The organism is Listeria goaensis (assembly GCF_900186125.1).
In the GTDB taxonomy this organism is placed as follows: Bacteria; Bacillota; Bacilli; order Lactobacillales; family Listeriaceae; genus Listeria; species Listeria goaensis.
This window is the reverse complement of the sequence record NZ_FYBQ01000002.1, coordinates 115,344-230,686: the sequence shown is the minus strand read 5'-3', so window position 1 is coordinate 230,686 and position 115,343 is coordinate 115,344. Positions and strand designations below refer to the sequence as shown.

The following is a 115,343-nucleotide window of genomic DNA, read 5'->3' as shown; positions in this document are numbered from 1 at the left end:
TGTTGCTTTTATTGCAACCGCTGTGAGTGGGATACTCATACTAATCGGCTGGCAACTGGAAGGCAAAATTTCGGAAATGGGCATTGCGATTATTTTTATAACGGCCTTCATTATCGGTGGTTTCGAGCAAGCGAAATCGGGTATTTTGGATACCATCAAAACGCATAAGTTGAACGTTGAACTACTGATGGTCCTTGCCGCAACAGGTGCGTCCATTATCGGATACTGGCTGGAAGGGGCCGTCTTGATTTTCATTTTCTCACTAAGCGGGGCGCTTGAAACTTATACGACAAACAAAAGCAAGCGCGAGCTTACAAAATTGATGGCTTTAAAGCCTAAAACCGCTTTTTTGCAAGGGGAAAAAGGAGAGTTAGCAGAAGTGCCCGTCGGTGACCTAGCTATTGGCAATCTCATTTTAGTTCGCCCGGGTGAGCGCGTTCCAATTGATGGCGTGATTTGTGGCGGTGAAACGACCGTGGACGAATCCGCGATAAACGGCGAATCGATGCCGAAAGAAAAATCAAATGGCGCTGACGTATTTGGCGGGACCGTCAATTTGACTGGCGCCGTTACGGTTTCTGTCAGCAAAACGGAAGGGGAAACGCTGTTTAGCCAAATCATTCAAATGGTGCAAGACGCTGAAAATCAGCCCTCTGAAACAGCGGCTTTCATCGAGCGTTTCGAGGACAAATATGTCAAAGCCGTGCTCGTTTTAGTCGGCATCATGTTGTTCTTGCCGCATTTCGCACTCGGCTGGACGTGGAATGAAACCTTTTATCGCGCCATGGTTCTCCTAACCGTCGCCTCGCCGTGCGCACTCGTCGCCTCCGTCACACCCGCGACACTCGCCGCAATTTCAAACGGGGCAAGACATGGGATTTTGTTTAAAGGGGGCGTTCACCTTGAGCATTTAAAGCGCGTTCGTGCAGTGGCTTTTGACAAGACAGGCACCTTAACGCGTGGCACACCCAGCCTTACCGATTTTATTTTAGAAACGGAAGACCAAGATGAGCTACTAAATGTCGTCTATACGCTCGAGAAAAATTCCACCCACCCGCTAGCAAGAGCGATTTCAGATGCACTAGGACGCCGCGGCGCCACCTACTTGCAAGGTTTAGTAACCGAAGACGTCCCCGGATTTGGTGTTCAGGCCGCTTACGCGGGTCACAACTGGAAAGTCGGCAAAGCCCGTTTTATAGGCGCAGAAAACACGGCCAAGTATGTAGATGAATACGCCGAAAATTTAGCCAAAGAAGGGAAAACAATCGTTTATGTGGCAAAAGACAATTTAGTGGTCGCGGTGCTCGCATTACGAGATGAGGCACGCAGAGAAGCCGTCCGGGCGATTTCAGCACTAAAAAGCGATGGCATACAAACGGTGATGGTGACAGGAGATAATGAGGAAACCGGCCTTGCTATTGGCAGAGAAATTGGCATTGATTATGTTATTGCAGGTTGTTTGCCGGAAAATAAAGTGGCTGTGATGAACGATTTAAAAGCTACTTACGGCAGCGTTTGTATGGTCGGTGATGGCATTAATGACGCGCCCGCACTTGCGCATGCGACAGTCGGTGTTGCGATGGGAGAGGGCACCGATATTGCGATGGAAGCCGCAGATATTGTTTTAATGAAAAATGATTTAGAAAAACTGACTTATGCCAGAAAGCTTTCCGTGCGGCTTTCCCGCATCGTGAAACAAAATATTTTCTTTTCAATTGCAGTTATTATTTCGCTTGTCATTTTAAACGTATTCCAGTCGATCAACTTGCCTTTTGGCGTCATCGGGCATGAAGGAAGTACGATTTTAGTCATTTTAAATGGCTTGCGTTTACTACTAAACAATCGCAAATCCAGACAGCGAACGCATTTACAAACTGGTGAAGACTTCCAACCTAAAATTTACGTGCACACAACACCTTAAAAAAGCTAATTTGAAAAAAAGAACGTTTCTTGCATAGAGAAACGGGAAAAGAAGGGGAGAATAAATTAAAAAAGGGGGCAGCATCATGGAAGACGATTCCAAAAAAATATCGATAAGGCTAATTGTTATATGTATTATCATTGCACTTGTAGTTTTATTTATGATTCTAAACAGAGAAAGTGTAACAATCAACTTATTATTCGGCAAAATGACGATTCCAATTTTCATGGTCATCGCTATTTCTGCAATTTTAGGTTGGCTTGTTGGTTTTCTAGTACCTAAAGTTAGAAAGAAAGACAAGTAAAGGTTAGTTTTTTTAAATCCGTTCGTTATGAGCGGATTTTTGTTTGACTATTTAAAGTCGGGGGAATATCCAAATAGATTTTATGTTTAAGAAGCGTATTCAGGGGGGGATTCGTTTGAAAAAAGCATTCTATTTGTTGTTCAGTTTTTTACTTATCACGCAAATGTTTTTGCCGTATATCGTAAATGCTGATTCAAAAGAAGAGGGTGTCAATTTAGTTAGCTTAAATCAGACAGCAGGAGCTACAGATCAAAATAATTATTTTACATTTAAAGTAACAGCACATGCTAAAAATAGTGATACACAATTAAAAGGGGAAACAATTTCCGTTTCTGAAAAATTTTCGTTACAAGAAGTAAATAAAGGAACGATTTTAGATTCAAATAATCAAGCTGTTGGAACTTATGAAATTAAAGATAATCAATTGCTTTTTGATATACCGGCTGAATTTGAAGCAGATATTACATTTGATGTTGCAGCAACTTACCTTGGAAATGGCACTACGGCTGACAAAGACCGCATCGATTTTTCTTCAAGTTTGAATCATTTAAGCAAGGAAGTCACCCTTTATCAAGAACCTGCTAAATCAAACGAAATTGAAAGTGAACTGGAAACGCCGAGCGTAACGGACGACTCTAAAACGTTGCCAGAAAATGGACAAACGAGCACTTCGGGGGAAAAGCCTGAGCAAAGAGCAGTTGCTGCAGATGAACCACAAGATGTAAAAGACATTTTTGCGAGTTTAGGCTATTCAGAGGCAGATTCAACCATACTGACAGGAATGGAATTAACCTATTTTGATGCAGATGGAAATCCTATTGCTGAACCAACCGTGAACGATTATGTTCATTTTAAATTCACGTGGGCGATACCGAATGATGTTGGGGCAGAAATTAATGCAGGGGATTATTATACGTTTCAATTACCTGATACAGTAAAAGTATCGCAAAATCAAACTATACCGCTTGATCCGTATGCCGATGTCGAAGTGAGTACGGATAATACGATAAAGTTTGTTTTTACAGATGCAGTTCATGAAAATTCCAACGTCCATGGGACTTTGGAATTCGACACACAGCTGAACCCAGCAGATATTGATGGTCCGGGAGAAATCACGATTAAGATACCTTTTGAAGATAACATTCCACCTGTTGATATCAATGTTAAACCAGCTGTAGACAGTACCATTGAAAAAAGTGGTCACTTTGATAAAGAACTAAATCCAGATTATATTTATTGGCAAGTGGATATTAATAAAGCGCTTGATACGATTGATCAAGCTGTTGTGAATGAGAATTTTCCACCGGGCACAACGTATCAATCTGTAAAAGTCTATAAAGTAGAAGTAGATTTATACGGGGAAATATATCCGGGGAGTGCAGAGCTTGTGACTTCGGGATATACAGTAGATGCTGCGGGTAACGTAACGTTTACAACGCCAATTAGTGATGCTTACCGCTTAGAATATACAACAAAAATTGATGAGGATGCGAAACCTGAAAATGGTGGGAATAAGACATTTGAAAATACGGCTATTCTAGATGCAGATGGGACAGAACTCCCAGCTAAAGCGTCTGTTGCGAGCTCATACGGTGTTCTTTTGACTAAACAAGCGAGCAACTATAACCCAGATACGCAAACATCAGAATGGACTGTCAAATATAATTACGGTGAAAAGACAATTGCGCAAGAAGATGCGACACTTCACGATGAGTTTGGAGATAGTCGCATGAAACTTGTAGATGGTTCTGTAGAACTTTATGTAATCACATTTAATCCAGATGGATCGGAAGTTCAGGGTAGGCAACTAATCGAGGGCGTCGACTATAGAATCGAAAATACAAGCAATGGCTTTGATATTGTCTTTTTACATGATATTGATTATGCAGTAAAAATGAAGTATCAGACACAATTAACGGGGATTATTGATGACAATGTAACGATTAATAATTCAATTAATACGGATACAGGAGATACAAGTAACTCGTCTGGTGGTATTGTGCAACAAAACGTCATTAAGACGCTTGGGACAGTCGATTATGATGCAAAAGAGGTTTCGTGGCAAATCGACATTAATAAAAATCATTATATGATGAAAAATTGGCAAATGACTGATGACCTCAGTCCGGGTTTGACTTTGCTACCTGAAACATTCGTCATGACAGATATGGTAACAGGTGCCACACTTGTTGAAAATCAGGATTATTCCTTAGTATATGACGAACCCAATCTTCAATTTACTGTCCAGTTTTTAAATACGTATGCGGCTGGAACTGATCATGACTTCCGTATCACCTACAAAACAACATTTAATACGAGTGTCGACGGGGTGGATGACCCAAATCGGATTTTCCCTAACAATGCCACTACTTCTTGGACAGATGAATCTGATGATACGCATTCGAGCAGTGACGGAGCGACGTTTGACCCGAATGATTCTGCGAAATATGATGGATTTAAAAACGGGAGCTACAATGCGACGACTTCTCGAATTACTTGGTCAATCGGCATTAATTATGACTCGAAAGAACTAAAAGATGCTGTACTCGTGGACCCAATTTTAGGAAATCAGCAATTTGTGCCAGACTCCGTTAAAATTTATCATTATACGGTAAATCCAGATGGCAGTGTTGAAAAAGGAGATGAAGTCGATAACTACGGTGATTTCACCATTATTGAACCTTCTGAAGTTAATAATCAAACGCTTACGGTTCGATTTCCAAATGAGGAATCTGCAGCGTACATTGTCGAATTTAAAACATCATTAAATGGTGAAGTAATTGAGCCCACTTATGATAATGACGCTACATTCACAAATGGCGATGCCGCGCCGCATCACTTAACTGCTGAGGTTTCTATCCAAAATGGTGGAGATTTTGTAAATAAAACTGGTTATCAGGACGAAAATGGTTTCGCGCATTGGTCCATTACTGTGAATCCGAGTGGTTCGACGTTAAATGATGTTGTGGTGACAGACCACCCGTCGAAGAACCAAGCGATAGACAAGAATTCGATTGTTGTGTACCGAACGATTGTGAAACCTGATGGTACGATTGTTAAAAATCCGTACTTACCTCTAGTAGAAGGAACGGATTACTCGGTTTCTTTAACAACGGACTCAGCAACTGGGGAGCAGGAATTGAAGATTGAGTTTCTACACCAAATTAAATCACCATACATTATTGAATATCGCTCATTTGTATTCATAAGCAATGCGCCAGAACAAAAACTGACAAATGACGTCACGGTGAACGGGAATAATGATGTGACGATTAACGACGGTGCAGATGATACGGTTGATGTTGTGGTAATAAATGGCTCGGGGACTGCTGTTGGCGAGACAGGTGGCATTCGTTTCCAAAAAGTTAACGGTGAGGGAGATCAACTGACAGGAGCGAAATTCAGGCTTTGGACTAAAGATAAAATGATTATCCTTAGAGAAGGAACAGTAGATGCGAATGGCGAGTTAGCTTTCGGTAACCTTCCATATGGCGACTACATTCTACAAGAAATTGAAGCACCTGTTGGCTATACAATTAGCGATGAACTTGCAAATGGAAAAGTTGTAACCATTGATGCGGAAACAACGTCAGGTACCGCGCCAATTGAAATTGTCAACAATCCAAATAAAGTTATTCTTCAAAAGGAGAACGCCTCAGGTGAGCCTTTAGTGGGTGCAACATTTAAATTGGAGCAAAATATTGCGGGTTCATGGAATACGATTCAAACGGACGAGGAATTGAAAACAGATTTAAATGGTCAACTTGAAATTGATGGGCTTTTACCGGGAGATTATCGGTTGACTGAAACTTTTGCGCCGCCCGGCTATATATTAAATACGGAACCCATCTTGTTTACAGTTTCTGAAACGGCAGAAGGTCAAATACCAGATATTACACTAGGGCCGTTTATAAATTATACAGGCAGCATTGAAGCTGTGAAGCAAAGTGAGTCTGGACAAATTTTACCCGGAGCTATTTTCGAAGTAAGAGATTCTGAGCAAAATCTGGTGAAACGGGTTGTTTCTGATCGTAATGGGCATATTTCAGTGGATAATCTTGCACCTGGTGAGTACAGTTTGATTGAAATTCGTGCACCTCGTGGGTACATCAAGAATACGACTCCGGTCATGTTTACGATTCCAGATGAATTTTCTGGTGATCCGGGCGTGATGCAGTTAGATGCGTTAGTGAATTATCGAGGCAGTGTCGAGCTTCTGAAAAAGAGCGATTCAGGTGATTCATTGCCAGGTGCCGTCTTTAATTTATATAAAGCGGACGGAACTCTTGTGCAAAGCAATTTGGTGGCAAATAGAAGTGGGAGAATTCAGGTTTCAAACCTTTCGCCGGGAAGTTACTACTTTGTAGAAACAAAGGCGCCAAATGGATATAAATTAAATGCATCAAAAATACAATTTGAGATTGTTGCTGAAGCTGCAGGTAAGCCGAAACGTATTGAATTAACAGCAATAAACCAAGCAAATGAAAATCCAAATGTAACGCCAACGAATCATACGAACGGCGGCAATTCTAACCATTTAGACTTCTCAAAACTTCCTGAAACTGGGGATTCAAGTAATACCGAGTGGTGGTTGATTCTAGGTTTGCTGCTCGTCAGTTCGGCAGGAATCGTTGTGATTAGAGAATATCGGAAGGATAATTAGTCAATACATGAAATCACCCCACCAAACACTACCTCAAGTTAACGAGATGGTGCTTGGTGGGGTGATTTTTGAATGGCATATTAATTGGCATTTTTATTCGAACGTTTTTTCACAAGTTTTACAATCCAATAAACAATAATAAGGAAAATTCCTAGGTAGATACTAAATAGTCCCGTAGCCACATATGCTAAGCCGGGTTCATGAACAATCCCGTCAGCGCCAACTGTAACACCAGCAATCATTGATACAACAAAAGAAATAAAACCTAAAACAATAAAAGCAGGACCACTATATTTAAATACTGTATTCATTTTCTTTCCATCCTTTCGAAATATAAGTTTTATGTGATAAATTAGAAGTAGAACTTCTATGTTTTTATTATAACGGATAGTTTTAGAAAAAACAACATAAATTTATCGAAAAACAATAAAAAAGAGGTGCGAAATGATAAAACGAGAAGAAACTTTACAAAAAATAGTCACGTATTTCCAAACGGAAGAAAGCGTCAAAATGCTTGTTCAGGAAGGTTCTTTCGCAAAAAAAGAGTACATTGATGAATGGTCAGATTTAGATATAAATGTTTGGTTTGAAGGAAAGCATGATTTTTCAAAAAATCTCACTTGGCTTGAAAAAATAGGACGTCCGCTCGTAACTGTGCCGCTTGATTTTCCTGCTCAAGAAGGTATGCGCTCACTCATTGTTATTTTTGATAATGGCGTAAAAGTTGATTTTTCATTTTGGCCGCTCCGCCTACTTGAATCCCCGTTTCCGTATTACAAGAAATATTTAGTTTTGCTTGATAAAAAAGAATTAGGCGGAAAACTTATTTCGTTTTTACAGCAAGATGAACAAGAGCGGCTTGATGAGAAGGGATTTCAGGCGCTGGTTGATGAATTTTACTTGGAGATGCATTATGTGGCGAAGTTTTCAAAGCGAGGGGATTTCTGGTTTGTTGGGCAACTTAAAGCTGGCATTCGCGAAAATTATTTTCTGCCACTCTTAGAGGAGATCGCCTATTTGTATGGTAAGAAGCCGCATTTCCTTGGTCGGCGCATGGCCGACTGGCTACCATCAGTGTGGCTAAACAAAATTCAGCTTTTATTCCAAAAAAATGACTTGGAAGAAGTGTTTGATTTATTTTCAGAACTAGCGCAGGAAATTTGTGTGAAACGTGGTTTTTCTCTTGATGAAAAACGTCTGACAGAGCTTAAAAAAGTGATTGTAAGCGTATAATTTGTGCTTTTTGAGCGCGGCGTATACAGTAAGAGTGGGAGTGAAGTTTATGGAGATTTATCATGTAAAAATGGGGTCAGTGCCCGATAAGCGAAAAGCAGTTTTGTCCATTGGGAAATTTGACGGAATTCATCTCGGGCATCAGAAAATTTTGGAAGCAGCACATCAAGTCAAGCAGGCAGGCGAACAGCTTTCCGTTATAAGTTTTAGCCCGCACCCGCTCTGGGCTTTAAAAAAATTGCCCGAATACCGGGAAGCGATTACGCCACGGACAGAAAAGGAGCGTTGGCTTGCGCATTACGGTGTAGACGTGCTATTTGAAACGGATTTTACACCAAAATATGCAGAAACAACACCTGAAGTTTTTGTGTCTGAACATTTGACCACGCTTCATTTATCCCATATTATTGTCGGTGAAGAATTCAACTTCGGGAAAGGTCGCGCCTCCGATGTGGATCTTTTAACGGAGCTTTGTAAGCCTTTTAATATTCGTGTGACTGCTGTTTCTGTGAAAAAGTATGGAAAAAATAAAGTGAGTTCGACGGATATCCGTGCTATGATTCGGCGTGCAGAATTTCGGGAAGCTGAAAAATGGTTAGGCCACCCGTGGTACGTGTCCGGTGAAGTCCAAGATGGCATCATGACGGGGCTAGACGATTATTGTCTTCCTACCGCAGCCAGCTATAAAACGAACCACGGCCCCGTCCAAATGACCAAAAACCACCAAATAAAAGTGGATTTACCAGATGGCGCGCACACGCTCCGTTTTATAGCCCCGTTCTAATGAAAAGTCTATTTGATATAGGCTTTTTTTAATACGCCAAATCAGACGAGTGGTGAGACTTTAATGACGAAATTTGCCAATGCTTTACTTTTTACTTATTTAGTAATATACTAATTTAGTAAATTAGTAAAAGGAGAATGAAAATGATTCCTGTAAATTTAAAACATAAGCCGGTATTTGTTGTACCAAATTATGAAGATGTCGATGGAAAATTAGCCTATCATTCAGATGCGAAAGGACTTTCGCTTGGCCTAGCACAGTGGAACGACCGCGGGAAAGTAGATATTTCCGCTAAAATCTGGCGCCACACAGGCGGCAAATGGTCACGCCAATCGGAAGAAATGCCACTACACCGCGTGCTTGATTTGGCCATTTTAATTGCGCGTACAAAAGTTCATTTTAATGATGCTTACCAATTTGAGCATTTTTATGATAAAGAAAAACCTGAATTAGATCGCATAGGTTTACAAGGCGATGCGATGACGGTTCAAGTTTGCGAAGAAAATCCATACATTGATGAAGACATAGATTTATTTCAGCAAGTTTTACACGATAATGACGAACTTTTAAGTGAGCGTCTGCGAATTTTAAGCAAGCTGCTGAAAGAATCAGGTTACTAGGAGGTTAAAAGATGGGACAAAATCGCGAGGACCGGAAAGCAAAAATCCGTGCGTATAAAGAAACGCCGCCTGACGCTGGTGTTTACCGTTTTTTAAACAAAGAAACAGGCGTATTTTTAATTGGAAAAACGATGAATCTAAAAGGCGCAGCTTCCAAGCTTGAATTTGGTTTAAAGCTAGGAGAGGGAAGCATGTTACCGCGTTATATGGCTGACGAGGCACGAAAATCAGGTGTGGAAAATATCACGTTTGAAGTGCTCGAACGCGTAGATGTGAAACCTGAAATGACACGTGAAGATATTCAAGAAGAATGTGACGTGTTATTTGAAATTTGGGAAGAAAAATGCGAAAAGGACCGCTAGCAATTGTTAGCGGTCCTTTTCGTTATTTTGTCACTTTTTTCTTTTTTAGTAAAAGTAAACCTGCGATGATGGCAGCGAACGCAACCCAAATGCTCACTGAGCTGTCGCCTGTTTGTGGCAGTTTCGTTGTCTTCGTAGTGCTTGAAGTGTTCTCAGGTTTTGCTTGGTCCACGTTGACTAACACAGCCGAATCCGCCTTTGAATACACATAAATGACTTCCTGTGCTTGAGCTGAAAAAGTTCCATTAGCCGCTCCTTCTGTTTTCACAAACGTATAGCCCGGAATTTCTTTTTTTGAAAAAGCAAAACTCGCGCCTAGTTCGCCCGTAAGTACAACATCATCTGCAATTTTATTGCCACTTTCATCTTGATATTTTGCCGTTACTGGCTTCGCCACATTTTGAAGTTCATTTTGCAAACTTGCCGTAAGCGAATTAACTTCGGAAACAGTGTACTTTTTACCGCCTAGCAACGTAGCAAGTTTATCACGTGCCGCTTTTAGAGCGGATAAATCATTATTTTGTAAAAGTACCTCTGCTTTGTCTAAAGCAGCTGTTGCCGCCGTTAAATCGATGGCCATAAGTTCTTTTTCCAAGATTGGATCATATGTTGGATTTACAGCTTCAGCATAGGTTGCGCCTAGAATAGCCACGTTAACATCATATAAGTTTTTCGCGTTTTGAATATTTTTTTCGATGGCCTGAATCTCTTCTGAGCTTAAGCTTTTCGCGTATTTAATCCGATTCAAGTGATGAAGAGCGAAACTTTTTGCGCTATCTAGAGAGTAACCGTTTACCTCTAAAATCGCCGTTTTAGTCCATAAAAGGTTGGATGGGGAAATACTGTTGATGTCTGGCTCGTTATAGGTTTTACCGTCCCTATCAAAAGCATAGAGGAACATACCAGCTAAATTATTTTCTCGAGAATATTTCGCAACTTGATAAATGTTAGACTGTTCATATGGAAGCGTTGCGTCATACCAACGATTAACAGGATCTTGTTCTTCGGGGAAAGTCAGGCCAGGTAAAAATTTATTTTTTGAAATGAAAGGAGAGTAAGCATCCGAAGCGAATGCTGTACGTTCTGCATTGCTACCGTATTGTTGATAGGCAAGTAAATCAAAACTATCGCTTACATTTTGGAAAGGTTTCGTATTTTGACCATTTGTATCATAGAGGAAGAGGGTTCCGTTGTTTGCCTTTGGACCAATATATTTCGAAAGCGCATTAATGACGCCATCTGAAATGCGGACTTCAGCATCGGTTGGAGAAGTTTCCATATCAATGTCAAGACCATCAAGTCCCCAAGGTAACATAAGTTCGTCTAGTAAGGCTTTTGCGTAGTCATCAAATTCTTTTTCAGTTGGAAAAGCGCCAGCATAAGGGATTTCGAGTAATTTTGTATAGTCGAAACCGCGAATCAATTTGACGCCTCGCGCATGAAGCTCCGGCTCATACTCTTCTTTTAATTTTTTAAAAAAAGGTTCGGCTAACTCTTCTTGACCGGGAGGCACATAACTGAACACATTCACAATATTAATCCCGTACGGAATGTCGCTCATAGATAGCCAGTTTTCATCTGGTAGGCTAGTGTTGACACCTTTCATCTCTTTATCTCGCCAAGCTCGGTAGTAAATCATAAAGTTTTTGCTTTCTGCTGCTTCGGCATGTTTTACGGGAGGGATTACGGGAATCAAACTAATACAAAGTAACATGACTAAACCAATAATAAAGCTTTTCTTCTTCATGTAAACACCCCTTTTTTTATTGTCGGAAACGAAAAGTAAACGCTTCCAAATGAAATTTTATCATAAATATATCATTTTCATATGTAAAAATTAAAGTATTTCGAGTAATAATCATAGAGATTAAGCAGGCAACATTGAAAGATAAAACATTTTGTTATAATGAAGCTAACGATAAACATTTTAACCTGAGGTGATGGAATGAAAAAAGTAGAAGAAAGAGATATTATTCGGATTTTGCCACTTTTCCAAAATGAAGCTGATAATTACTTGGCGACGAACAAACGAATCATTGAAAAAGCGGATATTTTTGCATGGTTTAAAACACCCGACCAAATCCCATATGTCGCTTATGAAGGCGATGCCCCGACCGCATACGGTGAAATTTGGGTGGACGATGAGGAAGGCGACTTGGAACTCGCGCATCTCATCACATCACAAGATTTTAGAGGACAAGGATACGGGAAAAAACTAGTCGAAGAATTACTTGAAGAAGCAAAGACGTTTCCCTATGACGACATTTTTATTCGCGTCCTGCCAGAAAACGCACGCGCCATTAAGCTTTACAAAAGTTTCGGTTTTGAAGAAATCAAGCCATTTGATGCCCGTTACGTCTGGATGAAACGAAAAAATTTACGTTAGAAGGTGTTAATATGTACCTTTCCATCAGTCAAATGATTCAAGAAAAAATTGCAGAACTGCGACAAGCGAATGAACGGCTCGTATTGAATTTAAATGACGGCGCTGGAAAATACTCGGATTATGATGCATCTTGCGCGCTGGATCTTTACTTCGATTTAATTGTTGTGGCACAAAATGAGGATTTAAAAGAGTATAGTAGCGTACTGCCATCTACACTCGGTTCAGTTTACATGAAACCGTATTCGCTTGCTTATTTAGATGAGCAAAACAGTTTAACAACCGCATCTATGGGCACTTTCGCTTTAGTTGGCGAAACAAGCGGCGTCATTTGCCAAAATGTAAAATTGAAGAGAGGGTAATCTGCTTATTTTTTGTAAGCAAGTTGCTTTACATTTTTATTGTTTAGTTATAAACTGTTGGTATAGAAAGGAGGCGCGACATGACTAGAAAGATTCATCACATTTCCGCGTTTATTAAAAATTTTGAGGTGTCCCATCATTTTTATCAAGATATTTTAGGTTATCGGTTTGTAAAAAATACAGTCAATCAGGCGAATATTCAAATGCGACACTTATTTTATGGCGACCAGAGAGGGAATCCGGGTACGCTGTTAACATTTTTTGAAATCCCGCGAATGGGGCACACGTACAATGAAAAAGCTTTTTTTGGCCTCATTACACTTGCCATTCCTAAAAATAGCGTAAGCTTTTGGCAAAAACGGTTAGCTGGTTTTGAGGTGGAAACATCATTGCAAGGAGGAAAACTGTATTTTACTGACCCTGATGGACTTGCATTTGCGCTTTCCGAAATTTCAGAGGAAATCAGTGAACAAAATGCGACGGCGCACACTGATATTCCAGCAGACAAGCAAATTATTCGCATTTTAGATGTCGTTTATCATATACCGGAGCCAGAAAAAACGAAAAAATTTCTCGCTGGTTTTGGCGTAAGCGAAGTAGCAACGGAACAAACTTTTTCTTTAGAGAAAACGAGGTTTGGCCGTGGCACAATTGATCACGTCGCTTACGAAGCAGCAAATAATGAAGAACTTGAAACCCTCTACAAGTTTGCAAAAGCAAATGAAATCGAGGTGGAAGAATATATTGACAGAGGCTATTTTATGAGCCTTTACGTCCGCGACCCATTCGGTTTAAGGATTGAATTTGCTGGCGTAAAGCCCGGATTCACATTGGATGAACCGGTAGAAGAACTCGGCACGCATTTTAGTTTGCCACCATTTTTAGAGGAAAAAAGAGCAGAAATTGAAACTTATTTTGGAGGGGAAAAATAATGATAAAAGATTTAAAAGGAATCCACCACGTAACAGCGATGACAAGTAGCGCCGAAAAGAACTATGAATTTTTCACAAACGTACTCGGCATGCGTTTAGTTAAGAAGACGGTCAATCAAGACGACATAGAGACGTACCATATGTTTTATGCTGACGATGCGGGAAATGCTGGGACTGATATGACCTTTTTCGATTTTCCGAATTTGCCAAAAGGCAGACCGGGGACGGATAGCATTTCAAAAACAAGCTTCCGCGTACCAAGTGATGCGGCGCTTGAATATTATAAGGACCGTTTCCAAAAATTAGACGTGCCGCATGAAGACATTAAAACATTATTTGGGAAAAAAGTGCTTGCGTTTCAAGACTTTGACGGGCAAGCCTTACAGTTAATTTCTGACGAACAAAATGAAGGAGTCGCGCCTGGCGTGCCGTGGAAGAACGGCCCAGTTCCCGAAAAATATGCGATTTACGGTTTAGGCCCAGTGTTCCTTACGGTTCCTTCGCTTGAAAATATGGATGCGGTATTGAAAGCGATTCTTGGCTTCCGTTTTGTTACCGAGGAAAATGGTTTGCACTTGTACGAAGTGGGTGAAGGCGGGAACGGCGCGCAAATTATTGTTGAAGAAAGAACGGACATTCCTAGTGCGATGCAAGGTTTCGGGGGTATTCATCATGTGGCTTTCCGCGTTGACAATCATGAGGAGCTCATGAAATGGATTGAGCGAATAAACAGTTTCCAAGCGCCGAATAGTGGTTTTGTGAACCGTTTCTATTTTGAATCGCTTTATGTGCCAGTGAGCCGCCAAATTCTCTTTGAATTTGCAACGGACGGTCCCGGCTTCACGAGCGATGAGCCCTACGAAACACTTGGTGAAAAGTTAAGCTTACCACCGTTTTTAGAAGGCAAACGGGCAGAAATCGAAGCACAAGTACGGCCAATCGATACAAAAAGGAGCTGAGCAAATGGAACACATTTTCATTCCCGGCGATAAAACGAAGAAGCCGCTACTTTTGCTGCACGGCACAGGCGGCGACGAACATTCTTTAGTGGAACTGGCAAGCCTTATTGCGAAGGGCGCACCAATTTTAGCATTACGCGGTGAAGTTTCAGAACACGGCGCAAATCGATTTTTCAAACGCTACAGCGACGGCAGCTTAGATTTAGCGGACCTCGCCGTACAGACAAAAAAATTGCTGCAAACAACACGCGAACTGGTGACAACGTATGATTTGGACTTCAGCGAACTTGTCGCGATTGGCTATTCAAATGGGGCAAATATTGCGGCGAATGCGATTTTGCAGGAAGTAGACGGCTTTCAAAACGCGATTTTATTTCACGCGATGCCAGCCGGAAATGCGCCGAAAAGTTTTTCCTTGGAAACGCGTCGCATTTTCCTAACGGCCGGTGTGAATGACCCACTTGTAAGCTTCGCTGCGTCTAAAAACTTGGTGGACCTGTTCCAAGCTCGCGCGGCACAAATTGAAACCGTTTGGACGGAAGCAGGACACAATTTGACGGCAGACGAAGTGCAGGCGGCAAAATTGTGGTATGAAAAATTGGGTGCGGAAGCATGAAGTTCTTGGCAGACGAGCTTTCCGAAAAAGAGAATTACAAGTTTTTAAGTGGTGCGATTATTCCGCGGCCGATTGCTTTTGCTTTGACGGTTTCTCCTGATGGTATCGTGAATGCGGCACCGTTTAGTTTTTTCAATGTTGTTTCGAGTGATCCGGCGATTGTGTCGATTGCGGTTCAGCGGCGGAACGGCGAAATGAAGGACACGGCGCGAAACGCGATTCAATCTGGCGAGCTCATGATTCATATTGTCAGCGAAGATTTTGTGCGTGATGTGAATGAAACGGCGGCGAACCTTCCGCCTGACGAGAGCGAGCTTGCGCGTACGAATTTACATCTTTCGTATGACGGGAATTTTGCGGTGCCGAAAATTGAGGAAGCCAAAATTAAACTGGCAGCGGCGGTCTGGCAAGTGCTCCAGATTCAAAATGATGCTCGTGAAATTACGGCTGACTTAATTTTAGCGCGCATTCTCGAATATGACATGGATGAGTCGGTTTTAAATGTGGAAAAAGGGTATTTACTTGCGGACGAAATCAAGCCCGTGTCGCGTTTAGCGGGCAGCGATTATGCGAAACTAGGCGAGCGTTTTAAGTTAAATCGCCCTAAATAAAAGTAATCAGCCTGATGGCAAACGGCAATTTTCGTTATTAAAATCGAATTTGCCAAGTTTGTTAGCAGGCTGATTTTTTTGGGCTTGAAGTTTCTTAGTATGCATGTTATGATGGCGGTATCTAAAAGGCTAGGAGGCTCAGCGAATTATGATTTGGATTAGACTTCGTTCCGGAAACGGTTCTTGCAACTAATTAAATAGTGCGGAGACTTGCGTTTATTTGGCGCGGGTAACGGGATTTGTCTATTCACAATTTGCGTGGCTTTAGTTTGATACGGAAATTTTTTTGAAGAGGCGAAGTATGTGCTTCTTTTTTTGTACGCTTTTTTAGGCGCAAATCTATACAATTCCTGACCGCACTGGAAGAAAACTATTTTTTCAGGAGGTCATTTTTTCATGAGTAAAAAAGTAATTTTAGTTGGTGTTAGTGGTTCTGATAAGAATTTTGAGTACTCAATGGTTGAGCTTTACAATTTGGCAGAGGCGAATCATTATGAGGTCATAGATACCGTGAAGCAAAACATGGAACGCGTGCATAAAGCGACTTATGTTGGAAAAGGAAAGGTAGAGGAGTTAAAACAAATTGCGGAAATGCTCGGTGCGAATGCGCTTGTCATGAATGATGAACTTACGGCATCACAAATTCGTAATTTAGAAGAGGCGGTTGGGCTGGAAATAATTGACCGGACAGCGCTTATTTTGGCGATTTTTGCAGAGCGCGCGAAAACGCGTGAAGCCCAGTTGCAAGTGGAAATTGCGCGCTTGAAATATGAACTTCCACGCCTTGCTGGTGGTGACGACAAACTCGACCAACAAAGCGGCGCAAGCGGCATGGCAAACCGTGGTTCAGGGGAGAAAAAAATCGAGAGCGACAGACGAATCATTAAAAATCAAATTCGCCATTTGACGAAAGAACTGGAAGAGATTGTTCAGGAGCGCGAAACAAGACGGCGTAAGCGGAAGAAAAATGAAATTCCTATAGTATCGCTTGTCGGGTACACAAACGCGGGGAAATCGACGACGATGAATGGCCTGGTTGAGCGCTTTAGTAAATCCGCCCACAAACAGGTTTTTGAGAAAGATATGCTGTTCGCCACACTCGAAACGAGCATACGCGAAATCATTTTACCAGACAAAAAACAGTTTTTGTTAACAGATACGGTTGGTTTTGTGAGCAAGCTGCCGACGCATCTCGTGAAGGCTTTCCGCTCAACACTTGAGGAGGCGAAGGAGGCGGATTTGCTGCTACACGTCGTGGATTATTCGGACGAAAATTATCAGGCAATGATAGAAACGACCGAAAAAACGTTAGAAGCTGTTGGGGTAAAGGATGTCCCTGTTTTATTCATCTACAACAAGGCCGATAAAGTAGCAGGAGCCGAGTATCCCGTACTGCAAGATGGTGGACTCATCTATTCTGCGAAAGACGTTGCTAGTCTTGCGATGCTCACAGAGGAAATTAAAAAGCAGATTTTTGAAGACTACAAAGAATTAACGTTTCTCATTCCATTTGACCGCGGCGATATTATTTCGTATTTAAACGAGCATGCGAGGGTGATCATGCAAGATTATACGGAACAAGGAACCGAACTCCGCGCTGAAGTTAGTCCTGTCGATGCGGAAAGATTTCATGCCTTTCAAATGAAATAATCAGCAATTTACGTGTTAAAATGGTAAAATAAACCGAATAGGAAAATGCAAAGTGAGGAAATGACATGAAAAAAAACATTTTTGGAGTCGCGGCATTTGCCGGGTTTATGTGCCATTCGTATTATGCAACGAAAAAATTAGTCGTCACTGATTATGCGATACGCTCAAGCAAAATTCCTGAGGCGTTTGATGGGAAAACATATATTCAACTATCTGATGTGCACAGTTGTTCATTTGGTCGATTTAACCATAAACTTATTAAAAAAGTCGCTTTAATGGAGCCGGACGGTATTTTTTTAACAGGTGATTTAATTGATGGTGATGAGCCGCAAAATGTTGCCATTGCATTAGTTCGCAAACTAAAAAAAATCTGTCCGCTCTATTACATAAGTGGTAATCATGAGCAGAAAAGTGCTTTGTTTGAAGATTTGCTCCGCTCATTAAAAGAAGAGGGCGTTCAAATTTTGCATAATGAGCATTTGTTTTTGGAAGAAAATGGGGAACGAATTGCGCTTGCTGGCGTGGATGATCCGACTTTCCATTTGCCGGAAGAGGAGAAGTCTAGTTGGGCGGAGCATAAATTTGATATGAGCGGCATTGTGCAGGAGGAAATTGAACGTGCGACGGCGAAGATTCCGCGTGATGCGTTCACTATTTTACTCGCACATCGTCCGGAATACTGGTCGATTTACCAAAATATGCCAGTGGATCTTGTTTTGTGTGGTCACGCACACGGCGGACAGATTCGCTTACCACTCACAGAAGGGCTATTTTCCCCCGGACAAGGGTTTTTACCGAAATTAACGGCCGGTTGTCATTTGGCAAATGGGAAAGCCATGATTGTGAGCAGAGGGCTTGGCAATACAACGATTGTGCCGCGTATTTTGAACAACCCAGAAATTGTGCGCCTTTATTTGAAACGAGAAAATTAAGACTAAAGTAGGAAGTGTTTTAAAGTAATTCTCTTTATAATAAAAATATAAATGTATATTATTTTACAGGAGGGATTTGCATGAAAAACAGAAAAATGATTGGAATTGCCGCAACACTCGTTTTATCGCTCGGGGTTTTAGCAGCTTGTGGAGATAATGATGACTATCGTTCAAGTGATAATAAAGATGCTAAACAGTCTTCTTCATCAAAAAGTTCTTCCACACAACAAAATGATTTGAATGGAAAAACGTTTAATTTATCGATGGAAGATGCCATTAATAAATTCCAAGAAAAAAACAAAAACGCTGATTTGACGTCTGTAAAATTAGAATATGAGCATGGCAAAGTTGTCTATAAAGTAGAAGGTATGGACGACACGAATGAATATGAAATGGTGTTCGATGCTGATTCAGAAGAAGTGCTACAAGATTCGAGTGAAGCGCTTGATATGGACGACAAAAACGAACGTGCTAATGAAAAAATTGATGTAACAAATGTGATTTCAATGGATGAAGCGATGCAAAAAGCAGTAGCTGAAGTAGATGGCGCTGTAGAAAGTGTTGAACTAGATCGTTCTTACAACGATACGGTTTATGATGTATCGATTCAAAATGGTGCAAATGAATCCGAAGTGCGTCTAAGTGCTCAAGACGGTTCAATCATAAATGTTGAAAATGACTAAAAAGATTCCTCGCCTTGTAAAGGTGAGGTGTTTTTAATTTAAAACAGCGCATAAAATTAGTCAGCTCTTACCCCTAGTGCGAGCTAAGAGATTTAAACTTTCACAAGAAGCGCATCCATGGTAAACTAAGACTAGGCAAAAATAGAAAAGAGTGTGGCAATGGCAGTAAACAAATTATTTCATTTTTATTTTAAAAAACTGGGGAATTGGAATTTAATTTATAGTTTTATGAAGGGATACTGGGTGGGATACATACTTATTTGTCTTTTACTTAGTGGAGCAACAATCGTTAGCTTTATATATCTTTCAAATTCACTCGCGTGGGGCATGCTCAGCATAACAGTATTGCTAATTAGCCTGTTGTTTCACACGATGATTGTTAGAAAAGCTCGTAGATACATTAAATTAAACTATCAAATTCGAAATTTTAATGAGCTGGGAAAATTCAAACAATATCTTCTCTATGCATATTTAAAACGAAATGGCTTTATCACGCGAGAAGACTTGGATAAGTTAATTTTATTTATTCAATCACAGAATAAACAAGTTAACGAATTTAAAAAATGGAATTTGCTAGGAATCGTCATGAGTGTCTTTATTGCCGTTTTTTTAGCTATTTTTGGAGGAAGTTTCTTATTTCAAGTTTTTGATGGGAAAAGTAGAGTTATCGTTGCGCTTATCATTATTATTTTAGCCGTGGTATTTTATTATTTAGGAAAAATGATGGAACAATTGTTCCGACATTTCACTAAAAAAGAAGCGCGTTTAAGTTTTCACTTAGTGCGTCAGATTATTGCGATTCAAACCGTTCTTTTAACAAGTGAAAATACGGAATATAGTCCTTTTCTTGCGATAGAGAAAAAAGTGCAGGAAAATCCATTCTTACAGGAAATCATTCTTTCCAAATCCTTTTTGTGATACAGGTTACTAAAAACAGAGAGAAGAGGGTATGAGATGGAAAAAGGCCAAAAAGAGACAATGGAAACAAGATGTTACAAGGAAATTAAAAGGAGAATTCAGTCGGGGGAGTACGAATCGGGCACACGTTTAATTGAAACAACGATTTCGCGAGAATTAGAAATAAGTCGCACACCAGTAAGAAAAGCAATTGCAATGCTCACTGCAGATGGGTTTGTAGAAAATCTGGATTACCGCGGAGCTATCGTAAAGAGTAGCAAAATATCCAAAGATAATTATATTGAAATCTTAGATATTGTCGGTTTGTTTTTAAAGCATACGATTGAACGCATCGAAGCTAAAAAAATTAGATTTGATCAGCGAATATTGAGCCCTAAAAGAGTCGAGTTTGAATGGCAAGTGCGTAATGGTGACGAAACGGCTTATACGACTTATTGTCGTACGGTGGTGCTGGAACTGGTGAACTGCCTGAAAAATGATTATTATCATGAAATCTTAGTTAGTTATTTCGATAAAATTAATCAATTTGCAGATAATGAAGTTCTTCTTATTTTAGAACATTCGGGCCCTGAACTTGTCAACAAGTTAAATGACCTTATAAGTGCAATCGAATGCGAAAATTATCTTGAGGCTAAAATGATAGTAGATGAAACAACCGAATTTCAAATATTATCAGCCTACCGCTAAGGGGATTATTTCATAAATATAAAAAGCATAAATCTAGTATTCATGCCATTTTCAAAAATGGATTTTACTGGATTTATGCTTCTTTTTTTGCCCATCATTCAGCAATCTTGACTACATAGCGACCTGCAATGCCGCCGTCCATAATTTTGCGAAGCGCTTCCGGCAGTTCATCTAACGTAATTTCAGTTAACAGCGGAGGAAGTTTTGTGACACGCAAATCAGTTGCGATATGTTCCCAAATTTCCACACGCTTTTCATACGGGCAGTACACAGAGTCGATGCCGCGTAGATTTATGCCGCGCAAGATGAACGGGAAAACCGTTGTTTCCAATTTTCCAGAAAGTGCCATGCCGCATGCTGCAACCGTGCCACCATATTTTGTAGCGGACAACAAATAGCCTAGCACCTCACCGCCGACACAATCGACCGCGTGAGCGAAACGTTCCGTATTTAATGCCCGTTTTTTTTCGGGATTAAAATCTGACCGAGTGACAACTTGCGCTGCACCAAGTTCGCAGAGTAGCGTTTTGCTCCCCGAGTTTCCACTGGAGGCGACTACTGAAAAGCCTTTTTTAGCAAGCATGCCCGTTGCAATACTCCCAACGCCGCCTGAAGCCCCACTAACAGCAACAGCCCCATCGTCTGGTTTCGCGCCATCATCTAAAAGGGCTTGCACGCTTAGCGCCGCCGTAAAACCAGCCGTACCATAACACATGGCTTCGCGTAACGATAAATTTTCTGGGAGCGGAACGACCCATTCTTTTGGTACACGAATGAATTCGCTGAAACCACCAAAATGGCTTACGCCTAACCCATAACTTGTGACGATAACTTGGTCGCCTTTTTTAAACAGAGAAGATTTTGATTCTGTGACAATACCGCTTGCGTCAATTCCTGGAATAAACGGGTAGTTTGTAACAATTTTTCCGTCTGGCAAAGTTGCGAGAGCATCTTTGTAGTTGATGCTAGAATAGTGTACGCGTATGGTTACATCGCCTTCTGGTAAGGCAGTGAAGTCAGTTTCAGCGACAGCGACATCTGCGTCTTGGTTTACGAATAAAGCGCGAAATTTAGACATAATATTCCTCCTACTTTTAATACATATGTTAAATGTAACGAAAAGTGAAGCGTTATTCAAATGAAAATGGTTTTTAAATTACGTTTTGGGTATAATAAAAGAGGAATTGTCAGGAAAGAAGGTAAATGACATATGGAAAAAGTTCTTCTTATTGTAAATCCATCATCGGGGAAAGAAAAAGCGAAAGTCTACATGGAAAAAGCAGAAAAAGTTTTGAAAAATCGTTTTGAAAATGTGGAGGTTCGGCTCACGGAAAAAGGTGGTGACGCGACGGAATTTGCCTCTTTGGCTGCCGAAGAAGGTTTCCATGCAGTAATTGCTATGGGTGGTGACGGCACATTAAATGAAACGATTAATGGACTTGCTAAACATGATAAGCGCCCGGCGTTTGGATTTATCCCACTTGGTACAGTAAATGACTTGGCGCGTTCGACGGGAATCCCACTAAAACCAGCTAAAGCGATTAAAATGCTTGAAACAGCAGTTTTAAAACCGATGGACGTTGGAAAAATTGATGACCAATACTTCATGAATGTCTTAGCCATTGGCATGATTGCCCAAGCGGTCGATCAGGTGAGTGTGGAACAAAAAACGAAATTTGGTCCTGTTGCGTATTTTATTGAAGGGCTAAAGGCGTTTAATCGGCATGAATTGCTCCATTTTAAAATTCGGAGTGAGGAAGTGGATTTTGATGATCAAGCAGCATTAGTGGTTGCTGGGCTTACGAATTCAGTTGGCGGGATGGAGAAATGGGCGCCAGAAGCTGAATTAGATGATGGCTTACTCCATGTTTTCATCCTAACCAAGCTTGGTTTAATTGATGCGGCTAACATTCTTCCGCAACTTGTCATGGGAACGCTGAAAAATGCGAATGGTGTAGAGTATTATAAGATGAGTCATTTGGAGATTGAAGCGAGTGGGGAAGATATTTCTGTGAACGTGGACGGTGATCCGGGTCCAAGTTTGCCTGTTAAAATTGATGTTTTACCAAGTCATTTGGAGTTGTTTGTACCTGAAAAACAAAATAAGAAAAAGATGTTTGGTAGGCTATTTTAGCGGAAATTTGCTACAATAAAGGTGAGATGGTAAAAGGAGGCAATAGTCATGGAACAACTTGATGTGGTCTATAAAGGGCTTGCAAATTTAAAGATGAATTTTAAGGCTGTTCCGGGGAAACTTTATTTGACGCCAACTAAATTGGTGCATCAGCCAAATGAATATTTTGATGAGGAACTGGTTATTTCTTTTGACGATGTAGCTAAAATTCGCGGAGTAAAGACGAAAATTTTTGGTAAGGAAGTGATTCCTAATATCATTGAAATTCAACTAAAAAACGGGGATACTTACCAATTTGTAGTAAATAAGCAGAAAAAATGGCTTGAAGCGATTACAAAATTGTTTTCGGAAAATGGTCAGGCAGAAAAATTAGATAATTAGGGGTGGGGCTTACGACAAGTAGCCCTTTTTTATTTGTAAAATAGGCAATATGCCCTCTTTTAGTGAGTAGTTATTTTGTGTTAAGATAGTTCAAATGAAAGCAAGAGGTGATGAGTTTCATGAGAGAAACACGTCTTGAGAAAAACAAACGCAAAAAGGCGAAATGGCATCGTAGAAAGAAGTATGGTGGTATAAGTCTTATTCTTCTTATGGGCATACTAGGCGGAAGTTTTTATTTTTACATAGATGATGTGAAGCAGACACCTAAAGAGCAAGTGACACCGTCTCGAGTGGTAGAGGCAAATGTGGATGCTGAAAAAGCGATTGATGTGTATCTACAAGAAATAGGTTTTAACGGCACTGTTTTTATTGAAGATAAGGGTAAATATGTGATGAATAAAGGATACGGCACTGCGGATTTAGTGACAGGAAAGAAAAATCAAACGGATAGTGTTTATTTGATTGGTTCCATGCAAAAAGCGATTATTGCAACGGCATTTATGCAACTTGTTGAGCAGGGGAAGATTGGCTTAGATGATTCTATTCAAAAATATTTGCCACATTTTCCAAACGGACAAGCGATTAAAATTAAAAATTTTCTAGGGCATACGAGCGGATTAAACGAACGTAAAAAGAGCAATGGTGCGGTTACACCAGATCAAATTGTGAAAGATATTGAACGTGCGGGAGTTAAAGAGAATCCGGGGAAATGGCATTATTCAGATGATAATTACGCGGTGATTGCTTACTTAATTCAGCAAATTTCAGGCATGAAGATGAGCGACTATGTGACACAACATGTATTTACGCCTGCTGGAATGACTACAGCGGGATTTGGCCCGAGCTTTTATAAGCTCTCGGCACATACGGCGAGTTATTATACGAAAAAGGGTGAGCTTATTTCAGCGCCGTTTACAGAAGATATGTCGCAGCTTTTTGGTGCTGGGGATATGTATATGACGGCAACTGATGTGAAAAAATTTGATGACGCACTGCTTTCTGGGAAGTTCATTTCACAGGCAGGGGTTAAACGCCTTTTGCAAAAAGGGGCTGGAAAATATGGTTTCGGTCTGTATGATTTTGGGGATTATCATATTTCGAGAGGCGTACTTTACGGATATGAGTCTGCCAATGTTTTTACGAAAGACCATACAAAAACGATTATTTTATTAACAAATGCAAGAAATCCCGCGACTAAAACAGCTTTTTATGTGGATACGAGAAAAATTCTGGATATTATGGAAAAAAATTAGGCTGATTAAAAAAGTCGTGCTATAATAGTGTCAGAACTTGATGACACAGGAGGAAATAATTGGTGGAAATAACGGTTCGAAGTAAAATTCAAGACAATAAAGTGACTTTTTCAAGTGATTTTGGTGAAGGTGTCGGCACTTGGATGGACGAGGAGCCAGACCCGGGGAGGAAGTACACGGTAGAAGTGACGATTCCCGAAAAAATCACGTTTGAGTTTTTAAACGAAAGCGAAGAAAAGCACTGCTTAATTGAAATCGATGAAGATGAGAAAATTCATATTGTTGGTCAACTTGAAGATTATGAGGAAGATGGCTTTGCTGTTCTGCGCCTTGAAGAGAGCATCATTTGTTTCGACACGGATTTTGATGAGCAAATTGAACATTTGCACGGGAAATTCATAGATGTGATTGTTTCTGAGATTAGACTTAATAGTGTAGGTATATAAATAGAGAAAGAGGTCGGGCTGATAAAGCCGACCTCTTTTATGTTTGTTAACTATACATCGCCAAAACCTTCATCATCTTCTCTAAATCATCTTCTGACTTTGCGAAAAGCATGAGCCGTCTGCGGTCGGTTTCAATCACTAAAACGCCGTCTTCCGATAAATTCATTCGTTCGATTTTCGAGTAAGGGAAAAAGAGTAGGGCGTAAAATAAGCCATCTTCTTTAAAAACGACATTTGAACTGCGGAAAAAACTGATATAAATAAACAATACAGCCAAAATACCGAGTAAAACAGTCGTTGAGAAGGGACCGTTTCGCGAAATATTCATACCGAACAAAAGAATAATTAACCCGATAAATATGTATCCATCCCACTTTCCACGTGAACGAAGGCGGGCTTTTAGTTTTGTCTGACCTTTCCAGAAAGTGATAACAACGCCGTCATAGAGAATAAAAGCTAAGGCACCTATACTGAAAATAAGTAGAAAAATGTTTGTAGCCGTCCACTCCATTTATACTTCACTCACATTCTTTTAAAATTACTTCCTCATCATTGTAGCATAGAAAGAACAGACAAGGAACCTAGGACACCCCAGATTCCTCGCTGTTTTAGATGATTTAACCGAGTGGTGAATAATTTGCTGGTGGCAGACCGAGAATACCTGTCGCATAACCAACAATACCCACTACGAAAAGACCTAAAATGAGCCAAAGTGGATTGACTTTTTTCTTCAGAATCCACATACATAAGAAGGTGAGTCCTAAAGCTAGTAGACCCGGCATTAATTGGTCTAAAATACTTTGAACAGTCGTTTCTACTTTTTTACCATTGTCGTCGGTTGTTGTGTAAGCAACAAGTGGCACATAAATCGTTGTCCACTTGTTTACGAGCGCCCCCATAACGAATAGTCCGAGAATCGAAGCACCTTCCGTTAATTTTTGGAGTACACCGCCACTCATATCGGAAACAACATCGGTACCTTTTGTATAACCATAAAAGACACCCCAATAACGGAAACCAAGTCGAATCGCGTTAAAAAGTACGAAGAACAAAATCGGACCAATAATACTACCATCTGTGGCAAAACCTGCGCCTAGTGCGGCGAGAACGGGCCGAACAGTACCCCAGAAAATTGGGTCACCTACACCGGCAAGTGGCCCCATAAGACCAACCTTAATCCCGTTTATTGCGCCTTCGTCAATATCAGCTCCGTTTGCTTTTTGTTCTTCCATCGCGCTTGTTACCCCTAGAATTGGAGCAGCCATATACGGATGTGTGTTAAAGAATTCTAAGTGACGTTTAATAGCAAGTTCGCGTTCTGGACCTTTTTCAGGATATAAGCGTTTAATCACAGGGATAACAGAAAAACAAAATCCGAGTGATTGCATACGTTCAAAGTTCCATGAACCTTGGAAAAGATTTGAGCGAATGAAGACGCCCATTAAATCACGCTTCGTTAATTTTTTTTCACCAACTGTAACTTGTTCATTAGCCATGTTTATTATCCCCCTTTCTTAGTCGTCCAAGTCGTCATCTAAGTCATCATCTGATTGGCGTTTTCCGCCGCCACCGCCGTACTGCTCAATAGCCGCTTTAAGTTGGTATTTAGGATTGAGCTGAATGTAAACAATTGCTGCTACAAGTCCTAGAACACCAAGTGCTACCAAGTTGAAGGCAGTAAATGCCGCAACGACAAATCCTAAGAAGAAGAACGGCATTAAATATTTCGCTTGCATCATATTAATAACCATCGCATAACCAACAACAACAATGAATCCGCCAGCTACGTTTAATCCATTTACGATAACATCTGGAATGGCATTCAACATATTTGTAACGGCATCAGTACCAACTGTTACAGCGACAATCATTGCAGGAATCGCGATACGCATCGCTTGCAGTAAAAGTGCTGTGACGTGAATCCAGTCGAGACTTCGGAGGTTACCGGCTTTTCCGGCTTTATCCGCCATATGTTGGAAAGCAACAGTGATTGTACGAACTAAAATGGTTAAGACTTGACCTAAAGCTGCAAGTGGAATGGCAAGTGAAATCCCAACACTAATATCTTGCCCTCCAGTAATAACTAAAATGGTTGAAATGATGGAAGCTAGCGCTGCATCTGGCGCAACGGCTGCCCCAATATTCATCCAACCAAGAGCGATCATTTCAAGGGTACCACCAATAATAATACCAGTTGTTATATCCCCAAGAACTAGTCCGATGAGTGTACAGGCAATTAACGGACGATGCGTTTGCCATTCATCGAGGATACTCCCCATACCGCTGACACAAGAAACTAAAAATACAAGAACGAGTTGTATAGCAGTCATTATTTTCCCTCCCAGTTTTAATAAAATACATATAAGATCGATTTTTTTAGAAAAAAGAAGCGCTTAATTTGCACTATGAATTATTCTTCAATAAGCGGTATTAGTTGAACTTTGTTATCTGAAGCTACTTTGCGGATTTCAAGTTCGATGCCACGTTTGGCCAACTCACGGAAAGAAGTCTTGTCCTGTTCATCTACTGAAACGGCGTTCGTAATTTGTTTCTTGCCTTCACGGAATGCCATGCCGCCGATGTTGACGGACTTAATATCCACACCATTTTCCACCAATTTTAAAACGTCCGTCGGATTCGTAAATAACATCATAACGGGTGTAGTCGCATATTTCGGGTTGTTGTATACGCGAATTCCTTTGTCAACATCGACAACGCTCGCTTTAACACCAGGCGGCGCAACTTGTGTAAGTAAAGTTTTACGCACTTGATCTTTTGCAACATCATCATTGATGACAATAATGCGTTCTACTTGTGTTTCTTTAGTCCATACTGTAGCTACTTGACCGTGAATTAGACGGTCATCAATTCTTGCTAGACGAATATCCATTATAAATCGTCCTCCCCTTCATTTTCATTTGTAGTTGGTAATGTTTGTTTTAATGATTTCACTCCCTCACTACCCGCACGAATCGCAATGTCAACTAAATCGCTGAGGTTAGCGCCAGCCCTCATTGCGAGGGTTTCAAGCAGCATGGGAATGTTCACACCTGTTACAACATCCATGTTTTCTTCCGGTAAGGCGATGGTACTGGAAGCGTTATAAGGACTTCCGCCAAAGAGGTCAACCATAAAGATAACGCCTTGCGAAGAGTCAATTAAATTCAGCTTTTCTTTATATTTGGCAATCAAAGTATCCGTGTTTTCACCGGGAACAAATGTAATGTATTCTACATTTTCCTGTTTGCCAATGATCATTTCAGCCGACTTTAATAATTCACGGGCTGATTCACCATGTGTGCCAATGATAATCCCTACTGGCATCATTTATCTCCTCCTTCTTGACGAATTTAAAATCCCGCAATCTTATAGAATGCAAGAAGCATGCCGATTTAGAGTATCCCCCCTTAATTCTTGATAAATCAGTGTAGAAAGCAATTGTCTGATATGTAATATATTGTGCCTAATACGCTAAAGAAGGTTTCCAATACACTAATTTTATTTTGACACATAAACTACATTACCCTGTAAAATTGGAGTGCAAACAAAAAAAGAGGCAAATCTTGCCTCTTTGGTGCTATGGTGTTTTTTGTAAATAAATATCTTTTAGAATGTCGTGGATGTAGTAAATTTCATCTTTTGTTAAAGAAAGATTCATTCGTTTTCTGACGGCTTCATTTGCTGCTTCTAGGGCAGTTAAAATGTGGGGGTCGAAGCTTTCTTTTGATTCACGATAAATCAAACTGTCGTTTATGACCATTCTTTCGAGGGCGCATCCGACGTGTATGAGAAGGTTGATCTGGTGGGCGCTGTCGATTTTTTGACCGAGATTTTCTACCAAAACAGAGCTGAAGGTATTTAAAATGTCAATGGTTTTTTTCGGGTTCAAATACGTGAGAAATTCATTCAGGCTGTCTTCCACGACTTCTTTTGTAATGCGGTTTGTTTCACTTTTTTGGACGAAAATATTTCGCTGTTTGACGAGGCTAACGAGGTGTTCCTCACCATCACTCGCGAATAAACGTTCAATCGGAATGAAGGGAATCGACATTTTGGGATCGGCAATCCCAACCGCCATCAGAATGTCGTATTCGTTTTGAAGTTCTGCAAGGCGCGGCTGCATTTCTGCTACACTAATTGGGACAACGTGAATGTGCTCGGTCGTTATTGTATCTAAAATGTTTTCAATGAAAATTTGTAATTTCTCGGCCGTACCTTCACCAGTTGCGCAAATTGTCACGATCGCATGGGGCTTGCCAGTTGGGTCTTGCAAATCATTGTCGGAAGCATAGCCACCGTAGCCGCGGAAGTCTTTTAGTGAGTCATAAATGCTGTCGATATCCATGTCTAAAATATTGGATTTCCGTACCGACTCGATGACCGTCGCCGTGGATACCATATCAATAGAGCGAACTTCAATCCCCGTGCGCTCAGCAATGACTTGTGCAAAACCAGTAAGGGAACCCATGTCAACGAGCAACAAGACGCCGCGTCCCATATCGAGTTCTTTGGCCCGTTCCGTCAGTTTATCAAGCACAACTTTAGGGCTTTGGTCGAGCGGCATGTCGATTCCTTCCACGAGTCCATCACCGAGCAGTTTTTTAGCAACGCCGACCATGCTGGTAGCCGTATTGTTACCGTGCGCCGCAACTAGGACTGCAACCCGGGCGTTCTCCTGTTCTTTTAAGAGCGAACTAATTAACAGCGTTAAGTACATCACTTCCATGTTGGGCACGCGAATGTGAAAGACAGCTTCAATTTCATCTTTTATTTCACAAGAAATCTCGTAAGCTTCCGGTTTATCGTTAATAACCGTTTCGATGTTCGTATATTTTAACGGCTTGTTACTTTCTACTCTTTTAATAAAGGAAGTTAAATGGAGACTAAACGCTAAAACAAATCGTTCGTTCAGCTTTTTGTGTAGGTGACGCTCGGCGCGTAGTTTGATTTCTTCGGCGAAATTCAAAATGTCTTCATTGACGATTTTTAAAATGTTCTCACGCGTCTGAATCGTGTTTTTAAATTTGTTATAAAAGCTATTTAAATGAATGTCGATATCCATCGTAATAAATTTTTTAATATCATCATCTAGAACGCCTTGATCCATTAAAATAGAAGCTTTGTCTTCGATGATTTTATACAAATTAAAGTTCGGTTCATATTCATCAGTTGTGATGAGCGGACGAATTTGTTCAGGATAAATGGTCGTGTATGGCTCAAGATATTCCGATATTTCCTGTAATTCTTTACGGCGGCCACTAAAATGGAAGAAACCATCTTTAATTTCAATTGGTAACGTCTTAAAGTCAATTAAAATGGCATCATCTTGATCGAAACTATTTAAAAATCCTTGTGCGCAAACAAGTTGAATATTCGATTTTAGTTGCCCGATATTTCCGCTAGTCGTATTGCCAAGCAGTGCTTTCGCGGCTTCATCTTCAATCCGAATAGGTTTATTGACGCGGTGCGCTTCATTGGAAAGTAAGTGGGTGAGCAGTTCTACACGTTCTTTCGCCGTCCGCTCATCAAGTGAGGGAAGCGAAACTGTAATCGGAATGCGTCTTACAAACGTTTTTAATAGAGAAGATTCGGGGTTTTCGGTCGTTGCTCCGATAATTAAAACATTCGATTTTCGTTTGCGATCCGTTTCGCCAAGTTTATTGAAGGTGCCAGAATCCATCAGGTAGAAAATCATTTCTTGGCCTTCAGGAGGAAGGCGGTGAATCTCGTCTAAAAACAAAATGCCGCCGTTTGCTTTTTCAACGAGGCCTTCTTTTTCGCCGTCAGCGCCAGTGAAAGCGCCTTTTACGTGCCCAAAAATATGCGACATAAGCAGTTGCGGATTGTTATAGTAGTCCGCACAATTGAAGACGATAAACGGCGCGTCTTGCGTTAAACGATTTGCATGATGGGCGAAACGATACATTAAATTGGCGAAGAGTGTTTTCCCAACACCCGTTTGTCCTAAAATAAGCGTATGAAGCCCATTTGGTGGATAAAGCATGGCTGCTTTCGCTTGTTCGACAGGTGTTTTCAAACTTTCGCTAGCGCCAATTAAGTTTTCAAATGGACTTTTTTTCATTGTGTCGGAAGTGAAGAGAGCTAAAAGATCTTCTGTCTGACTAAAGGTGAGTTCGTCTTCAGAGAGAGGGCGTTCGATTGCTTCTTCAATCGTTTGTCGAACGAAGTAAAGAACTGGTCGGCTGTTTACTTTGACAATTTTCCCTTGTCTGAAAAGTTCATTGAGTTCCATGCTGACATTATTTCTTAAAATATGTAAGTCATTCGCGATGATGGTTGCTGTAAAGCCGTCTTTTTCAGCAATTTGTTTGCGGATTGTTGTTTTGGAAGATAAATCCGCTAAATGTTGATAAATTTTATCAATACGCTTCAACTTAAACCCACCTTTTTAAATTTAATGGCATCGGAGTGTATTAGAAATAAATAATACACTAGCTCTTTCTGTATTAATTTTAGCACGGTTAATGAAAATGTCAATCTACTACATCAAACAGGTTTTTCCTTTACAAATAGAAACAAAAGTGTAAAAATAAGGGTGTCTATTTTTATTTTCTATGCACTCGTCTTTTGAGTGAGTAATCACTCATTTTTTAACAACTATTAATTTGTGAATTAAGGTACAATCAAAAGAAAAAATGTGATATTTTGAACATGTAATGGGGAAGGATGAGAAAAATGATTCATGTCGGACTTGATGTCGGCTCAACTACAGCAAAAGCCGTCGCATTGAATGAAGAAGGAGAAATTCTATTTCAAACATACCGCAGACACTATTCGGACATCAAAAAGGTAACGCTACTAATTATGGAAGATTTAAAGGAAAAATGTTCAACAGACGAAATGACCTTTAAGATTACGGGTTCTTCCGGCCTTGCGATTTCAAAATTCTTGGAAGTGGATTTTGTTCAGGAAGTAATCGCTTGTACAGAAGCTGTAGAAAAAGTGATTCCAGAAACAGATGTCGTTATTGAACTTGGCGGGGAAGATGCAAAAATTATTTATTTTTCAGGCGGAATTGAACAGCGCATGAATAACGCATGTGCGGGTGGAACGGGTGCATTTATTGATCAAATTGCAACGCTTGTTCAAACTGATCCAACAGGCTTAAACGAATTGGCGAAAAACGCTCAAACTATTTATCCGATTGCCTCAAGATGCGGAGTGTTCGCGAAAACAGACGTTCAGCCACTTTTAAATGAAGGTGCCAGAAAAGAAGATATTGCGGCGTCCATTTTCCAAAGTGTCGTAACGCAAACGATTTCTGGACTTGCTTGTGGGCGTCCAATTCGAGGGAAGGTAGCGTTTCTAGGCGGGCCGCTGACGTTTTTGGATCAATTGCGCTTTCGTTTTACGGAAACACTTAAAATGAAGGAAGAAGATATTATTGCGCCGCTAAACGCGGAGTATTTCATTGCGCTTGGCACGGCGTTTACTGGGTTTGACAGTGAGGCCATTTCAATCGACAGTGTGACGCGCCGCTTGTCGGGCATGGATTTATCCAGCCTCGCAAAAGATACGGTGACGCTACCCCCACTTTTTACAAAAGCAGAAGATTTAGTGGCCTTTCGGACAAGACACGGTGAGATGAAGGCGCCACGTGCAGAGTTGTCGAGTTACATAGGTGATGCGTATCTGGGAATTGATGCGGGTTCAACGACGACAAAACTTATTTTGATGGGGACAAACAACGAAATTTTATATAGCTTTTATGGAAGTAATAATGGGAATCCGCTTCAGTCGGTCATTGATGCGACGAGTGACTTGTATGAAAAACTGCCGGAAGAAGTACAAATTGTGCAGTCGGGTATAACGGGTTACGGTGAATCGCTTATTAAGGCGGCGCTTAAAATTGATGTTGGCGAAATTGAAACGGTCGCGCATTACCGGGCGGCACGCGAGTTTTTACCGGATGTTGATTTTATTTTGGATATCGGCGGACAAGATATGAAATGTATGAAAATTAAAAATCGCGCACTGGATAGCCTGATGCTAAACGAGGCTTGTTCGGCTGGTTGTGGTTCGTTTCTTGAAACGTTTGCTCATACGCTTGATGTGCCAATCGAAGAATTTGCAGAGCGTGCGCTTAGTGCGAAGGAACCCGTTGATTTAGGTTCGCGCTGTACGGTCTTTATGAACTCAAAAGTCAAACAAGTTCAAAAAGAGGGCGTAACCCTTGAGGATCTATCGGCGGGGCTGGCGTATTCCGTTGTGAAAAATGCGCTCCAAAAAGTAATCAAACTTCGCAGTCCAAAAGATATCGGTGAAAAAGTCATCGTACAAGGCGGAACGTTTTATAACGAAGCGGTTTTGCGTGCTTTTGAACTCTTAACCGGACGCGAAGTTGTGCGCCCAGATATTGCCGGCATGATGGGGGCATACGGGGCGGCGCTAATCGCGCGTGAACATTATGAAACAGGCGAAGTGACTGAAATGCTTGTTTTGGAAAAATTACGCGAATTTAGTGCGGAGACATCGCAGTCCAGATGTAACTTGTGCAGCAATACATGTCAATTAACCGTGACGCGCTTCGGCGACGACCGCACGTTTGTAAGTGGCAACCGCTGTGAACGCGGCGAGCGAGTGGAGACGACTCGGAATTTGCTGCCCAATTTGTACGCGTATAAACTAAAACGCACGTTTGATTACAAGGCGCTGAAGAAAACCGAAGCAACAAGAGGTTCAATTGGTATTCCGCGCGCTTTGAATGTGTTTGAAAATTACCCGCTATGGTTTACTATTTTCAACCAGTTGGGTTACCGGGTTGTACTCTCTAGTAAATCATCGAAAAACCTATATGAAAAAGGCATCGAAACGATTGCGTCAGAAGCCGTTTGCTATCCAGCAAAACTAACGCACGGGCACGTGATGGATTTAGTGCGCAAAAAAGTCGATGCAGTCTTTTATCCATCGGTCGTGTACGAAAAACCCGAATTTGGTGAAGCAACAAACAACTTTAACTGTCCTGTTGTGGCCGGCTATCCAGAAGTGATTCGTGTGAATGTTGATGCGCTCGAGGAAAAAGAAATCCCAATGTTTAGCCCGTTTATCGCGCTTGACAATGAAAAATCATTTATCGAAACGATGAAACTTACTTTCCCTGACATCCCAGCCGAAGAAATGGAACAAGCCGTTTTGGCTGGCCTTGCCGAAGCTGAGAAATGCCGTCTAGATATTCAAAATGAAGGTGAAGCGGCACTGGAGTACATGGCGAAAAACAAAGTGAAGGGTATTGTGCTTGCGGGTCACCCGTATCACATAGACCCAGAAGTGAACCACGGCATTCCAGAACTCATTACGATGAACGGGATGGCCGTTTTGACCGAAGATTCGATTTCGCACCTCGGCGAAATGGAGCATGATTTGCGCGTTGAAAACCAGTGGAAATACCACGCAAGACTTTACCGCGCGGCAAGCTTTACGGGGAAAAGGAAGGACTTGGAGTTCGTCCAATTGACATCATTCGGGTGCGGACTTGATGCGATTACGACGGATATGTGCCAAGAAATCATTGAAGGTCACGGAAAAGTCTATACACTTCTTAAAATTGATGAAATCAACAATTTAGGGGCGGCTAGAATCCGCGTGCGCTCTTTAAAAGCGGCGATTGACGAGCGGGATAGAAACGGCGTCTTGCCAACTGAAATGGCGCCACCAGAACCGAGAACGCTCTTCACAAAAGAAATGCGCAAAGCAGGCTACACCATTTTAGCGCCACAACTTGCGCCAACGCATTTTGCCCTTCTTGAAGCGGCCGGTCGAGTTAGCGGTTATAACTTGGAAGTCTTGCCTGCCGTTACACCGCGTGCTGTTGACGAAGGTTTGCGCTACGTCAATAATGATGCCTGCTACCCAGCCATTTTAACCATCGGACAAATGATGGATGCGCTGAAACATGGCGATTATGATTTGAATAAAACGGCCGTTCTCATGACACAAACAGGCGGCGGTTGCCGGGCGACCAATTACATTTCAATGCTCAAAAAAGCGCTCCGTGAAGCCGAAATCGAAGGCATTCCAGTTATCTCGCTAAACGCGAATGGACTTGAGAAGCAGCCTGGGTTTAAGCTTTCACCAAAACTATTAACGAGGTTTATGGCGGGGCTATCTATCGGTGACGCGCTAGATCGCATGTTGTACAGGACCCGGCCGTATGAAGTCACACCAGGCAGTGCGAATAAGTTGTATCACGAGTACCTCGGAAAAGCGAAGACACTCATGGAACAATATTCCTTTAGAGCGTATAAAGCTTTTGCAAAAGAAATGGTCGACGCGTTTGATAAGCTGCCAATTAGCTCGGAGAAGAAACCTCGTGTCGGCGTTGTGGGGGAAATTTTGGTGAAGTTCCACCCAGGTGCCAACAACAGTATTGTTGACGTCATCGAACAAGAGGGCGGGGAAGCTGTCGTGCCAGATTTGGTCGACTTCCTGCTATATTGCTGCTATGACGACCATTTTGCGGCCAATACGTTCGGTCGTTCAAAAGTGAAATCATTTGCGAAACAAAGCCTTGCGATTCCCGCCATCAATCAGTACCGCAAGCCAGTCACAGATGCGCTTCGTGCGAGCACGCGTTTTGACGCCCCAGAAAGTATTGAAGTTATCGCTGAAAAAGCGAGCCAATTGTTGTCACTCGGAAACAAAATGGGGGAAGGCTGGTTCTTAACGGGCGAAATGTTCGAGCTGTTAGATAGCGATGTGCCAAATATTGCCTGCTTGCAGCCGTTCGCTTGTCTTCCTAATCACATTACTGGGCGCGGCATGATTAAAGGGCTTAAAAAGCTCTATCCACATGCGAACATTATGTCGATTGACTACGATGCTGGGTCGAGTGCGGTCAACCAATTGAATCGCATTAAACTGATGCTTTCGATAGCCAAAAAAGGCATGGAAGATGTGCAGGAAGAAGGAAAAGTGAGCACGGGGGCGAAGCGCTTTAATCCCAAAAATGCCATTCTCGACAAAGCGCGAAAAGTCCGCGAGAGCGCGCCTGCCGCAAAAATCGGCGAAACCGTGAAGCGCGCGAAAGAAAGTGTGCCCGCCGAAACGATTGCACAAGTCGCAAGGAGCGAGCAAGGCTGTTGCGGTGGAGGGTGTCAGTGCGATTGCCGTGAGTAACACTTGTAAATTTCGTTTCTTCCGTTACAATTAAACTAAACGCAACTGAAAGGAGGAAGCAAAAGTGGAAACATTCGAAGATTTTATTGGACAAATTGAGGTGCCCGAACAGCAGGCACGAACTGCTGAAGTGCTAGGTTGGGTGGAGAAGACGTTCCCAAACTTAGGTAAACGAATTGCTTGGAACCAACCGATGTTCACGGATCATGACACATTCATTGCAGGCTTTAGCGTTTCTAAAAAACATTTAGCCATGTCCCCAGAACTTGTTGGCATTGAAGCTTTTTCAGAAGAAATTAAAAAGGCGGGCTACAGCCATACGAAAATGCTCATTCAATTCCCATGGGATAAACCAATTGACTACGACTTATTACGACGGATTATTGAATTTAATATTGAAGACAAAGCGGGCTGTACGACGTTTTGGCGGAAGTAAAAAAAGCGGCATGAAAATTCATGCCGCTTTTCTTTACGGAGAAGTATGCATGTGATTGGTAAAAACAAAAATATGACTTTTTTAAAGTCTTTTTAATTGAAAATACACAAAATTTACATATTTGTGAGTTTGCTATCGTGATATGATAAGAGTGTAAGACTAAACAAAAAAGAATGGAGGAAATGAGATGAAAAAATTGGTTTTAAAAGTTTTTATTGCTAGTATGCTTACGGTTGGGATTATTGGAACATTTGGCTTTTCGACGGGAGATAAAGCTGAAGCCGCGTTTAACCAAACGAATTCTTCATCAGGGCAATATGGTTTTGTTGATGAATTAAGGCAAACAAATTGGTCAATTAAAACATCTGGATGGCATGGTAACAGAAGTGGATATCCTAGCTACGCTTATATCTTTATTATGAATCGGGATACAGGTTTGGAGCTAGGAAGGTATAAAATTGCTAGATCTTACAGACCAGATGTAACAACTGCGTATGGGAATTCAGTAATAGGCTGGGGTGGATTTGGATTAGAAGTTGGTAAAAGTAAGTTCCGCGGAAAACGAATTTACATTATGTCCAGATATACATCTGATCCTAACGGTAATAGAGGCGTATTGTGGGCAGATAGATATTACAATGAAACATGGATAAATGTATGGTGAAAATTAAAAAAAGCAGTGTCCTGTTTGAAAAATCAAACAGGACACTGCTTTTTTTACATTGAAATATCCGCAAATTTCCCCCGACAAACCAAGAGCAAATCATTCGCAGCTAGTTCGATTTGCAAGCCGCGTTTGCCTGCGGAAATGAAAATCGTATCGAGCTTTTGTGCCGCTTCATCAATGAATGTTGGGAAGGCTTTTTTCATGCCAACGGGGGAACAGCCACCACGAATGTAGCCAGTCACTTTTTCTAAATCATTCACATGAATCATCTCCACTTTTTTATTGCCGCTGATTTTCGCAAAGGCTTTTAATTGGAGTGTTTGATTCGCTGGAATGCACGCCACGTTGTACCCCGTTTTATCGCCAACCGTCACGAGCGTTTTATAAATTTGTGCGGGATTCCGACCCGTTTCCGTCGCAACATGAACCGCATCTAAGTGGGTTTCATCGACCACGTATTCATGGAGCGAATAGGGAATTTTCTTTTGATCAAGCATTCGACACGCGTTTGTTTTGTGTACCAAAATTCTCACCTCAAAACTTATTTTGAAGCCGCCGATTTTAGTTGCTTCGTTTTAGCGTTTAAATAAATATGAGAAATCGTAAAGACTAAAATTGCCGCCCAAATACAAATAAAGGCCATAAGTTGTACCTTGTCAAAACTTTCTTTATACAGAAGAACGCCTAAAATCAGCATCAATGTTGGCCCGATGTATTGCAGGAAGCCAACCATCGTATAGCTGATTTTCTTCGCTGCCGTCGCGAAAAGTAGGAGTGGAATCGCTGTTACAATCCCAGCGCCAACCATAATGAAATCGATGCTTACAGAATAACTCATAAAGAAATTTTTGGAGAAAAATAGTAAATAAATAAGTGCAAACGGCGTTATAATTACTGTTTCAAGAGTTAATCCCGTCCATACTGAAACCGAAATAAATTTTTTAATTAAACCATACAGACTAAAGGAAATCGCCATGCCTAGAGCCGCATAAGGCACCGTGCCCTGATGGTACGTCAAAATGGCAACACCAATAAAAGCGAGCGAAACCGCAATGACTTCCCCGCGACTTAAACGTTCTTTCAAAAAAATAGTCGCAATGAGCACATTGACGAGCGGATTAATATAATAGCCGAGACTCGCTTCTGTCACGTGACCACTATTGACTGTGAAAATAAAAATGAACCAGTTGACTGTAATTAAAACAGCCGCGAGCGTAATGAGTGTAGCTGTTTTTGGTCTTTTAAAAACAGCTTTGATTTCAAGGTAAACCTCGTTTGATTTGCGCAAAATCGCAATTAAAAACACCATGAAAACAAAGGACCAAACAATGCGATAAGCTAAAATCTCCATTGCCGGAACTTCCGTTGCGAGTTTCCAATACATCGGCAAAATGCCCCATAAAACATAGGCGAGCGCCCCCGCAATAACGCCGATTAATTTTTCGTTTTTATTCATAATGTCCCTCTTTCTCTAAAAAATAGCAATACACCATTTTAACGCATTTTTGGGAAGAAAACTAGGGACCTGCTCATAAAATTGGATTTCCTATGCTTCAGCCTCAGCCAAAACAAGCGAATCTAAGCCAGCAATTAGTAAAGCAACGCCTTCGATGTAAGACTTGATTTGGTCGATATTTTTAAGCAAAAGGTCTGTAGAAGCAGGGATGTTTTGCCAGTCCGATTCAAAGGACCCTTTAGGTAGGATATTTTTCAAATCTGCAAGCGAGTGTTTTGCTAAAATATCAGCCGATTTAATATAGAGTAAGTAGGCCGATTCTAAGCGGTGAGAAGCTTCCAAATTAAGCGCTTCTTGATAAAAAGAAGCAAATTCCGGATTTTGTTCATGTAAATCATTGATGAAAGGCTGATTTTGGGAGTCATGCACGGTTAAATAAGTGGTTTTTAATTCATTATCTACTTTTTCAATTTGGAATTTTTCTAAAAATACATCGTGACAGGATAAGCATTCTATGAGCAAGCCTAGCACTTCATCTTTGGAATTTAATGTAGAAGAAAGCACGGTTAAATGTTTACTTGAATGACATGACGGGCAAAATGTTGGGAAATTTACACGGCAAGTTTGAAAGCTTTTTGATTGACTCAGTTGAACTTGAAAAACGTAATTCATTGATGGGGTACAGCTCCTTTTTCTTTCTAATTATTAGTTTTTAAGTATAGCATAAAGAGGAGCGTGCTAAATTGCAAATTGGTGATTATGAAGCGTTCTTTTTGACAATTTAAAGAACTTTTTAGTTAATAAATGAAATCCCCCCTGAAAGAATTTTCTTTCAGGGAGGATTTGTGCTTATTTAGAAGCTTCAATTTGAATATTTAATTTGACTTCATCGCCGATTAGAACGCCGCCAGTTTCAAGCGCTGCATTATAGTTTAGACCAAAGTCTTTACGGTTGAATTTGCCTCGTCCTTCAAAACCGGCTACGATATTTCCAGTATTTGGATCTTTTCCAGAACCTTCAAATGTAACGTGTAGTTGCAACGGTTTTGTAACATCGCGAATAGTTAAATCACCTGTTACTTCATATTCATTGTCACCATCTGGCGTGATTTCAGTTGAAACAAAAGTGATGTGTGGGTATTTTTCTACATTAAAGAAGTCATCACTTTTTAGATGTCCGTCACGCTGTGCTTGACGAGTATCTACACTTTCTGCGTCAACAGTAAATTTGATTTTGGCATCAGTTAAGTCTTCAGGATTCATTTGAACGTCTGCTTCAAATTTTTTAAACACGCCTTTCACTTTTGATACCATCATGTGTTTCACTTGAAACTCAATTGAAGTGTGTGCAGGGTCAATATTCCATTTTTCTACTGTCATGTTTGTCATTCCTCCATTTTTTTCTATTTACATTCTTTGTATTCACTTAAAAAAGTGAGTTTAAACGTAAAATGTTATTGTTTATAAATAAACTATATCACACTTACAAAATATAAGCAACTAATAAAACGTAAAATTGTTTTTTAGTTAGGATTTTGTAAATTTCCACTTAAATGCTTATTTTTCCTTTAAAATAAAGGTGGAGGTGCTACTATGCAAATAAAAGAAAGTAAGGTTGAGCAAATGAAAGAACTTGTTTCTAGTTATATGCGCGTACAAAAAGCAATGAAAGCATTAACGAGAGAACATCAAAACAGCATGGGCATGTCATATGAACAACTCCGAATTTTAAAAATTTGTGCAGAACATGAAAAGGTCCTTTTGCGCGAGATTTTGTATGAAGTAAAAGGCAAACATCAGATTATCGCGGCTAACATACGTGGGCTAACTGAAAGAGGCTTACTTCAAGTAAGAGATTTTCAATTAACTTTAACGGAAAAAGGAAAGATGATTTTACGTGAAGATGAAATGAATACTTACATTTACAAAGCTTTTATGAAAATTTGTACAGAACTTAAAGAAGAGGAGCTAGAAAATATGTGGCGCTATAATCAAAAAGTTGTGGATTTATTAAATCGCTAATTTTCTGACAAATCTGCTTTTTGAAGAAAATAAATGAAATTGTCCCGATTTGTTCGAAAATAAAGCTGTTCCAAGCATTACAAATAGGCTAAAATGACTGTTTGCTATTGCTTTTGACCCAGATAATCTGTATGGTAGAGGAACAAGACAGATTTTGAAAGGGAGATATCATTTGAATAAACAGCTATCATTTTCGGCCTATTTCTTTATTGGCCTCATGCTTTTCGCATTATTTTTTGGAGCAGGTAACCTGATTTTTCCAGCTCATTTAGGACAGTTAGCGGGAACTAACGTGTGGGTGGCGATAACAGGATTTTTACTTACTGGGGCTGGCTTACCTCTTCTTGGTGTGCTAGCAATTGGCATTTCGGGAAGCAATGATTTGCAAAGCTTAGCAAGTCGTGTGCACCCTATTTATGGCATTCTATTTACAGTCGTTCTCTATTTAACAATTGGGCCATTTTTTGCTTTACCTCGTACGGGGACAGTTTCTTTTGAAATTGGAGTGGCACCATTTTTAAATGAAGGAAGTCATACGTTTGCGCTTTTCATTTTTACGCTCATCTTTTTTGGGATATCATTGTGGCTATCACTTTCGCCATCGAAAATTGTTGATCGTGTTGGGAAGTACTTAACACCAGCACTACTCATTTTTATTTTCATTTTAATCGTGGCGGCGCTCGTGAAACCACTCGGAGAGCAAACTGCACCAACAGGTGAATATATGACTTCACCATTTTCCACTGGTTTTGTTAGTGGCTATAACACGATGGATGCGCTCGCTTCACTTGTGTTTGGGATTATTGTTATCAATGCAATTAAATCGTACGGGGCAAAATCAAAACGCGAGATTGCGGCAGCCTGTTTAAAAACCGGACTTATCGCGGTAGGTTTTTTGGCCGTCATTTATATTTTTGTAGCTTATATCGGGTCCATGAGTGTGGACCGCCTCGGACTTTTCGATAACGGAGGACCTATTTTATCCGGAGCGGCTTCGTTCTATTTTGGTTATTTTGGTAAGATTTTGCTAGCGATTATTATTACGCTTGCGTGCTTGACGACGAGTATTGGGTTGATTACAGCTTGTTCGAGTTACTTCCAGAAGCTGTTTCCGAAACTTAAATATCAAACATACGTGATTGTATTTTCAGTGTTTTCCTGCCTTGTTGCAAACGTTGGGCTTGCGAACTTGATTGAGTTTTCGTTACCTGTACTTATGATGATTTATCCGCTAACGATTGTGCTCATTCTGCTCACGTTCCTTAATCCTTTGTTTAAAGGGCGCCGAGTGGTTTATGTGACCACGATTTGTTTTACGGCCGTCATCTCGATTTTGGAAGGGGCAAAAGCGATAAAACTTCCTATTGATGGCATTCACGCGTTTTTCAGAGGTTTCATTCCGTTTTATGACATTTCGATGGGCTGGTTAACGTTTGCGGTAGTTGGATTTGTTGTCGGAGTCATTTTAGCGCTTGTTACAAAGCCAACTGTGGAGCCTGTTCATAACGAGATTAACGTGTAAGGAGATAAGATAATGTTTTCAGTTGTACTTAGCATTATTCTCATTGCAACGCCATTTTTATTAATTTGGTTAGGCCTCTCTATTTTTAAAAAGAAAAATGGATAAAAAATAAGCATGAATCCAGTAATAGTCATTTTTAAGATGATATTATGACGGGATTCATGCTTATTTATTTTGCTTATTGAAAGTACGCTTGATAATCTAAAGCATACTGTTCGAAAGAAGTGGGTGTTCTGCCAAGTAATTGTTCTAAATCTGTCGTCACTTTTTTCGCGTTCCCTAATTGCGTAATAAAATACAACATCACCATAACATTAACAAATTCTTTCGGTTCGCCGCGTTTAATCATTGTAGAACGGAATTTTAATAAGCTCGGTTTGCTATAAGTGATAGCCCGGCCTAGCGTCTTCGTCAAAATTTGAGCTATCTCCTCATAAGTTAGCGCTTTAGAGCCAGTTAAGTCAAAGGCTTTCCCCGTATATTTGCCAGTGTCAAGGAGACAGATGGCTGCCGCTTCCCCAATATCACGTGTATCAATGAAGCTCGTTTTCGCTTTTCCAGCCGGAATAAACAAATCATCCCGTTTTTGAATATCTTCTAGGTGGGTCGTGTTTAAGTTTTGCATGAAGAAGCTTGGACGCAAAAACGTATACGGTAGCTCTAAACGCACCATTTCTTTTTCGATTTTATGATGCGGCGTGACAGGATTTTTTTCAACCCCGAGTAACGAGACAAATACAACATGTGAAACCTTTTTTTCTTTTAAAAAAGATAGGAAAGGAAAAATTTCTTCCTTCGGTTTAGCAAGCTGTGGCGGCCTGATGAAAAAAACTTTTTCCGCTTTTCCTAAAGCGAATTCATACGTTTCTGTTCGCAGAAAATCGAAATGGACGTGCGTAATTTGATCCGTAGGTGCAGGCAAATTGTTCTCTTTCGAGGTAGCTGCGCGAACGTGAATATTTTCCTTCATTAACGTGCTAACAACCGTTTCACCAATATTCCCACTTGCGCCAATAACTAATATTTCAGTCATCATGATCACCTCGTTTTATTTGTTTTTCAAGCAATTGGAGTAGCGCATATTTTTCTTCCTCCGAATAGGGACGCAAAAATTGTTTCATCACTTCTTCACTCTTTTTTTCAAAAAAGGGGAGGTTGTTGTGTGCTTTTTTTGTGAGCGTTAGAATTGTTGCGCGTCTGTCCATTGGATGTTCCGTCCTTGTAACCCAGCCATTTTTTTCAAGCCTTGAGACAATACCTGACATTGTTGGTTTATCAAAACCTAATTCGTCAGCAAGGAAAGAACTTGTTTGTTTTAAGCGTAATTTTTCATTTTCAGAACCCCATTCAAGCTGTTTTAGTACGGCCCACTGCGCGCTTGTAATGCCGTATTTCTCTAAACTACTTGATAAATCATAGCGCAATTCCTTAGCGGTTTTCATAAGTAGATAGCCGATATGATTAAGTGTATGCATGAACTCCCTCCTTATATAGTTAGTATACTAACTATATAGGGAAGAAGCAACTATTTACGAGTATTGGGATAACTATGAGTACTATATTTGCGTAAAAAAGATAAAAATACACTCATTTTGATACTTTTCTAGATTGTTTGTCACAAAATCGTCAAAAAATCAAAAGTGATTTGTATAAATTCCCCACGGGTAAAGCAGTGGTTGATTGTATGATTAACGTATAGTATTTGAATGGAGGAATTAAATCTAATGACGAAAAAAAAGAAATTAAAGAAAAGTATGTTAGCTGTTTCTTCAACGATATTTTTAACTAATTTAATCATGATTCCTATCAGTTCTGGAGTAAAGGCTGTTTCGAATCTCCCTACGACAAACCTTCAAGCTTCACCTGCTGTAATTTCATTGGTAAACGGCGATTTTGAGAACCCTCATTTTACAGCAAGTTATAAGTTATATAATCAAAGTAGTGTACCTGGATGGCAAACAACTGCTAGTGATGGGAAAATTGAATTACAACGAAATATTGATAATACGAAACCACAATCTGGCACACAGTGGGCTGAGCTGAATGCCTATGAAGCTAGTGCGTTGTATCAAGATATTCCCACTACACCAGGTGTTACAGTGCACTGGCAAGTGTATCATAAAGGGCGAATGGGTGATGATACGGCAGTCGTAGAGTTTGGTGCACCAGGAGGAACTATGACTCAGCAAGCGGAAATGACAGACGGAAATACAGAATGGGGACTTCACAAAGGCACATACACAATTCCAGAAGGCCAAACGACAACCCGTTTTCAATTCCGAGCAGTGTCTTCAGCGGGAGGAAATAAAGCTATAGGAAACTTACTAGATAATGTTCAGTTTGCGACGCAATCTGTGCTTCAAGTAGAAGGAGCTTTTTCAGAAGCAAGTACGAAAGTTAATAAAGATGTTAATTATAATATAAAGGCTACGAATGTTGGAGGAATGGCAGCTACAAGTAATACATTTTCTGTCAAAATCCCAGAAGAATTAACCTATACACCAGGAAGCTTATCATCGTCAGACACAAGCATAACTGGTGAAAGCTATGATGAGGCGACCCGCACATTAACTTTCACAACAGGGAAAGTTGAAAATAATACCTCAATAAACATTACGGTTCCTTTAAAAGGTGCGACGGAAGTATCTTCGGTTACACCTGATACGACAGTAGTGTACCATGATGAGAATTTTGAAGAGGACACGTATACGGCAGACGGAACCGATCAGTCTGTAGCAGTCACAAGTAATGATGTACCTGTCATTCAAGGTGAGCAGGAAACTATTATCCAACCCAATGTTGAGTTTGATCCGATGAAAACAATTCAAGCGACAGATAAAGAAGATGGCGATTTAACTAGCCAAGTAAAAGTAATAGATAATCCAGTGAACACAGGAGTGTCTGGAACTTATGAAGTCACTTATGAAGTCACAGATAGTGATGGAAATAAGGCAACATTTACTCGTCAAGTTGTTGTGGAAGGGGCACCCGTTTTTTCTGGAAACAATGAAGTACGCTTAAATCCAGATGATACATTTGATCCATTGGCAGATATTCAAGCAACAGATAAAGAAGATGGCAATGTGACAGATAAAATAAAAGTGACAAGTAATCATGTAGAGGAAGGTATTCCTGGCACGTATGAAGTGACGTATGAGGTGGCAGATAGCGCTGGAAATATCACGACCTACACGCGTACAGTCATTGTGACCGAGGCGCCTCAAATTACAGGAGAAAGTACGACTCGTTTGAATCCTACTGATGAATTTGATCCAATGAGTACAATTCAAGCGACAGATAAAGAAGACGGCAATCTTACAAACCAAGTCAAAGTAACGAGTAACTCCGTAGAAAAAGGCGTTCCCGGAACATACAAAGTAAGTTATGAAGTGACTGATAGTGATGGTAATAAGGCTTTGTTTGACCGTTCAGTTACCGTGACAGAAGCACCTGAAATTACAGGAGAAAAAGTGACACGCTTAAATCCGAATGATGAATTCGATCCAATGAGTACGATTCAAGCAACAGATAAAGAAGACGGTGAAATGACAGATCAAATCAAAGTGACAAGCAATACGATTAACAAAGCGGCATCAGGGACGTACGAAGTAAGCTACGAGGTGACCGATAGTGATGGAAACAAGACGACTTTTACTCGTACGGTTATTGTGACTGAAGCGCCCGTAATGACAGGAGAAAAAGAAATTCGTTTAAATCCAACTGATACATTCGATCCGATGAAAGATATTCAGGCAACAGATAAAGAAGATGGCGATGTTACCGAACAAATCAGAGTCGTAAATAATGAAGTACAACAAGGAAATCCAGGAACCTATGAAGTGACGTATGAAGTCAGTGATAGTGATGGAAACAAGACAACATTTGATCGTACAGTTATCGTAACAGAAGCACCTGAAATCACCGGAGAAAAGATAATTCGTCTACAAGAAGGCGATGCGTTTGACCCAATGAGCGATATACAGGCAACAGATAAAGAAGATGGCGATATTACGAGCCAAATGAAAGTAGTGAGTAACGAAGTTGATACGAGTAAGCCAGATGCTTATGAAGTGACCTATGAAGTCACAGATAGCGATGGAAATACAACAAACTTCCAACGAATCGTTATCATTACAGAGCTTCCTGTTAATCATAATGATGACACTGATTCTTCAAAGCAAGATAAGAACAATACAGATACAGAGGACCCGGCAGAAGTGATTAAAGCAGGTTTAGGCAACACGAATCCCATTTCCATAGAGCAAAGCCAACCAAAAGCATATAGCAGCACACCGACAGTTAAAGAAGTCACAAAAGATGCTTTGCCTAAAACAGGAGATAGTGAACCTGCTGCAGCTGGATTAATTGGGCTAGGATTACTAGCTATCGGAAGTCTGTTCTTTTGGAGAAAAAAATAAGTGTAGCTAGATAAAATGAAAATCACCCTTATCTTAAGATGGAGGGTGATTTTTTTATGTGATTTACATTTTCTTGTGGTCAAATTCGGCTTCTTCAAGCGGAATAATTTTGGTCTTCTTCGTCAATTTGTAAGAGAGCCAAAAGATGAAGAAAATGGGTAATCCAATATAGGAGATGCCGATTTTTTGCCACCAGGCGGCGCTTGTGAAATCAGGATTTAAAAAGGAATTGTAATCTTGACCGATGATGACTAAAATACATAAAATGAGCGCGAGTATCGGTCCGAATGGGAAGAATTTCGCTCGGTATTTCAGTTCGTTTAAATCATGACCTTGTTTAATAAATGCACGGCGGAAGCGGTAATGACTAATGGCGATACCGACCCAGGCGATGAAACCAGTTAAGCCAGATGCGCTAAGCAGCCATGTATAAATGACCGTCCCATTTTCACTTAAAGTAGTGACAAAAGTAAGTGCCCCAACAATTGTTGTTACTACAAGGGCAGCCATTGGAATACCACGGTGGTTTACTTTAGACAAAAATTGTGGCGCTTTGCGGTCTTTTGCCATCGACCAAAGCATACGCGTTGAAGCATACAAGCCAGAGTTTCCAGCGGACAAAACGCTCGTTAAAATGACGGCATTCATGACAGACGCCGCAAACGCTAAACCAGCTTTTTCAAAAACGAGCGTAAATGGACTAATCGCCACATCAGTTGCCTCACCGCCAAGCAAATTCGGGCTCGTATAAGGGATAATCAGGCCAATCACGAAAATCGCAAAAATATAAAATAGCAAAATCCGCCAGAAAACTTGTTTAATCGCCTTCGGAACGCTTTTTTCTGGTGTTTCACTTTCCCCAGCTGCAATACCAACAAGCTCTGTCCCTTGGAAGGAAAAGCCGGCGATGAGGAATGTTCCAAGTATCGCGAAAAATCCGCCTTTAAATGGTGCCTCTCCAACTGTGAAGTTTTTAAACCCGATGAATTCCCCGCCAAGAATCCCAAAAATCGTCAAAACGCCGACGATAAGGAAGACAATAACGGTGGCCACTTTGATAATGGAAAACCAATACTCGGATTCCCCGTAAGCCCGTACAGATAAGGCATTTAATCCAAAAATAAGCACTAAGAAAATGGCACTCCAAAGCCAAGCTGGCGTATCTGGTAACCAAAACTGCACGATGAGTGCGGCCGTTGAAATATCGACGGCGAGTGTAATTGCCCAGTTAAACCAGTAATTCCAGCCGAGCGCAAAGCCAAAAGCGGGATCAACAAATCGCGTGGCGTACGTGCTAAAAGACCCCGATACGGGCATATACGTAGCCATTTCGCCAAGACTTGTCATCAGGAAAAATACCATCAATCCAATGGCTGCATACGCCACAAGCGCCCCGCCTGGTCCCGCTGTCGCTATCGCATTTCCACTTGCAAGAAACAACCCAGTTCCAATGGATCCCCCAATCGCAATCATCGATAAATGTCGTGTTTGAAGAGAACGCTTAATCTCCCCACTTGATTTTTTCTTCAATTATAAAACTCCTTTTTTGTCTAAATTTCGCGCTGTATCAGGACTTTCTAATCATATAAAAAACCCCGTCTTATGGCTATAAGGCGGGGATAACATACAAAGCATCCTTGTCAGATAGCGCACCTACTAAAAAAGACTATTTTAGTAGCAGTCCAGCCGCTTTCGCAAACCGTCCCAGCAAAATAAACCGCAAAAATTCATTTTACTTCGGCAAATCTCCTTTTCCATTTCTATCAATAGCGTTTCGCGCGCTTCAAGAAATCTACTTGTGATCTTTGCAACCTCTACCTCACCAGTGATGAGGATTTTATTTAATTACTTGTACTATCTTAAAGGAAAAAGCCTAATAAATCAACCCTTTATTGAAAGTAAATGAAAGAGCGAAGGTTGACAAAAAAACCCCTACCTTGTATTCTGTTAGAGAAAGAAAGTTTAGCGTCCAAACAAATAATCGAGGTGCTTTTTGTGAGTGTAGTTATATCTTAAATTAGGAAATGAATCAACCAATTAAATTTTTCAAAAACGAAAGTTTATTTGGTTTGCCTATGAAGATACCTAACTCTTTCAAAACATTTACGATTATGACTATCATAATTTGATATGTTTATGAAACTGCAAAGGTGTTTGCAGTTTTTTGCTGCACCTCTTAGCACTTCAGTGCTTAGAGGTGCAGTACAAGGCCGAACAAGGTGAGGCGTTGATCCAAGGATTCTCTTAGCGCTTCAGCGCTTAGAGGTGCAGTACAAGGTTGAGCAAAGCGAAACGTTGATCCAAAGTCCTCTTAGCACTTTTAGTGCCTAGAGGTGCAGTACAAGGCCGAACAAAGTGAGGCGTTGATCCAAGGATTCTCTTAGCACCTTCAGCGCTTAAAGACGCAAGCAAAGCGAAACGTTTTAAACACCTAAAACCAAAATTCAGGACGCACCAAGGTATCTTCCACTTTTAAACAAAGGAGATTGGAAGAAATGAATACAGAAACTTATCAAAAACTAGGCTTTAACGAATTAATGACACGCCTAAGTGAAAACTGCGTGAGCAACGTTGCAAAAGAAAAAGCGCAGGAAGGGCATATATATAGAACGAAAAAATCCATCGCGCATAAATTAGCGGAGACTTCCGAAGCGCGGACAATTTTAAATAGTGGACAAAATTTGCCGCTTGCGGGCGTTAGCCATATTGACCAGCTCATCGGGAAAATCGACCGGGGGCAGGAACTGATGCCGCAAGAGCTTACTCTGATAGCTGATTTTTTGCGGAGTACAAGACGTGTGAAGCAATTTATGGAGAAAAATGAACATGTTGCGCCGATTTTAATGGGTTATTCGGGGAGCATTGAAAGTTTCATGGACGTAGAAGATGAAATTTATGCGGCGATTCGAAATGGCGAAGTGGTGAATGAGGCGAGCCGTGCGTTACGGAAAGTTCGGAAAGCGATTTTAGACACACAAGAGAAGATTTCTGAACGGCTTGAAAAATTCATGAAGAACAGCCAAAACCGCAAATATATCCAAGAATTTTTTGTGAGCAAAAAAAATGATCGCTATACGGTGCCAATTAAAGCGAGTTTCCAAAAATTTGTTCCGGGTGCGATTGTCGAATCGTCTGGGAAGGGAACGACGGTTTTTATTGAGCCAGAAGCGGTGCGGAAGCTAAATGACGAACTTGTTGGCCTTTACGCATGGGAAAGCGCGGAAGTTTATCAGATTTTGATGACGTTAACTGGAAGTATCATTGAAAAACTAGACGGTATTAAGCATAACAAAGATGTTATCGCCGAATTCGACTTTATTTTTGCTAAAGGGAAGCTCTCTAGACAAATGGAAGGCATTTCACCGAGCATCAATGAAAATGGCATTATTCGGCTGAAAAATGCACGGCATCCGTTTCTTTTAGGGACAGATCGTGTGCCGCTGCAATTTGAAATTGGGGAGAATTACCGAAGTCTTGTCATTACAGGGCCAAATGCTGGCGGGAAAACGGTTGTGCTGAAAACCATTGGGCTGCTTACGCTAATGATGATGGCAGGTTTGCACATTCCGGCAGATGAGGGGGCGGAAATGGCGATTTTCGATGGCGTTTTCGTGGACATTGGCGACAACCAAAGTATCGAAAATGCGCTCAGCACGTTCTCTTCGCATATGCGCAACATCGCGGATATCGTGTCACGCACGAATAAACAAACACTGCTTCTTTTGGATGAAATTGGAAGTGGGACTGAACCGAATGAAGGAGCGGCACTCGCGGTCGCGATTTTAGAAGCGTGCTACAAAAAAGGTGCGACGACTATTGCGACGACCCATTATGCGGAAATCAAAAAATATGGCAGCGAACATCCCGACTTCATGAATGCGCGTATGGCGTTCAATCAGGAAACGCTCGAACCGAAATATCAGCTTATCATTGGCGAATCTGGGGAAAGCAATGCGCTTTTCATTGCCAAAAAAATGAATTTGGATGACAAAATCATTCGCCAAGCTTCGCGCTACATGACATCAAAAGATTACGTGTATGAAAAAATCACGGTCCGAAAAGTCGAACAAGACGTGCGTGAACCACAAATTGAATTTGCGAAAGGCGACCGAGTTGAGCTTTTAGAAACAAAAGAAGTTGGCCTCGTTTACGCGCAGGACAAAGATGACGTGACCGTTTTTGCGGGCGGCAAGCAAGTTGTTGTACGCGCCAAACGACTGGCTAGACTCGCTAAAGCAAGCGACCTGTACCCGGCCGACTACGATTTGGACTCCCTTTTTACATCTTTCGCTGAACGCAAAGAAGCACGCGATTTCGAACGTGGCTCCAAAAAAGCGCTGCGGAAAGTGCAGAAGGAAATGAAGAGGACAATTGATGACGATTGATTGTGCGTGTAAAGTTAAGAGCAATCTAAAATGATTGCTCTTTTTTTGTTATTAAAATACTTAATTAAAATCATTTATTATTACTATTTTATTTAATCGTAAAAATCTTTTATACTTAAAGTAAGATATTGAACGAGGAGGATAAAAATGATTTTTGCGAAACAAAGTTTTTGGATTGCGGCGGCAGTGACGCTTATCTGTTCGCTTGCGGGGAAATATTTGGCGCTTTTGCCAGGATTTAGTTTGGTGGGGGCGCTTGTAATTGCGCTTTTGTTTGGAATGCTTTTTCAAGTGAGTCGGCCGGTCATTCAGAAGAGCGAAATTGGGATGGCGTTTATCTCCAATAAATTTTTGCGGCTGGGAATTATTTTGTTGGGGTTTCGGCTCAACTTAAAAGTGCTTGCTGAATCAGGCGTGAAGACGATTTTACTGGCACTCGTTGTGGTTACTGGAATGATTTTTTTAACCTACTATTTGTGTCGGTTGTTTAAAGTGGATGAGAAGCTCGCCATTTTAACGGCAAGTGGCTGCGGGATTTGCGGAGCGGCGGCTGTGATGGGCGTGTCGCCGGAAGTGAAGGCGAATAAAGATGATTCGGTGCTTGCGGTCGCGGTCGTTTGTATTTTAGGCACAGTGTTTACGCTCATTGAAATTGGTTTGAAGCCGTGGCTTGGTTTGTCGCCGACGCAATTTGGTGTGATGAACGGGGCGTCTTTACATGAGATTGCTCATGCGGTGGCAGCGGGGAGTTCAAGCGGGTCTGCGGCACTTGATGCGGCTTTAATTACGAAGTTGTCACGTGTCATTTTGCTAGCACCAGTCGCGATTTTTGTTGGCATGTGGTTCGGGCGTAAGGAAAGCCGGGCAGAAGGGAAGCGCAAACTCCCAATCCCGTGGTTTATGGTTGGCTTTTTGCTCGCGAGCGTAGCGGGAACGTTTTTACCACTTGGCGATGCACTATTAAACGGGCTTGTGAGCGCTGCTTATATTTTTCTTGGCATGGCGATGGCCGCGCTAGGCATGAGTGTGAATTTCAAGGTCATTCGGGCACGTGGGGGCAATGTTTTTCTAGCGGCAAGCATTAGTTCAGCTGTGCTGTTCGGCTTTTCATTTTTGGCAAGCAAATTCTTTTTTTAATCAGGAGGAGAAGTGATGTTTCAACTTTTAGAAACGTTTACGACTGTTTATGAGGAGCAAAATTTCACGAAAGCAGCGAAAAAACTTTATATTTCGCAGCCAACGATTTCCGTGCATATTGAAAAATTAGAACAGGATTTGGGAATAAAGCTGTTTTTGCGAAGTGGTAATAATCGCATTACGCCGACAAAAGCGGCTGATTTCTTATATGAAAAAGCCACGCAAATGAAAAACAACTGGAGCGGGATACTAAGCGAACTTGCGCGTCTTGATGGCGGCGAGCGCAAAAAGTTCAAAATTGCCGCATCGCAAACGATTGGTGATTTTCTCTTACCGCAAATTTTAAAGCCGCTCACAGATCAATTTCCGCACGTCGATTTCAACTTTTTTATCGAAAATTCGAGTCACGTGTTTCATTCGGTGCACATGCTAGACGCCGATATTGGGCTCGTGGAGTCGCCGGAAATTGTGCCAGGCGTGGAGCGGGAAATTTTCATGTGGGATGAAATGGTCGTTTTTGGCAGCCCAGAAAATAAAACGTGGATTTTCAGAGAAAAAGGGTCTGGTATTCGGGCGTATACAGACCAGTATTTACTAGAGGAAAATATCCAACCTGAAGAAAAAATGGTAATTAACCATAACGCGATGATTCACCAGGCGATTGAGCTTGGACTTGGTCGCACGCTGCAATCAAAATTCGTCACGCACTCTGAACAGGTGACGCAAGAAAAAACGGATTTGAATCGACCGTTTTATTTGATTACAAGCGAACAAAATCGAAATTTAGACTTAGAGATAAAAGAATGTGTTTTTAAGCTTTTAGGGGATTTAAAGTAAAAATCTCATGAGAAATATATAAGTTTTTTTACATTTTGGCACTACTTCCCGAGAAAATGTAGTAACATAGAGGGTGAGAAGTTTGAGAGGAGATTAAGTGGTGGAACAACAACCTTCAGTAAACGAACTAAAAGAGTGGCGGGACCTCATGTTAATGCACCGTTTTGCGCTTGAGGAAGTCAATACAAAGCTTAAAATTTTAAATGAAGAGTTTCAGTTTTTGCATGATTATAATCCGATGGAGCATATTAAATCGCGTGTGAAATCGTTTGAAAGTATTGGGGCAAAACTCGAAAAGAAACAAGTGGACATTACGCCAGAAAACGCTCGGAAACATGTACACGATATTTCAGGGATACGTGTGAGTTGCTCTTTTGTATCAGATATTTTTAAAATTAAAGAGATGCTTGAAAACCAAAATGATTTGAAGATTTTACGCGAAAAAGATTACGTTACGCATCCGAAGCCGAATGGCTATAGAAGTTTGCATTTATTATGTGAGGTACCGATTTTCTTAACAAACCGTGTAGAAAAAATTGTCGTTGAGATTCAAATTCGCACCGTTGCGATGGATTTCTGGGCGAGTTTAGAACATAAGATTTATTATAAGTACAAACAAGAGGCGCCGGAGCGTTTAGTAAACGAGCTTCGTGCGGCGGCGAAAATTGTGACGGAACTTGATGATAAAATGAAGAATTTGAATGATGAAATTGAAAAATATAAACTGGAACAAGAAGAAAATAATTAGTTTGACGCGTGAATGATTAACTCGGTTAATTGTTTGCGCGTTTTTGTATTTTCATGCATAATGTGTCTAGAGGAGGAGAAGTAATTTGGAGATATTTCTATTTGTATTACTACTATTAGTCGCTATTTTTATATCCAATTTACTAAACCGGTTTATACCATTTGTTTCGGTTCCACTTATTCAAATTGGACTCGGTATATTAATCGCTCTCTTACCGATTGGCGCAGAACTAAAACTTAATCCAGAATTGTTTTTAGTCATGTTTATTGCACCACTTCTTTTTAATGATGGAAAAAGAACGGATAAGAAAGCGCTTTGGCGACTTCGGACACCAATTTTGGTACTGGCTCTAGGTTTAGTTTTTGCTACTGTACTTATTATCGGCTACTTTGTGAACTGGATGATTCCAACTATTCCACTAGCTGCGGCTTTTGCACTGGCGGCATCTCTTGCGCCGACTGACGCGGTTGCAGTTGGATCACTTTCAGGGCGCATTCATTTGCCGAAACGAATTATGAATTTATTAGAGGGAGAATCATTAATTAATGATGCTTCGGGTCTTGTTTCGTTCCAATTTGCGATTGCAGCTATGGTGACGGGGACATTTAGTTTGTTGAGTGCTTCATGGAGTTTTCTTGTCATTTCGATTGGCGGCGTTTTAGTTGGGCTAATCCTTAGTTTTCTGAAATTCCAATTTTTAAAATGGGTGCGCGGACTAGGCATGGAAGATGTAACGTTTCATATGCTAATCCAAATTTTAACCCCGTTTTTAATTTATTTAGCCGCAGAAGAATTACATGTTTCGGGCATTTTAGCAGTTGTGGCCGCGGGTGTTGTTCACGCTGTTGAAGGAAAGAAAATGGATCCGCAACAAGTGAAATTAAATGTTGTTTCAAAAAGTACGTGGTCTGTAATTGTATTTGTTTTGAATGGACTTGTCTTTTTAATTTTAGGGACGCAATTGCCTTCTATCGCGGAAGTGGTTTGGCGCGATTCGGGTATTAGTAATGTGCAAGTGACGGTTTACATCTTACTCATTACGGCGGCGCTCATTTTATTACGCTTTGTTTGGGTATTTGGTTTTTGGCAATTTGACCACTCGCGGAAAGCGAGGAAAACGAAGCAGCGACCTGCGTTACGGACGGCTTTATTGACAAGCCTTTCTGGGGTTCGGGGAGCTGTGACGCTTGCTACCGCCTTATCGATTCCCTTTTTCTTAGACAATGGCGAGCGTTTCCCGCAAAGAGATTTACTTATTTTTATCGCTTCGGGTGTAATTCTTTGTTCGCTTCTGATTGCGACGTTTATTTTGCCGATTTTGGCGCGTGGGGGCGAAGCGGACGTTGGGGATTTGCGGCTTAGCCGTGCGGTGCAAATTAAGATTTTGCGAAATGTGATTCGCGGGTTGCACGCCCAGATTACGCCGGAGAATAAGGCTGTGACTGAACTTGTTATGCAGGAATATCGCGGTCGAATTCATGATCTTCAGCAAGGTGAGGCCCATCATAAAATGTCGGATGAAGAGAGAGCGAAGCGGCTTGAAATTATTGGCTGGGAACGCGAGAACATGAAAAAAATGCGCGATGAGGGACAAGTTAGTGCGAGCACGGTTTACCGCTACGAAAGCTATCTTGGTATGATGGAATCGGCTTTAAAACAAAAATTTCTTGCGCGGACTAAAACTTTTTTGATGTTTGCGAAACGCGCGCTACGGCTCGTGTTACATCCGAAGAAATTTAAGAAGATGCAGCAAAAACTTGGAAATACGAAGGAAAAACAAAAAGAGGCTTTTGCTGAAATGCAACTTTTACGTGAGGAGAACGAAAAGTTAACGATTCGTCTTTTGAAATCACAAATTACGGATGACAATACGGATTTAATTGGTCCGCTTATTACGGAACACAAAATGTTCCTTGATCGTCTTAGCGAGAATCGTGTGCGTCCAAGTGAACGACCGAAATCAAATCAAAAGGTTCGCGAAATCGAATTGCTGGGCATTCAAATGGAGCGCGACAACATTCAAAGTATGTTTGAAAATGGTAGCATTTCACGTGATTTGGCGCGTGATTTGAGGCAAAATCTAAATATGCTTGAAATCTATACAGTGGAAGAAGAAATGGCGTAAGGAGAGATAACGTTGAATATTGCAGTTTATTGCGGGGCTAGCGTTGGTGAAAACGCGGTGTATGCCGAAAGCGCCGTACAATTAGGTGAGTGGCTAGCCAGTTCGGGGCATAGTCTTGTATATGGCGGTGGCAAAGTTGGCTTGATGGGCATTGTCTCAAATACAGTTTTAAATGCCGGAGGAAAAGTATATGGTGTGATGCCCCAATTTTTAGTGGACCGTGAAATTGCCCACGACAAATTGACGGAACTTGTCATTACAAAGGATATGCATGAGCGGAAAAGGAAGATGATGCAACTTGCGAACGCTTATATAGCACTTCCAGGCGGACCGGGCACGCTTGAAGAAATTTCAGAAGTCGTCTCTTGGGGTCGAGTTGGGGAGCATCAAAATCCGTGTATCTTTTTTAACGCCGGAGGCTACTATGATTTCGTGCAAATGTTTTATAACAAAATGGTAGAAGATGGCTTTTTGACGGCGGAAGACCTCGCCAACATTTTATTTAGCGACGATTTTTCCGAAATTGAAGCGTTTATGGCTAATTATAAGGCGGCGAGTGTTAGACAATATTAATGGTGAAATCCCTTTCGGGAGTTAGTTTTTGATTAACTTTCGGCGGGGATTTTTTTATTTGAAAAAGCTATTGAAGTTCAAAATGCTTTGTTGTATAATGAGTCTTGCTGTTACTAAACCTAAAGTTTAATTTTACTAAACAAGTGTGCTTTAGAGTTTAGAATAACTAAACTTCACGAAAGGGAGATGCGCGGATGGAAATTGGAAATCGAATTAAAAATTTACGACTGAGTAAAAATTTAACGCAAGAAGAACTAGGCGAGCGAACGGATCTTACGAAAGGGTATATTTCGCAATTAGAACGTGATCTTAGTTCACCTTCCATCGAAACGCTTTTCGCTATTTTGGAAGTTTTAGGACAATCACCAAAAGATTTTTTTGACGAAGAAGAGCGGCAGCAAAAGGTGATTTATGGTGAAGAGGAACGGACTTTTTATGAGGATACGGAGAAAGGCTACCGAATTGAGTGGCTTGTGCCGGAATCGAATGAAAAGGAGATGGAACCTGTTTTGCTCGAAATTAGCGCCAGAAGCTGCTTTAAGCAATTTGAACCGTCGCTTTCAGAAACGTTTGCTTATGTGTTGAAAGGGACTGTGACAGTTCTCCTAGGCGATAAAACGTATGAAGCAAAACAAAATGAAACGATTTATTTTCATGCAGCAGATGAACACCAAATAATGAATGACGGAGAAGAAGCTGCAACGCTCATTCTAGTTGCAACAGATTCGTATTTGTAAGGGAGGAAAGACGTGTGCAAGATACAATTATTCGCTTTGAAAATGTAACGAAACAATTTGATGACGATGCGCCAGTTTTGGACAATGTCAGCTTTGAAATAGAAAAAGGTAAATTTTACACGCTGCTCGGACCATCAGGTTGCGGAAAAACAACGATTTTACGTCTCATTGCTGGCTTTTTAGAGGCAACAGACGGCGATATTTATTTAAACGAAAAGAAAATTAATGCGATTCCAGCAAATAAGCGCCCAGTTAATACCGTTTTTCAAGATTATGCGCTTTTCCCGCATTTAAACGTATATGAAAATGTCGCTTTCGGGCTAAGAATTAAAAAATTAGCGAAAAAGGTAATCGACGAGAAAGTAAAAGAAGCGCTTCGTTTCGTCAATCTCTCCGGCTACGAAAAACGCGAAATCAGTGAAATGAGTGGCGGCCAGCGTCAACGTGTTGCCATCGCCCGAGCTATTGTCAACGAGCCAGAAGTTATTCTTCTCGACGAGCCACTTTCCGCGCTCGACTTAAAGCTGCGGACGGAAATGCAATACGAGCTTCGCGACCTGCAACGCCGTCTAGGCATTACGTTCATTTTCGTTACGCATGATCAGGAAGAGGCGCTTGCCATGAGTGACGAAATCTTTGTTTTGAATAAAGGGGAGATCCAGCAAAGCGGGACGCCGATTGATATTTATGATGAGCCAATTAATCGCTTTGTGGCGGATTTTATTGGCGAATCGAACATCGTCCCTGGAAAAATGATTCAAGACTTCGAAGTCGAATTTGTCGGCCGTCATTTTGAATGTGTCGACCAAGGTTTTAACCCAAACGAAACCGTGGAAATCGTCATTCGTCCAGAAGACTTGGAAATTACCGCCGCCGATAAAGGACAGCTTCGCGTCAAGGTAGACTGGCTTTTATTTAGAGGTGTGCACTATGAAATGGGTTGTATCGACGTAGACGGCAACGAATGGCTCGTGCATACAACTAAAAAAGCAAAAATTGGCGATGAAATCGGTTTAACCTTTGATGCCGAAGCCATTCACGTCATGCGACTAGGTGAAACCGAAGCAGAATTCGACAAACGCCTAGAGAGCTACGACGAGGTAGAGTAATGACCAGACGCGCAAGAAACATGTATCTCGTCCCTTACGTCCTCTGGATTGTGCTGTTCGTCATCGCGCCAATTCTCCTCATCGTTTACTACTCATTTTTCGATGTGGACGGCAACTTTACGTTCGGCAATTACGTCCATTTTTTTACACCCGTTTATATGAAAATGACGCTAAGTTCTTTCTGGTACGCGTTTTTGATTACAGTTTTTACACTTTTGATTTCGTATCCGACAGCCTATTTACTCACAAAACTCAAACATAAACAGCTGTGGCTACTTTTAATTATTTTGCCAACATGGATTAATTTACTCTTGAAAGCTTACGCGTTTATTGGGATTTTCGGCACATACGGCGCAGCCAACCAATTTTTGGAACTCATTGGCATCGGGCAAAAACAAATTTTGTTTACCGATTTCAGTTTCCTATTCGTATCAACCTATATTTTTATCCCATTCATGATTTTGCCGATTTTTAATGCGCTAGAAGAACTCAACCCATCTCTCATTCAAGCATCTAAGGATTTAGGAGCATCTAGCTTTACAACATTTCGGCGCGTCATTTTGCCACTGACAGCTGACGGGGTAAAATCAGGTTGCCAAGCCGTATTCATACCAGCACTATCCCTTTTCATGATTACCCGACTCATCGCAGGGAACCGCGTCATCACACTCGGAACCGCGATTGAAGAACATTTTCTCGTCACACAAGACTGGGGTATGGGCTCAACAATCGGCGTCTTTTTAATCATCGCAATGATTTTAATTATGTTCTTAACAGGCTCAAAACGGAAGCGAGGTGCCCGTAAATGAAGAAGCGAAATTATGGTAACATTTATCTCATCATCGTCTTTATTTTGCTTTATGCACCGATTTTCTATTTAATGTTTTACTCGTTTAATTCTGGTGGCACAATGCATGGTTTTAAAGGCTTCACGCTCGGCTACTACAAAGAAGTTTTCAGCGATACAAGACTCCTAATTATCGTCTTAAACACATTCGTTATCGCGTTACTTTCATCGGTCATTGCAACGGCTATCGGCGTTTGCGGCGCACTGGCGATTAAATTTATACCACGGCCATTTGGTAAGAACTCACTTTTAAGTTTAAATAATGTCCTTATCGTAAGCCCTGACGTTATAATTGGCGCAAGTTTTCTAATTTTCTTCACGATTTTAGGTATTCGACTAGGCTTCATTTCCGTTTTAGTTTCACACATCGCTTTCAGTATTCCTATCGTCGTTTTGATGGTCTTGCCGAAACTACAAGAAATGAGTCCAACGCTCATCGATGCCGCTCGCGATTTAGGCGCCAGTCAGTGGAACGTCTTGTCGAAAGTGATTTTGCCATACATTGCACCAGGCGTACTTGCCGGCTTTTTTATGGCCCTCACGTATTCACTCGATGATTTCGCCGTCACCTTTTTTGTCACAGGAAACGGCTTCTCAACGCTGTCCGTTGAAATTTATTCGCGCGCGCGCCAAGGGATTTCCTTATCAATTAACGCGCTTTCCACTCTAATCTTCCTCTTCACCATTTTGCTCGTTATCGGTTACTACTTCATTAACCGTAGAAATGGCAATAAAGGAATTCGATCGGGGGCGACAAAAGAATGAAGGCTTTACTAAAAATTTTCATTCCAGTTCTTATTCTAGCTTTTGGTATGATGATTTTAGCAACAATGATGAATCGCTCCGAAGGGTATGCAGGCGGGAATACGCTTACGATTTATAACTGGGGCGACTATATTGACCCTACTTTAATCAAAAAATTTGAAAAAGAAACTGGCTTGAAGGTCATTTATCAAACTTTCGATTCGAATGAAGCGATGATGACAAAAATCGAACAAGGCGGCACAACGTTTGATATCGCGGTGCCAAGTGATTATGCCATCAATAAAATGAAGCAGGAGAACTTGCTTATTCCGCTTGACCACACCAAACTGCCAAACGAAAAATATTTAGATCAGCGGTTTATGAACCTTTCATTTGATGAAAATAACGAGTATTCCATGCCATATTTTTGGGGCACGCTCGGCATAATTTACAACAAAAAAATGTTTCCGGATAAAAACTTTGATAATTGGGATTCGCTCTGGGACCCAGAACTAAAAAATCAGATTCTACTCATTGACGGTGCGCGTGAAGTCATGGGTCTCGGCTTAAATAGCCTCGGCTACTCGCTAAACGACACAAACGAGGAACATCTACAAGAAGCCCTTCAGAAGTTGAAAAAAATGACGCCAAATGTGAAGGCGATTGTTGGAGATGAAATCAAGCTTTTGATGGCCGATAATGAGGCTGGCGTGGCTGTTACATTTTCAGGCGAAGCTTCCGAAATGCTGAGTGAGAATGAGGATTTAGATTACGTCATTCCAAAAGAAGGATCCAATTTGTGGTTTGATAACATGGTTATTCCAAAGACTGCTAAAAATGTAGACGGCGCACATAAATTCATCAACTTCATGTTAAAACCGGAAAACGCCGCAATTAACGCGGAATATGTCGGCTATGCGACGCCAAACGAGGCAGCCATTAAACTTTTACCGAAAGAAATCTCACAAGATAAGCGCTTTTACCCAGATATGAATGAACTTGATAATTTAGAAGTTTACGACAACCTCGGCAAGCGCATGCTTTCGCATTATAATGAACTATTTTTGGAGTTTAAGATGTACCGGAAGTAAAAACCTGTAAACTACGCAGAGAAGAGAGAAATTACAGATCTGGCTATTTTGTTATAAAAAAAGCGGTTAAAGATGCCATTATTGAAATAGAAAAATAAGAAACGCAGCGGTCAAATTATTTGGCCCTGCGTTTTTTTGTATTTTAAGTTGCATGAAAGATATGCGGTAAAATACCTTTAAAATGACTGCTTTTTACTCAAGTGTATGTCTTTTTTGTGAAAAGTTAGAGCATGCGAATTGTAAATTAGTAAACTTTTTTGCTACAATACTTGTAAGTTCTTTAGAAATGGGGGATATTTATGCCTGCTTATGAGATAAATTGGTCGTACAAAGGCGAAAAAGGACCTGCAAATTGGGGACATATTTGTTCCGATTTTGAAATAGCGCAAACTGGGGAAAAGCAATCGCCAATTAATATTCAGACAGAAGAAGTTCAAAGCGTAGAAGGAAATCCAATTGATTTTCACTACACAAATACAAATTTCACAATGAAACGTGTTGAAAATTCCGTGCATCTTTTTCCGCACGAAGATAATCAATATGTGACATTCCGTGATGATAAATATACGCTCCAAGCTTTCCATGCGCACATGCCAAGTGAGCACCATTTAGACGGAGAAAGCTACCCAATTGAGTGGCACTTCGTTCATGAAAATGCGCGCGGTGAGAAATTGGTTATTGGGGCTTTTATGGAAGTTGGCACGAACATTTCCATCGATTTAACGAACGTCAGACGTGCTTTTCCAGAAGTTTTCAAGGAATTTGGCGTCGAGCGTGAGCTGACACTAAATGTTGACGACTTTTTACCAGAAGAAAAAGCCTTTTTCTCTTATGAAGGGTCGCTAACTACGCCGCCAACTGTGGAAGGGATTACGTGGATTGTGCTTAAAAACAGACGTGTATTTGGGCACGTGGCGCATAAGGCACTGGAAAAAGTAATCGGTGGCACGAACCGCCCGATTCAAGAATTAAACGGACGCAAAATTACGTTTCATAAATAAAAGGGTAAGACGCAGCAATCGCTCGCGTCTTATTTAGTACAGAATGAGGATGATGACAGATGTATGAAAAAGCTGTAAAAATGGCTAGAGAAGCTCATGAAGGACAAAAACGTAAAATTACTGGTGAAAAGTACTTTTCGCACCCACTAAACGTTGCGCGCATTTTGCGTCAGGCTCAGCTGCCTGAATACGTTGTCGTTGCTGGGCTTCTTCATGATGCAGCCGAAGACACGGCGCTTACGATAGCGGATATTGAACGAGAATTCGGGGGAAAGGTAGCTAGACTTGTTGCGGCTCATACGGAGGATAAATCGCTTTCTTGGGAAAATCGGAAAAGTCATACCATTCATGTCGTCGAAACAGGCGACCTAGAAGTGAAATCCTTAATTGTTGCCGATAAATTAGATAATCTAACCTCAATTAAATATGCCCTTAGCTCTGAAGGAAATCAGGTGTGGACGTATTTTAAACGTGGTTACAGCGAGCAAAAATGGTATTATATGAGTGTTGCGGAAGTGATGTATAACGGAATTTCAAAAGATGAAGCACCAGCTTTTTTTGCCCAATATGATCGGCTCGTAAAAACGGTTTTTCGGCGGTAAATTTTTAAATTAAATTATCTGCCTTTTTAGGTATAAAGAATCTAAAACGCTAATTTTCTAAAAATAATCTTGTGTTTTTAGAAAAATGAGGTAAGATGTATTTGAAAACGTTTTACATAGGAGGAAATGAATGATGGTTTTTGGAGCGATTGAAGCAGGTGGTACAAAATTTGTTGTTGCGGTTGGCGATGAAAAAGGTCGAATTATTAAACGAGAAACTTACAAAACAACGGAACCCGCAGAAACGATGCAACAAGTGATTCAATTTTTCAAACAATATGAAAGCGATTTAAAAGCAATTGGTGTCGGCTCGTTTGGTCCTATTGACATTCGGAAAGACAGCGCAACTTATGGTTACATCACGCATACGCCAAAGCTTGCTTGGCGAAACTACAATATTATTGGGGCGCTTAAAGCGGAGTTTAGTGTACCGATGGGCTTTACAACCGACGTAAACGCGGCGGCACTTGGTGAAGTGACACTTGGCGCGGCGAAAGGATTAAGCAGTTGTATTTATGTGACAATCGGCACTGGAATCGGCGGGGGAGCAGTCGTTCGCGGCGAAATTTTAGAAGGATTTTCGCACCCGGAAATGGGGCATATCATGGTAAAACGCCATAAACACGACCGTTTCACAGGAAATTGTCCCTCACACGATGACTGTTTGGAAGGACTCGCGGCAGGTGGTGCTATTGAAAAACGTTGGGGGCAAAAAAGCGTCTTGCTTGCTGAGAACGAAGAAGTCTGGAACCTAGAAGCGCATTATTTGGCGCAGGCTGTTATGAATTACAGTTTGATTCTTTCGCCTGAGCGAATTATTTTAGGTGGCGGCGTCATGAAACAGCGCCAATTGTTCCCACTTGTACGTCAAAAGCTCAAAGGCCTCATGAATCAATACGTGCAACTACCAGCGCTTGATGAGTATATCGTTCCGCCGCTTTTAGAAGATGATGCGGGCATTACGGGCTGTGTGATTTTAGCCGTTCAAACGTACGAAAGAGAGTTTTAAAGCGACCATATTTTTGGTATAATGTGAGCAAACACACATTTGGAGGATTACTATGTCAATTACAACTTTACTGGGAATTAAATACCCCATCATTCAAGGTGCGATGGCGCAAATTGCGAAGGCACCCCTAGTTTCTGCCGTATCAAACGCCGGCGGGCTTGGCATCATTGCGTCTGGCGGAATGAGCGCGGATGATTTGCGGGTTGAAATTCAGAAAACGAAGGCGCTCACGGATAAGCCATTTGGCGTTAATTTAATGCTAATGATGGAAAATATTCAGGAACTTACGGACGTCTTAATTGAAGAGGACGTTAAAATAATTACAACAGGCGCTGGCACACCAAAAAGTTTCATGCCGATTTGGAAGGAAGCAGGCATAATCGTCATGCCAGTTGTGCCGTCTGTCATGATTGCTAAAAGGATGGCGAAGCTTGGGGCGGATGCGATTATTGCGGAAGGCACGGAAGCTGGTGGGCATGTCGGCGAAACGACGACGATGGCCTTGTTACCGCAAATTGTAGATGCTGTCGATATCCCCGTTGTCGGGGCTGGTGGCGTTGCAGACGGGCGGGGAATTGCGGCTTGTTTTGCGCTTGGCGCAGAAGGCGTTCAGGTTGGGACCCGCTTTTTAGCCACAGATGAATGCCCTGTACACCCTAACTTCAAAGCTGCGATGTTAAAGGCAAGTGATCGCGATACGACGGTCACGGGTAGAAAAGCGGGCGCGCCTGTGCGTTCGATTAAAAACAAAATGATTAAAGAATACTTGCGTTTGGAAGAAGAAAATGTCGACCGCGATGCCCTAGAAGCATTGACGCTTGGCTCGCTAAGAAAAGCGGTTTTAGAAGGCGACACAGAAAATGGTTCTATCATGGCCGGTCAAATTACGGGTATGATAACGGATATTAAACCGTGCGCGGAAGTCATTCAAGATATGATGCGCGAGGCAAAACGTGTTGCGGGGAATTTGGTGGTTGAATAAAAGAAGAGAGCCAGAGGAGGCTCTCTTCAGAGTGATGACAAACGGCGATCTTCGTCGTTAAAACCTCCGTTCCGCTCCTCACGTACTCGAGTACGTTCCGGTGCGGTACTCGGTTTTGCCTAGAATCTCACCATTTGTCATCACTCTGATTTTGCGTGGTACGTTTTGTTTGGTGTGAATTTAAAGCTCTTCTACAAGCTGAAGAGAGCCCCGTGGCTCTCTTCTTTTATATGGAAGTGAAATCATGTTCAATAATCTCTTCTAAAATAAATTGATTTTGGTGATACTGGTATTTGAACAAAGAGCAGTTTTGTATTTTGGCTTTCTTTTTAACGGGGCTGGTATGTTCCCAGTGACGATAAAAGTTGGCTATTGCGGCGCCGTGTGAGACGATTAAAATGTTGCTTTCGCGGCTGTTTTTTGTGATGTCTGTAATGGTCTTTGTGATTCTTTCTTCTACTTCTATTTGTGATTCACCGCCAAACTGGATGAAAAAATCTTGATAGGGAAGAGGTGGATTTAAATGTTCGCCCTCTCCTTCGTAAGTTCCAAAATTCCATTCACGTAAACCTTTTACACGCTTATAAGGGATGTCTGTCAGTAGTTCAAGGGTATCACAGGCTCTTTCAGACGTTGAAGAATAAGCCTCATCCAAAATAATATTATTACGTTCTATATGGGTACGCGCTATTTTTGCTTGTTTAATACCTATTGGTGTTAGCGGGGAGTCGCAAAAACCTTGAATTTTATGCTGTGCATTAAAAAGTGTTTGACCGTGACGCATTAAATATACAGTTTTCATTTACGAATCCTCATTTCTGCTATTAAATACCTTCAATTTCTCGTGTCGCCATCCATTTAATCATAGATGGATCTGCATGTGAGAAAAATTGGCTTTCACCGATGTTCATTGTTGCAATGGCTTCTTTATCTTCCTCCGTTAGTGAGAAATCAAACACATCGATATTTTCCATCATACGTTCTAATTTTACTGATTTAGCTAGCACAATGATATCTTGTTCGACTAGCCAGCGGACAATAATTTGCGCGGTGCTTTTTCCGTATTTTCCCCCAATTTTTGTTAAAACGGGATGATTGAAAATATCATTTTTACCTTCAGCAAAGGGTGCCCATGCTTCGGCGGCAATTCCTTCTTCTTGGAGGGCATGAATGTTTTTTGTTTGCTGCTGGAAAGGGTTAATTTCAATTTGATTGACTTGAGGTGTGACCGCATTGAATTCAGCTAAATCGACGGCGCGTTCTACTGCAAAATTAGAAACTCCAATCGCTTTTACTTGACCGTTTTTCTGTAATTCTTCCATTGCCCGCCAAGCGCCGTAAATATCGTTATAAGGTTGATGAATGAGTAATAAATCAACGTAATTAAGGCTCAGACGCTCTAACGATTCTTGGTAGGATTTCATAACACCGTCATAACTAACATTATGAACCCAAATTTTTGTTGTCACAAATAATTCTTCACGAGGGATTCCAGAAGCGGCAATTCCTTGACCAACTTCTTGTTCGTTTAGATAACTTTGCGCTGTGTCGATATGTCTGTAGCCAGCTTTAATTGCGTTTTTAACGGCTTCGGCAGTTTCTTCTTTTGGAATTTGATATACACCAAATCCTAAAATTGGGATTTCAATCCCGTTGTTTAGTTGGATGTTTTTCATGTTATATTCCTCCTCCATTTTTACATTCTTAGTATAAATGTTGGAGTGGACTCTAAGGCAAGTTATATGATTTTTAAAACGAAATTTATGCTTGTTTTTTTATATGTCCGAGACTCGCTATTCGTTATTATTTTTCTTTCGCTCGTTCTATCGCTTGTCGCACCGAATCGAAACCAGTTCCGCCGTAAGAGGTGCGTTTTTCTACAGCCGTTTTCGAGGCTAGACTTTCATATATATCCGCTTCAATAAGAGGCGAGACGGCCTTGTAATCTGCGAGTGAGATATCTTGCAGGAAAATTCCTTTTTTCGTGCAGTCTAAAACGAGTTTTCCAACGATTTCATGCGCTTCTCTGAAAGGCACGCCTTTTTTAGCTAAATAATCGGCGAGTTCGGTCGCGTTTGAGAAATCTTTTTCGGTCGCTGTTTGCATGCCTTTTTCGTTTACGCTCATCGTATCAATCATTCCGGCGAAGATGGCTAAACTGTTCGTCACCGTTTCCACTGTATCAAACATGCCTTCTTTGTCTTCTTGGAGGTCTTTATTATAGGCGAGAGGGAGGCTTTTCATGACTGTAAGAAGCGAAAATAAATTCCCGTAGACTCGTCCCGTTTTCCCCCGAATAAGCTCTGCCATGTCGGGGTTTTTCTTTTGAGGCATGATAGAACTGCCGGTTGAAAAAGCATCGGTTAGTGTGACAAATTGAAACTCGTGGCTCGTCCATAAAATAAGCTCTTCGCAAAAACGCGAGAGATGCATCATTAAAATTGCCGAATGGCTTAAAAATTCGATAATGTAATCGCGGTCGCTTACGGCATCCAAACTGTTTTCATAGACGTTCTCAAATTCCAGTAGCTCTGCGCTGTATTGGCGATCAATTGGAAAAGTTGTGCCAGCAAGCGCGGCGGCTCCGAGCGGTGAATAGTCGATGCGCGTTAGATTTTCTTGAAAGCGCTCCGTGTCACGCGAAAACATATCATGATAGGCGAGCAAGTGATGGGCGAACGAAATCGGCTGCGCGTGCTGCAAATGCGTATAGCCGGGCATAATCGTCTCCACATGCGCCTCTGCTTTTTGGATTAACACGAGTTTTAAATGTTTAAGCGCCTTTAAAATGTCGTTTACCGCGCGTTTTAAGTACAAGTGCATATCCGTTGCCACTTGATCGTTGCGACTTCTCGCCGTGTGCAGCTTGCCTGCTGTCGCACCAATTTCATCGTGCAGTAATTTTTCCAAATTTAAATGGATATCTTCATTTTGCGTTGTAAACTGAAGTTTTCCTTGCTGCAATTTATGTCGCATTGACTCCAAACCAGAAATAATCAATTTGGCGTCGTCTGCTGGCAAAATCCCAGTCTTACCAAGCATCTTTACATGCGCCAAGCTACCTGTAATATCCTCGTCCGCGAGTTTTTGGTCGAACGAAATCGATGCACCAAACGCATCAATCCAGTCTTCGCTCACGCCTTCAAAGCGGCCGCCCCAAAGTTTTTCCATTCGTCACACCTCGCTTATCGCGGTTTTTTGTGCATTCACTTCTGCGTTCACTTTAGTTGGCAGACCGAACAGCTTAATAAAACCAACTGCAGCCTCCTGATCAAAAGTATCTGCCGAGGTATACGTGGCCAAGTTTTCATCATAAAGGGAATTAGGTGACTTTCTTCCTTCTACAATGGCATGCCCTTTGTAAAGTTTTAGGCGGATAACGCCGTTTACATACTGCTGTGTCGTTTTTAGGAAGCTGATAAGTGCCTCTGTGAGCGGCGAATACCAAAGCCCGTTATAAATGGTTTCGCTGATTTTTTGCTCAATAAGCGGTTTGAAATGCGCCATTTCGCGAACGAAAGTCAAGTCTTCAAGCGCTTTATGAGCGGTGATTAGCGTCACGGCACCAGGGCATTCATACACTTCGCGTGATTTAATGCCGACTAAGCGATTTTCGATGTGATCGATGCGTCCGATTCCGTGCTTGCCGGCAATTTGGTTCAGCGCAAGAATTAAATCCGCGAGCCCCATTTCTTCATCGTTTAGCGCGATTGGCACGCCAGATTTAAACGCAATCTCAATGAATTCCGGCGCATCGGGCGCGTTTTCAAGTGAGGCAGTTAGGTCATATGCTGCTTCAGGTGGGGCTGTCCACGGGTTTTCTAAGACACCGCATTCATTGCTTCTGCCCCATAAATTTTGATCAACAGAAAACGGGTTGTCTAAGTCAATTGGAATCGGAATCCCGTTTTCTTTTGCATAGGCAATTTCTTCTTCGCGCGACCATTTCCAGTCACGAACGGGCGCAACGACTTTTAAATGCGGGGCTAGGGCATGGATTGCGACTTCAAAACGGACTTGGTCATTGCCTTTCCCCGTACAGCCATGCGCGATGGCAGAAGCCCCTTCTTTTTCGGCGATTTCAACAAGTTTTTTCGCGATTAAAGGTCTTGAAAGTGCCGAAACAAGCGGGTATTCCCCTTCGTAGTAGGCATGGGCTTGAAGCGCCACCAACGCAAATTCTTTCGCAAACTCATCTTTTGCGTCCACCGTGTAAGAGGCAGAAGCCCCAACTTCTAAAGCTTTTTCTTTAATAAAATCGAGGTTTTTCCCTTCCCCAACGTCTAGACAGCAAGCAATGACATCATAATTTGAATGAACGAGCCACTTGATTGCTACAGAAGTGTCCAAACCACCAGAATAAGCCAAAATAATTTTTTCCTTCACCATTTTAACAGCCCCTTTATTTATAAATATACATTTTATTTAATATATATTATCACTGATTATGTATTTTTACAACAAAAAATTAATTTTTATTCACTTGGGTGTTTAAAAATCCACGTTGCGTTATAATTGGTTAACTGAAATAAACCTGATATACTTAGAAAGTAAATTACTGATTAGGAGATGAGCGCAATTGAAAAATACGTTGAAATGGATAGGCATCCTTGCTTTCGGCATTATTTTATTACCGCTTCTTGCTGTTTTATTTATCTATAAAAAAGCAGTTGGGAAACGCGATTACGATCCAAAAGTTTTGGATAATTTAGAAGAAGCTGCGCAAGATTACGTGAAAAAGAAGGCGCCACTTTCTGATGTGGATTCTCGTTATAAATACATTCGTCTTGCTGAAAAAGCGATTCCAGCAGCCAAACAAATTGAAATTGGCGACACGGAAGATAAAAAAATTGATGGACCAGGTGGGAAAATTCCACTGCGAATTTATACGCCACAAGAAGAAGGTCCATACGATATTATCATTTATTTCCACGGTGGTGGATTTATTACCGGCGGTCTCCAAACGCACGATACAATAGCTCGTAAACTTGTTCAAAAAACAGGCGCACGTGTTGTATCGGTAGATTATCGTTTGGCACCAGAAAATCCTTTCCCAGCAGCTATTGAAGATGCTTACGCGACACTTCTTTGGGCGGCTAGCCATAAGACGAGCTTGCGAAACAAAACAGGGCAACTCATTGTGGCCGGCGATAGCACAGGCGCAAACATTGCGGCAGTTGTAGCCCAGCTTGCTAAAGCGAAAGGACAGCCAGAAATCAGCAAGCAAATTTTACTTTATCCGGCTACGGATATCTTTAGTCGTGATGCTTCTGTTTTATACCCATCGATGGATGAATTTAGTGAGGGGTATGTACTTACGAAAGAATCGCTCGACAAGTATTTTAAACTATACTTACGGAATGCGACTGACCGGAAATATGATCCGCTTGTAGCGCCAATTCGTAGCAAAGATTTAAGCGGCTTGCCGAAAACATTCCTCGTGACGGCGGAGTACGACCCGCTTCGTGACCAAGGTGAGGCTTACGCCAAAAAATTAAAAGACGCTGGCGTACCAGTTTTCGCCAAACGTCTTGAAAAAGTTCCGCATGATTTCATGAACACGGAAACTGCTGCGGCAGAAGAAACATACGAATTAATTCAAGAGTTTTTGGAAGAAAAATAAACATGACGAACGACCTGCTATTTATATGCGGGTCGTTTTTTGGTTTGCCAAGAGTTCAATAAAGTGTCGAAAATATACACAAAAACTCACTACTTAATTGAAATATCTAGAATTATTCACAAAAATGTCGAAATTATACTTATTTCTGTTTGGTATAATAAAAGTAAATAGAAAAGGGAGAGGGTAAAATGAAAAATAATATAGCTGGTTTGTTAGATTCGAATGTAAATGAGGTTGTTACAGAAGAGATGTTAATTAAAGAAAATTTGCTTAGGTTTACAGATATATCAATTCAACTAAGCAACATTTCTTATTTGTTTTCGGGAAAGAAGAAGTTTAAAATACCTATTGTTATGATTATCTTTATACTCATTTCATTAATTTTACTTTTTACAGTTCCTATCGTAGGCGTTATTCTAACGGGTATTTCAGCTTTTTATGTTTGGACTATATATAATAATTATACAAGTAGCAAGCAGTACCTAACTTTATACTTGAATTCAGGACAGGTTTATCAAATCCACTTTAATAGCCGAGAATTTTTAGAGCAAGTGCGAGATGCAGTTGAATTTGCTTTTAATAATAATAATGCTTATTACGATATCAATATTGAGAAGCAGACTATTGAAAATGGAGATAAATATTCTATAACGAGTAAACATGCAAATATAAATTCGCACAATAAAAATAGTTTCAATGATTCATCTATTAATGTGAAAGATACACATGGAAGTACAATTCAAGGTGCGATAAGTGGAAATGACAATAGAACTTCAAATACTATAAATAAAGAGACAAGTTATAATTGGAAAGAGATTCAAGCGGAATTAAAAAAAGTGATTGAGGCAATTAAAATTGATTCAGAAGTTAAAAAGGCTAGTCTGGAAGCTTTAAAAGCAGCAAACCAACAAAATGAAAAAGAATTTGTTGCTGTTGTGAAAAATAATAAAACGGTCTTTTTATCTGAGTTATTCCAAAATATTGTTAGCCAATCTTTGGCTCAAGTCATAACATATACAATGGGGATACGTTAAAATAAAAAAGAGCAAACTACGAAATTTAAGTTTGCTCTTTTTTAGCTATTCATTTTAAAAACAGGAAAAAATGCCAATTGAGCCTTGGGCTAAACTGGTGTACAATGATATGATAAAGTTTGAACAAAAAATTAGAGACTGGAAGTGCAATCATGCGAAAACAAAAAACAATGGACGGAAACACAGCTGCGGCCTATGTTTCCTATGCGTTTACTGAAGTTGCCGCAATCTATCCAATCACGCCAAGCTCAACAATGGCAGAGCTCGTAGACGAGTGGTCATCTGCTGGTAAGCAAAACTTATTTGGGGAAAAAGTAAAAGTAGTTGAAATGCAATCAGAAGCAGGAGCGGCCGGAACCGTTCACGGCTCATTACGCGCCGGAGCTTTAACTAGTACGTATACGGCTTCGCAAGGGCTTTTACTGATGATTCCAAACATGTATAAAATAGCTGGTGAATTACTGCCAACTGTCTTCCATGTTTCCGCGCGAACGATTTCCGCTGCATCGCTGAACATTTTCGGGGACCATAGCGATGTCATGGCGGCCAGACAAACCGGCTTTGCAATGCTCGCAGAAGGCTCCGTGCAGGAAGTCATGGACTTATCAGCAGTCGCGCACCTCGCCACATTAAAAGGTCGCCTGCCATTTATGAACTTTTTCGACGGCTTCAGAACGAGCCACGAACTACAAAAAATCGAAGTGCTCGAATACGAAGAACTAAAAGCACTTTTGGACGAAAGTTCCCTCGCCGAATTTCGCGAACGAGCAATGTCACCCAATCGTCCTACAACGTCTGGATCCAACCAAAACCCAGATATTTTCTTCCAGCAACGTGAAACCGTCAATCAGTATTACGAGAAAATTCCTACAATCGTACGTGATTATATGAACGAAATTAACGCGCTACGTGGAACGAATTATGATTTGGTCAATTATTACGGAGACGAAGAAGCGACGGACGTTATCGTTTCGATGGGCTCTGTAACACCAGTTGTGGAACAAGTTATCGATCAGCTCATGCGGGAAGGGAAGAAAGTCGGACTGCTAAATATTCGGCTGTATCGACCATTTCCAGCGGATGTTTTTTTAGAAAAAATGCCAAAAACAGTCGAACGTGTCGCAGTGCTTGATAGAACGAAGGAGCCAGGCGCTTCTGGTGAGCCGTTGTTACTAGACGTTCAAAGCGCGCTTTACGATGCGAAAGCTCGGCCGCTCGTCATTGGTGGGCGTTACGGTTTAGGTTCAAAAGATGTTACCCCAGACCAGATACTGGGCGTTTATTCGCACCTAAAAAGTGAGGCACCAAAACCACGGTTCACAATTGGGATTTTCGATGATGTGACGCATTTGTCGCTGCCGGCAATTGGAACGAAGGATTTGACGAATGAAAACACGTTCCAATGTAAATTTTTCGGATTTGGTTCTGATGGGACGGTTGGCGCGAATAAAGCGGCAATTAAAATCATTGGTGATAAGACGGATTTAAACGTGCAAGGCTATTTTTCCTACGACTCGAAAAAATCAGGTGGCTTGACCATCTCACATCTTCGGTTCGGCGAAAATAAAATTCGTTCGGCATATTTAATTTCCAAGCCGAATTTTGTTTCCTGCTCGTCGGCGTCTTACGTAAGCCAGTACGATTTACTTGATGGCTTAAAACCAGGCGGCACCTTCTTATTAAATACCGTTTGGGAAGGCGAACAACTTGAGCGGCATTTACCTGCCAAAATGAAGCGCTACATGGCGGAAAATGATATCCAATTTTATACGATAAATGCCATTAAAATCGCGGCGAATGCCGGGCTTGGACGTCGTATGAATACGGTCATGCAAACGGCCTTCTTTAAACTGACGAACATCTTGCCATTTGACGTGGCTTTCAGCGAACTGAAAGAATCGGCCATTCGCACCTACGGGAAAAAAGATATGGCGGTTGCAGAAAAAAATATTTGTGCCATGGACGACACGCTTACGCATTTAACCAAAGTAGAAATCCCTGCTTCTTGGAAAGCAGAAACTGAACAGCCTGCGCCTAGATATGCTGATAAACCGGCTTATGTGAAGCACATTTTAGAGCCCGTAAACCGTCTAGAAGGTGATTCGCTGTCGGTCGGTACGCTGATTGCAAACGGCATGGTGGACGGCAGCTACCCGCAAGGTACGGCGGCTTACGAGAAACGCGGTGTGGCGCTTGAAGTACCCGAATGGGTTTCAGAAAACTGCACGATGTGTAATGAATGTGCCTTCGTTTGTCCGCACGCGGCTATTCGCCCAGTTCTTGTGAATGAAGCGGAAAAAGAGGCGGCTCCGGCTGGATTTTTAACACGCGAAATGCGCGGCAAAGACGGTTTGAATTACCGCATTCAAGTGTCGCCAATGGATTGCACGGGCTGCAATTTGTGCGCGCACGCTTGCCCAGCGAAAGATAAGGCACTTGTTATGAAGCCATTTGAAGAAATGACGGAAAAAGAAGCAGGCAATTGGGACTTCGCGATGACAGTTTCACCGAAGAAAAACCCTGGCAAAAAAGAAACGCTTCCAGGCAGCCAATTTGAACAGCCGCTACTTGAATTTTCAGGGGCATGTGCGGGTTGTGGTGAAACGCCTTATGTGAAGCTCCTGACGCAATTGTTTGGCGACCGTATGATGATTGCCAATGCGACAGGCTGCTCATCCATTTGGGGGGCATCAGCACCGGCGACGCCGTACACGGTGAACGCTGACGGGCACGGCCCCGCATGGGCAAATTCGTTGCTTGAAGATAATGCGGAATACGGATTTGGTATGCATCTCGCGAACAAGACGATGCGGGAGGCGCTCTTGCACGACGTTCTCGGAGTCCTCAAACAAGATACGCTTTCGGACAATCTCCGTTTGGCGCTCACAGAATGGCGGGACGGCATGCATGAAAGCGAAGGGACGCGAGAACGCGCGGAAAACCTACAACTGGCCCTTCTAGCAGAAATGAATGGTCAAAGAGAGCTTGAGTCGCTTTACGCCAAACGCGATTTATTCATAAAAAGATCGCAGTGGATGGTCGGCGGAGATGGCTGGGCTTATGATATCGGCTTTGGTGGTATCGATCACGTGCTTGCGTCTGGCGAAAATGTGAATATGCTCGTGATGGACAACGAAGTTTACTCGAATACGGGCGGGCAGTCGTCTAAGGCGACACCAATGTCGGCGCTCGCGAAATTTGCTAGTTCTGGAAAGCGTATGGGGAAAAAGGACCTCGGTTTTATGGCGATGAGTTACGGTAATGTGTATGTGGCTCAAGTGGCCATGGGGGCAAACAAAAAGCAACTTATCAAAGCTTTCCTTGAAGCAGAGCAATTTGATGGACCATCGCTCATCATCGCATATACGCCTTGTATCACTCACGGGATTTCAGCGGGCATGAAAACGATGCTAACGGAAACGGATATGGCGGTTTCATGCGGCTACTGGAATTTATATCGCTACAATCCAGAGCTCGTTGAAAAAGGAAAAAATCCGATGGTGATGGACTTTAAAAAACCAGATTTCGATCAGTTTTATGACTTTTTAAAACGTGAAACGCGATTTTCGGCGCTTTATAAGGCGAATCCAGACACAGCGCTTTCCATCTCGAATGCAACGAAGGAAGATGCACTGCGCCGCTTTAAGCGCTATGCAAACATGGCGGGGCTAGATACGGATAAAATTTTCGGCAAAAAAGAGGGCGAAGTAAAGAAAGAATCAAGCGCGGACGAACGCGCGGCTAGGAAACTTGCACGTGAAGCTGCTCGTTCTGAGGCACCAGTCGACCCTGAACGTGAAGCAAGACGACTAGCAAGAGAAGCGCGTAAAAAGGCGAAAATGGAGCAAGGAGAATAATAAAAAAGAGACCGCTATGAGCGGTCTTTTTTTGTTGCGATATAAAAGACAAGTGGGATTTTTTCGCCAGATTCGCTCAGGTCGAAATCGTTTAGGTCGTCGTTTCGCACAAAGTCGAGGCGTTCTAAAAGGCGAATGCTCGCGGTGTTATGCGGGTTTGTGACCGCATATAATTGTTTAAAGCGGATGATATTAAAAGCATAATCCATCACAACAGTTAAAACTTCGGTCATGATTTTCTGCTTCCAAAATGCTGGTAGAAGTTCGTAACCGACATCAGCCGATTCTTCTTCCAAACTAATATTCCACAAACAAATCGTCCCTAAAAAGGTGTGCGTTTTTTTATCTTCAATCACCCAATAAACCGATTTATTTTGAGCAATATTCGTTTTTATTTTTTTTATAAAAGTTTTCGTATCCTCCAAAGATTTATCGAGCGGAATGCCCGTATATTTCGCGACTATAGCACTGCTCTTCAGCTCGAAAAGTGGCTGTATATCGGCATCTGTTAAAGCCCGCAAAATAAAGCGCTCTGTGAGTAAAACGGGGAATGGATTAAAATAAATTGGGTTCATATTTTCATCTCCTGTTTCGAATTAGTTAAAATATACCCTAAAAAAAGGGTCTTAGTTACGAAATTGTCACATTTTGTAAGTAAAATAAATGGATAGATTGCCGTCTTTCTGATATTTTTAAAGAAGAAAAGGGTATAAGATGAGAAAGGATGTGACGGATTTGGAAACAAACGAGCAAATAAACCATAGAAAAATAGATCCTCACGCCGGGTTAACCCTAGATGAAGTAAATGAGCGTGTTTTAGATGGACGAAAAAATAATCCCTTAAAACCGATGACTAGAAGTATTAAACGCATTTTTGCTGACAATACACTGACGCTTTTTAACTTAATCAATGTGACCATTGCGTGCTTTATTATTTACACAGGCAGTTATAAAAATCTCCTATTTCTAGGCGTTGCGCTCTGCAATACGGCGATGGGGATTTTTCAAGAAATTCGGGCTAAAAGGCAAGTAGATAAACTGACGATTTTGACGCAAGCCAAAGTAAAAGTTGTGCGTAGCGGCGTGGAAAATCTCGTTGAGCAGCCTGATTTAGTGCAAGACGACGTGATGGTACTAGCAGCAGGCGACCAAGTTTGCGCCGACGGAATTGTACTTGAAACAACTGGTCTTGAAGTAGATGAATCGCAACTTACGGGCGAAGCCGATGCCGTTCGAAAGACCGAAAACGATGAAATTATGTCCGGTAGCTTTATCATTAGCGGGCGCGCATACGTTCAGGCGACGGCAATTGGTGCGGAAAGCTTCATCTCCAAATTGTCACTGGAAGCGAAACAAGAAAAAACCGTTTATAGTGAGTTGCTTCGTTCGATTAAAACCATCATCAAAATTTTAACATTCATTATTATTCCGCTTGGACTAATTTTGTTTTTCTCACAACTCTCAAAAAGTGGCGATATAAATGCCTCTATTTTAGGCACCGCCGCCGCAATGATTGGCATGATTCCAGAAGGCCTCGTCCTATTAACTTCCATTGCGCTTGCAGTTGGCGTCATCAATTTGGCAAAGCATCGCGTTTTAGTGAAAACAATGCCTGCCATTGAAACGCTTGCGCGGGTAGATGTCCTTTGCCTCGACAAAACGGGGACCATTACAAACGGAAACCTAAATGTTACCGATGTTTTACCTGAACACAATTATACGGTAGCAGAAATGGATGAAGCCATCGCGGCAATTGTATATGCTTTAAACGATAACAATGCGACAAGCCTCGCACTCCAAAAAGCTTTTCCAAACAATCCGGGCTGGCAAGCCACAGAGAAAATCCCGTTTTCTTCCGATAGAAAATGGAGCGGTGCTACGTTCGGCCATCGCGGCACGTACATCATCGGAGCGCCAGAATTTGTCTTTCGGGAGATGCACCCGAAGCACGCTGAAAAAGTGACAGCTTTTGCGGAAAAAGGATACCGCGTTTTATGTTTGGCTAAAAAGGCAGGCAGTTTCCAGGCGGAACCTACTGATTTGCAACTTGTTGGACATGTTTTAGTTGCCGATGAACTTCGGAATGAAGCGCGCGATACGTTTCGTTATTTTAAAGAACAGGGCGTATCCATTCGTGTGATTTCAGGTGATAATCCAGTCACCGTTTCAAACGTTGCGATGCAAGCTGAAATTGAAAATGGCGACCGCTTTATTGATATGAGCCGAGTAGGCGAAGGGGCTGATTTCGCGGAGCTCGTGCGGGAATTTACGGTTTTTGGCCGGGTGACGCCGCATCAGAAGAAACAGCTTATCTTAGCTTTCCAAAGCGAAGGACATACGGTAGCCATGACGGGTGACGGAGTAAATGATGTGCTTGCCCTTAAAGAATCGAATTGTAGTATCGCGATGGCAGAAGGTAGCGATGCAACAACGAGTGTCGCCGATTTTGTGCTATTAGATAATAATTTTGATTCCATGATTCACGTGCTAAAAGAAGGGCGCCGAGTGATTAATAACATTGAACGAGTGGCATCGCTTTATTTAATTAAAACGATTTATTCGGTTATTTTGACCATCATCTTCACGTTCGTCAACAGTAAATACCCGTTTCAGCCCATTCAGCTTAGCCCGATTTCATCGCTAACAGTCGGTATTCCGTCCTTTTTCTTAGCGATTAAGCCGAATTACAAACGTATTCAAGGTGAATTTTTAAAGAAAGTCTTGCACAATGCTTTCCCAGCCGCATTTGCTGTAGTAACGTATATCATCGTTACCATGCTACTCGGGCAACTTGTTCACCTTACATTTGAACAAACTTCGACGATTAATGTTCTTTTAACCGGAGCTGTATGTTTCACTACATTAATTACAGTTGCGAAGCCATTTGATTTTAAAATTAAAGTATTGATTACACTCTTGATGACAGCATTCGTTTGCCTGTTCTTATTCGCAGGACAATTCTTCTCACTTGCACCAATTTGGAATGTGAGCATGGCAATGATTTATGTACCACTCCTCATTAGCGTGTACCCATACTTCCATTTTATTCGAGCCTTTATGTTACGATTTTTCAAATAAAAAAAACGCGTCCGGAAAAAGACGCGTTTTTGTTTATCTAAAATCTGTGGGTATTTTAGATAAAAAGGGATGTATGAATAGATAATCTTTTTATAAAAAGGACTAACTACTCTTATCATTATAATAGATTTTTCAAAAGATGCACCTAAAATTTTTAGGTTTTACAGTATAAAAGTCCGTTAAGTATTGATAATATTAGGTTTTTCAAATTGTGAAAGTTTTATGACGAAATTTAAAAGGCACCTCGTTCGTGTAAATGCCCCTTGCGATACGCTTCTAATAGACATTTTAAATCATTTGCTTGTTGCTTTAAATCTTTCCCAATATCCGTATCTGAAACACGCTTTCGCTTCGTTTCCGTTTCAATGACTTTCCGCGTTGATAAAATATCTGTTTCCTTTTGAATGGCCTCCTCAGTTGTCGTAAATGGCTGATGGCGCACAAGTTGCAAACCGTAGCTATTGTATAAAAGTGTATAACCAGCAAGCCCAGTTGTTTTGTGATACGCTTTTGAAAATCCGCCGTCGATCACAATCATTTTGCCGTTCGCTTTAATCGGACTTTCGCCGCGACCCTCCTTAACCGGCGTATGGCCGTTAATAATGTGCCCCGCATCCGCGTCAAGCCCAAATTCACGCAAAATTTGTTTGCAAATCGCTTCGTCATTCCGCTGCTTATAATACGGATTTTTTTCTTCCAAATGCGTTTCTTTATCCGCCACAAAATAACGCTCAAACGTTGTCATTTCACTTTTGCCAAACAAAGAAGAAACCGCCCCAGTCCACAAATACCAAACCACATCTAACGCATATTTTTTTTCTTTATGATGAAAAGGGAGAAAGTAAGCTTCACGCGCTAAATGTTCAAACTGGACGAACAAGTCTTTTCCGGCGTATTTTTTCCCCTTAAGAGTAAGAGCCATGAAGCGACCGTCTTTTTCGAGCGGAATGCAGCCGTGATAAAGCAGGTTGCCGTTGTAAGTCAGAAACATGCTACCTTTCGCGTATAAAAACTGCACGTGCTCTTGCAAACGCTCACAGTTGCGAAACGAGGCGACAAGCTTCCGGACGATGTCTTGCTCCGCTTCCGTCAGGGCGTAAGGATTTTGTGCATCAATTGTCGGGAAATGGCTGTCTAAAAGGGAATATTCCTTTCCTTTCAAGCGAACCGTCCCGCGGTCAAAATCAATCAACTCCAAAATCCGCCTAGACTCCATCGCAAATTCAGGGTGGCGTGCGATAATCGGTCCTTCAAGTTTAAACTGAATAATCGAAATGGCCTTGTGCATTCTAGCAATTTGCGCAATCTCGGCGTGACTAAACTCATTTTCGCCTTCGTTTTTAGGCTGAAAAGCCGTACAAGAATCAGTCCCATAAATTTCATCAGCAAACAAAGCGAGCGGGCGAAGCGAAATCCCGTAACTATCCTCTAAAATATCCAAATTTAAATAACGCGCTGAAATCCGCACCACATTGGCCAAGCAAACCTCCGAACCAGACGCCGCCCCCATCCAGAGCATATCATGATTGCCCCACTGGAAATCAAGCGAATGATAGTCCATCAGCGCATCCAAAATTTTATCCGGATAAGGTCCGCGGTCATAAACATCACCGACCACATGCAAATGGTCCACAACAAGCCGCTGAATCAGCTTGGAAAGCGCCACAATAAATTCCCGCGCCCGGTCTAACGCAATGATGCTTTGAATAATTTCCGCATAATAAAGCTCCTTATCGTCCCCGTCATAATTTTCATGCAACAGCTCCTCCAATATGTAAGCAAAATCCGCCGGCATCGCCTTCCGTACCTTCGACCGCGTGTACTTGGAAGACACATACTGACACAGTTCAATTAACTTAAAGAGCGTTTCTTTGTAGAAAAAATTAGGGTCTTCCTGTTCCGCTAAAAGCAAATCTAATTTCTGCTCTGGGTAATAAACAAGTGTCGCAAGCCGCCCAGTTTCCTCCTCCGAAAGTTCCGGAAACACATCGCGAATTTTCCGTTTGACGACCCCAGAACCATTTCGTAAAACTTGCAAAAACGCGCTATATTCGCCGTGAATATCACTTAAAAAATGCTCCGTCCCTTTTGGCAAATTTAAAATTGCTTCCAAATTAATGATTTCCGTGGCCGTTTTCGCAATTGTTGGATAGCTTTTCGCCAGTAAATGTAAATATTTCAAATTAGCCGGTTCCAAAAACATCAACCTCCCAAAATTGGTATGCATCGTAATGTTGCTATTATATCTTTTAATCAATTTTATATCAATGAATTGGGTTCGGGTGTGTTTTGATTGGTATATATCAAAATTTATTCGCTTTATCTTTATACAAGGCTTTATCTGCAATCCGGTAAAGTTTTTCCAGAGAATCGGCCGCAAAAGAATTAACGTAGCCAACAGACGTTGAAAAATGAATAAACTCATCATTCGGCAGTTCAACTTGAATGGTGGCCATCTCTTTTTTTAGCTGTCTTGTTACGTTTTCAGGATTAAACAGGGCATCGCTCGCAACGATTACTGCGAATTCATCGCCGCCAAGTCGGTAGGCGTGACGTGGATAAAGTTCATCAAGCTTTTCCGCGAATAGCTTCAGCGCCAAGTCACCAATATCGTGACCATACACATCATTAATTTTCTTAAAATGATTAATATCCAGCAAAAATAAATAGAATTTTTTATGCCCAAAAAGGCTTTCCAATTTTGTTGTAAACATATAGCGATTCTCAATTTTGGTTAAAAAATCGATTTTTGATGTGCGTTCAAAAAAGTTCATTTTCTTCCCGAGCGCTGTAAGATCCGTGACGATGTAGAAATACGTAAAAACACCGAGCAAAATATAAATCATAATTTCAATGATGACTTGGAAACTAATTTGTGGCGCAATAAGCAGTCCGCTCACGACTAAAGGAACGATGGTGATGGAAAAAATAATATAAAGCTGCACGAAATTAGTTTTCTTTCGTATCAAAGGGGCCGCAATTAGTTGGGCGATACCTATGCCTAGGTAGACGAACATGAAGATGACGGCAATCTCGCTTTCCCCAAAAAGAAGGCGTTCAAAAGAAGTAAACATCGACGTTAAAAATGCGGATACGCCGCCGAAATAATAGGCGTTTAGCAAAATGAACACCCAAATTAAGTTTAGTGTTCTGGAACCTTCGACGATGATGGAGAAATTCATTAGGATAAAGCCAAAAAGGCCCCCGAAGAGGCTTGAAATAATGCGAATCGACCATGTGGGCGCTCCCTCAAACTGGAATTTCATGAGACGTGCAAGTAGAAAATAAGCAAATACGACTACGGATACATTGGCAAAAGCATAACTCACAACTTTAGAAATGTTCCAAATATCCATTCCATCACCTCCACTTCTTCATCTTAGGGGAGATAGATTTTCACGTCAATTGAAGCGACCTCAGACGGGGTGGTGCGAAAAATTATCCGACAAATTGAATAAGAGCTAACACAATTGGCAGTGTGACAATGCTTAGGACGGTACTAATGAATGTGGCGCTTGAAACTAAATCAGGTTTCGTATCAAATTGTACAGCCATTAACGTTGTATTCGCAGCAGTTGGCATCGCCGCAAGCAAAATCATAATTTGCTTCGTCATCGTGTCGACAGGCAGGAATAAGGTCAAAAGAAAAGCGATAACAGGCGAAAGTAGCAAGCGAATAGAAAGCGCAAAGCCAACTTTTAAAAGCTCAATTCGGCGGAACGAAATAACCGCAAGCTGCATGCCAAGAACAATCATAATCGTTGGAATAGCCGCATTACCTACTAAATCGATACAGGTTAAAAGGGGGTCTGGAAGCGTAATATGAGCAAGCTGCAAAAAAAGACCGATGAGCGCCCCGTATGCAATCGGCATGCGCACAACGCGCTTTAGCACGATTTTATAACTGCTTACGTCAGCACTTCCTTTCGCCGCATAATAAATCCCAATTGTACTCATGGCGAGCTGTTGCAGAACCATTAAAATAACAGCAATATGTAATCCAGTAGCTCCAAAAACAAGCAGCACAACAGGCGTGCCGTAATTTCCGTTGTTCATAAAGGCACTAGCTAAAATAAGCGCACAGCGGTCGCGTACCGAATAGCCCATTATTTTTGAGAGAATTGTGACAATGAGAATTAAAGCGAGGCAAAGCACAAAAATATAAACTGCTAAATAGGCATAATCAATAGTAATAGGATTTTTATAAAAGGTACCTAATGCTAAAAATGGCGACATCAAATAAAGTGTCAATTTGGATAGATTTGGAATGTCGAAATGAAGGAGCTTTTGCCCAATAAAACCGATTGCGAAAATTCCGAATACGGGCAGCAAAATAAGGATAAATGACATGTACAACGCTTCTTTCTATGTATAAATTAAATGGCGCCTAACGTATACGCTTTGCAAGTTAGGCGCCTAGTTCAAAACATGAGTGTTTTATTCGCGTTTTAATAATTTTGTATTGGCGAGATAAAGCGCCCCAACAAGTAGCAAAATGGCACCTGCTAAAATAAACGTCGCGAAAGCGTCTGAGTGATCAACGATAATGAGGCGGACAATCGCCGTAATACCAATGTAAATAAAATAACGCAGTGGAAAATGGTAGCCCGTTTGAAAATATTTAATAATTAGCGCGATGAATTCAAAATAGAGGAAGAAAACTAAAACATCTTCCATTATTTCGTAATAAGCAGAACTTGAATGGGATGAAAAAAGATTGGTGAAAATGAGCCATGCTTCGCTAATCAGAAACGCGACGAGCGTTAAGCCAACGAAAATTAGACATAAATTCAGCATGGCTTGCAGAAAAATAGGTACATAACGGTTTATTTTTTCTAAAATTTTCATAGCGCACCTCCTCTTTTAGTGTATCAAATGCGGTGCCGCTTGACTAGTTCGTAGTGAGTCGCTTGTTTTCGCATTTTGTCACGCCTCTTCATTTCTTGTATGCTTTAAACCCTAACATTTTGGGTAAATAATGTTAAGATTTTGTAAATCGTAATAAAGTTTACGTGTCGTCCTGTTATACTTAAAAGGCATTGTTATTTTGGAAGGAGCTGTTTTTACCTGTGGAATTTTACCGAGAAACAACGGAAGCAACATTAAAAGCACTAGACGCAACAGACAAAGGCTTAACAAATTCTTCCGTTTTGGAACGCCAAGCCAAATATGGGCTAAATGAATTGAAACAGAAGGAAAAAGATCCACTTTGGAAACTTTTTTTAGAAACGTTTAAGGATCCGATGGTCATCGTGCTAGTTGCGGCGGCATTAGTCCAACTTGTTTTGGGCGAAATTATGGAATCTGTCATTATTTTTGTCGTTTTAATTGTCAATTCTATTATTAGTGTTGTACAAACTAGAAAAGCGGAAAGCTCGCTTGATGCGCTGCGTGAAATGTCTGCCCCCTCAGCAAAAGTTATTCGCGATGGTGAAAAACAGACGATTCACGCAAATGAATTGGTCCCAGGCGACATCGTGTTACTAGATGCAGGGGATTTTGTTCCAGCAGATGGCAGATTGCTTGAAAGCGGAACGCTAAAAGTCGATGAAGGCATGCTGACGGGCGAATCAGAAACCGTTGAAAAAGTAGTTGCTGTCATCGAGGAAGAAGTCGGCTTAGGAGACCGTATTAATATGGTTTTCAGCGGCTCACTCGTTACATATGGACGTGGTTTGTTTGTCGTGACAGGAACAGCTGGGCAAACCGAAATCGGAAAAATTGCCGGTTTACTAGAAACGGCCGAAGCGAAACAAACACCACTTCAACAAAAATTAGAAAGTTTTAGTAAAAAACTAGGTTTTGCGATTTTAGCGCTTTGTATTCTGATCTTCGCTGTAGAAGCTTCACGCGTCTTTTTTGGCGGAAGCGATGGCGTCGATTTAACGCAAGCGATTTTAAATGCCTTCATGTTTGCGGTAGCGGTGGCAGTTGCTGCCATTCCAGAGGCGCTTTCATCGATTGTCACGATTGTGCTTGCGGTTGGGACGAACAAAATGGCAAAGCAACATGCGATTATTCGGAAGCTGCCTGCTGTTGAGACGCTAGGTTCGACCAGTGTGATTTGTACGGATAAAACGGGTACGCTTACGCAAAATAAAATGACGGTCGTCGATTATTATTTACCTGATGGCACAAAAGAGAACTTTCCTGACTCGCCTGAAAACTGGACGGAAGGGGAGCGCCGTCTTATTCACATCGCCGTTCTATGTAATGACTCAAATATCAATGAAGAGGGCATGGAACTAGGTGATCCGACAGAAGTCGCTTTAATTGCGTTCAGCAATAAGAAAAATAAAAATTACAATGAAATCCGCGAAGCCTTTATTCGCGAAGGAGAAATTCCGTTTGATTCGGACCGAAAATTAATGTCAACGGTGCACACGTTTGGCGACCATAAAGCGATGCTTACAAAAGGTGGCCCGGATGTGATGTTTAGCCGTGCAAAATACGTGTTTAAAGACGGCGAGGAAGTTGAAATCACGGACGAAATTTTAACGGAGTTGCAAAATGTTAATGAGGAATTTTCCAATCAAGCTTTACGCGTGCTAGCATACGGCTACAAGCGTTTAGCGCCTGAACAAGTGGACATTTCGCTTGAAGATGAGTATGACATCGTGTTAGTCGGCTTAACGGCGATGATTGATCCACCACGTGAAGCGGTTTATGGCTCGATTGAGGAAGCGAAAAAAGCAGGCATCCGCACGGTCATGATAACTGGTGACCATAAAACAACTGCCCAAGCCATTGGGCGTGACATCGGTTTAATGGACGAAACGGATTTTGCAGTTACCGGGCAAGAACTCGATGCTATGAGTGAGCAAGAATTGGAAGGAAAGCTGGAACATATTGCGGTTTATGCGCGCGTTTCGCCGGAAAATAAAATCCGCATTGTGAAAGCTTGGCAGAAGAAAAACAAAATTACCGCGATGACTGGCGACGGGGTGAATGATGCGCCGGCACTTAAACAAGCGGATATTGGTGTGGCGATGGGAAGCGGAACGGATGTCGCAAAAGATGCTTCTGCGATGATTTTAACCGATGACAATTTTGTCTCTATTGTAGATGCGGTAAGCGTTGGGCGAACTGTTTTTGACAATATTAAAAAAGCTATTGGCTACTTGTTTGCAGGGAATCTAGGCGCGATTATTGCCATTTTATTTGCGCTTATTGTAGACTGGATTAATCCTTTTACCGCGCTACAGCTCTTGTTTATCAATTTGGTCAATGACTCACTTCCAGCGATTGCGCTTGGAATGGAAAAACCTGAGCCAGATGTGATGAAACGGAAGCCGCGTAACATTGATGAAGGCATTTTTGCAGGTGGGACTATGCGTGCGGTTGTTACAAGAGGGACATTAATTGGGGTGGCTGTTATCATTTCGCAATTTATTGGGCTGGGAGATAGTCCTGAAATGAGTGTTGCCATGGCTTTTACAACTTTAATTTTAGCAAGGACGCTTCAAACGTTTGCAGCACGTTCAAATACACAGACGGCTTTCGGGGCGGGATTTTTCAGCAATAAATATGTATTATTAGCGGTTTTAACGTGCTTTGTCCTCTACATCGTTACGGTGTTACCGGGTGCGCGTGAAATTTTCTCTATTCCGGAGAGCTTCGGCTGGAGTGAATGGGTTGTAGCAGCAGGTTTAGCACTTCTTTCTGTTATTTTAATGGAAGTTGTTAAGCTTATAGCAAACAAAATAAGCAAATAATCTTTTCGTAGCAATCGGGGGCGCAGAACCAGATTGCTACTTTTTTACTTAAAATGCGTATATTTCGCACATCTTCAATGTGAACGTTCATGAAAATGTCACAGATTTTCTTTAGCTTTCGTGATAGACTAAAAGAGTGAATGAAGAACATAGGAGGTTGGATTTTGTGCATAGAGAAAAAATAGCTAAATTGCAAGACAAAGAAGAGCAACTTGAAAAAGCTTTACTGCACATCAGAGCGGAACAAGAAAGAATTATTTTACTTCTAAAAAATCCGAATGATTATGATGTGCAATTAAGTACCGAAATGAAAGAACTTACCGAAATAAATGAGCTGAAGAAGGTAATTAACGAATTACGCGATCGAAGCTTGCAAAATTTGGAAGAGCAAATCAAGCATTGTATCGTAACTTGCCACGAACAGCTTCTTGCGGAAGAACATCAAATTGGGCGCAAGCTCTATCAATTGCAACTTGAAAAACAGTTGCTACTATCAACTGTTTAAGTGAATCTATTGAAAAATAATTTTAATTCGATTAAGATGGTGGAAATACAAAAAATGGGGGAGAGCTTATGAAAGAAAAAGTGCATAGTGAAAAAGCACCTAAAGCAATTGGTCCTTATTCGCACGCTGTAAAAACAAATGGTTTCATTTTTACCTCGGGCCAAATTGGCATAGATCCATCAACGGGAAATTTGCGAGAAGACATTGTGAGTCAGACGAAACAAGTTTTTCAAAACCTTGCAAATGTACTAGAAGAAGCAGAATCAAGCCTAGATAAAGCCGTAAAAGTTACCGTGTTTCTAAAAGACTTACAAGATTTTCAAAAAGTAAATGAAATTTATGCGACATATTTTACAGGAGTTTTCCCTGCTAGAAGTGCTTTTCAAGTAGCAGCACTTCCAGTAGATGCGCTTGTCGAAATTGAAGTTGTCGCTGAAGTGTAGTCATTTTTAAAAATTGCACCACATTATGTGAGGTGCAATTTTTTTATGTTCTTTAGTAGAATAAGTTTATTTATCTCATTTTACCCCCATATAAAGAGATTTTAAAACCTAACATAGAATTGTGATATACAAAAACTTATCACAAATAATTATGGTCAATAACGTTCCCTTATGGTAAAATTCTAAAAGTGAAAAGTTTTTCAACTTAGCCTAAAGCTTCCAACAGTCATTTGTTACACAAGGGAGGATATAATGAAACGAATTAAATTTTTGTTACCTATTCTATTCGTATTTGCATTCGTGTTCAGTGGTTTTTTAACACCAGCGCATGCTGCGGATGTCGATTATGAGATTGCAACGGACGAAACTTTCGCGCCGTTTGAATTCCAAAATAAAAAAGGTGAACTGATTGGGATTGATATGGATATCCTAAAAGCAGTCGCGAAAGACCAAGGTTTTACATATACAGTTAAACCAATGGGCTTCAATGCAGCCGTTCAAGCGCTTGAAGGAAATCAAGTAGACGGCGTTATTGCTGGTATGAGTATCACAGACGAACGCAAACAGAAGTTTGATTTCTCAGACCCATATTTCGATTCCGGTGTAGTCATGGCAATAAAAAAAGACAATGACGACATCCAATCGTACAAAGACTTAAAAGGACAAAAAGTAGCCGTTAAAACAGGTACGGAAGGCTATGCTTTTGCAGAAAAAAATAAAGACAAATATGGCTACACGCTAGTACCATTTGATGATTCCGCAAGTATGTACGAGGACGTTAAAACCGGCAATTCAGCCGCTGCGTTTGATGACTACCCCGTACTTGCCTACGGTGTCAAAGTGGGTAACGGTCTAAAAATCGTAACTGAAAAGGAAAGCGGCGCTCAGTACGGATTTGCCGTAAAAAAAGGTCAAAACCCCGAATTGCTCGCGAAATTTAACCAAGGTTTAACAAACATTCGTGCAGACGGAACATACGATGAGATTTTAGATAAATACATCGGCTCTGATGTTGAGAAAGATTCGTTTTGGGACACGCTCATGGCGAGCATGCCAGCGTTACTTCTAGGGCTTTGGAATACGATTAAATTAACCTTTATTTCGCTGTTTTTTGCTGCACTACTAGGACTCCTCTTCGGTTTCTTGAAAGTAAGTCGCAGTAAATTCTTACGAGGTATTGCAACAGTTTACGTAGATATTTTCCGAGGCATTCCGCTTATCGTACTCGCATTCTTCATCTACTTCGGAATTCCACAAGCATTTGGCTTTAAAATGGATCCGAACTTGGCGGCCGTGTTGACACTCAGCTTGAACGCCGGAGCATATATTACGGAAATTATTCGCGGTGGTATTTTAGCTGTCGATAAAGGACAAATGGAAGCAGCACGCTCGCTAGGTATCCCGTACGGAAAATCGATGATGAAAATCATTTTACCGCAAGCGGTGCGCGTCATGGTTCCAAGCTTCATCAATCAATTCGTAATCACATTGAAAGATACATCTATCATGAGCGTCATCGGAATTGTTGAACTGACACAATCAGGTAAAATCATTATTGCCCGCACATTTGAAACATCGGGAATTTGGTTAGTTGTCGCGATCATGTACCTCATCGTCATCACGCTACTCACTAAACTCTCTAATGTGCTTGAAAGGAGACTTTCAAAATGACGAAATTAAAAATAACAGCTTTAAAAAAGAGTTTCGGAAATAACGAAGTACTAAAAGGAATTGACCTTGAAGTAGCAGAAGGCGAAGTCGTGTGTGTGATTGGTCCTTCTGGTTCTGGAAAAAGTACTTTTTTACGTTGCATGAATCAATTAGAAGAAATCAACAGCGGTAAAATTGTCGTGGATGATTTTGATTTAACCGACAAACAAACCGACATTAATAAAGTGCGCGAAAACATCGGCATGGTTTTTCAACACTTCAATTTATTCCCACATAAAACCGTGCTAGAAAATATTACATTCGCCCCCGTCGAATTGAAAAAGAAAACGAAAAGTGAAGCAGAAACGTTAGGGCGTGACTTACTCAACCGTGTTGGCCTATCTGACAAAGAAACAAGCTATCCAAGTCAACTATCAGGTGGACAAAAACAACGTGTGGCGATTGCGCGAGCACTTGCCATGAATCCCGACATCATGCTGTTTGATGAGCCCACTTCAGCCCTTGACCCAGAAATGGTCGGGGAAGTGCTAAATGTAATGAAAGATTTGGCAAAAGAAGGTATGACCATGCTCGTAGTCACACACGAAATGGGCTTCGCACGTGAAGTCGGCGACCGGGTAATCTTCATGGACGGTGGTTACATTGTAGAAGAAGGAAAGCCAGAAGCCATTTTCGACTCACCGCAACATGAACGTACGATTAGTTTTCTTGATAAGGTTCTATAAAAGATTGGTGCAAGCACCAATCTTTTTTTTGTCAAAAAAGCTTAATGATTAGAATAGATTTCCATATAAAATTCGTTTTTTAATCGCTTTCTTTAAAAAATGGTAATTTATTTTACGTGAAAATACAAAATAGGGCTATTTTTATGTTTACATTTATGGTAAAGTGAGAATAAAGAGAAAAAGATGTGAATGAAAACTTATTTTTGGGAACGGAGTGGTCTTATATGAGAGAGAGCCATACAGAACTTAATAAAATCATTCGAGATTTAGAACAAAAAGGTATTATCGTTGAAAAAACGAAATCGCGTAACGATATTTGGAAAGCTTTAAAAGTGAAACAAATGCCTAATGTAAAATTAGGACTGCGTTAAGGAAAATTGAAAGAATGGCTTTTTAATCCGCTTAGGTTTGAAAAGCTTTTTTTTTAAGATTTTTTAAAGTTTTACAAGCGAAATGGCTTTTTAAAGGGTTTGTAATGATATAGTGATGTAGATTTGGTTGTATTGTTATACAAATTGGCTAAAAATGGTGTATTATAGTTTTATACGGCGGTTATCCGAAAAAAGTATAGAATGAGGAATAGTTGATGAAAAAAGAAACATTTAATCAAAAATCTATTTATATACATATGGACAATGTCATTAACAACGTCGTCACGAGTGGCATTACTTTTTGTGATTTCATGCAAGGGGTAACGTTTCCGCCTGACAATATTTTGCTAATTAAACATCATATAAAAGATTCTTCCTACAATGCACATACTGCTTTTGATTATCTAGAATCGCACGACTTACAACAGTTGCAAAATAGTCAGGGGCAAAAATTTGGCGAACTTTGCTGGATTGATTTTGAAGATATTGATTTAGTCAACCAACTTTCACCACAAGAAGTAGCAGAAATGCTTTATTTGGCGCATACGGGAAGACATTTGCGTTCGCCATTTTATTATAAATTACAAAACAATTTCGTTTATTTGACTAAAAAAGATGGCCGTTATAATAAGACGTATTACCGAAATATGAACCACTTTTACGCGGTTCTAAGCGCAGTTATTTCGAAAAAAACGGCTTTAATTTTAAATGAAAAAACGTTTTTAACATTAAATAAACGCAAATATGTTCCTAATCCACCGATTGATTTGCTGAAACGTTTTGCAGATTACTTTAAAGAAGGGGCTTGCATTGCCTTTTCTATGGCGGAAAAAACAAGGTCACAAGTACGCATTCCAATTGGCTTCGGACTTGATGAGGACATGATGGAATTGTTACATACTGGCGGCGAGGAACTTTCCTATGCGCAAACGGTTGCGCATTTAGTATATGATTTAAAGAAAAATGAATGGACTTGTCTTGAAAAATAGATTGAACTTTACTTTCAATCTATTTTTTGTTATTATAAAACTAACGAACGTTAGTTAAGGAGGTTTCCTAATGTCAAAGGAAAAATTAATGCATGCGGCACTTCATTTATTTGCCGAAAAAGGGTATGACGGAACAGCACTTTCTGAAATTGCGAAAGAAGCAGGAATTAAAACGCCATCAATTTATGCCCATTTTGAATCAAAAGAAGCGCTTTACATGGCGATTTATCGGGAAGTCATTCAAATTGGTATGAGTAGCTTTAAAGAGCGAAACAAAGAGGACTATGAGTCACTTGAAGAATATTTTAAAGCCATATTTTATGAGGTAACGGATTTTGAAACATACCCAGAAGTGAAAAAATTCTTCCAAAGATCCGTTTATTTTCCACCGGCGAGCTTGAAAGTAAACTTGAATCAAGAAACCGCAAGTTATGAAACGTTCAGTTTTGAAGTCATCGGCACCTTTTTAAACGAACTGAACATGACGGAAAAAGCGAAAGAAAGATGGATTCATATGTTTTATTGCCTAATTGACGGTTTAAGCGTGGAACATGGATTATATGACCTAGTCGAATTTGAAAAAAGACGTGCATCAGCATTTGATACGTTATGTTTACTGATAGCAGAAGGAGGGCAATAAATTGGCGTGGTTTTACCTAATTTTAGCAGGACTTTCGGAAATTGTTTGGGCATTTGGTCTTAAAGAATCACATGGCTTTACAGTGTCAGGATGGAGTTCAATCACAATTATTTTTCTTATTATTAGCTTTGAATTGTTTGCGAAATCAATGAAAGAGATTCCAATTGGGACGGCGTATGCTGTTTTTACCGGAATCGGTGCTGCGGGTACGGCGCTTATCGGGATGCTCTTTTTAAACGAAACAGCGGGGTTCTGGAAAATTATTTCGCTGCTCGTGCTTATTTCGGGCATTATTGGCTTAAAATTAGTTGACGGGAAGGAGGAGAGCTAGGATGGAGTGGCTTTTTTTGTTTATCGCTGGAGTTTGTGAAATGGCCTTTGTTATTACAATGAAGTTCTCTAATGGCTTTAAAAATGTAAAATACTCGATTTTAACAATCCTATTTATGGCAGCTAGCTTTTTTCTGCTTTCCTTATCGTTAAAAACAATCCCAATTGGAACAGGCTACGCCATTTGGACTGGAATCGGCGCAGTTGGAAGTGTGCTAGCCGGAATGATTCTCTTCAAAGAACGCAAAAGCACACTAAAATTGCTTTTTATTACGATGATTATCGCCGGAGTTATCGGACTCAAATTAACCTCTGGCGTATAAATCCAAACAAAGAAAGAAGCCATTGCTTCTTTCTTTGTTTGGATTTTAAAAGAAATTCCTTTTAATCTGTCTAAAACATGGTAAAATAGACTACAGAAATTCAAGTTTCGGAGGGGTTATTTTGAAAACAAAATTAATATTGTTGTACGGCGGGAAATCAGCTGAGCATGAAGTGTCGATTCGGACGGCTTTTTCGGTCATTAATGCACTCGATTTAAATAAATTTGAAGCGATCCCGATATACATAACAAATGACGGCAAATGGATTAACGGTCCAGAAATTACAGATAAACTTACTTTTAGTGAACAATTGCGGTTTGCGCCAGCAGATGCATGCGAGCTTGCTGGAAAAGAAGGCGAAGTTTCAACGGGATATGCGGTTAGTCCGGCGGCGATTTCAGATGAAACAGAAAATCTCGTTGTATTCCCACTTTTGCATGGGCCAAACGGGGAGGACGGTACGGTTCAAGGCTTGCTTGAAGTCTTAAATGTTCCTTACGTTGGCAACGGCGTTCTAGCATCGGCTTCTGCGATGGACAAAATTGTTATGAAGAAAGTCTTTGCAGACGGTGGCATTCCGCAACTTCCAGCGGTCGCTGTTAGACAAATTGATTGGCGCGACTACAAAGAAGAAATGGTCACTGACATGGAAGAAGCGCTTGTCTACCCAATGTTTGTTAAACCAGCAAATTTAGGTTCGAGCGTGGGAATTAGTAAGGCGACGAACAGACAAGAACTTGTTGCCGCAATGGAAGAGGCGTTTTTATACGATCGTCGTGTTGTTGTGGAACAAGGTGTTGTGGCACGCGAAATCGAAATCGCGGTGCTCGGGAACGATATGCCTGTATGCTCCGTACCTGGCGAGATTTTACCAAAAGGTGCTGATTCGAGTTTTTACGATTATAAAGCAAAATATCAAGATAATGATACGACGCTTGTCATTCCGGCTGAAGTGTCGGAGGATGTGCTTGCAAAGCTTAAGAGCTATGCGGTTCAAGCCTTCTTAGGGATTGACGGAAGTGGTCTTGTGCGCGCTGACTTTTTCGTGACAGACAATCAGGAAATTTATTTAAACGAAGTGAATACGATGCCAGGATTTACGCCGGTTAGCATGTACCCGTTATTGTGGCAGGCGAGCGGTTTGCCATACGATAAGTTGATTGAGCAGCTCGTGGAACTGGCGCTGGAGCGTTACGGCGTGAAGAATAAATTAAAACACAGTTTAGAGGATTAAAATAGGCAAAGCAGTTTGACTTTCTTGCAAACTGCTTTTTATGGGAGAAGCGATTTGAAATGAAAAAAACGATTGGACAAATTGCAAAGCTGATTGCTGTTGAAAACGATGCGGCGTTTGACGACACGCTTATTACCGGCATTTGCTTTGATACAAGACAGATTAAAAAGGGCGACTTGTTTATTCCTTTTGTTGGCGATACGCGTGATGGGCATACGTTTGTTAAACAGGCGATTGAACTTGGTGCTGCTGCGGCCTTTTGGCAGAAAGATGTGCCACACCCGCCAACGGATTTCCCGATTATGATTGTGGACGATACGCTTTTAGCTTTACAAGAGTTAGCGAAAGCTTATTTGACGGAAGTAAAACCGACTGTTCTTGCGATTACAGGCAGCAACGGGAAAACGACGACGAAAGATATTGCGAATGCGATTTTCAGCTCGAAATACCGCGTACATGCGACGAAAGGGAATTTCAATAATCATATAGGACTGCCATATACAATTTTAACGATGCCGGAAGAAACCGAAGTGGCGATTTTGGAAATGGGCATGAACCATCGCCATGAAATTGAAAAGCTTTCCTTAATCGCGCAACCAGATGTGGCGATCATTACGAACATCGGGGAGGCGCACATTGAATATTTAGGTTCACGCGATGAAATTGCCAAAGCGAAATTAGAGATTACTGCTGGTTTGAAGGAAAATGGGATGCTCATTTACCCGAATGAAGAGGTGTTAATAGATAAATACCTTGATGCTGCTGAGGCGTTTAAGACGGCAACCTTTGGGCGCGAAAAGACGGCAACAATTTATCCGCTCACAATTGATACAAAGCCAGACGGCACTTCGTTTACAACTAATTTTGCTTCTGATACGCCGATTTTTGTACCCATCATTGGGGAGCATAATGTGTTTAATACGATGGCCGTTATCTTGGCGGCTAAAACGCTTGCCATTTCGAGTGAGGAAGTTCAGGCGGCGCTTAGCACGATGGAGCGTTCAAAAAGTCGCCTGGAATGGCTCGCGGCACCAAATGGAACGAAAATTTTAAACGATGCATACAATTCGAGCCCGACGGCGTTAAATGCGGTTTTGAATACGTTTATGCACATGGATTCTGAAGGCAAGTCGAAAAAGATTTTAGTGGCGGATATGCTGGAACTTGGCGATGACTCGGAACGTTTCCACCGCGAATCAGGCGCCATTTTACAAGGAAGTATTGATGCGGTTTTTGCTTACGGTGACGCGATGTCTGCTTTTTGCGAAGCGGCCGCCAAACAAATTGGTCAAGAAAAAATCCATTATTTTAAAACAAAAGAAGCGCTTCAGGAAGCCGTTCTCGAAAATCTCGACGGGAGTGAGTGGCTACTGGTCAAAGGTTCTTACGGAATGGGCTTGAAAGATATCGTAGAAAAACTTATGATAGGGTAATATGCGGTAACTACAAAACAGGAGTTGACAAGAATGGTAGCAAGTTTGTGTATCCATAGCTATACTGGTACACCCGATGAAATCAAGCCGTTAAGCGATTTTTTAAAGAAAAACACCGATTGGGATGTTTTAACGCCCACTTTCCCAGGTCAAAACCGAGCTCATTTTTTAAAAAATGCGACGTTCCTAGATTGGCATGTTTTCATTGAAAGTATCTTGACGCAATTGCTCAAAGAGGACGAAGAAGTGTATATCATCGGCTTTGGCTCTGGCGGTCTTCTAGCGGGCTGGCTGACAAGACATCATCCCGAAGTGAAAAAACTCGGTTTGCTGAGCACGTCCGCCAACTATTTAGACTGGCCCGATTTTGTTTCCGAAAAGGCGAATAAACCAGATTCCATGCTAAGTCGCTATTTTAAACGGCTTACGGATGTGCCAAATCAATCTAAAATGCAACTCGCGAAAATGGTGACACACGCCAAACCTGTTTTTGAACACATTGAGGTGCCGACATTTATCGCCCAAGGTGCAAAAGACGAAATGATTCCCGCTGAATCAAGCATGCAGTTTCTAATGGATACGATTCAATCGGAAAAAGAGTTGCTGCTACTAAATGAATCTGGCCACTTCATTTGTCAGGATAGTGAAAGCGAGCAATTATTTGAAGCGTTATTTAGTTTTTTAAAAAAAGGATAATTTCAAGAGGGTTTGTCTAAAGGCAAATCCTCATTTTATGGAGGAAGCAAAACAAAACGGATTACGCACAATCAAACTGAAGATTTGGCAAAAGTTTCATTTCCGTATGTTTAAAGCGCTTTCTATATTTTTATTCGCGAAATTGGGGTAGAAATATTCCTTTCACATTGAAAATAACAAAAATACGTGTTAAAATGTAAGATGGAAGTTTATTAGGTTAAAATTTACGGCCTAGTGATAATTATGAGGGCTTTTTTTATTTATGTGCATCGAATTTGTTATTTTAATAACATTTTTGGAAGGTGCAGAGTGGCATTGATGATGAAATCAATTTTTTTATGCCATAAAATGAAACTTAGAACGTTTATTTTCATTAAAATATTCGTTTGGAAACATGTAGATGAGAAAATAAAGCTCTCCTACCAAACTTTAATTAGGTAAAGGAGAAATGACATTGACAAAGTTTTCAGAGTTCGGTCTGGACGAAAAAATTGTGAAATCAGTAGAGCGTATGGGGTTTGAAGAGGCGACGCCAATTCAAGAAAAAACCATTCCAATTGGGTTAGCAGGAAAAGATTTAATTGGACAAGCGCAAACTGGTACAGGGAAAACAGCGGCATTTGGTCTGCCGATGATCCAAAAAATTGACCAAAAAAATGGTGACGTTCAAGCGCTTATCATTGCGCCAACGCGTGAATTAGCGATTCAAGTTTCGGAGGAGCTATACAAATTAAGCTATGACAAACATGTACGTGTTCTTGCCGTTTATGGTGGCTCGGACATCAGTCGTCAAATTCGATCGCTTAAAAAGAAACCTCAAATTGTTGTCGGTACACCTGGTCGGATTTTAGACCATATTAACCGTCGCACTTTGAAGCTTGATAACGTACAAACGCTTGTGCTTGACGAAGCGGACGAAATGCTTAACATGGGCTTCATCGACGATATTGAGTCGATTTTGAAAGAAGTACCAAGCGAACGCCAAACGCTATTATTCTCTGCCACAATGCCTGACCCAATTCGTCGTATAGGTGAACGCTTTATGCATGAGCCAGAAATGGTTCGCATTAAAGCAAAAGAAATGACAGCTCTTTTAATTGAACAGTTCTTTATTAAAGTTCATGAAAAAGAAAAATTTGATGTTTTAAGTCGTCTTCTTGACGTACAGTCCCCTGAACTTGCGATTGTTTTCGGACGTACGAAACGCCGCGTAGACGAGCTTTCAAGAGCGCTAGACATGCGCGGATATGTTGCAGAAGGCATTCACGGTGATTTAACACAAGCGAAACGTATGAGTGTCTTGCGTAAGTTTAAAGAAGGAAAAATCGACGTTTTAGTAGCGACAGATGTTGCTGCGCGTGGACTCGATATTTCTGGTGTGACACACGTTTATAACTATGATATCCCGCAAGACCCTGAAAGTTATGTTCACCGTATTGGACGTACTGGTCGTGCTGGTAAAGAAGGTATGGCAATTACTTTCGTTCAACCGCGTGAAATGGGTTACCTTCGTACGGTTGAACAAACAACGAAAAAACGCATGCAACCTCTTAAGCCACCAACTTGGGATGAAGCATTTGCAGGTCAACTTCGCGTGGCGACTGAGAAAATCACTGAAATCGTGACAGAAGAAAACCTTGCAGATTATAAAGCTGTAGCTAGTGAGTTACTTGAAAAATATGATGCAACAGACATCGCAGCAGCTATGCTGAAAATGCTTGCGAAAGAACCAGATCAAACGCCGGTTCATATTACTGAAGAGCGTCCTCTTCCATCACGTTATGGTGGAAAAGGTGGCGGCGGAAAAGGTAAAGGCGGAAACTACCGTGGAGGTGGAAAAGGCGGCTACCGTGATCGTAACAACAGCGGAAAAGGTCGTCGTGGTTCCAGCAGCGGCAGCCGTGACCGTCGTCCAAACAGCGAACGCTCTGGTGGCGGAAGCAAAGGCAACTATAAAAAATCGAAATAACATTTCAAAACCATCTGCACTTGGCAGGTGGTTTTTTTCTTTGATTTCAGGGTACCTGTAAACAGATAAGAAAAGGAGGTACGCCTTTATGTTATACGGTGAGAAAGATAAGAAGGAACGGCGTTATGAAGTGCCGATTTTTGGTTCGGAGGAAGAGGGAAAAACGATTTCGAAATACAAAATGGCTGAAGATGGCATGGAGCCGCGGATTGCTTATCAGCTCGTGAAAGATCAACTGATTGATGAAGGAAATGCTAGACAAAATTTGGCGACGTTTTGCCAAACGTATATGGAGCCCGAAGCAGAGCGCTTGATGGCGGAAACGCTAGAGAAGAATGCGATTGATAAGTCGGAATATCCGCAAACCGCGGAAATTGAAAACCGCTGTGTGAACATTTTGGCGGACCTTTGGAATGCGCCGCGTAGTGAAACGTATATGGGAACTTCGACGGTGGGGTCTAGTGAGGCCTGCATGCTTGGTGGAATGGCGATGAAATTCAGATGGCGCAATTTGGCTTTGAAACGCGGGCTTGATGTGATGCGCCAAAAACCAAATTTGGTGATTTCGTCAGGTTATCAGGTTTGCTGGGAAAAATTTTGTGTGTACTGGGATATTGAAATGCGGGAAGTGCCGATGGACGCAGCTCATTTAAGCATCGATACAGAAAAGGTTTTGGACTATGTGGACGAATATACGATTGGTATTGTTGGGATTTTGGGGATTACGTATACAGGGAAGTTTGATGACATTCGGGAGCTGGATCGTATTGTGAGTGTGTATAATAAAACACATGAGCATGAGCTCGTAATTCACGTAGACGGGGCGAGTGGGGCGATGTTTACGCCGTTTGTTGACCCGGAATTGGAATGGGATTTTCGTTTGCCCAATGTTGTGTCGATTAATACATCGGGACATAAATATGGTCTTGTTTATCCGGGCGTGGGATGGATTGCTTGGCGCAGCAAGGAATATTTGCCGAAAGAGTTGGTGTTTGAAGTGAGCTATCTAGGCGGCAAAATGCCTACAATGGCGATTAATTTTTCGCGGAGCGCGAGTCAAATCATTGGGCAATATTACAATTTCTTGCGGTTTGGGTTTAGCGGCTATCGGGAAATCCATGAACGAACCAAAAAGGTAGCGCTCTTTTTATCAAAAGAGATAAGCAAAACGGGTTTATTTGAAATTTATAACGATGGTGAAAATATCCCAATTGTCTGCTATAAGCTAAAGGACGATGCAGACGTATCGTGGACGCTATATGATCTGGCGGACCGGTTACTGATGAAAGGTTGGCAAGTTCCGGCGTATCCGCTACCAAGCGCGATGAATGACACGGTAATCCAGCGTTATGTTTGCCGGGCGGATTTAGGTTTCAACATGGCAGAAGAACTTGTGGTGGATTTTAATGATGCAATCGCAGAGCTAAACGAGGCGCGAATTTTGTACCATGATAAGGGCGACAAGAAGACGTATGGTTTTACACATTGAAAACAGAGGCTGGTTTGCCTCTGTTTTTTTGCGAAGTATTGTTATATCACTGTTATTCCATGCACCATTACTATTTTTAGGCAAAATATCATTGCTAACGAAATGAAAGCGGCGGATGCTGAATTATTTGAACGAATCTTTCAGGTTTGAAGGTTATTTCAAAAAGGAATAATAGCAAAACCCACAGGATTTTTTATAAGATCATGTGGGTTTTTAACTTACGCTTCTTGTTCAATTAAACTTTGGCTGTCTGTTTTAAATCGTTTGTTTTTTCTTAAATACATTGTGCCAATTAGTAGGAGGTTGAACGCGATGAAGATGACGAACAGGATAATGGCGCTATGCACAAATACCGTATTTCCTAACCCAGCAGAGATGGCTTGTCTAAATCCGTAAACGGAGTAGGACATTGGAAGGAACGGGTGAATAAAGTTAAAGAATGAGTTGGTGAGTGGCATTGGGAATGTACCGCCAGCACCACCGAGTTGCAAGACGAGTAGTACCATCGCAATGAAGCGACCTGGATTTCCGAAACTCATTGCAAGGAACATCACGAGGAACATGTATGTGAGTGAAGTAAGAATAGAAATCGTGATGAACTGGGCGAGATTTTCGACCCCAAGGCCGAGCATGAGCATAATGACATCTAAAATAATAGCTTGTAAAACCGCAGCAACAAAGCCAATCGAGAATTTGCTGAACCACCACGATAGACCGCTTGTTGGCGTCATCGAAGGGCGACGGATTGGGAAGATGAAGTTAAATACTAATGCGCCCACATAAAGCCCAAGTGACAAGACGTATGGCGCTAAACCATGGCCGTAGTTTGGAACTTCGCTAATTTTTTCCTCAGAAAGTTTTGTTGGGGTTGCGAACATGTTGAATGTTTTGTCGGTTGCCTTCGTGTCGTTCACTTGCTCTGCGCCGTCACCGAGTTTTTCGGAAAGCTCTTTTGAACCATCACCAACTTGGTTTAAACCGGCGCCAAGTGTTTCTGAGCCGTCTGCCAGTTGCTGTGACCCGTCACTAATTTGACCGGCCCCACTAGAAAGTTGTGCGATGCCGCCACTTAGCGAGGTAAGGCCGTTTGAGAGTGCATTTGTTCCAGCGTGAAGTGTTGGTAGCTGTGCGGAAAGTTGATTGAGTCCGCCGCTTAGTGCGTTCGCACCGTTTGAAAGGGTGGCAGAACCAGCTGCTAATTGCGCACTAGCGCCGTTTAATGCTCCGTTGTTGCGGGATAAAGTTTGGAGCCCACCGTTTAGACTGCCAAGCCCCGTTGTGATTTGCTGTGACCCATCTGACAACTTGTTTACGCCGTTTGAAAGGGTTGGTACTTTTGCTTGTAACTGACTTGTACCGCTAACAAGTTGTGTGCTGCCGCTTTCCGCTTTCACTGCACCTGCTTTTAATTGATTTAATCCATCAGCAAGAGTTTGCATTTTGGCAAGCGAGTTTTGTGTGGAGGTAGTAAGCGTGTTGACGCCTGCTGTTACTTTTGGTGCTCCGCCGTTTAGCTCTGCGATGCCTTCGGATAATGCTTTCATAGATGGAAGTGAATTCGTGATTTGTGTTAGCGCTTTGTCGATTTCTTGGTTTTGCGCGGTATTCACGCTACTAGCGCCTGCTTTCGCGCCTTGCTTAGCCGCTGCGATAATTGTGCGCGCTTCTTCTGAGTTGGGATCGATTCCGGCTTGTTGAATGGCTTGGTTGACACCTTGATCGATGGCGGAATCGTAGGAAGATGTGTTGCTTAGTTTTAATGTTTCGAGGCCGGATTTCAGTGTGGTTAATTGTTTGGAGAGTGCATTGTTGTCGCCAGTTCCGGTCGCATTAACATTTGCATTCAGTTGTGCGATGCCAGCTTCGAGCTCGGCCACGCCTGTTTCTAATGCTTTAATGTTATTTTGTGTTTCTGTAGAGTTGCCTTCTTTAATGCTTGCTTCTACATTTTGTGCGGCTTGGTCAAGTCCTGATACCAATTGGCTGATGCCGCTATTTAAGTCTTTTTGGCCGCTAGCTAATTGGTTAACGCCGCCTGATAATGCAGGAAGTTGTCCTTGTAGCTGACCTAAGCCGCCGTTTAGTTGGCTCATCGCCGGATACAGTTGTGCGGTTCCATCAGCCGACTGGCTTACGCCATTTGTATATTGATTCAATTTGCCACTGAAGGTACTTTGTCCGCTATTTAAATCATTTGCGCCATTTGCGATTTTGTTCGCGCCATCTGTCAGTTTACCAGCGCCACCAATTGCTTGCCCAACAGCGACATTAATTTGGTCAGCGCCGTCTTGTAGTTTTGCTGCCCCGTCATTTGCGCTCTCCGCCCCGTTTTTAAACGTAAGCGTGCTTTTTGCGAGTTTGTTTAAGTTTTCCGTAATCGTTTTGTTGCCGTCAGAAAGCTTGCTAGCGCCGTCATTTAGTTTTTGCGCGCCGTCCGCTGCTTCTGTCATGCCTGCGCCAACTTCTTTAATTTTGGCAAAAACACTTTTGGCATATTCTTTAGTGACGCTTGTTGCAACTTCATTTTTGAGTTGATTTGCGCCTTGTTGCGTGACGACTTCACCGATGTAGTTTTGTGAAGGATTAATTTTATACGTTAAATCCATTTTTTTTGGATTATCATCTAGGATAGTGGAAGCATTTTTGGAGAAGTCTTTAGGAATTGTGACAATCATGTAGTATTTTCCATTATCTAGTCCTTTTTCTGCTTCGCTTGCACTTACGAAATTCCAATCTAAGTCATTATTTTTCTTTAAGTTACTTACGAGTTCATCGCCGACCTCAAGCGTTTTTCCTTCATAATTTACAGGCTCGTCGTGATTCACAACGGCAACAGGCAAATCGCCAGTTTTACCGTATGGATCCCAAACGGATTTTAAGAAAAATGCGCCGTATAAAATCGGAATAAACAAAATAACGATGGAAGAAATAAGTAAAATTTTATTATTAAACAGTCGTTTCCATTCGTTTTTAAACACTACTATCATCACCAATCTTAAAAATGTAATTCGGGGTTAATTTCATTCCAGTTCGTATATGGAAGTTTGTCACGTCCAAGTGTTTCTAAAAGTAAGTCGGCCACAGTTTGCTTTTTAAGCGCGTCTTTCCACACTTGATCCGCTGCGCTAAACGCATGTGTTAAAATCGTCTCGCCTTTTTCTGCTGCTTCTTTTCGGATGTCACCAAACACAGTTTTAATCAACCCGCTATTGGGGTACGAATTTGTCTCGCCCTCAACAGCTTCAACAATCTCGAATAAACTGATTTGCTCGGGACTTCTTGCCAAAAAGAAACCACCGTTATTTCCAGGAACGGACCTGATAATGTTTTTCACAACTAGTTTACGCATGATTTTTTTTAAGTAAGAAGGAGAGACAAGTAGACGTTCGCTAATCGCGTCCGATGCGAGCGGTGCCCGGTTATCCTGCGTTGACAAGAGTGTAATAATGCAAACGGCCTGCTCCAGACCCTTTGTGAGTTTCATCATGTTCACCTCGATTTTGTTCAAAAGTACTTTAGGGATATCCGATATCCATCATGGATATTTAAAGTCTATATTGATTATAAACCCATTTTCAGAAAATGCAAGAGAAAAATCTTCTTTTTTTGAAAAAAATAAGTCTTTCCTTTACGAATGAACTAAGCTATAATGATATAGTTTGATAAACACGTAGTTCGAAACCATCCTACGTAAAAAAACTAGGGAGCGAAAACAATGAAAATAAAATTAATCACGGCTAACGCCATCGTGGCTGCACTGTACGTTATTGTGGGCTTTTTAATTCAGCCGATAGCGTTTGGCGCCATCCAGTTCAGGGTGCCAGAATTGTTCAACCATCTAATTGTATTCAGTAAAAAATATTTTTGGGGAATCGCGCTTGGCGTGCTCATCACAAATTTATATTCGCCACTTGGCTGGTATGATTTAGTCTTTGGCGTAGGGCAATCTGTCATAACGATGCTCTTGATGTTCGGCATCATGAAATACGTAAAGGGAACGATTTGGCGCATGATTGTAAACACGCTCGTCTTTTCCTTCACAATGTTCATCATCGCCTTTGAACTACATCTAGCATTTGGATTACCATTTTTCTTCACATGGTTAACGTGCGCAATTGGCGAACTGACAGTGATGGGAATTGGCATTCCGATTATGTATTTTATTAATAAACGTGTGAAATTTAAAGAGATTATAGAATGAAAAAGCCTTGTCGGCTCGTCCGACAAGGCTTTTATTAAGTGCATGAAGATGGTTTCTAATCATGTTGTTCAATTTCTCGTGTTGCAGCAAGATTTTTAAAGGATAAATAGGACCATTTTTTCTTAGAGTGGGTATTTTCAATAGGAACTTTAATCGTTAATGTTGCCGTTTGAATTTGCCCGTTCTTGTCGGTGCTTTCTAGCGAAATATGATTTTCACCCGGTTTTAAATTAGAAATCGTAAATTGATGACTTTCTGTGAAGGATTGCCCAGTCATTTTCTTGTTTTGAAAAGAATACGCGATTTTCACCTCGGAAGTTGTACCAAACATCACAGTTGCTTGATTTTTCGTATTCATAACGACGTATGGTGAATCAAATGTATAGTCATCAATTAAAAACATATCGGAAAGTTCTTCGGACGTTTTTGCCGAGTATGTAATCTCGGATTCTGGTACTGGTGCGGCTTTCGCAAGCGGGGCAACCCAGCAAAATACAGCAAAAACGACGACCGAAACAACAAATAAATTAGCTTTTTTTCGCATTCTAAAACCCCCTAGAATGGTTTGTAAATTCATAATAGCACAAAATTATGAACAAACCATGAATAAAGTCTTTTATTGTAAACTAAAATACAGTATGATGAAATAAAAAGGAGGGGCTTTAGTGGAACTAAAACAATTGGAAAAACAGTTACCGCCAGAAATTAAAACGGTATGGCGTCAAACGTATGGGATTAACGGTGCCATTTTATTACTTATTTCTGTCGCGCTTTTCACTGTTTTTTATTTCTCAAATATAAATCTTGGATTCAGTTTAATTGGCTTTTCGGTAACATTAGCATACTTTTTATTTTGCTATCTATTCCTTATCCCGTATAGATGGAAAAGGTGGAGCTACCAAATTCGTCATGATGAAATTGAAATCCAACACGGCATCATTTTCAGAAGCCGCGTTTTAATTCCGATGATTCGGATTCAGCACGTCGAAACAGCGCAAGGACCACTTTTACGTATGCAAAATTTGGTGTCGCTTTCCATTACAACAGCAGCGGGAGCTCACGTGATTGAAGCAGTCAACGCCTCGATTTCGGATGAGCTGCGCCATCACATCTTAGAGCTTGTAAAGGTGGCGAAAGAAGATGTTTGAGGAAAGAAAACTCCATCCGATTGCGCTTATTAAAGAAATCATTGTGAACGTTAGACAAAATATTGTTCCAATCTTCGTTGGTTTTTTCTCGGCATTTCAGGCGATTCGAAACAATGGTTTTTTGCCAATGTGGCTCTTAGTTTTAATACTAATTTTACTGGCCTTACTTATTTTGGCACCTGCGTTTCTTAAGTATATGACATATCGCTATACGCTTGAAGCGGAAGGAATTCGGATTAAATATGGTTTCGTGTTTCGGAAAAATATTTATATTCCTTATGAAAGAATTCAAACGATTCAAGAGAAGCAATGGTTTTTCTACATACCATTTAATGTGACGCAAATTCTAATTGAAACGGCTGGCACGAAAGGAAAAGCAGAAGGTGACTTATCCGCGGTTCCAAAAAGTGTGGCCACTGAATTGCGCGATTTACGCGAAGGAAAACGCGAAGAAGCTACTACAATAGAAGAGAACAATTTGGAAAATCCGTTTGATGTTCCGAAAATAAAAGAATCGGAGAAGCCCATTCAAACGATCACGCTGAAAACGAACCAATTGCTGCTGATGGCAGTCACTTCAAGTGGGGTGCTCGGCGGTTTTGTGATTTTGCTAGCTTTATTTGGCCAATTTCAAGAAGTGATACCAGATGACCTGATTTCCGAAAGCTATGATCAAATCGTCAAGTTAGGCGTGTTCATGTTTGTCATTCTCGCCATTTTAGCGCTGCTTATCATGTGGGGCGTTTCGATTGTTGCTACGCTGTTTAAATATTTCCAGTTTAAGTTAAAACAATTTGAGAATCATTTGGAAATTGAAAAGGGCTTGCTGCAACGAAATCACACGACTATCCGCTTGGAGCGAATTCAAGGTGTCATCATCACCGAATCGCCTTTTCGCCAAATGCTCGGTTTAGTTGCCGTCAAACTAATTACAGCAGGAAGTTCTGGCGACAAGGAACATTCAGGCGATATTTTAATGCTCCCGATTATGAAGAAAAAAGAAGCACTAACAATCATTCAAGACGTGCTCCCGCAATATCATGTGCCGAATGAGGCGCTAAAAAATGCGCCAAAATCAAGCTTAAAACGCTTCATCTGGATTTATTTCATCTGGACCATCATTCCGGCCATCGTAGCAAGCGTGCTGTTTTATCCACTTGGCTTCATCGCACTCATTTTACCGGCTCTAGCCGTACTAAAAGCCATTCTTAGCTACCGCGCCACGGGATTTCATTTTGCAAGCGGAACCGTTCTTTTTAGATCCAGACCGTTTCTGTCTAAAACATCGCATCTAGTTCGCAAAGAACGCATTCAAGCGATGCACGTACGCCAAAGTGTGTGGATGGCAAAAAGCAAAACCAACCATATCCAAATCGCGATTAAATCCGGTAACAGCAGTACAGCCGCCTACCTGCGCTATTTAGGCGACGAACAAACAACTGAACTATACGCCTGGTATCGCCCTGAGAGCTAAAGCCTAATTGCTTTAGCTTTTTTTATATGGCGAGCCGCGCACTTATCTTTGGTAAGTCGATTTGCTTGCAAAAAATAGGAAATTTACCTAAAATGAACACAGAATTGCTAAAATCAATTTATGTATGAAGTCAATCCCTTCTATTTAAATCGGAATAGTTTGATTTTCTGAAGGTCTGACACAAAAAAGGAGCGTTTCAAAATGAAAAAATTACTTGCCGTTTTATTTACATCTCTTCTTGCTGTGGTTCTTGTAGCTTGCTCGAGTTCAGACGGGGGCGATTCAAAATCAGCTGATGATTCAATCTATGATCAAGTGAAAAAAGATGGTGTGATCACTGTCGGAACGGAAGGAACTTATCGTCCATTCACTTTTCATGATAGTAAAACGAATAAATTAACCGGTTATGATATTGATGTGATTAATGAAGTAGCTAAACGTTTAGGCATTAAAACGAAATTTGAAGAAACTCAGTGGGACTCGATGTTCGCTGGATTAAATGCATCGCGTTTTGATGTGATTGCCAACCAAGTTGGGATTAACGCCGAACGTGAAAAGAAATATGATTTGTCACTGCCATACTCGAAAAGCACGGCCGTTATTGTGACCGCTAAGGATAATGATTCGATTCAATCGATTGATGATTTAAAAGGCGTCAAAGTAGCCCAAAGTTTAACCAGTAACTATGGCCAAATCGCAAAAGATGCGAATGCAGATATTCAGTCCGTGGAAGGGCTAGCGCAGTCGCTTGAGCTCATTAAACAAGGGCGCGTAGACGCAACGGTCAATGACAAACTTGCGGTTTTAGATTATATTCAAGAAACGGGCGATAAAGATATTAAAATTGCTGCCGAACTCGATCAAGAAACGAGCAGCTCTGCTTTCGCTTTTCGTAAAGATACAGGGTTAAAAGCGCCATTTGATAAGGAAATTAAAGCGATGAAAGAAGACGGCACATTACAAAAGATTTCCGAAAAATGGTTTGGTGAAGATGTTACCAATTAGTCTCGGGGAAATCTCGTTTAATAATTTGAACTGGGATGTGCTAAAAGAAGCGTTTTGGCCGATGGTGAAAGGCGGAATTGAATATACAATTCCGCTTGCGCTAATTTCATTTATTATCGGTATGGTCATCGCGCTTTTCATCGCACTTTGCCGTCTATCCAGTTCAAAAGTATTGCGAGGATTAGGGCGCGCTTACGTGTCAATCATTCGCGGAACGCCGCTTCTCGTGCAACTTTTCGTGATTTTTTATGGCTTACCTACGATTGGATTAAAATTTGATCCCTTCCTAGCTGCGGTCATTGCTTTTTCACTGAACGTCGGAGGTTACGCTGCAGAAATTGTGCGCGGTTCCATTCAATCCGTCCCAAAAGGACAGTGGGAAGCAGGCTACACAATTGGGATGAACTACAGTCAAACTCTGTTTCGGATTATCATTCCGCAAGCCGCACGAGTGTCCGTGCCGCCACTTTCGAATACGTTTATTAGTCTTGTAAAAGATACGTCACTCGCCTCGCTTGTGCTCGTTTCTGAACTTTTTCGGAAGGCACAAGAAATTGCTGCGACAAGTTATGAATTTTTACTGATTTATATGGAAGCAGGGCTACTATACTGGATTCTTTGTGTCTTTTTATCCGGGATTCAAAATCGCTTGGAGAAAAGGCTAGACCGCTATGTTGCAAAGTAAGGAGGCGTCTAATATGTATGTGGAAGCAAAAAACGTTCATAAGAAATTTGGCGAAAACGAAGTGCTAAAAGGCATCGATTTAGCTGTTGAAAAAGGAAGTGTAACGGTCATCATTGGGCCGTCTGGCTCTGGCAAAACTACATTTTTGCGCTCGCTAAACGCGCTTGAGGTTCCGGAAGAAGGAGTCCTCCGTTTTGATGACTTGACCGTTGATTTTTCCAAAAAGCTAACAAAAAAACAAATTGCAGATGTGCGCCGCGAGTCATCGATGGTGTTCCAAAGTTACAATCTTTTTCCGCATAAAACTGCGCTTGAAAATGTGATGGAAGGCCCTGTTCAAGTGTTGAAGACGGATAAGCAAACGGCTCGTGATGCGGCGCTCGCGCTACTTAAAAAAGTGAATTTAGAGGCGCAGGCGAACCAATATCCATATGAACTTTCTGGTGGGCAAGAGCAACGTGTGGGCATTGCAAGAGCACTCGCGATGAAGCCGAAGTTATTATTGTTTGATGAACCGACCTCAGCGCTTGACCCTGAACTTGTAGGCGATGTGCTTCGCGTTATGAAGGAACTTGCCGCAGAAGGCTGGACGATGATTGTTGTGACGCATGAACTTAAATTCGCAGAACACGTGGCGAATCAAGTAGTCTTCATGGACGGCGGCGTTGTCGTTGAAAAAGGCGAACCAAACGAATTTTTCAAAAACCCGAAAGAAACACGCACCAAACAATTTTTAGAGCGGATACTCGACCCAATTTGATGAAAGTCTGGCAGATTCTATTTTTAATGGGATTTTGCTGGGCTTTTTGGCGCTTTTGTTCAGCCACTCCGTTACCGGACGACGAAGAAGTAAGCAATTTGGCATTCTCTTGTTTAAAGGGGATGCTTTTTTGTGCTAAAATAGACGTGGAAACTTACATGAAGGGGCGGATTGGATTTGAAACGGATTTTAATTATTGGTGGCGGGCTTTCAGGGCTCACTGCGGCGTATACGATAGAAAAAAGCAAACGTGAAGACGTAGCTTGGGATTTGTATGAGCAGGCTGAAACGTTTGGCGGGAAATTTGAAACAGTGAAACGGGACGGCTTTTTAATTGAAAAAGGGCCAGACTCCTTTTTAGCCAGAAAACCGGCGGGAGTAGAATTAGTGCATGAGCTCGGGCTAGCGGACAAGCTGATTGCGAACGCGACGGGGCGCTCATATATTTTTAACGAAGGACGGCTGCACCCAATCCCAGAAGGCTCTGTGATGGGCATTCCGACTGATGAACAGGCACTTCTTGCGAGTAGTTTGTTGACGGCAGCGGGGAAAGAAAGAGCGATTTTGGAGAAAACCCTGCCATATGAGTCCGCTTCAAAAGACGTCTCGTTAGGTGAATTTTTTGAGGCGAGATTCGGCCATGAGCTCGTTAAACGTTTGGTGGAGCCACTACTTTCGGGGATTTACGCGGGGAATATTTATGAGATGAGCTTACGCGCGACGTTCCCACAATTCGAGCAGGCGATTTTGAAAGCTGGGAGTTTGATGGAAGGGCTAAAGACGCCGAGTGACGCGAAGATGAGTACGACTGGCACGAAAAATACAATTGGGGCTTTTCGCACGCTCTCTGGTGGCTTATCTGAATTGCCAGCGGAACTTTTGCGCAAGCTGCCGACTGAACGGCTGCACGCGAACAAGCAGGCTACTCACATTTCGAAACGAGGCAGTAGCTATGCGGTGGAATTTTCCGATGGAACGACCGAAGAGGCTGATGCCATTTTAATCGCCGCAACACATGATGCGCTCGTCACGCTTCTAGACGCGGAAACGACCGCGCCATTTCAAAATAGACCGCTCACAACGCTCGCTACCGTTTCCATCGCATACGAAAATGCCAGTCGCGCCAATTTGCCAGAAGGAACTGGCTACCTCGTCGCACGAACCGGAAATGACGAAACGACCGCCTGCACGTGGGTACATAAAAAATGGCCGCACATGGTGCCGGATGGCAAGATGCTCCTCCGCGGTTTCGTCGGGAAATCAGGCGAAAATTTAGTCGCAGAGAAGAGTGACGCAGAACTAACCGCTATTGTTTTAAACAACTATAAAAAAATGATGAACCTTACGGAAACGCCACTTTTTGCAGAGGTCAGTCGAATGAACCACGCCATGCCGCAATACGATGTTGGACATATTGAGCGCCTTAGCGCATTCAAACAGAACTTGGCGGCAAACTATCCGCGTGTTGAATTCGCTGGAATGAGCTATAATGGTGTAGGAATCCCAGATTGTATTCGGGGAGCAGAACTAGGTGCAAACAGACTTTTGAATGAGGTGGAAACGATTGATTAAAGGTATTGGGCTCGACATGATTGACCTAGAACGAATTCAGCGCGCAGTCGAACAAAATCCGCGTTTTGTTGAACGCATTTTAACCGCGGAGGAACAAAATTTGTACCACACATTTACAGGCGGACGCCAAGTGGAATTTTTAGCGGGACGATTTTCTGCAAAAGAGGCATACGCCAAAGCAAATGGCACTGGATTTGGCAAGGAGTTAAGTTTTCTCGACGTTGAAATTTTAACAGGAGAAAGCGGCGAACCGCAGCTTTTGAAGCCGCAAATACCGGGCGAGCGAGTTTTCGTGAGCATCACGCACACAGGCCGTTCAGCCGCCGCGCAAGTCATTATCGAAATTTAAGGAAAGCGAGTGTTTCAAATGGTAACCGGATGGCATAGACCGACATGGATCGAAGTGAATTTAAACGCAATTGAAGCCAATATTAAAAACGAACAAAAACAATTACCTAAAAACGTCGAAATCTTCGCTGTTGTAAAAGCCAATGCTTACGGACACGGCATGATTCCCGTCGCGGAAGCCGCAAAAAAAGCAGGTGCCACAGGTTTTTGCGTAGCCATTCTTGACGAAGCGTTAGCGCTTCGTGCGGCCGGATTTAGCGATCCAATTTTAGTCATGGGCGCCATTTTAGTTGAAGACGCCGCCTTAGCTAGCGAAAACGACATCTCCATTACCGTTTTTCACCAAGCCTTTTTTGACGAACTAGACTTAAATGAGGGCAGCCGCCCGCTTAAAATTCACCTAAAGGTCGATACCGGAATGGGCCGCCTAGGCTTCCGCACAAAACCAGAAATAAAAACGGCTCTAAAAAGCTTGAACGAAAATGCGCAGCTGCATTTCGAAGGCATCTACACGCATTTTGCAACCGCCGACGAAATCGATACAACATATTTTAATACGCAGTGGGACAAATTCCAAGACATGCTAACCGCACTACCAGAAAAGCCTCGCTACGTTCACGCTGCCAATTCCGCCACATCGCTTTTACATGCAAAAGCGCAAAACCAGTTCAACGCAATCCGCTTCGGCATCGGCATGTACGGGCTCCCGCCATCAACCGAAATTGAAGCGAAATTGCCATTTAAATTACAGCCGGCACTCTCCCTTTTTTCAAAAATCGTGCAAGTAAAAGAATTGCACCCTTCCGACCACGTGAGCTACGGCGCAACTTATGAAGCGAACAAAAACGAATGGGTCGGAACAGTCCCAATTGGTTACGCAGACGGAATAATCCGTCACTACAGCGGCTTCCACGTTTTAGTAGCCGGCAAACCATGTGAAATCATCGGGCGTGTCTGCATGGACCAACTTATAATCCGCCTCCCCAATTATGTTGATGTTGGGACAAAAGTAACGATAATCGGGAAAGACGGCGCTACCTCAATATCTGCGACCGATGTAGCCGAGTATTTAGATACCATTAATTATGAGGTAACGTGTTTATTATCAGACCGCTTACCAAGAATTTATCCATCTTAGAAGTCTATTTTCGTGCTTTTATTAAAAAGGAAGTTTATAATGTAGTGCATAATACAAAATAACTAGATTGGCCTGAAAATTTTCCGTTTCCATAGGACTAATAGCTAGAATTTGCTTATTTTACTTAGAAAAACCATAAAAATACTTTTCTAAAATAGCACATAATGGTACCATAGAGGTGATACAAGTTTTGTACGCAGCTTTGGGGGTGTAAGACGTGTTAGAAAGAGAACAACACAAAGAAATTTCTATTGTATTGTCTCAAGCAGTGATTGATGAACTCGACCGTCTAGTAGAAGAAGAAAAAGTGGAGCGGAGTGAAGTAATTATGGAAGCAACTCAAGAATTTTTGAAACAGAAGAAGGCACGTGAAATGCGCACAGAAATGGAACGTGGCTACACAGAAATGGCCAAAATTAATTTTGCAATCGCTTGTGAATGCACTCATGTTGAGGCAGAGGCAGAAAGTAAGAATATTGAAGTATTAGGAGGTTAGGCTTTTGATTAAGCGTGGTGATGTTTACTACGCGGATCTTTCCCCCGTGGTCGGTAGCGAGCAGGGGGGAATACGGCCTGTTCTCATCATTCAAAACGACATCGGCAATCGTTTTAGCCCAACCGTTATTGTTGCGGCCATTACTGCGAAAATTCAGAAAGCAAAACTACCCACACATATTGAAGCAACCAAAAAACATGGTTTTGACCGAGATTCGGTTATCTTACTAGAGCAGGTTAGAACGATAGATAAGCAGCGTTTAACAGATAAAATCACCCATTTGGACGATGAACTCATGGATAAAGTAAATCGCGCACTTGAAATTAGTTTAGGAATTGTTGAGTTCTAAAAAATACATAATCAAATGGGAAAAACGAATGATGGTAATAGGGTCAAGATTTCGCGAAAAAGACGTTTTAAATGACGGGCTACTTGTACATAATTCTAAACAATCATATTGAAATGTCTGAAGTACCTGGCATAAGAAGCATCGAACCTATGTTGTTCAAAAAATGTTTCCTTATGGCAGGTTTTTTGAAACAAAAAGAGAGTTTAACTAGGTGGTAGAAGAAAGGTTGGATTTTAACACGATGTATAAAGATTTTGCGAATTTTATCCGTTTAAATCGAGATGACATTTTATCCGAATGGATGAATGAGATGAAGCTACAGGTAGATTCACGAATATCCGATGTTGTAACGGAAGTCATGTATGAAGAAACAAGTCATGAATTTATTGATTTAATCATTTCAAACGTCATTGAAATAGAAACATTCAATGATAAACTAGACGATTTTGCTGAGAAAGTAGTGCTCTTAGGCTGGCCGGTACATTTTGTAACAACCGGTTTACGCATTTTCGGATTGCTCGTCTACAAACAAATTCGTGATGAAGCATTTTTCAAAAAAAGAGAGGCCACAGCGGAAAAAGACGCTTATTACCGTTTTGAAAACTGGTTATCTTCCATGTATAACAAAATCGTAACAGCTTATGCAGATACGTGGGAAAAAACTGTTTCAATTCAAAGACTGGCACTACAAGAATTATCGGCACCGCTCTTACCGATTTTTAACAACATCTCCGTCATGCCTTTAATCGGAACCATCGATACAGAACGCGCACGTCAAATTATGGAAAACCTACTTATGGGGGTTGTCAAGCATCGTTCTGAAGTAGTGCTCATTGACATTACAGGTGTTCCAGTTGTAGATACAATGGTTGCACACCATATTATCCAAGCTTCTGAAGCAGTTCGGCTCGTTGGTTGCCAGCCGATGCTTGTTGGTATTCGACCAGAAATTGCACAGACCATCGTTAATTTAGGGATAGAACTTGATCAGATTATTACAACAAACACCTTGAAGAAAGGAATGGAACGTGCGCTAGCTTTAACAAATAGAGAAATAGTAGAAAAAGAGGGGTGAAACTGTGGGGATTCCAATTTTGAAATTAGGTGAATGTTTATTAATTTCGATTCAAAGTGAACTAGATGATAAAACAGCGATGGAATTTCAAGAAGACCTTCTGGCGAAAATTCATGAAACTTCTGCTCGTGGAGTCGTGATTGATATTACGTCCATTGATTTTATTGATTCTTTTATTGCTAAAATTCTAGGGGATGTCGTCAGTATGTCAAAATTAATGGGAGCGCGTGTTGTTGTAACGGGAATACAACCAGCAGTCGCGATTACATTAATTGAACTTGGGATTACATTTGAAGGTGTTCTTTCAGCCATGGATCTTGAAAGTGGCCTTGAAAAATTGAAACAGGAATTGGGGGAATAGAGATGAATTTCCAATCCTGTGTAAAAATTACGGATGAATGGGATATTGTTTCAGCTAGACAACTTGGAAGAAAAATTTCAAAAGAAATTGGCTTTGGTACAGTTGATCAAGCGAGAATTACAACAGCCATTAGTGAGCTTGCAAGAAATATCTTTCTCTACGCTGGAACAGGGGAAATATGTATTACGAAAGTAACTGAAACGGGAAAACAAGGGTTACAAATTGAAGCAAAAGATAAAGGACCAGGTATTTTGGATATTAGAAAAGTTATGCAAGATGGCTTTACAACATCAGGCGGATTAGGTGCAGGGCTCCCAGGAGTAAAACGTCTTATGGATAGTTTTAATATTGATTCCTACACAAGTGGGGACGAAAAAGGGACGATCATTGTTGCAACGAAGTGGGTTCGCTAGGGGGCAATTAAAATGAACGAACGATTTAATGAGCAATATAAAGAGATTTTATTTGAATATTTACAACATCAGGATGAGGAAATTTTATATAGCTGTGAAAAACTAACAAAAGTGGCTATGGAAAATAATATTCCACCAGAAGAAATTATTAACATTCATCGTTCTGTTCTTGAAGAATATGATTCAAATTTGCCGGAACATGTCAGAAAATCATTTGATGTTTTACTGGAAATGATGATTGGCTATGGTTTAGCCTATTTAGAGCATATCAGCTTGCGAACAGAGCAACGTGCGCTTCGAAGCGAAATTGAACAAGCTGAGACGATTCAAAAAACGTTAATGAAAACCGATTTGCCTTGTCAAGAAGGCATGGAATTTGGTGTTGTCAGCAGATCAGCAAGACAGATGAGCGGAGATTATTATTCGTTTATCCGCGACGAATTGGTTCCAGATAAAGTCTCCGTTGCACTTGCTGATGTTGTCGGTAAAGGTATCCCAGCTGCTTTTAGTATTTCGATGATAAAATACGCACTAAACAATATGGTCGGCGAAAAGTTTACACCTAGAACAGTGCTTGAATCTTTAAATGAAATTGCCGAAGAAAATATTAATGACAACATGTTTATTACGATGTTTTTTGGAGTTTACCATGCGGATGCACATTTATTCGAGTATAGTTCGGCGGGGCATGAACTGGGCTTGCATTATCAAGCAGAAACCGCAACATTTTCAGATTTATATGCTAAAGGATTGCCACTTGGCGTGGATAAACAGGCGCAGTATCGCGAATTTGAAAAAGAGGTAGCCGAAGAAGATGTCATTTTCATCATGTCAGATGGCGTTACGGAAGCTAAAGTGGGAAATGATTTCATCGAACGAGATGACTTGATTAAGATTTTTGACACATACATACATTTAGAACCACAAAAAATGGTTGAGGCCATTTATAATCATTTACTTAAAATGCAAAATTTTTTATTGCATGATGATTTTACGCTAATCGCAATAAAGCGAAGCAAGCAGGTTTAAAGACAAAAGGGTTAGGGTAATAGCACTGGGTATACCAAAATTTAATGAGGTGACAAAATGAACATTAAAATCGAAATTAAAGAGCAGAATGAAAATACGGCAAGTGCTTTTGTCATTGGGGAAATCGACGCCTATACGGCTCCAAAACTAAAAGAAGCGCTTGAAGGTTTTCAAGATAAAAAGCGTTTTGTTTTAAAAGTCGATTTAACAGAAGTTGGTTATATGGATAGTACAGGACTTGGCGTTTTTGTGGGCGTATTTAAAAACTTGCGTTCAAACGAGAGCGAATTGGTGCTCATTGGTCTTTCTGAACGATTGTATCGCCTATTTGAAATTACTGGACTGTCGGATATTATTGAAATCAAAAATATAGAGGGTGAAATGAATGGCAACAACGTGTGATAAAATTGAGCTACTGCTTCCGGCAAAACCAGAATATGTGAGTCTTGGTCGCCTTGCGCTTTCTGGTATTGCAAGTCAAGCCGGTTTCTCCTATGAAGCAATTGAGGATTTAAAAATTGCCGTGAGCGAAGCGATAACGAATTCGATTCATCACGGGTTAAAAGAAGTGGCAGACGGTGAAGTGAGAATTGAGTTTAAGTTGTATGAAGACAAACTAGACGTCATTGTCACAGACAAAGGAAAAAGTTTTAATCCAGAAGCGAAAAAAGCCGATATTGGGCCATACAAAGTTGGAGATGAAACAGATGTTATGCGCATTGGAGGCTTAGGATTATTTCTGATTG

107 protein-coding genes and 2 riboswitches (2 of these 109 cut by a window edge) are annotated in these 115,343 nt (G+C 41.3%); of the genes, 79 read left to right on the top strand and 28 right to left on the bottom strand.

Translation table 11 applies throughout. The annotated features are described in order from the left end of the window. From CFT42_RS03640 to CFT42_RS03630, 3 genes are all read left to right on the top strand, one after another. On the top strand, positions 1 to 1,921 hold the 3' portion of the coding sequence (locus CFT42_RS03640; protein WP_088815395.1) for a heavy metal translocating P-type ATPase. The gene continues 20 nt to the left of window position 1, outside the view; 1,921 of the gene's 1,941 nt are visible here — the last part of the coding sequence; the start codon falls outside the window, past its left edge; it ends in the stop codon at positions 1,919 to 1,921. Positions 1,922 to 2,006: 85 nt separating this feature from the next. After that, the gene (locus CFT42_RS03635; protein WP_088809279.1) at positions 2,007 to 2,225 is read left to right on the top strand and encodes a lipopolysaccharide assembly protein LapA domain-containing protein; all 219 of its coding nucleotides are present in this window, start codon (positions 2,007 to 2,009) and stop codon (positions 2,223 to 2,225) included. Between the two features lie 115 nt (positions 2,226 to 2,340). After that, a complete protein-coding gene (locus tag CFT42_RS03630; RefSeq protein ID WP_159458141.1) occupies positions 2,341 to 6,888 on the top strand; it encodes an LPXTG cell wall anchor domain-containing protein in 4,548 nt (1,515 codons plus the stop codon). 80 nt (positions 6,889 to 6,968) lie between these two features. Here the strand turns inward: CFT42_RS03630 and CFT42_RS03625 are convergent, their stop codons facing one another. After that, positions 6,969 to 7,199: a DUF3955 domain-containing protein gene (locus CFT42_RS03625; protein ID WP_088809277.1), complete on the bottom strand. Its 231-nt coding sequence runs from the start codon at positions 7,197 to 7,199 to the stop codon at positions 6,969 to 6,971. Positions 7,200 to 7,332: 133 nt separating this feature from the next. Between CFT42_RS03625 and CFT42_RS03620 the strand changes: the two genes are divergently transcribed. From CFT42_RS03620 to CFT42_RS03605, 4 genes are all read left to right on the top strand, one after another. Beyond that, positions 7,333 to 8,121, top strand: coding sequence for an aminoglycoside 6-adenylyltransferase (locus CFT42_RS03620; RefSeq protein WP_088809276.1), 789 nt, complete (start codon positions 7,333 to 7,335; stop codon positions 8,119 to 8,121). A 49-nt stretch (positions 8,122 to 8,170) separates the two neighbouring features. Next, a complete protein-coding gene (locus CFT42_RS03615) occupies positions 8,171 to 8,905 on the top strand; it encodes an FAD synthetase family protein (protein ID WP_088815393.1) in 735 nt (244 codons plus the stop codon). 143 nt (positions 8,906 to 9,048) lie between these two features. After that, complete coding sequence (locus tag CFT42_RS03610; protein WP_369821459.1) at positions 9,049 to 9,525, top strand: DUF6530 family protein; 477 nt, start codon at positions 9,049 to 9,051, stop codon at positions 9,523 to 9,525. 11 nt (positions 9,526 to 9,536) lie between these two features. Continuing rightward, complete coding sequence (locus CFT42_RS03605) at positions 9,537 to 9,887, top strand: GIY-YIG nuclease family protein (protein WP_088809273.1); 351 nt, start codon at positions 9,537 to 9,539, stop codon at positions 9,885 to 9,887. Between the two features lie 22 nt (positions 9,888 to 9,909). On the opposite strand, the gene CFT42_RS03600 is transcribed toward CFT42_RS03605, so the two are convergent. Next, positions 9,910 to 11,634, bottom strand: a complete 1,725-nt coding sequence (locus CFT42_RS03600; protein ID WP_088815392.1) for an EndoS/ChiA family endoglycosidase — start codon at positions 11,632 to 11,634, stop codon at positions 9,910 to 9,912. Positions 11,635 to 11,832: 198 nt separating this feature from the next. Here CFT42_RS03600 and CFT42_RS03595 point away from each other — a divergent pair, with 198 nt between their 5' ends. The 11 genes from CFT42_RS03595 (at position 11,833) to CFT42_RS03545 (ending at position 20,620) form a co-directional block, all read left to right on the top strand. Next, on the top strand, positions 11,833 to 12,273 hold the full coding sequence (locus CFT42_RS03595; RefSeq protein ID WP_088815391.1) for a GNAT family N-acetyltransferase: 441 nt from the start codon (positions 11,833 to 11,835) through the stop codon (positions 12,271 to 12,273). An 11-nt stretch (positions 12,274 to 12,284) separates the two neighbouring features. After that, positions 12,285 to 12,632 (top strand): iron-sulfur cluster biosynthesis family protein, encoded by a 348-nt coding sequence (locus CFT42_RS03590; RefSeq protein WP_088815390.1) that lies wholly within the window; start codon positions 12,285 to 12,287, stop codon positions 12,630 to 12,632. 80 nt (positions 12,633 to 12,712) lie between these two features. Further along, the gene (locus CFT42_RS03585; RefSeq protein ID WP_088815389.1) at positions 12,713 to 13,564 is read left to right on the top strand and encodes a VOC family protein; all 852 of its coding nucleotides are present in this window, start codon (positions 12,713 to 12,715) and stop codon (positions 13,562 to 13,564) included. Further along, positions 13,564 to 14,523, top strand: a complete 960-nt coding sequence (locus CFT42_RS03580; protein ID WP_088815388.1) for a ring-cleaving dioxygenase — start codon at positions 13,564 to 13,566, stop codon at positions 14,521 to 14,523. The genes CFT42_RS03585 and CFT42_RS03580 overlap by 1 nt, the downstream gene beginning before the upstream one ends. 4 nt (positions 14,524 to 14,527) lie before the next feature. After that, positions 14,528 to 15,139 (top strand): alpha/beta hydrolase, encoded by a 612-nt coding sequence (locus CFT42_RS03575; RefSeq protein ID WP_088815387.1) that lies wholly within the window; start codon positions 14,528 to 14,530, stop codon positions 15,137 to 15,139. Continuing rightward, positions 15,136 to 15,750, top strand: a complete 615-nt coding sequence (locus CFT42_RS03570; RefSeq protein WP_088809266.1) for a flavin reductase family protein — start codon at positions 15,136 to 15,138, stop codon at positions 15,748 to 15,750. The genes CFT42_RS03575 and CFT42_RS03570 overlap by 4 nt, the downstream gene beginning before the upstream one ends. A 396-nt stretch (positions 15,751 to 16,146) precedes the next feature. After that, positions 16,147 to 17,400, top strand: coding sequence for a GTPase HflX (hflX, locus tag CFT42_RS03565; RefSeq protein WP_088815386.1), 1,254 nt, complete (start codon positions 16,147 to 16,149; stop codon positions 17,398 to 17,400). Between the two features lie 65 nt (positions 17,401 to 17,465). After that, positions 17,466 to 18,332, top strand: a complete 867-nt coding sequence (locus CFT42_RS03560; RefSeq protein ID WP_088809264.1) for a metallophosphoesterase — start codon at positions 17,466 to 17,468, stop codon at positions 18,330 to 18,332. Between the two features lie 80 nt (positions 18,333 to 18,412). Beyond that, positions 18,413 to 19,015, top strand: coding sequence for a PepSY domain-containing protein (locus CFT42_RS03555; protein WP_088809263.1), 603 nt, complete (start codon positions 18,413 to 18,415; stop codon positions 19,013 to 19,015). A 159-nt stretch (positions 19,016 to 19,174) separates the two neighbouring features. Further along, entirely contained in the window at positions 19,175 to 19,933 is a 759-nt protein-coding gene (locus CFT42_RS03550; protein ID WP_088809262.1) for a hypothetical protein, read from the top strand. Between the two features lie 60 nt (positions 19,934 to 19,993). Further along, positions 19,994 to 20,620, top strand: coding sequence for a GntR family transcriptional regulator (locus CFT42_RS03545; RefSeq protein WP_240310319.1), 627 nt, complete (start codon positions 19,994 to 19,996; stop codon positions 20,618 to 20,620). A gap of 94 nt (positions 20,621 to 20,714) precedes the next feature. Here CFT42_RS03545 and CFT42_RS03540 read toward each other — a convergent pair whose 3' ends face one another. After that, positions 20,715 to 21,698 carry an oxidoreductase gene (locus CFT42_RS03540; RefSeq protein ID WP_088815385.1) on the bottom strand — a complete coding sequence of 328 codons (984 nt, stop codon included), beginning with the start codon at positions 21,696 to 21,698 and terminating at the stop codon, positions 20,715 to 20,717. 132 nt (positions 21,699 to 21,830) lie between these two features. Between CFT42_RS03540 and CFT42_RS03535 the strand changes: the two genes are divergently transcribed. From CFT42_RS03535 to CFT42_RS03520, 4 genes are all read left to right on the top strand, one after another. Beyond that, the gene (locus CFT42_RS03535; RefSeq protein ID WP_088809259.1) at positions 21,831 to 22,754 is read left to right on the top strand and encodes a diacylglycerol/lipid kinase family protein; all 924 of its coding nucleotides are present in this window, start codon (positions 21,831 to 21,833) and stop codon (positions 22,752 to 22,754) included. Between the two features lie 48 nt (positions 22,755 to 22,802). Next, the gene (locus tag CFT42_RS03530; protein WP_088815384.1) at positions 22,803 to 23,135 is read left to right on the top strand and encodes a GRAM domain-containing protein; all 333 of its coding nucleotides are present in this window, start codon (positions 22,803 to 22,805) and stop codon (positions 23,133 to 23,135) included. A gap of 119 nt (positions 23,136 to 23,254) precedes the next feature. Then, positions 23,255 to 24,388 (top strand): serine hydrolase domain-containing protein, encoded by a 1,134-nt coding sequence (locus CFT42_RS03525; RefSeq protein WP_159458140.1) that lies wholly within the window; start codon positions 23,255 to 23,257, stop codon positions 24,386 to 24,388. A 62-nt stretch (positions 24,389 to 24,450) separates the two neighbouring features. Beyond that, positions 24,451 to 24,834, top strand: coding sequence for a hypothetical protein (locus tag CFT42_RS03520; protein WP_088809454.1), 384 nt, complete (start codon positions 24,451 to 24,453; stop codon positions 24,832 to 24,834). Positions 24,835 to 24,880: 46 nt separating this feature from the next. Here the strand turns inward: CFT42_RS03520 and CFT42_RS03515 are convergent, their stop codons facing one another. From CFT42_RS03515 to CFT42_RS03490, 6 genes are all read right to left on the bottom strand, one after another. Further along, entirely contained in the window at positions 24,881 to 25,345 is a 465-nt protein-coding gene (locus CFT42_RS03515) for an Lmo0779 family protein (protein WP_088809256.1), read from the bottom strand. A gap of 106 nt (positions 25,346 to 25,451) precedes the next feature. Beyond that, complete coding sequence (locus CFT42_RS03510; protein WP_088809255.1) at positions 25,452 to 26,330, bottom strand: PTS mannose transporter subunit IID; 879 nt, start codon at positions 26,328 to 26,330, stop codon at positions 25,452 to 25,454. Positions 26,331 to 26,348: 18 nt separating this feature from the next. Beyond that, complete coding sequence (locus CFT42_RS03505; protein ID WP_088809254.1) at positions 26,349 to 27,164, bottom strand: PTS mannose/fructose/sorbose transporter subunit IIC; 816 nt, start codon at positions 27,162 to 27,164, stop codon at positions 26,349 to 26,351. 80 nt (positions 27,165 to 27,244) lie between these two features. After that, complete coding sequence (locus tag CFT42_RS03500) at positions 27,245 to 27,724, bottom strand: mannose/fructose/sorbose PTS transporter subunit IIB (RefSeq protein WP_088815382.1); 480 nt, start codon at positions 27,722 to 27,724, stop codon at positions 27,245 to 27,247. After that, entirely contained in the window at positions 27,724 to 28,158 is a 435-nt protein-coding gene (locus CFT42_RS03495) for a mannose/fructose/sorbose PTS transporter subunit IIA (RefSeq protein WP_088809453.1), read from the bottom strand. The genes CFT42_RS03500 and CFT42_RS03495 overlap by 1 nt, the downstream gene beginning before the upstream one ends. Before the next feature lie 253 nt (positions 28,159 to 28,411). Then, the gene (locus tag CFT42_RS03490; RefSeq protein WP_088815381.1) at positions 28,412 to 31,228 is read right to left on the bottom strand and encodes a sigma-54-dependent transcriptional regulator; all 2,817 of its coding nucleotides are present in this window, start codon (positions 31,226 to 31,228) and stop codon (positions 28,412 to 28,414) included. Positions 31,229 to 31,530: 302 nt separating this feature from the next. On the opposite strand from CFT42_RS03490, the gene CFT42_RS03485 reads away from it, so the two are divergent. From CFT42_RS03485 to CFT42_RS03475, 3 genes are all read left to right on the top strand, one after another. Next, a complete protein-coding gene (locus CFT42_RS03485) occupies positions 31,531 to 35,970 on the top strand; it encodes a 2-hydroxyacyl-CoA dehydratase (RefSeq protein ID WP_088809251.1) in 4,440 nt (1,479 codons plus the stop codon). A 64-nt stretch (positions 35,971 to 36,034) separates the two neighbouring features. Further along, positions 36,035 to 36,406 carry an iron chaperone gene (locus tag CFT42_RS03480; RefSeq protein ID WP_088809250.1) on the top strand — a complete coding sequence of 124 codons (372 nt, stop codon included), beginning with the start codon at positions 36,035 to 36,037 and terminating at the stop codon, positions 36,404 to 36,406. A 187-nt stretch (positions 36,407 to 36,593) separates the two neighbouring features. Continuing rightward, a complete protein-coding gene (locus CFT42_RS03475) occupies positions 36,594 to 37,070 on the top strand; it encodes a hypothetical protein (RefSeq protein WP_088815380.1) in 477 nt (158 codons plus the stop codon). 53 nt (positions 37,071 to 37,123) lie between these two features. Here the strand turns inward: CFT42_RS03475 and ybaK are convergent, their stop codons facing one another. The 4 genes from ybaK to CFT42_RS03455 all read right to left on the bottom strand — a co-directional run bounded on the left by ybaK (position 37,124) and on the right by CFT42_RS03455 (position 39,909). Beyond that, complete coding sequence (ybaK, locus tag CFT42_RS03470) at positions 37,124 to 37,597, bottom strand: Cys-tRNA(Pro) deacylase (protein WP_088815379.1); 474 nt, start codon at positions 37,595 to 37,597, stop codon at positions 37,124 to 37,126. Positions 37,598 to 37,614: 17 nt separating this feature from the next. After that, complete coding sequence (gene rarD / locus CFT42_RS03465; RefSeq protein WP_162859610.1) at positions 37,615 to 38,532, bottom strand: EamA family transporter RarD; 918 nt, start codon at positions 38,530 to 38,532, stop codon at positions 37,615 to 37,617. 87 nt (positions 38,533 to 38,619) lie between these two features. Beyond that, the gene (locus tag CFT42_RS03460; RefSeq protein ID WP_088809246.1) at positions 38,620 to 39,201 is read right to left on the bottom strand and encodes a hypothetical protein; all 582 of its coding nucleotides are present in this window, start codon (positions 39,199 to 39,201) and stop codon (positions 38,620 to 38,622) included. A 177-nt stretch (positions 39,202 to 39,378) separates the two neighbouring features. Next, on the bottom strand, positions 39,379 to 39,909 hold the full coding sequence (locus CFT42_RS03455; protein WP_088809245.1) for a YceI family protein: 531 nt from the start codon (positions 39,907 to 39,909) through the stop codon (positions 39,379 to 39,381). 213 nt (positions 39,910 to 40,122) lie between these two features. Here CFT42_RS03455 and CFT42_RS03450 point away from each other — a divergent pair, with 213 nt between their 5' ends. Both CFT42_RS03450 and brnQ read left to right on the top strand, forming a co-directional pair. After that, positions 40,123 to 40,551 (top strand): MarR family transcriptional regulator, encoded by a 429-nt coding sequence (locus tag CFT42_RS03450; protein WP_088809244.1) that lies wholly within the window; start codon positions 40,123 to 40,125, stop codon positions 40,549 to 40,551. 172 nt (positions 40,552 to 40,723) lie between these two features. Next, positions 40,724 to 42,073: a branched-chain amino acid transport system II carrier protein gene (gene brnQ / locus CFT42_RS03445; RefSeq protein WP_088809243.1), complete on the top strand. Its 1,350-nt coding sequence runs from the start codon at positions 40,724 to 40,726 to the stop codon at positions 42,071 to 42,073. 178 nt (positions 42,074 to 42,251) lie between these two features. Here the strand turns inward: brnQ and CFT42_RS03440 are convergent, their stop codons facing one another. After that, complete coding sequence (locus tag CFT42_RS03440; protein WP_244169921.1) at positions 42,252 to 43,109, bottom strand: NmrA family NAD(P)-binding protein; 858 nt, start codon at positions 43,107 to 43,109, stop codon at positions 42,252 to 42,254. Continuing rightward, complete coding sequence (locus tag CFT42_RS03435) at positions 43,099 to 43,548, bottom strand: MarR family winged helix-turn-helix transcriptional regulator (RefSeq protein ID WP_088815376.1); 450 nt, start codon at positions 43,546 to 43,548, stop codon at positions 43,099 to 43,101. The genes CFT42_RS03440 and CFT42_RS03435 overlap by 11 nt, the downstream gene beginning before the upstream one ends. Before the next feature lie 249 nt (positions 43,549 to 43,797). Here CFT42_RS03435 and CFT42_RS03430 point away from each other — a divergent pair, with 249 nt between their 5' ends. Beyond that, entirely contained in the window at positions 43,798 to 46,491 is a 2,694-nt protein-coding gene (locus tag CFT42_RS03430; RefSeq protein WP_159458139.1) for an immunoglobulin-like domain-containing protein, read from the top strand. Positions 46,492 to 46,554: 63 nt separating this feature from the next. Here the strand turns inward: CFT42_RS03430 and CFT42_RS03425 are convergent, their stop codons facing one another. Beyond that, the gene (locus tag CFT42_RS03425; RefSeq protein WP_088809239.1) at positions 46,555 to 48,021 is read right to left on the bottom strand and encodes an amino acid permease; all 1,467 of its coding nucleotides are present in this window, start codon (positions 48,019 to 48,021) and stop codon (positions 46,555 to 46,557) included. A 107-nt stretch (positions 48,022 to 48,128) separates the two neighbouring features. After that, positions 48,129 to 48,316: riboswitch (Lysine riboswitch) on the bottom strand. A 670-nt stretch (positions 48,317 to 48,986) separates the two neighbouring features. Here CFT42_RS03425 and CFT42_RS03420 point away from each other — a divergent pair. The 15 genes from CFT42_RS03420 to CFT42_RS03350 all read left to right on the top strand — a co-directional run bounded on the left by CFT42_RS03420 (position 48,987) and on the right by CFT42_RS03350 (position 64,418). Further along, positions 48,987 to 50,876, top strand: coding sequence for an endonuclease MutS2 (locus tag CFT42_RS03420; protein ID WP_088815374.1), 1,890 nt, complete (start codon positions 48,987 to 48,989; stop codon positions 50,874 to 50,876). A 147-nt stretch (positions 50,877 to 51,023) separates the two neighbouring features. Beyond that, positions 51,024 to 52,013 carry a YeiH family protein gene (locus CFT42_RS03415; RefSeq protein WP_088809237.1) on the top strand — a complete coding sequence of 330 codons (990 nt, stop codon included), beginning with the start codon at positions 51,024 to 51,026 and terminating at the stop codon, positions 52,011 to 52,013. 15 nt (positions 52,014 to 52,028) lie between these two features. Beyond that, positions 52,029 to 52,850, top strand: coding sequence for a LysR family transcriptional regulator (locus tag CFT42_RS03410; RefSeq protein WP_088809236.1), 822 nt, complete (start codon positions 52,029 to 52,031; stop codon positions 52,848 to 52,850). Between the two features lie 148 nt (positions 52,851 to 52,998). Beyond that, entirely contained in the window at positions 52,999 to 53,598 is a 600-nt protein-coding gene (locus tag CFT42_RS03405; RefSeq protein ID WP_088809452.1) for a GTP pyrophosphokinase, read from the top strand. Positions 53,599 to 53,683: 85 nt separating this feature from the next. Further along, positions 53,684 to 55,723, top strand: coding sequence for a Na+/H+ antiporter (locus CFT42_RS03400; protein ID WP_088809235.1), 2,040 nt, complete (start codon positions 53,684 to 53,686; stop codon positions 55,721 to 55,723). Positions 55,724 to 55,735: 12 nt separating this feature from the next. Beyond that, positions 55,736 to 56,296, top strand: a complete 561-nt coding sequence (locus CFT42_RS03395) for an LOG family protein (protein WP_088815373.1) — start codon at positions 55,736 to 55,738, stop codon at positions 56,294 to 56,296. 194 nt (positions 56,297 to 56,490) lie between these two features. Beyond that, on the top strand, positions 56,491 to 57,033 hold the full coding sequence (locus CFT42_RS03390) for a helix-turn-helix domain-containing protein (RefSeq protein ID WP_088809233.1): 543 nt from the start codon (positions 56,491 to 56,493) through the stop codon (positions 57,031 to 57,033). A 14-nt stretch (positions 57,034 to 57,047) separates the two neighbouring features. Beyond that, positions 57,048 to 58,142, top strand: coding sequence for an ABC transporter ATP-binding protein (locus CFT42_RS03385; RefSeq protein WP_088809232.1), 1,095 nt, complete (start codon positions 57,048 to 57,050; stop codon positions 58,140 to 58,142). Then, the gene (locus CFT42_RS03380) at positions 58,142 to 58,951 is read left to right on the top strand and encodes an ABC transporter permease (protein ID WP_088809231.1); all 810 of its coding nucleotides are present in this window, start codon (positions 58,142 to 58,144) and stop codon (positions 58,949 to 58,951) included. Before CFT42_RS03385 ends, CFT42_RS03380 begins: the two co-directional genes overlap by 1 nt. Beyond that, a complete protein-coding gene (locus tag CFT42_RS03375; RefSeq protein WP_088815372.1) occupies positions 58,948 to 59,754 on the top strand; it encodes an ABC transporter permease in 807 nt (268 codons plus the stop codon). The genes CFT42_RS03380 and CFT42_RS03375 overlap by 4 nt, the downstream gene beginning before the upstream one ends. Next, positions 59,751 to 60,824 (top strand): ABC transporter substrate-binding protein, encoded by a 1,074-nt coding sequence (locus CFT42_RS03370; protein WP_088809229.1) that lies wholly within the window; start codon positions 59,751 to 59,753, stop codon positions 60,822 to 60,824. Before CFT42_RS03375 ends, CFT42_RS03370 begins: the two co-directional genes overlap by 4 nt. A gap of 299 nt (positions 60,825 to 61,123) precedes the next feature. Continuing rightward, positions 61,124 to 61,825, top strand: coding sequence for a carbonic anhydrase family protein (locus tag CFT42_RS03365; protein ID WP_088809228.1), 702 nt, complete (start codon positions 61,124 to 61,126; stop codon positions 61,823 to 61,825). Between the two features lie 59 nt (positions 61,826 to 61,884). Further along, entirely contained in the window at positions 61,885 to 62,427 is a 543-nt protein-coding gene (locus CFT42_RS03360) for an HD domain-containing protein (RefSeq protein WP_088809227.1), read from the top strand. Positions 62,428 to 62,560: 133 nt separating this feature from the next. Then, positions 62,561 to 63,436, top strand: coding sequence for an ROK family protein (locus CFT42_RS03355; RefSeq protein ID WP_088809451.1), 876 nt, complete (start codon positions 62,561 to 62,563; stop codon positions 63,434 to 63,436). Between the two features lie 52 nt (positions 63,437 to 63,488). Continuing rightward, positions 63,489 to 64,418: a nitronate monooxygenase gene (locus CFT42_RS03350; protein WP_088809226.1), complete on the top strand. Its 930-nt coding sequence runs from the start codon at positions 63,489 to 63,491 to the stop codon at positions 64,416 to 64,418. 226 nt (positions 64,419 to 64,644) lie between these two features. Here CFT42_RS03350 and CFT42_RS03345 read toward each other — a convergent pair whose 3' ends face one another. The 4 genes from CFT42_RS03345 to CFT42_RS03330 form a co-directional block, all read right to left on the bottom strand. Continuing rightward, positions 64,645 to 65,220, bottom strand: coding sequence for a histidine phosphatase family protein (locus CFT42_RS03345; protein ID WP_088815371.1), 576 nt, complete (start codon positions 65,218 to 65,220; stop codon positions 64,645 to 64,647). Between the two features lie 22 nt (positions 65,221 to 65,242). Beyond that, positions 65,243 to 66,094: an aldo/keto reductase gene (locus CFT42_RS03340; protein WP_088809224.1), complete on the bottom strand. Its 852-nt coding sequence runs from the start codon at positions 66,092 to 66,094 to the stop codon at positions 65,243 to 65,245. A 127-nt stretch (positions 66,095 to 66,221) separates the two neighbouring features. Next, positions 66,222 to 67,589: an argininosuccinate lyase gene (gene argH / locus CFT42_RS03335; RefSeq protein ID WP_088815370.1), complete on the bottom strand. Its 1,368-nt coding sequence runs from the start codon at positions 67,587 to 67,589 to the stop codon at positions 66,222 to 66,224. Between the two features lie 3 nt (positions 67,590 to 67,592). Then, entirely contained in the window at positions 67,593 to 68,807 is a 1,215-nt protein-coding gene (locus tag CFT42_RS03330; RefSeq protein WP_088809222.1) for an argininosuccinate synthase, read from the bottom strand. A 190-nt stretch (positions 68,808 to 68,997) separates the two neighbouring features. Between CFT42_RS03330 and CFT42_RS03325 the strand changes: the two genes are divergently transcribed. The 3 genes from CFT42_RS03325 (at position 68,998) to nifJ (ending at position 74,932) form a co-directional block, all read left to right on the top strand. Then, positions 68,998 to 70,041: an alpha/beta hydrolase gene (locus tag CFT42_RS03325; protein ID WP_088815369.1), complete on the top strand. Its 1,044-nt coding sequence runs from the start codon at positions 68,998 to 69,000 to the stop codon at positions 70,039 to 70,041. Positions 70,042 to 70,229: 188 nt separating this feature from the next. Continuing rightward, positions 70,230 to 71,075 (top strand): hypothetical protein, encoded by an 846-nt coding sequence (locus tag CFT42_RS03320; protein WP_088815368.1) that lies wholly within the window; start codon positions 70,230 to 70,232, stop codon positions 71,073 to 71,075. Positions 71,076 to 71,227: 152 nt separating this feature from the next. After that, the gene (gene nifJ, locus CFT42_RS03315) at positions 71,228 to 74,932 is read left to right on the top strand and encodes a pyruvate:ferredoxin (flavodoxin) oxidoreductase (RefSeq protein WP_088815367.1); all 3,705 of its coding nucleotides are present in this window, start codon (positions 71,228 to 71,230) and stop codon (positions 74,930 to 74,932) included. Between the two features lie 14 nt (positions 74,933 to 74,946). Here nifJ and CFT42_RS03310 read toward each other — a convergent pair whose 3' ends face one another. Beyond that, positions 74,947 to 75,507, bottom strand: a complete 561-nt coding sequence (locus CFT42_RS03310; protein WP_088815366.1) for a GNAT family N-acetyltransferase — start codon at positions 75,505 to 75,507, stop codon at positions 74,947 to 74,949. Positions 75,508 to 75,646: 139 nt separating this feature from the next. On the opposite strand from CFT42_RS03310, the gene CFT42_RS03305 reads away from it, so the two are divergent. Further along, on the top strand, positions 75,647 to 78,010 hold the full coding sequence (locus CFT42_RS03305) for a cation-translocating P-type ATPase (RefSeq protein ID WP_088809217.1): 2,364 nt from the start codon (positions 75,647 to 75,649) through the stop codon (positions 78,008 to 78,010). A gap of 232 nt (positions 78,011 to 78,242) precedes the next feature. Here CFT42_RS03305 and CFT42_RS03300 read toward each other — a convergent pair whose 3' ends face one another. The 4 genes from CFT42_RS03300 to psiE all read right to left on the bottom strand — a co-directional run bounded on the left by CFT42_RS03300 (position 78,243) and on the right by psiE (position 82,858). Next, positions 78,243 to 80,207, bottom strand: coding sequence for a fructose-1,6-bisphosphatase (locus CFT42_RS03300; RefSeq protein WP_088815365.1), 1,965 nt, complete (start codon positions 80,205 to 80,207; stop codon positions 78,243 to 78,245). Positions 80,208 to 80,313: 106 nt separating this feature from the next. Then, positions 80,314 to 81,366 carry a GGDEF domain-containing protein gene (locus CFT42_RS03295; protein ID WP_088809216.1) on the bottom strand — a complete coding sequence of 351 codons (1,053 nt, stop codon included), beginning with the start codon at positions 81,364 to 81,366 and terminating at the stop codon, positions 80,314 to 80,316. An 82-nt stretch (positions 81,367 to 81,448) separates the two neighbouring features. Further along, positions 81,449 to 82,360: an AEC family transporter gene (locus CFT42_RS03290; RefSeq protein WP_088815364.1), complete on the bottom strand. Its 912-nt coding sequence runs from the start codon at positions 82,358 to 82,360 to the stop codon at positions 81,449 to 81,451. Positions 82,361 to 82,447: 87 nt separating this feature from the next. After that, positions 82,448 to 82,858, bottom strand: coding sequence for a phosphate-starvation-inducible protein PsiE (gene psiE / locus CFT42_RS03285; RefSeq protein WP_088809214.1), 411 nt, complete (start codon positions 82,856 to 82,858; stop codon positions 82,448 to 82,450). 221 nt (positions 82,859 to 83,079) lie between these two features. Between psiE and CFT42_RS03280 the strand changes: the two genes are divergently transcribed. From CFT42_RS03280 to gad, 15 genes are all read left to right on the top strand, one after another. Then, complete coding sequence (locus CFT42_RS03280; protein WP_088815363.1) at positions 83,080 to 85,725, top strand: cation-translocating P-type ATPase; 2,646 nt, start codon at positions 83,080 to 83,082, stop codon at positions 85,723 to 85,725. A gap of 166 nt (positions 85,726 to 85,891) precedes the next feature. After that, positions 85,892 to 86,230 carry a hypothetical protein gene (locus CFT42_RS03275; protein WP_088809213.1) on the top strand — a complete coding sequence of 113 codons (339 nt, stop codon included), beginning with the start codon at positions 85,892 to 85,894 and terminating at the stop codon, positions 86,228 to 86,230. Between the two features lie 68 nt (positions 86,231 to 86,298). Beyond that, complete coding sequence (locus CFT42_RS03270; protein ID WP_088815362.1) at positions 86,299 to 86,673, top strand: RidA family protein; 375 nt, start codon at positions 86,299 to 86,301, stop codon at positions 86,671 to 86,673. A 252-nt stretch (positions 86,674 to 86,925) separates the two neighbouring features. Further along, positions 86,926 to 88,344, top strand: coding sequence for an amino acid ABC transporter substrate-binding protein/permease (locus CFT42_RS03265; protein ID WP_088815361.1), 1,419 nt, complete (start codon positions 86,926 to 86,928; stop codon positions 88,342 to 88,344). Then, on the top strand, positions 88,341 to 89,069 hold the full coding sequence (locus CFT42_RS03260) for an amino acid ABC transporter ATP-binding protein (protein ID WP_088809210.1): 729 nt from the start codon (positions 88,341 to 88,343) through the stop codon (positions 89,067 to 89,069). Before CFT42_RS03265 ends, CFT42_RS03260 begins: the two co-directional genes overlap by 4 nt. Before the next feature lie 224 nt (positions 89,070 to 89,293). Further along, positions 89,294 to 89,440, top strand: a complete 147-nt coding sequence (locus CFT42_RS03255; protein WP_088809449.1) for an Lmo0850 family protein — start codon at positions 89,294 to 89,296, stop codon at positions 89,438 to 89,440. Between the two features lie 215 nt (positions 89,441 to 89,655). Then, entirely contained in the window at positions 89,656 to 90,429 is a 774-nt protein-coding gene (locus CFT42_RS03250; RefSeq protein ID WP_088815360.1) for a hypothetical protein, read from the top strand. A gap of 70 nt (positions 90,430 to 90,499) precedes the next feature. Continuing rightward, positions 90,500 to 91,069 (top strand): TetR/AcrR family transcriptional regulator, encoded by a 570-nt coding sequence (locus CFT42_RS03245; protein WP_088809208.1) that lies wholly within the window; start codon positions 90,500 to 90,502, stop codon positions 91,067 to 91,069. A gap of 1 nt (position 91,070) precedes the next feature. Next, positions 91,071 to 91,400, top strand: a complete 330-nt coding sequence (locus CFT42_RS03240; RefSeq protein WP_088815359.1) for a DMT family transporter — start codon at positions 91,071 to 91,073, stop codon at positions 91,398 to 91,400. Between the two features lies 1 nt (position 91,401). Next, on the top strand, positions 91,402 to 91,722 hold the full coding sequence (locus CFT42_RS03235; protein WP_088809206.1) for a DMT family transporter: 321 nt from the start codon (positions 91,402 to 91,404) through the stop codon (positions 91,720 to 91,722). A gap of 121 nt (positions 91,723 to 91,843) precedes the next feature. After that, positions 91,844 to 92,956 carry a D-alanine--D-alanine ligase gene (locus CFT42_RS03230; RefSeq protein ID WP_088815358.1) on the top strand — a complete coding sequence of 371 codons (1,113 nt, stop codon included), beginning with the start codon at positions 91,844 to 91,846 and terminating at the stop codon, positions 92,954 to 92,956. Positions 92,957 to 93,015: 59 nt separating this feature from the next. Then, a complete protein-coding gene (locus CFT42_RS03225) occupies positions 93,016 to 94,389 on the top strand; it encodes a UDP-N-acetylmuramoyl-tripeptide--D-alanyl-D-alanine ligase (RefSeq protein ID WP_088815357.1) in 1,374 nt (457 codons plus the stop codon). A 33-nt stretch (positions 94,390 to 94,422) separates the two neighbouring features. Further along, positions 94,423 to 95,085, top strand: a complete 663-nt coding sequence (locus CFT42_RS03220) for an alpha/beta hydrolase (protein ID WP_088815356.1) — start codon at positions 94,423 to 94,425, stop codon at positions 95,083 to 95,085. 454 nt (positions 95,086 to 95,539) lie between these two features. Further along, positions 95,540 to 97,054, top strand: coding sequence for a degradosome RNA helicase CshA (cshA, locus tag CFT42_RS03215; RefSeq protein WP_088809202.1), 1,515 nt, complete (start codon positions 95,540 to 95,542; stop codon positions 97,052 to 97,054). Between the two features lie 88 nt (positions 97,055 to 97,142). Continuing rightward, positions 97,143 to 98,543, top strand: coding sequence for a glutamate decarboxylase (gad, locus tag CFT42_RS03210; protein ID WP_088815355.1), 1,401 nt, complete (start codon positions 97,143 to 97,145; stop codon positions 98,541 to 98,543). Positions 98,544 to 98,761: 218 nt separating this feature from the next. On the opposite strand, the gene CFT42_RS03205 is transcribed toward gad, so the two are convergent. Together CFT42_RS03205 and CFT42_RS03200 are read right to left on the bottom strand one after the other, a co-directional pair. Next, entirely contained in the window at positions 98,762 to 101,530 is a 2,769-nt protein-coding gene (locus tag CFT42_RS03205; protein ID WP_369821458.1) for a YhgE/Pip family protein, read from the bottom strand. An 8-nt stretch (positions 101,531 to 101,538) separates the two neighbouring features. Beyond that, on the bottom strand, positions 101,539 to 102,027 hold the full coding sequence (locus tag CFT42_RS03200) for an RrF2 family transcriptional regulator (RefSeq protein WP_088809199.1): 489 nt from the start codon (positions 102,025 to 102,027) through the stop codon (positions 101,539 to 101,541). 180 nt (positions 102,028 to 102,207) lie between these two features. Next, positions 102,208 to 102,252: riboswitch (PreQ1 riboswitch) on the top strand. Positions 102,253 to 102,258: 6 nt separating this feature from the next. On the opposite strand from CFT42_RS03200, the gene CFT42_RS03195 reads away from it, so the two are divergent. Next, the gene (locus CFT42_RS03195; protein WP_088809198.1) at positions 102,259 to 102,744 is read left to right on the top strand and encodes a QueT transporter family protein; all 486 of its coding nucleotides are present in this window, start codon (positions 102,259 to 102,261) and stop codon (positions 102,742 to 102,744) included. A gap of 55 nt (positions 102,745 to 102,799) precedes the next feature. Here the strand turns inward: CFT42_RS03195 and CFT42_RS03190 are convergent, their stop codons facing one another. Beyond that, positions 102,800 to 103,288 (bottom strand): hypothetical protein, encoded by a 489-nt coding sequence (locus CFT42_RS03190; RefSeq protein WP_088809197.1) that lies wholly within the window; start codon positions 103,286 to 103,288, stop codon positions 102,800 to 102,802. A 121-nt stretch (positions 103,289 to 103,409) separates the two neighbouring features. On the opposite strand from CFT42_RS03190, the gene CFT42_RS03185 reads away from it, so the two are divergent. From CFT42_RS03185 to rsbW, 16 genes are all read left to right on the top strand, one after another. Then, positions 103,410 to 103,892, top strand: coding sequence for a PH domain-containing protein (locus CFT42_RS03185; protein ID WP_088809196.1), 483 nt, complete (start codon positions 103,410 to 103,412; stop codon positions 103,890 to 103,892). Then, on the top strand, positions 103,885 to 105,366 hold the full coding sequence (locus CFT42_RS03180) for a PH domain-containing protein (RefSeq protein WP_088815353.1): 1,482 nt from the start codon (positions 103,885 to 103,887) through the stop codon (positions 105,364 to 105,366). The genes CFT42_RS03185 and CFT42_RS03180 overlap by 8 nt, the downstream gene beginning before the upstream one ends. Positions 105,367 to 105,567: 201 nt before the next feature. Next, on the top strand, positions 105,568 to 106,371 hold the full coding sequence (locus CFT42_RS03175) for an amino acid ABC transporter substrate-binding protein (protein ID WP_088815352.1): 804 nt from the start codon (positions 105,568 to 105,570) through the stop codon (positions 106,369 to 106,371). Next, complete coding sequence (locus CFT42_RS03170; RefSeq protein ID WP_088809193.1) at positions 106,358 to 107,056, top strand: amino acid ABC transporter permease; 699 nt, start codon at positions 106,358 to 106,360, stop codon at positions 107,054 to 107,056. Before CFT42_RS03175 ends, CFT42_RS03170 begins: the two co-directional genes overlap by 14 nt. A 13-nt stretch (positions 107,057 to 107,069) precedes the next feature. Continuing rightward, on the top strand, positions 107,070 to 107,816 hold the full coding sequence (locus CFT42_RS03165; protein WP_088815351.1) for an amino acid ABC transporter ATP-binding protein: 747 nt from the start codon (positions 107,070 to 107,072) through the stop codon (positions 107,814 to 107,816). A 177-nt stretch (positions 107,817 to 107,993) separates the two neighbouring features. Continuing rightward, positions 107,994 to 109,388 (top strand): protoporphyrinogen oxidase, encoded by a 1,395-nt coding sequence (hemG, locus tag CFT42_RS03160; RefSeq protein ID WP_088815350.1) that lies wholly within the window; start codon positions 107,994 to 107,996, stop codon positions 109,386 to 109,388. Next, entirely contained in the window at positions 109,381 to 109,737 is a 357-nt protein-coding gene (acpS, locus tag CFT42_RS03155; RefSeq protein ID WP_088809190.1) for a holo-ACP synthase, read from the top strand. The genes hemG and acpS overlap by 8 nt, the downstream gene beginning before the upstream one ends. An 18-nt stretch (positions 109,738 to 109,755) precedes the next feature. Continuing rightward, positions 109,756 to 110,874 (top strand): alanine racemase, encoded by a 1,119-nt coding sequence (gene alr, locus CFT42_RS03150; RefSeq protein WP_088815349.1) that lies wholly within the window; start codon positions 109,756 to 109,758, stop codon positions 110,872 to 110,874. Positions 110,875 to 111,091: 217 nt separating this feature from the next. Further along, complete coding sequence (locus tag CFT42_RS03145) at positions 111,092 to 111,370, top strand: CopG family transcriptional regulator (protein WP_088809188.1); 279 nt, start codon at positions 111,092 to 111,094, stop codon at positions 111,368 to 111,370. Between the two features lie 4 nt (positions 111,371 to 111,374). Then, positions 111,375 to 111,719 carry a type II toxin-antitoxin system PemK/MazF family toxin gene (locus CFT42_RS03140; RefSeq protein WP_088815348.1) on the top strand — a complete coding sequence of 115 codons (345 nt, stop codon included), beginning with the start codon at positions 111,375 to 111,377 and terminating at the stop codon, positions 111,717 to 111,719. Between the two features lie 241 nt (positions 111,720 to 111,960). Next, complete coding sequence (locus CFT42_RS03135) at positions 111,961 to 112,794, top strand: RsbT co-antagonist protein RsbRA (protein ID WP_088815507.1); 834 nt, start codon at positions 111,961 to 111,963, stop codon at positions 112,792 to 112,794. 4 nt (positions 112,795 to 112,798) lie between these two features. Continuing rightward, positions 112,799 to 113,155 carry an STAS domain-containing protein gene (locus CFT42_RS03130; protein WP_088809186.1) on the top strand — a complete coding sequence of 119 codons (357 nt, stop codon included), beginning with the start codon at positions 112,799 to 112,801 and terminating at the stop codon, positions 113,153 to 113,155. Between the two features lie 2 nt (positions 113,156 to 113,157). Then, positions 113,158 to 113,568, top strand: coding sequence for an anti-sigma regulatory factor (locus tag CFT42_RS03125; protein ID WP_088809185.1), 411 nt, complete (start codon positions 113,158 to 113,160; stop codon positions 113,566 to 113,568). A gap of 12 nt (positions 113,569 to 113,580) precedes the next feature. Continuing rightward, a complete protein-coding gene (locus tag CFT42_RS03120) occupies positions 113,581 to 114,597 on the top strand; it encodes a PP2C family protein-serine/threonine phosphatase (RefSeq protein ID WP_088809184.1) in 1,017 nt (338 codons plus the stop codon). Between the two features lie 57 nt (positions 114,598 to 114,654). After that, a complete protein-coding gene (locus CFT42_RS03115) occupies positions 114,655 to 114,999 on the top strand; it encodes an STAS domain-containing protein (protein ID WP_088809183.1) in 345 nt (114 codons plus the stop codon). Beyond that, positions 114,983 to 115,343: the 5' portion of an anti-sigma B factor RsbW gene (rsbW, locus tag CFT42_RS03110; RefSeq protein ID WP_088809182.1), read on the top strand. 113 nt of this gene lie beyond the right edge of the window; the window shows 361 of its 474 coding nt (coding positions 1–361); it begins with the start codon at positions 114,983 to 114,985; its stop codon lies beyond the right edge, outside the window. The genes CFT42_RS03115 and rsbW overlap by 17 nt, the downstream gene beginning before the upstream one ends.

Coding starts and splice junctions, on each gene's coding strand:
- CFT42_RS03260 (WP_088809210.1), top strand. CDS start 88,341: ATGACGAAATTAAAAATAACAGCTTTAAAAAAGAGTTTCGGAAATAAC.
- CFT42_RS03560 (WP_088809264.1), top strand. CDS start 17,466: ATGAAAAAAAACATTTTTGGAGTCGCGGCATTTGCCGGGTTTATGTGC.
- CFT42_RS03205 (WP_369821458.1), bottom strand. CDS start 101,530: ATGATAGTAGTGTTTAAAAACGAATGGAAACGACTGTTTAATAATAAA.
- CFT42_RS03220 (WP_088815356.1), top strand. CDS start 94,423: ATGGTAGCAAGTTTGTGTATCCATAGCTATACTGGTACACCCGATGAA.
- CFT42_RS03430 (WP_159458139.1), top strand. CDS start 43,798: ATGACGAAAAAAAAGAAATTAAAGAAAAGTATGTTAGCTGTTTCTTCA.
- CFT42_RS03585 (WP_088815389.1), top strand. CDS start 12,713: ATGACTAGAAAGATTCATCACATTTCCGCGTTTATTAAAAATTTTGAG.
- CFT42_RS03120 (WP_088809184.1), top strand. CDS start 113,581: ATGAACGAACGATTTAATGAGCAATATAAAGAGATTTTATTTGAATAT.
- CFT42_RS03265 (WP_088815361.1), top strand. CDS start 86,926: ATGAAACGAATTAAATTTTTGTTACCTATTCTATTCGTATTTGCATTC.
- CFT42_RS03540 (WP_088815385.1), bottom strand. CDS start 21,698: ATGTCTAAATTTCGCGCTTTATTCGTAAACCAAGACGCAGATGTCGCT.
- CFT42_RS03390 (WP_088809233.1), top strand. CDS start 56,491: ATGGAAATTGGAAATCGAATTAAAAATTTACGACTGAGTAAAAATTTA.
- CFT42_RS03535 (WP_088809259.1), top strand. CDS start 21,831: ATGGAAAAAGTTCTTCTTATTGTAAATCCATCATCGGGGAAAGAAAAA.
- CFT42_RS03180 (WP_088815353.1), top strand. CDS start 103,885: ATGTTTGAGGAAAGAAAACTCCATCCGATTGCGCTTATTAAAGAAATC.
- CFT42_RS03170 (WP_088809193.1), top strand. CDS start 106,358: ATGTTACCAATTAGTCTCGGGGAAATCTCGTTTAATAATTTGAACTGG.
- CFT42_RS03355 (WP_088809451.1), top strand. CDS start 62,561: ATGGTTTTTGGAGCGATTGAAGCAGGTGGTACAAAATTTGTTGTTGCG.
- CFT42_RS03250 (WP_088815360.1), top strand. CDS start 89,656: ATGAAAAAAGAAACATTTAATCAAAAATCTATTTATATACATATGGAC.
- CFT42_RS03525 (WP_159458140.1), top strand. CDS start 23,255: ATGAGAGAAACACGTCTTGAGAAAAACAAACGCAAAAAGGCGAAATGG.
- CFT42_RS03125 (WP_088809185.1), top strand. CDS start 113,158: ATGAATTTCCAATCCTGTGTAAAAATTACGGATGAATGGGATATTGTT.
- CFT42_RS03370 (WP_088809229.1), top strand. CDS start 59,751: ATGAAGGCTTTACTAAAAATTTTCATTCCAGTTCTTATTCTAGCTTTT.
- hflX (WP_088815386.1), top strand. CDS start 16,147: ATGAGTAAAAAAGTAATTTTAGTTGGTGTTAGTGGTTCTGATAAGAAT.
- CFT42_RS03225 (WP_088815357.1), top strand. CDS start 93,016: ATGAAAAAAACGATTGGACAAATTGCAAAGCTGATTGCTGTTGAAAAC.
- CFT42_RS03365 (WP_088809228.1), top strand. CDS start 61,124: ATGCCTGCTTATGAGATAAATTGGTCGTACAAAGGCGAAAAAGGACCT.
- CFT42_RS03415 (WP_088809237.1), top strand. CDS start 51,024: ATGATTTTTGCGAAACAAAGTTTTTGGATTGCGGCGGCAGTGACGCTT.
- nifJ (WP_088815367.1), top strand. CDS start 71,228: ATGCGAAAACAAAAAACAATGGACGGAAACACAGCTGCGGCCTATGTT.
- CFT42_RS03500 (WP_088815382.1), bottom strand. CDS start 27,724: ATGGATATTCGTCTAGCAAGAATTGATGACCGTCTAATTCACGGTCAA.
- CFT42_RS03190 (WP_088809197.1), bottom strand. CDS start 103,288: ATGCGAAAAAAAGCTAATTTATTTGTTGTTTCGGTCGTCGTTTTTGCT.
- CFT42_RS03115 (WP_088809183.1), top strand. CDS start 114,655: ATGAACATTAAAATCGAAATTAAAGAGCAGAATGAAAATACGGCAAGT.
- CFT42_RS03195 (WP_088809198.1), top strand. CDS start 102,259: ATGAAAATAAAATTAATCACGGCTAACGCCATCGTGGCTGCACTGTAC.
- CFT42_RS03350 (WP_088809226.1), top strand. CDS start 63,489: ATGTCAATTACAACTTTACTGGGAATTAAATACCCCATCATTCAAGGT.
- CFT42_RS03475 (WP_088815380.1), top strand. CDS start 36,594: ATGAAAAAATTGGTTTTAAAAGTTTTTATTGCTAGTATGCTTACGGTT.
- CFT42_RS03345 (WP_088815371.1), bottom strand. CDS start 65,220: ATGAAAACTGTATATTTAATGCGTCACGGTCAAACACTTTTTAATGCA.
- CFT42_RS03610 (WP_369821459.1), top strand. CDS start 9,049: ATGATTCCTGTAAATTTAAAACATAAGCCGGTATTTGTTGTACCAAAT.
- CFT42_RS03380 (WP_088809231.1), top strand. CDS start 58,142: ATGACCAGACGCGCAAGAAACATGTATCTCGTCCCTTACGTCCTCTGG.
- CFT42_RS03270 (WP_088815362.1), top strand. CDS start 86,299: ATGAAAGAAAAAGTGCATAGTGAAAAAGCACCTAAAGCAATTGGTCCT.
- CFT42_RS03450 (WP_088809244.1), top strand. CDS start 40,123: ATGCAAATAAAAGAAAGTAAGGTTGAGCAAATGAAAGAACTTGTTTCT.
- CFT42_RS03615 (WP_088815393.1), top strand. CDS start 8,171: ATGGAGATTTATCATGTAAAAATGGGGTCAGTGCCCGATAAGCGAAAA.
- CFT42_RS03135 (WP_088815507.1), top strand. CDS start 111,961: ATGTATAAAGATTTTGCGAATTTTATCCGTTTAAATCGAGATGACATT.
- CFT42_RS03295 (WP_088809216.1), bottom strand. CDS start 81,366: ATGGATATTTGGAACATTTCTAAAGTTGTGAGTTATGCTTTTGCCAAT.
- CFT42_RS03175 (WP_088815352.1), top strand. CDS start 105,568: ATGAAAAAATTACTTGCCGTTTTATTTACATCTCTTCTTGCTGTGGTT.
- CFT42_RS03515 (WP_088809256.1), bottom strand. CDS start 25,345: ATGGAGTGGACGGCTACAAACATTTTTCTACTTATTTTCAGTATAGGT.
- CFT42_RS03635 (WP_088809279.1), top strand. CDS start 2,007: ATGGAAGACGATTCCAAAAAAATATCGATAAGGCTAATTGTTATATGT.
- CFT42_RS03545 (WP_240310319.1), top strand. CDS start 19,994: ATGGAAACAAGATGTTACAAGGAAATTAAAAGGAGAATTCAGTCGGGG.
- CFT42_RS03570 (WP_088809266.1), top strand. CDS start 15,136: ATGAAGTTCTTGGCAGACGAGCTTTCCGAAAAAGAGAATTACAAGTTT.
- CFT42_RS03550 (WP_088809262.1), top strand. CDS start 19,175: ATGGCAGTAAACAAATTATTTCATTTTTATTTTAAAAAACTGGGGAAT.
- CFT42_RS03290 (WP_088815364.1), bottom strand. CDS start 82,360: ATGTCATTTATCCTTATTTTGCTGCCCGTATTCGGAATTTTCGCAATC.
- CFT42_RS03555 (WP_088809263.1), top strand. CDS start 18,413: ATGAAAAACAGAAAAATGATTGGAATTGCCGCAACACTCGTTTTATCG.
- CFT42_RS03375 (WP_088815372.1), top strand. CDS start 58,948: ATGAAGAAGCGAAATTATGGTAACATTTATCTCATCATCGTCTTTATT.
- CFT42_RS03165 (WP_088815351.1), top strand. CDS start 107,070: ATGTATGTGGAAGCAAAAAACGTTCATAAGAAATTTGGCGAAAACGAA.
- CFT42_RS03605 (WP_088809273.1), top strand. CDS start 9,537: ATGGGACAAAATCGCGAGGACCGGAAAGCAAAAATCCGTGCGTATAAA.
- CFT42_RS03575 (WP_088815387.1), top strand. CDS start 14,528: ATGGAACACATTTTCATTCCCGGCGATAAAACGAAGAAGCCGCTACTT.
- CFT42_RS03620 (WP_088809276.1), top strand. CDS start 7,333: ATGATAAAACGAGAAGAAACTTTACAAAAAATAGTCACGTATTTCCAA.
- CFT42_RS03530 (WP_088815384.1), top strand. CDS start 22,803: ATGGAACAACTTGATGTGGTCTATAAAGGGCTTGCAAATTTAAAGATG.
- CFT42_RS03340 (WP_088809224.1), bottom strand. CDS start 66,094: ATGAAAAACATCCAACTAAACAACGGGATTGAAATCCCAATTTTAGGA.
- CFT42_RS03320 (WP_088815368.1), top strand. CDS start 70,230: ATGAAAAATAATATAGCTGGTTTGTTAGATTCGAATGTAAATGAGGTT.
- argH (WP_088815370.1), bottom strand. CDS start 67,589: ATGGAAAAACTTTGGGGCGGCCGCTTTGAAGGCGTGAGCGAAGACTGG.
- psiE (WP_088809214.1), bottom strand. CDS start 82,858: ATGAAAATTTTAGAAAAAATAAACCGTTATGTACCTATTTTTCTGCAA.
- CFT42_RS03235 (WP_088809206.1), top strand. CDS start 91,402: ATGGAGTGGCTTTTTTTGTTTATCGCTGGAGTTTGTGAAATGGCCTTT.
- alr (WP_088815349.1), top strand. CDS start 109,756: ATGGTAACCGGATGGCATAGACCGACATGGATCGAAGTGAATTTAAAC.
- CFT42_RS03245 (WP_088809208.1), top strand. CDS start 90,500: ATGTCAAAGGAAAAATTAATGCATGCGGCACTTCATTTATTTGCCGAA.
- CFT42_RS03600 (WP_088815392.1), bottom strand. CDS start 11,634: ATGAAGAAGAAAAGCTTTATTATTGGTTTAGTCATGTTACTTTGTATT.
- CFT42_RS03305 (WP_088809217.1), top strand. CDS start 75,647: ATGAGAAAGGATGTGACGGATTTGGAAACAAACGAGCAAATAAACCAT.
- CFT42_RS03410 (WP_088809236.1), top strand. CDS start 52,029: ATGTTTCAACTTTTAGAAACGTTTACGACTGTTTATGAGGAGCAAAAT.
- gad (WP_088815355.1), top strand. CDS start 97,143: ATGTTATACGGTGAGAAAGATAAGAAGGAACGGCGTTATGAAGTGCCG.
- CFT42_RS03440 (WP_244169921.1), bottom strand. CDS start 43,109: ATGATGACTGAAATATTAGTTATTGGCGCAAGTGGGAATATTGGTGAA.
- CFT42_RS03200 (WP_088809199.1), bottom strand. CDS start 102,027: ATGAAACTCACAAAGGGTCTGGAGCAGGCCGTTTGCATTATTACACTC.
- CFT42_RS03495 (WP_088809453.1), bottom strand. CDS start 28,158: ATGCCAGTAGGGATTATCATTGGCACACATGGTGAATCAGCCCGTGAA.
- CFT42_RS03595 (WP_088815391.1), top strand. CDS start 11,833: ATGAAAAAAGTAGAAGAAAGAGATATTATTCGGATTTTGCCACTTTTC.
- CFT42_RS03580 (WP_088815388.1), top strand. CDS start 13,564: ATGATAAAAGATTTAAAAGGAATCCACCACGTAACAGCGATGACAAGT.
- CFT42_RS03420 (WP_088815374.1), top strand. CDS start 48,987: ATGAATACAGAAACTTATCAAAAACTAGGCTTTAACGAATTAATGACA.
- CFT42_RS03590 (WP_088815390.1), top strand. CDS start 12,285: ATGTACCTTTCCATCAGTCAAATGATTCAAGAAAAAATTGCAGAACTG.
- CFT42_RS03310 (WP_088815366.1), bottom strand. CDS start 75,507: ATGAACCCAATTTATTTTAATCCATTCCCCGTTTTACTCACAGAGCGC.
- CFT42_RS03255 (WP_088809449.1), top strand. CDS start 89,294: ATGAGAGAGAGCCATACAGAACTTAATAAAATCATTCGAGATTTAGAA.
- CFT42_RS03460 (WP_088809246.1), bottom strand. CDS start 39,201: ATGAATTACGTTTTTCAAGTTCAACTGAGTCAATCAAAAAGCTTTCAA.
- CFT42_RS03510 (WP_088809255.1), bottom strand. CDS start 26,330: ATGGCTAATGAACAAGTTACAGTTGGTGAAAAAAAATTAACGAAGCGT.
- CFT42_RS03360 (WP_088809227.1), top strand. CDS start 61,885: ATGTATGAAAAAGCTGTAAAAATGGCTAGAGAAGCTCATGAAGGACAA.
- CFT42_RS03405 (WP_088809452.1), top strand. CDS start 52,999: ATGTTAATGCACCGTTTTGCGCTTGAGGAAGTCAATACAAAGCTTAAA.
- CFT42_RS03455 (WP_088809245.1), bottom strand. CDS start 39,909: ATGACAGTAGAAAAATGGAATATTGACCCTGCACACACTTCAATTGAG.
- CFT42_RS03625 (WP_088809277.1), bottom strand. CDS start 7,199: ATGAATACAGTATTTAAATATAGTGGTCCTGCTTTTATTGTTTTAGGT.
- CFT42_RS03435 (WP_088815376.1), bottom strand. CDS start 43,548: ATGCATACACTTAATCATATCGGCTATCTACTTATGAAAACCGCTAAG.
- CFT42_RS03505 (WP_088809254.1), bottom strand. CDS start 27,164: ATGACTGCTATACAACTCGTTCTTGTATTTTTAGTTTCTTGTGTCAGC.
- CFT42_RS03485 (WP_088809251.1), top strand. CDS start 31,531: ATGATTCATGTCGGACTTGATGTCGGCTCAACTACAGCAAAAGCCGTC.
- CFT42_RS03330 (WP_088809222.1), bottom strand. CDS start 68,807: ATGGTGAAGGAAAAAATTATTTTGGCTTATTCTGGTGGTTTGGACACT.